Raw genomic sequence first — 114,752 nt, 5'->3', positions numbered from 1 at the left:
CGAGCAACTCGTCTACCAGACCGAGAAGTTCGTGCGGGACAACGAGGAACGGGTGCCGGCGGACGCGAAGGCGGAGGTTGCCTCGGCCGTTGCCGAGGTGAAGGAGTTGCTGGCGGGGGAGAGTGACGTTGCTGCTTTGCGGGCTGGGGTTGAGAGGCTCGTCACGGTCAGTCAGCGGATGGGGCAGGCGATGTATGCGCAAGCTCCTCCTCAGCAGGAGCACGTCGCTCCTGCTGAGGAGGAGGGGGTGGTCGAAGCGGAGATTGTTGATGACGAGCGGGAGTCGGGTGAGGGCGGGAAGGGGCAGGGGGTGTAGGTGCGTTGCGGGGTGCGGGTGCGTTGTGGCTGGTCGCGCCCACGCGGCGGAGCCGCACATGGATACAGCCCCGCGCCCCTAAAAGCGGTAGCGCGCCCCATGTTCAGAGTTTGCGGGCCACTCCCGCGTACACCGGCACGATGCCCTCCGCCTGGGTGGCGACGTCTTCGGGGTCCGGGCGCCAGCCGTATACGGGGATCACGCCGGGGCCCAGTAGTTCCAGGCCGTTGAAGAAGCGGTGGAACTCGGTGAGGGAGCGGGGGAAGAAGGGGGTGCCGCTGCGCCGGAAGTGTTCGGCCGCCTTCGCGACGGCCTCGGGGCTGAGGTCCGGGGTGACCTGGGAGAGGACCAGGTAGCTGCCGGGGGCGAGCGCGTCGACGTACTTCTTCAACAGGCCGTGCACGTCGTCGCCCTCGGGCTCGTCGCCGAGGTAGTGGGTCAGCGCGACCAGGGACAGCGCGACGGGCCGGGTGAAGTCCAGGGACTCGCCGGCCAGGCTCAGGATTGTCTCCGGCTCGCGGGCGTCGGCGTGCACGTAGTCGGTGGTGCCCTCGGCCGTGCCGTGCAGCAGGGCCTGTGCGTGCCGCAGGACGATCGGGTCGTTGTCCGCGTACACCACCTTGGCGTCGGGGGCGACGCTCTGGGCCACCTGGTGCAGGTTCGGCTCGGTGGGGATGCCCGTACCGATGTCCAGGAACTGGCGGATCCCGGCCTCGGCGGCGGTCCGCGTCGCCCGTTGCATGAACCGGCGGTTGGCGCGTGCGCCGCGCAGCACCGTGCCGTCGACGGCGAGGATCCTACGGGCCAGCTCCTCGTCCACCGGGTAGTTGTCCTTGCCGCCGAGCCACCAGTCGTAGACCCGGGCGGGGTGGGGTCTGCTCGTGTCCATGCGAGTGGGCGCGCCCTCGGGTGCGGTCATGCGGTGTGTGCTCCTCAAGTGCCGTGAGTTCGTTCCGTAGGCCCTGCGACCGGCTCGGTGGACGAGTGGAGCAGCGGATCAGTAGCCGTCGCGGTACTCGGCGATGATCTCCTTGGTGCGCTGGGCCGACGCGGCGCCCGCCGTCATGTGGTCGAGGACCTCCAGGTGCGAGGCGACCTCCCGGCGGGAGTCCAGATAGAGCGCACCCGTCAGGTACTCGGTGTAGACCATGTCGGGCAGTTCCGGCTCGGCGAAGCGGAACAGTTCGAAGGGCGCCGACGTGCCCGGGTGCGGGCCGTCCATGAACTCGGCGACCTGGATGGTGACATGGCCGCTCTCCGACGCGTCGAGGAGCCGGTCCAGCTGGTCGCGCATGACCTCGCCGTCGATGCTCACGGGCCGCCGCAGCACCGTCTCGTCGATGATCACCCATAGATGGGGCGGGTGTTCGCGGGTCAGCAGCTTCTGCCGGGCCATGCGCAGCGACACATGCCGCTCTACCGCCTCGGAGCCCGCGTGTCCGATCGTCCCGGCCTCCATGACGGCACGCGCGTACTCCGGGGTCTGCAACAGACCGGGCACGAAGTGCGGTTCGTAGGAGCGGATCAGCCGGGCGGAGCCCTCCAGGCTCACATGCATACTGAACCAGTCCGGCAGGACATCGGAGAACCGCTGCCACCAGCCGGGCTCGTTCGCCTCCTCGGCCAGCTCCACGAACATGGCCACTTCGTCCTCGGGTACGCCGTACGCCGTCAACAGCACATGTACGTAAGGGATTTTGAGGGAGACCTCGGCCATTTCCATCCGCCGTACGGTCGCCGGCGCCACCCTGAGGACCCGCGCGGCCTCTTCCCGCTTCAGCCCGGCGGCCTCGCGCAGCTCCTGGAGCCTTCTCCCGAGCACCACTTGGCCCACGGTGGGCGCAGCCCGCCGCTCACTCACGCCACGCCTCCCCTACGCGCCGAAGTAACCAGAGCAGTGTGTCACGTTCCGCTGTCGGCCTGACAGGTTCGAGCCACGGGGATTACCCGGGAGGTAATCGACCCCGGTGGACCGGCACGGAAGAGTGGTGACAACGGGTTCCGGGGCGGCGCACTCCGGTCCGGAACCCGGGTTCCGTTCTGCTTCCACTTCCGCTTTCGACCTCGATGGAGGGAATCCGCCATGTCCGCAATCCAGTTCGCCGCACTCGCCGCCCGGTCCGCCGAACCGCCCCTGATGCTGCGCCGCTTCCTGGCGCTCGACGCGCTGGTGACCGGGGCGAACTCGGTCGCCTATCTGGTGGCGTCCGGACCGCTCGCCCGCTTCCTCGGCGTCGACTCGGGGCTGCTGTTCGAACTCGGCCTGTTCCTGGCCGTGTACGCCGGTGCCGTCGGATGGCTGGCCTCCCGCCAACGGCCGGCAGTGCTGCCGGTGCGGGTAGTGATCGAGGCCAACCTTGCCTGGGCGGCGGTCAGTTGCGTCGCGCTGGTGCTGTGGCTCACCCCGAGCACTGCGGGGACGGTCTGGGCGGTGTTGCAGGCGGCCGTCGTGGCGGGGTTCGCCGCGCTGCAGTACGTGTCGCTGCGGGCGGGGCGCTGAAAGGACGCTTTGGCTGACTCTCAACTCATCATCGAGTGCAGGTACTTGACCGTCGCCGGGTCGGCCGGAAGGAGTGTCTCGATGGCGAGTTCGGCGACGGTGACGTCCATCGGGGTGTTGAAGGTGGAGATCGACGAGACGAAGGAGAGCACTTGGCCGTCGTGCTCGATCCGCATCGGCAACGCGAACGCGAATTCGGACGCGGAGTCGGAGTCGGAGTCGGAGTCGGCCGTCCGTTCCGCCCGGCTCTCCCGTTGCTCCGGCACCGGATACGCGGCCACCTCCTCGTACAGCGCGCGCAGCGGGTCCGAGCGGTGCAGGGCGATCTGGCGTTGCATCTGGGCGAGCAGGTGCCCGCGCCACTCGGGAAGGTTGCGGATGCGCGGAGCCAGGCCCTCCGGGTGCAGGGTCAGGCGCATCGCGTTCAGCGGGGGCGCCAGCACCGACTCGGGGAGACCGTCGAGGAGCATCATGATGCCCCGGTTGGCGGCCAGGACGTCGTACGTGGCGTCGACCACGAACGCCGGGTAGGGCTCGTAGCCCTGGATCAGCCGCTCGATGCCGTCGCGCAGGGATTCCAACGCCGGGTCGTCGAGCGGGGTCTCGCGGTAGCGCGGGGCGTAACCGGCGGCCAGGAGAAGGGCGTTGCGGTCACGGACCGGGACATCCAGATGCTCTGCGAGCCGCAGGAGCAGTTCCTCCCCGGGGCGGGAGCGACCCGTCTCGACGAAGCTGATGTGGCGGGCGGACGAGTCGGCCCGCAGCGCCAGGTCGAGCTGGCTGACGCGCCGCCGCTCCCGCCAGACCCGCAGCAGCGGACCGGCTCCCTTGCCTGTCCTGTGCGTCTTGTGCCCGTTGTGCGCATTGTCCGTGGGAGCGATGGGGCGGGCCGCGCCGCCGGCCGGGACCGTGGTCATACGACGACCGTAGCCGAGGAGCGGCGGAGGCGGGGCGAACGGACGAGCGGCCGGTCCCCGACGTGCGAAACGGTCGGCGGGCACCCTCCTGACCTGGGCCGGAACGCCCGGCCTGTGGCACGCTGGGATCGCACCCCACATCAGGGAAGGAGCGTGGCCATGCCCGTCGAACCGCTGCCGCAGAAGGAGATCGAGGACCGGCTGGCACAGCTGCCGGGCTGGTCGCTCGACGGTGACCGCATCGCCCGTTCCTACCGCCTCGGCTCGCACTTCGCCGCGACCGCGCTGGTCATCCACATCGCCCAGGTCCAGGAGGAACTGGACCACCACTCCGACCTCACCCTCGGCTACAACACCGTGTCGCTCACGGTGAACACGCACAGCGCGGGCGGCGCCGTCACGGACCTCGACTTCCGGCTCGCCCACAGAGTCGAGGCCCTCGCACCGGGCCACGGGGCGAGCTGACCGGGCCGCGGGATCGCGATCGTGCTCGACTACAACCAGGAGGCGGAGCGGTACGACGCCTCGCGCGGCGGAGAGCCCAGGGCGGCGGCTGCGGCGGAGGCCGTGCTGAGCCTCGTTCCCGAAGAGACACGCACCCTGCTCGACGTGGGGTGCGGTACGGGCATCGTGACCCGGCGGCTCGCGGCGGCGCGGGCCGGGATGCGGGTGACGGGCGTCGATCTGACCGACGCGATGGCCAGCCGGGCCGCCGACCGGCTGCCCGGTGCCGTCGTACTCGCCGACAGCCGTCAACTTCCCTTTCCCGACGGCCGGTTGGATGCGGTGACCAGTGTGTGGCTGCTGCATCTCGCCGGGCAGGCCGAGGACGTCCGGGCCATCATCGGGGAGTGCGCGCGGGTGCTGCGGCCGGGCGGGGTGTACGTCACCACCGTCGACAAGGGCGCCTCGCACAATGTGGGCAGTGACATCGACGCCGTCCTGGCCTCGCGCCCGTGGCGCGCGGCACCGGACACGGCAGCTGTCGTCGAGGCGCATGCCGTCGGGCACGGGCTGGTTTCGGCCGGGGAGGCGCGCTTCCGGGGGAGTGGGCAGGGGCGCAGTCCCCGGCGGGCCGTCGCTGACCTGCGGCGCGGCTGGTTCATGACGTTACCGCCGGGCGACCCCCTGGCCGACGGCTTCGCCGCCCGTCTGGAGGCGCTGCCCGACCAGGACCGGCCCCGCCCGGACCCGGTGTTCACGCTGCGGGCGTTCCGGAAGCCGAGGTCATCCTGAGGAACCATGCTTCCCGGGAGGGGTGACTCTGGTGAACGCCATCGTCCAGTTGCTCACCCAGGTCGCCCCGTCGTCGGCCGAGAACGCCTGCTCCCAGTGTGCTGTGGCGCCCGAGATCCCCGACCACACGAACCGCACCCGGACGTCCTCGCCGTCGTAGGTGTCATCACCGTAGAACTCACCCCGAACTTCGGGAGATCGACCGGTGAAGCTGCCCTTCACCGGCGGAAGCAGCCGGCCGCTGCCACTCGTGGACCAGTTGAGCGACCACTCATCGGTCTCGCGGTCGAAGAGCCGCAGTGTGAGTCCCTTCGACCCGAGGTGCGGCATGTCGATCTCCTCGACGTTCGCCGCCCCGTCGAACAGGCTCCGGCAGTGGCTCGTGCCGTCGAACTCCTCCCAACCGCTGCCGGGGGCGAGGAAGTCGGTGCGGCGGCGGTTGCGGACCGTCCACTCGCCATGCAGGAAGTCGAAGTCGCCCGGGCCGCTCATGAGCGGTCTCCCGTGGTTCCCTCGGGCAGGCTGTCGGTCAAGTAGGAGCCCAGGTCAGGGAGTTGGGGCACCAGCAAATGCCGTACCCAGGCGTCGCGTTCGTGCAGGATCGGCGGCAGCTCCCAGACACAGCCGATCCAGGGGGCGTCAGGCGTGATGAAGTGCGTGGGGTCACGGTCCGGGCAGCCCAGCACCGGCTGGCCCGCCGCCGCGCCCCGGAAGTGCAGGACGTTGTCCCACACCCAGCTGTACGCGTTGAGGTAGGCGCCGTCGTCGCCGCCCCGGTGCAGGACGACGAAGGTCGCGGGCGGGGTGCCGTCCGGCTCCGGGAGCAGCTTCGGCAGGATCGCGTACGCGGCCTCCTCGACGTCGGGCGCGATGCCTCCCGGGTCGGCCGTGACGTGGTAGCGCTTGATGTGCCGGCCGGCCACCTCGATGGGTGGGGGAGCGGTCAGCAGTTTCTCGGTGAACGGGGTGAAGGCGGTGACGGGGGTGTTTGCCATGAGGGGACGCTAAGGCCACTTCCCTGCCATCCTGTGTCAGGGAAGTGGGTGATGTTCGTGTGAGGTCCAGTCGGCTGCTGTCCGTCCTTCTGCTGCTCCAGACCCGGGGGCGGATGACCGCCGCCCAGCTGGCCGAGGAGCTGGAGGTCTCGGTGCGCACGGTCTACCGGGACGTCGAGGCGCTGAGCGCGGCGGGCGTGCCGCTGTACGGCGACGCGGGTCACGCCGGCGGCTACCGTCTGCTCGACGGCTACCGCACCCGGCTGACGGGTCTGAACGCCGACGAGGCCGAGGCGCTGTTCCTCGCCGGGGTGCCGGGACCGGCCGCCGAGCTGGGCCTCGGCTCGGTCCTCGCCGCCGCCCAGCTCAAGGTCCGTGCCGCCCTGCCGCCGGAGCTGCGCGCCCACGCCGACCGGATCAGCGGCCGCTTCCACCTCGACGCGCCCGGTTGGTACGCGGATGGCGAGGAGGCGCCGTACCTCCCGGCGGTCGCCGACGCGGTGTGGAACAGCAGGGTGCTGCACGTCGTGTACCGGCGCTGGCGCGAGCCCACCGACGTGGAGCGCCGACTGGAGCCGTACGGACTGGTACTGAAGGCGGGGCGCTGGTACGTCGTCGCGGGACCTGGTCCCCGTACCTTCCGCGTCGACCAGATCCTCGAACTAACGGCGTCCGAAGAGGAGTTCATCCGCCCCGATGCCTTCGACCTGGCCGCGCACTGGACGGCATACCAACGTGACTTCCATGACCGGCTGCACCGCGGCGACGCGGTGGTGAGACTTGCGCCCGGCGTGCGGCTCCCGGGGCCCGCCGCCGACGCCGTCGAGGCCAACGGCCGTACCGATGAGGAGGGTTGGACCCTGGCGACGGTTCCGATCGAGTCCGTCGACCATGCGCACGGGGAGTTCCTGAGGCTGGGAACGGGCGTCGAGGTGCTGGCGCCGGCCGAACTGCGGGAGCGGATCGCGCGGACGGTCACGGAACTGGCGGCGCGATACGGCGACTTCACGCAGCCGAGCGGCAACTCCCCTGTGGGCGGCGGCGACTGAGGAGTGGAACCCGTCCGCCCCACAGGAGGTAGGTACCGTGCAGCACCCGCAACCGCATGCCCAGCCCCATCCCCCCGCCCGCATCGGACGCCGGACTCTGCTGTCCGCCGTGACCGCCGGAGCCCTCGCCGCCGCAGGACTCGTGTCGCTGTCCGCGACGCCGGCCGAGGCCGCCACCGCGCGGCAGGTCGAGGCCCTCGACCGGGGCGTCGTCAGCGTGCACACCGACAGCGGCAACCTGGTCAGCTGGCGCTGGCTCGGCACCGACCCGAACGACGTGTCCTTCAACGTCTACCGGGCCGGCGCGAAGGTCAACTCGACGCCGGTCACCGGCTCCACGAACTACTTCCACTCGGGCGCCCCGGCCCAGGCCGACTACACGGTCCGGGCGATCGTCGGCGGTGTCGAACAGGCCGACTCCGTCCACGCGATCCAGTTCCGCACCGGATTCAAGGACGTCCCGATCACCCCGCCCGCCGGCGGCACGACCCCCGACGGGGTCGGCTACACCTACGAGGCGAACGACGCCTCGGTCGGCGACCTGGACGGTGACGGCGCGCTCGACTTCGTCCTGAAGTGGCAGCCCACCAACGCCAAGGACAACTCCCAGTCGGGGTACACCGGCAACACGATCGTCGACGGGATCAAGCTCGACGGGACGCGGCTGTGGCGGATCGACCTGGGCCGCAACATCCGCTCGGGCGCGCACTACACACAGTTCCAGGTCTACGACTACGACGGCGACCGCAAGGCGGAGGTCGCCATGAAGACGGCGGACGCGACGGTCGACGGGACCGGTGCCGTCATCGGCAACCCCTCGGCGGACCACCGGAATTCGAGCGGGTACGTCCTGTCCGGCCCCGAGTACCTGACCATGTTCAACGGGCAGACCGGCAAGGCGATGGGTACGGTCGACTACGTCCCCGGGCGCGGCACCGTCTCGTCGTGGGGCGACTCCTACGGCAACCGGGTCGACCGGTTCCTCGCCGGCACCGCCTACCTGGACGGCGCCCGGCCCTCCCTGATCATGGCGCGCGGCTACTACACGCGTACCGTGCTCGCGGCCTGGGACTGGCGGAACGGGGCGTTCACGCGACGCTGGACCTTCGACTCCAGCTCCTCCACCAACAGTGGCAGGGGATTCGACGGCCAGGGATCGCACAGCCTGTCCGTCGGGGACGTCGACGGCGACGGCAAGGACGAGATCGTCTACGGGGCGATGGCCGTCGACGACAACGGCAACGGGCTGTGGACGACGAGGACGGGACACGGCGACGCCCAGCACCTCGGCGACCTCGACCCGGGGCACGCGGGCCTGGAGTACTTCAAGGTGTCCGAGTCCACCTCCCAGCCTGCCGAGCTGTACATCGACCCTGCCAACGGCACGGTCAACTGGAAGCTCGCCGCCTGCTGCGACAACGGCCGGGGAGTCGCCGGGGACATCTGGGCGGGCAACGAGGGTGCGGAGGTGTGGTCGGCGTCGGACACCTCGATCCGCGACGAGGCCGGCGCCACCAAGGGCCGCGAACCGTCCTCCGCCAACTTCCTCTCCTGGTGGGACGGCGACCCGGTCCGTGAACTCCTCGACGGCACGCGCATCGACAAGTACGGCACATCCTCCGACACCCGCCTGCTGACCGGCGCGTCGGTCCACTCCAACAACAGCACCAAAGCCACTCCGGCGCTCTCGGGTGACCTCTTCGGCGACTGGCGCGAGGAGGTCGTCTGGGCGACGAGCGGCAACACTGCCCTGCGCGTCTACTCGACGCCGATCGAGACGACGACGAAGATCACGACCCTGCTGCACGACCCCATGTACCGCACGGGCATCGCCTGGCAGAACACGGCGTACAACCAGCCCCCGCACCCCAGCTTCTTCATCGGCAACGGCATGCCGACGGCACCGAGGCCGACGGTCTACGCCCCCTGAACGACAGTGGGTGCGTGCCACTCCCGGGAGGCGCGCACCCACCCTCAAGGGTGCCCGCCCGCCCCCGGCTGGCGAACCGGCCGGGCGCGGAGCAGTCTGGACATGGGGCCGTATGCGTCGGTCGGGAGGTAGTCGTGACAGCTGCTGGATACAACCCCACAACGGATTCCGCGTTCTTCGCCGATGTCACGGACGTGTTCAGGAAGCATCCTGAAGCGGCCCAGAGGTACGCCCTGGCAAGCCTCGTGCTTGAACAGGAGATGGAGATCGACTTCACCCGGAAACACGGGGTCTCTCGGATCGAGGACGGCCGGATCATCACCGAGTTCCACGACCGGGAGTCCGATCCGGCTGTGATCCGTTCCCGCCTGTGCATCAAATGGGAGCTGCGGGGACAGGACTTGGTGTGCGTGGACTGGAGAGAAGCAGAGGTCTGACCGCTGGATGGCCGGTGGGCGTGTGCTCCGCCGAGCACACGCCCACCGGCGTGCGTCAGGCGACCGTGCAGCTCTGGTCGCCCAGCTTGAACGCGGTCGGTCTGCCGTTCGTCCCCGACCAGTTGCCCGTGAACCCGAGGCTCACCGACGAGCCCGCCGCCACGTTCGCGTTCCAGTTCACGTTCTTCGCCGTGACCGTCGCGCCCGACTGGGTGTGCTCGGCGTTCCAGAGCCGGGAGACGGTCTGGCCGTTCGGGAAGGACCAGCCAAGTGCCCAGCCGGTCCAGGCGGTTGTACCGGTGTTGCTGAGCTGCACGTCCGCCTGGAAGCCGCCCGGCCACTCGCTGGTGACCTTGTACGTCACCGTGCAGGCGCCCGTGGGCGTCGGTGTCGGGTCCGTGCCGCCCCCGCCGCCACCGCTCGTGTCCGACGACTCGCCGTAGACGACACCGCGCCCGTTCGTCGACACGTACACGCGCCCGTACACCCTGGGGTCACCGGTGATCGCCGCGCCCGTCCAACCCCACTGGTGGGCATCGTCGTTGATGCGTGTCCAGGTCGCGCCCTTGTCCGTGGAGCGGAAGATGCCGCGTACGCCGCCGATTTTCGCGCTCGTGTAGAGCGTCTGGTAGGTGGCTCCCGTCGCCGCCTTGCCGAAGCCGATCGTGTCGGCCTGGTCGACGTTGGACAGCTTGGTGAACGTCGCGCCGCCGTCCGTCGAGTGCCACAGGCCGTACGCGCCGTCCGGCGCGCCGCCCGCCAGCCAGATGTCGCCCTTCGTGCCGGGCAGCGCCTTGAAGCGCACGCTGTCGCCGGCCGGGAGACCGGTCGCCGCCGATGCCGTGAAGGTCGCTCCGCCGTCCGAACTCACATAGAACCTGCCCGACTTGAAGCCGTAGAACGTCTTGGGGTCCACCCGGTCCGACTCGACGGTCGCACCCGCCGGGATACCCGACGACGCCGACCACGAGGTACCGAAGCCGGTCGCGTACTGCACTCCCGTGCCAGTCGGGCTCCACACGAACCGGCTGCCGTCCGCCGCCGCCGCGATCGTGCCGCCGCCCGAGACGCCCGAAGGGTCGCTCCCCGCGAACCAGTTGGCGCCGTTGTCCGTCGAGAACGCGACATGCGGTCCCGAGTCCAGGTCACCGACGCGGGCCACGATCCCCGGGTTCGCCTCGGCGTAGTCCAGGCTCGTGGTGGTGGTGAAGTTCGGTGAAGTGAACATCATCGAGGGGACCTTGGTGAGATCCGTGTGCCGGAAGCCGCCGATGTCGCCCAGGGCGCTGAGCAGCACCGCACCGCCCGACGGGGGAGCGGCCAGGTCGAGGACCGCCGTCTCCTCCAGGCCCTGCACCATCGGCTTGATGCTGAACTGGCTGCCGCTGTCCCAGTTGGTGAGGTTCTCTGTGCCGTAGACCGTTGCTCCCGTGCCGTACATCATGCGGTTCGAGTCGAACGGGTCGATCTCCAGCGCCTCCGTCATCCACCCCAGTTTCGGCGACTGTTCGGGCGGCGACGGGTTCGCGCCGAAGGTCAGCCACGGCGAGGACGAGACGTCCATCGTGTAGCGGTTCGCGCGGGTGGGATACGAGGTGTAGTCCCAGGCCTTCGTCCAGGTGCCGCCGCTGTCCGTGGAGCGGAAGAGCTGGGTGTCCGGCCACCACGAGCTGTACGCCGTCGCCATCACCGTGCCCGGCTTCTGCCGGTCGATCGTCAGACCGCTGAACCCGTAGTAGGTGTCCGCCTCCGCGACCGGGCTGATGTTCGTCCAGGTGCCGGTGGCCGTCGCATACCGCCACAACTGGCCCTTGCCGCCGTCGTAGGGGCCGCCCTTGTCGCTGTACGGCAGATACAGATAACCGTTTTTCGCGTCGAGTACGCCCTTGTGGGCCAGATATCCGGTGGGCTGGCCGGTCAGCCGGGACCAGGTCGCACCCGCGTCCGTCGAGCGGTACACCGCGTTGTCCTTGTCGGCGACCCCGACGTAGATCGTGCGGGTCGCGTTGCCCGACGTGCCCGTCGACTCGTCGAAGGTGACCCAGACGATGCCCTGGTTGTCGCTGGCGTACCCGCTGGTGTCGGTCGGATCCTGCGCGTAGTTGCCGACGTTGGGGAAGTTCGCCACCTGCGACCAGCTCGCACCCGAGTCCGTCGACCGCCACAGCCCCTTGCCGCTGGGCGCGCCCAGATACAGCACGCTGTTCCTGTTCGGGTCGACGGCGAGGCGCTCACCCATGCCCCGGCCGGGCATGTTGCCGCCCAACTTGAAGGGCAGGTCGGCCCGTTGCCAGCTCGCTCCCCGGTCACCCGACCTCAGCACGGCACCGTTTCCGGGGTCCCAGCTGTTTGTGTACGTGCCGACAGCCGCGTACACCTTGTTCGGGTCCACGGAGTCGGAGGCGAGGCTGACCACACCGGTGTGGCCCCAGCGGTCCCAGCCGACCGAGTCCGTCAGCGGCGTCCACGTCTTCGTCGACTCCTGCCAGCGGTAGGCGCCGCCGATGTCCGTTCGGGCGTACGCCAGGTTCTTCTCGGTGCGGTTGAAGACGATGCCGGGGACGAAGCCGCCGCCGTCGATCCGGGCGTTCTTCCAGGTGTACGTGTCGGCCGCGAGCTTCACCTCCGCGGCGGACGGGGCGGCGAGCGCGAGTGGGCTGCCCGCCAACAGGCCTGCGGTCAGGGCCAGTACGGCCGTGAGGATACGGGTTCTTCGCATGGGTGGGGGTCCTCTCAGCAAGAGGTCTCTTGGGGTGCGGGGGCGTGGGGGGGCAGAGCAGTGCACGACGACCGGGCGGCCCCCAGTGCGGGAGGGGGCCGCCCGGCGCGGTACGCGGAGCTCAGGTCCTGTTGGACCCGGCGGGGGCTATTCGAGTAGCTCCGCATACGAACCCATGGCGAGGGCTATGTCCGCCTGGGCCCAGAACCGGTGATAGGTGAACGAGGGCGCGGCGCCACCGGCCAGGTACGCCTCGATCTTCGACCAGTTGGGGTCGTTCCTGTAGAAGGAACGGATCGAGGCGAACGTCGACGACGAGTTGATCGTGTCGCCGTTCGGCATCTTCCCCGTCCAGCCCGACGGCACGTAGAGACCGTCGTCGAAACGGCTGTAGTCCGCGCGGGTCTCCGGGACGGCGATGCCCAGGGTGTCCTGGTAGTTGGTCCACATGCCGTCCAGCAGCGCCTTCGCCGTCGTCGCCGCCTCGGTGTCACCGGAGCGGTCGGCGTAGTACGTCAGCGTCTTGGCGTACGCCGCCGCCACGCCCACGTCGTTGGTGTAGTCGACCACGGTGACGTGAAGCCCCGCGTTGGCGCCCGGAGTTGTGGCGTTCCAGGTGTCGGGGGCGCCCGACCACTGGAGCGTCGACGGGATGCGGTACGTGCCATCGGGGTTGACGGTCGTCTTGGACAGGGCCCAGTCGACCCACTTGTCCAGGACGGTCTTCGCCGCGGCGTTGCCCGTCTGCTGGTAGTACTCGGCGACCCGCTCCATGGACCACGCCTGGAAGCCGAACCACTGGTTGGACGGCGGGTCGTGGTACACCGGCTTCTCGTCGTAGTACATGCCGTAGAAGGTCGGCGTACCGGTCGGCGGGGTCGCGTAGCGGCCACCCCAGCTGTTGGTCGCGCCGCCCGCGATGGCACCCTCGTCGGACTGGAGCCAGCGGTAGAACTCGATCTGCCGCTGCAACGACTTCGACCAGTCCGCCTGCCCTGTCGCCGACTTGGGCTTCAGATCGGCGTACGAGCTGAGCGCGTAGGCGGCCAGCGGGTTCTGGTAGCCGCCGTGCGTGTGGCTGGAGCCGATGCGCCAGGCCCAGCCCGCCGCGGTGTCGGTGGCGCCGCCCCACGCGTAGTACCAGGACATCAGATAGTGCGAGGCGTCCTTGCCGGTACCGGCCGGGCAGGCCGTCGGACCGACGCAGTTTCCGACCTTCTTGAAGTACTTGTCGTACATCGCGTAGCGCAGATAGTCGCCCATCTTCGCCGCCTTGCCGACGGTCGCCGAGACGTCACTGCCCTTGCCCTGCTGCTTCGCCCAGATGTCCGCCCAGTACGCGGCCTGCACGGCGCGCGCGTCGGCGTCCGGGGCGTTGGTGAACTTCCACTGCTTCGCGTACGACGCGTCGCCGGTGAACAGGTCCAGGTACCCGTTCGTGCCGCCGTACTTGAAGGCGTCGCAGGTCGGCTGCGGCACCGTCTCCCACACGGATTCCTGCGGTCCACGCTGGAAGGTGTTGATGTAGGAGGGGCCGGTGTCCGTCGGGCCCGCCTCGCACTTGCCGGGCGAGTTGCCGAAGCCGTACACGTTGTCGACGTCCTGGAGCCAGTGCATGCCGTACACGTCGTCCGTGCCGTACGCGCTCTTCAGCTCGGCCGCGATCGGGTCGGGGCCGACCGGGACGGCGGTGTCCAGCTTGGCCGGGTACTGGCTCGGCAGGTCGTACTCAGGAGCGTACGTCGCCGGCTTCGAGGCGTTGTAGAAGGAGTTGGTCGGCTGGTCGGCGTGGGTGGGGATCATGTACTGCTCCATGATCGACCAGGCGCCGTTGAACTTGGTCCAGTCGCCCGTCACCTTGCCGTACATGGCCTGGAGCCACAGGAGGTAGCTGTACGCCTCCGACGTGGTCTCGTGCCCGTGGTCCGGGGCCTCGACGATCAGCGTCTCGACCGAGTGGTAGGGGATGCCCTCGGGGGAGAAGTAACCGTTCGCCGGGTTGGTGATCTTGCCGTAGAGCTCCAGGAAGCGGGCGTCGTACACCTTCGAGGCCGCCAGCTCGGTGACGGTGACCGTCGCCTTGGCGTGGCCGGTGGCCGTGGAGTCGAAGGCCGCCGATCCGGTGCCCGTCGCGTTGGCGGTGATCGTCACCTTCTGGGCGGTGTTCCAGTTCGACGGTGTGAAGGTGAGCGAGGCGCCGCCCGTCACCGACAGGCCCGTGTTGCCGCTCGCGCGAGCGGTCGCGACGGTCACGTTCGCGCTCGGCTGTGTCGACAGCTTCACGTCGTACGTCGCCGACTTGCCCTGCTGAACGCCGAGTTGGGTCGGTAGGGCGACCACGGCGGGACCCGAGGCAACCGTGATGCCGACGGGCGTGGACGGCGCCGAGGCACCCAGGCTGTCGTATGCCTTCGCCAGCAGCGAATGACTTCCCACAGCCAGCCCGGTGGCCGAGTGCGTGTACGGCGCGGTCGTGTCCGTGCCGAGGAGCGTGGTGTCGTCGTAGAACTCGATCTTGGTGATCGTCGCGTTGTCCGCCGCCGCTGCCGTGGCCGCCATCGGCACCGCGGTGCCCTGCGAGTAGACAGCGCCCGGGGCGGGACTGGTGAGCACCGTGACCGGCGGCTGATGGGCCCCGGCACAGGTCGTCCCGTTGACGGCGAACGAGGTCGGCGCCGTGTTGGCGCCGCTGTACGTGAACTGCCCGCCGGTGCTGACGGCGGCGCCGGCGGCGATCGTCGCGTTGTACGTCGCGTTCTGCACGGTGACCGTCTGGCCGGACTGGGACCAGGTGCCGTTCCAGCCGTTGCTGAGCTTCTGGTTGCCCGCGTAGGCGTACGTCAGGGTCCAGCCGTTGATGACGTCCGTACCGCGGTTGGTGATCGTCAGATCCGTGGTGAAACCGGACCCCCAGTCGTTCGCTTTGTAGTCGACGCTGCATTGAACTGACGCTGCCTGAGCGGGAGTTGTGCCTGTCGCGAGCATGGTCAAGGGAAGGGCGAGGACCGCCACGGCAGCGGTCCAGAACCGCCGCGCGGCGCGGCGTCTGGGTCGGGGGTGCATGGTGCTGGTTCCTCCTAGCGGCTCGGAGGTGCTCGTGGAGATGTGGGGAGGAGCAACAAGCCTTGAACCAGTGGGAGCGCTCCCATATTGAAGACAGGCGTGTCAAGGGTCAAGGTGTTTGAAGACTCGAATTGATTCGACGACGACATCTGATGGAAACACGTCAACCCCTCTGTCCTTTGCCGTCACTTGGCGCTAGCTTCGTTGACACCAGTGGGAGCGATTCCGTCAGTCGACACGTCCGCAACGACGTGCCCGATCTGCAAGGAGTCGCTCATGCGACACCCTTCGCGTTCAGGTCTTTTAGTCGTGCTCGGCGCTGCCGTGGTCCCTTGTGGGCACCGCGGTCGCGCCGGTCGTCACGGCGTCGGAAGCAGCCCCGGCGTGCACAGTGGGGTGCTCGGTCACCAGTACGTGGGACGTCCGTTTGCAGGGCTCCGCCAGGATCACCGACAACCCGGCGGCACTCGGCAGTTGGAGTCCGACCTTCGGCTTCGGCACAGGTCGGAAGCTCACCCGGGGCTGGAACGCCGAGTGGTCCCGGTCCCACACCATCGTCACCGCGGCCAGCGAGAGCTGCAACGGCTCGTTGGGCACGGGGGCGAGTGTCGGCGCGGGGTTCATCGCCGCGCTTTCCTGGAGCGGTTCCGTACCGGCGTCGCTCAGGCTCAACGGGACGACGTGCACCGTGGATTCGGAGCCGAGGCCGGGGCGCCCGCCCTGCGTGCGTCAGGCAACAAGCTCGTCGACTCCGGCGGCGCCACCCGGCGACTGCTCGGCGTCGACCGCTCCGGCGGCGAGTTCGACTGCTTCCAGGGCACCGGCATCCGGGACGTACCGGTCGACGACGCCCCGGTGAAGGCGATCGCCGACCGGAAGATCAACACCGTACGCATCCCGCTGGACGAGGGGTGCCGGCTCGGCCGGTCCGACATCGAACCCGAGTACGTGGGCGCCGACCACCTCGCCGCCGTCAAGGACCGGTGGCGATGGTGAAGGCGCACGGCATGACATCGACGGTCGAACCGCACTGGTCCTGGGGCCGGTACGGGGGCAGCTCGGCCGACTGCTCCGACGTGCACGCAGGCTGCCGGAAGCCGATGCCCGACACGCAGTACTCGCCTACGAGGTCGCCGGTATGCAGGATCTGATCGACGCGGTACGGGCCACCGGTGCCGAGAACGTGATCCTGGCCGACGGGCTCGCGTACGCGCACGACCTCAGTCGGTGGCCGACGTACAGACCGACCGACCCGGCGGGCAACCCCGCCGCCTGCCCATCCACAACATCAACTCGACGCTCGCTCCGGTCGCCGCCCAGGTCCCGCCGGCGGCCGGCCAGTTCGGCGAGAACCCCTGCGCGCACTCCTTCGTCGACCGGGTCATGAAGTGGTGCGACGACCGCTCCCCGTCCTGCCTCGGCCGGACCTGGCACACCTGGAACCGCGCCACCGGCCCGACCCTGATCTCCGGTTACGACGGCACACCCACGGCCTTCGGAACCGGACTGCGCGACCATCTGCGCGCCATCGGTCAGCGCACCAACTCCCCATCACAGCAAGGCGCTCCGCACCCCACAGGAACACGAGAGGACACCCGCACTCATGAGCCGTACCAGAACAGCGATCCTCGCCTCCATGGCGCTGGTCGCCGGTGCCACCGGCGCCGCGGCAGCCGCGTCGCAGGCCGACATCGGCATCGCGGCCATCCCCTGCACCGTCACCTACACGGTGCAGAACCAGTGGTCCACCGGCTTCACCGCCGCCGTCAACGTCACCAACAACAGCGCGGCCAAGTCGAGTTGGGCCGTGAAGTGGTCCTACGCCGGTAACCAGCAGGTCACCAGCGGCTGGAACGCGAAGTTCAGCCAGAGCGGCACCGCCGTGACCGTCGCCAACGAGACCTACAACGGGACGCTCGCCACCGGCGGTTCGGTGAGCTTCGGCTTCAACGGCAGCTACAGCGGCACGAACGCGCTCCCGACCACCTTCACGCTCGACGGCGTCACCTGCAACGTCGACGGCGGGGGCGGCCCCACGGACCCCGGCCCGGGCACCGGCACGAAGGTCGACAACCCGTACACCGGCGCCAAGGTGTACGTGAACCCCGAGTGGTCGGCGAAGGCCGCCGCGGAGACGGGCGGCAGCAGGATCTCCAACCAGCCCACCGGCGTCTGGCTCGACCGGATCGCCGCCATCAACGGAGTCAACGGCGGGATGGGCCTGCGCGCCCACCTCGACGCGGCCCTCCAGCAGAAGGGCACCGGCGAACTCGTCGTCCAGCTGGTCATCTACAACCTGCCCGGACGCGACTGCGCAGCCCTCGCCTCCAACGGCGAACTCGGCCCGACGGAGATCGACAAGTACAAGACCCAGTACATCGACCCGATCGCGGCGATCCTCGCGGACACCAAGTACGCGGGCCTGCGCATCGTCACGACGGTCGAGATCGACTCGCTGCCCAACCTCGTCACCAACACCGGCAGCCGGCCCACGGCCACGCCCGAGTGCGACGTCATGAAGGCGAACGGCAACTACGTCAAGGGCGTCGGCTACGCGCTCAACAAGCTCGGTGACGTGCCGAACGTCTACAACTACGTCGACGCCGGCCACCACGGCTGGATCGGCTGGGACGACAACTTCGGCCCCTCCGCGGACCTGTTCAAGCAGGCGGCCACCGCCGAGGGCGCGACGGTCAACGACGTGCACGGGTTCATCACCAACACGGCGAACTACAGCGCCCTGAAGGAGAACAACTTCACCATCAACGACACCGTGGCCGGCAAGTCCGTCCGCGAGTCGAAGTGGGTCGACTGGAACCGGTACACCGACGAACTCTCCTTCGCCCAGGCCTTCCGCAACCAGCTGGTCACGGTCGGCTTCCCGTCCACCATCGGCATGCTGATCGACACGTCCAGGAACGGCTGGGGCGGCACCGCACGGCCCACCGGCCCGGGCGCCACGACCACTGTCGACACGTACGTCGACGGCGGACGCTACGACCGGCGCTTCCAGCTCGGCAACTGGTGCAACCAGTCCGGCGCGGGCCTGGGCGAGCGCCCGAAGGCCGCTCCGGCGACCGGGATCGACGCGTACGTCTGGATGAAGCCTCCGGGGGAGTCCGACGGCTCCAGCTCGGCGATCCCGAACAACGAGGGCAAGGGCTTCGACCGGATGTGCGACCCGACGTACACCGGTAACGCGCGGAACAACTTCAACATGTCGGGTGCGCTGCCGAACTCGCCGGTCTCCGGGCACTGGTTCTCCGCGCAGTTCCAGGAGCTCATGAGGAACGCCTACCCGGCGCTCTAGGCTCCGCTGGATCGGCGGTTTGTTTGGCGCGGGTCCGGTGGGGGGGCTTGGCGCGCAGTTCCCCGCGCCCCTGAACGGGGCGCGGTGCGCACCCGACCCCATCGGACCCGCTCAGGCGGTTCTTCCCAGTCCCCGGCGGATCGCGAGTTCCACCGGGGAGTAGTTCTCGTCGGCGCGATCCAACTCGTACGGCACCGCTGGATGCAGTGGTGGCTGGGCCATGAAGCGCGGTCGTGTGCCGTGGTGAGGCTGCGCCGCATGGACCAGGAAGGGGTGGCAGAGGTATACGTCGCCGGGGCGGCCGGTGGCGTGTGCGAGCGGACGGTGGGCCGAGGCCGTCACCAGCTCCGGGGCTATCTCCAGCCCCGAGACGCCCTCCTCGCCGTACGGTTCCAGCAGTGGGGGTACGTCCAGGTGTGAACCCACCCGGATGCGTGTCGGGGCGTCCGCCTCGCCGACCTCGCTGAACAGGAACAGCATCAGCAGGGACCGGTCCCGGGAGCGGAGGTTCGTGTACGGCCAGGTCGCGCCCTCGGGGGAGTAGCTGCCCTCGATGTGCCAGCCCGCGTCGTCCGGTTCCTCCCCGTGCGGGAACCGCAACGGAAAGCTGCCCAGCGAGTAGCGCGACGCCCAGCGGCCCTCGCCCACCAGCGCGTCGAACGCCTCATGCAGCACAGGGGTGTTGACCGCGGCGGCGAACGGGCCCTGCGCCATGTCCGACACCCAGTGCACCGGCTTCGTCCAGCTGCCCGGGTCGTCAGGGTCGCACCCCGTCTCCCGCCACAGCAGCCGTGCGCAGTGCTCGGCGACACGCGGCGGGAAGGCGCCCTCGATCTTCACGAACCCGTCTTCGAGGAAGCGCTCCACCAGCTCATCGTCCATACGGACATCCTGGGGGAGCGGGGTGGGGCCGCGCATCCGATTTTTGCCGTGAGTGGTCGTACGGGATATTTCTGTTTGCCGTAACGGCAACAGAACTGGCCTGATCGGCGGGGTCGGAGCAGGCTGGTGTCAACGACAAGGGGAGGCCCGTACACCATGGCCCGTCAGGACCGGCACCACCACGATCACGACCAGGCGCCCGCTCACGCCCACAACCACGCCGACATCGACTTCGCCGAGATGATCCCCCATCTGGAGGGGCAGGCCGAACTGTTCGCGCCGCTCTACGCCGACGCCCTGGCCTGGCTGCACCGGCAGCAGCCCGAACCGGGGCTGATCGTGGACGCGGGCAGTGGCCCCGGCATCATCTCGGGCTTCTTCGCAGAGGCCTTCCCCGAGGCGCGCATCGTCGCGGCGGACAGTTCCGCGGCACTCCTGGCGCGGGCCCGCGAGAACGCCGAACGACTCGGCACCATCGATCGCTTCAGCACGGTCGAAGCCGAACTCCCGGACGGACTGGGCGAGTTGGAGTATCCCGCCGACCTGGTGTGGTCGAGCCGGGCCGTCCATCACGTCGGCGACCAGCGGGCCGCGCTCACCGCACTGGCCGCCGTACTCGCCCCGGGCGGCACGCTCGCCGTGATGGAGGGCGGCCTCCCGGAGCGGAACCTGCCGCGCGACCTCGGTTTCGGGCGGCCCGGCCTGGAGACACGGCTCGACGCGATCGAGCAGGGCTGGTTCAACGAGATGCGCACCACCCTGCCCGGTCACGTACGCGAGACCGAGGACTGGCCCGCCCTGCTCACGGCCGCCGGCCTGCGCCCCTCAGGCACCCGCTCCTTCACACTCGACCTCCCCGCCCCGCTCACGGACGCGGCCCGCGCCTACGTGATCGATGTCTTCGACCGGCGCCGTACGATGTTCGCGGACGAGCTCGACGCCGAGGACCGAGCCACCCTCGACCGGCTCGTCGACCCCGACGACAAGGCGGGCCTGCATCACCGCCCCGACGTCTTCGTCCTGGCCACCTACACCGTGTACACCGGCAGCAAGCCGAAGGAATAGCCCCAGGGGTATTGGCCCCAGGGACTAGGGGCTGAGGCAGGTGGTGAGTCGGCGACGACCCGGTCGTGCGGACACCGTGACCCGCGCCCCCTTCACCTGCCGCGTCCCGCATTCCAAAGCGCGCAGGTTCGTAGATTCTCGGGCGGGTCACGACAGGAACCCGCACGCTGGACAGCCCTGGGGGGAGCTCAGCGTGCGGGTTCATGGTGCGTTGGGAGAGCGGGGCGCCGGCTGAGACCGGCGCGCTGACTACTGGGGGTGCAGTAAAGATGACTGTTTTAGGCTAGCAATACCGGCTCCGGGGGCCGATCGAACCATTGCCGGCGTTGAGATTGATCATGACTAGCCGGCGGACCCGAGGGCGTTCCGACTGCCCAGGGGCTGCCAAGTGCTCGGAGCCAGGTCGGCACGGTGGCAGCGGTCGCCCGCTCCCGTGGATACCGGGCGGTTCCCTCTCTTGCGGAAGGCGAAGGAGGAGCAGGGCTCGCAGGTGACCCTCGTCTTCCGCAGTGAGCCAGCAGCCGCACTGCTGGCAGGACCTCGGCGTCATCGTCCGGGGCGGCCAGAGACGGCGCGTAGTCCGCGACGTCCGTGGCCGCTGGGGGCGGTCGGGTTCGCGGGGCTCCGGCAAGAGCCCGAGCATCCCCGCCCGCAGAAGGACCGCCCGGACGGACCGGCCGTAGTTGGGGATGTCATCGAGGACCAGCTCGTCGACGAGTTCGTCGCCGTCTGCGTCGCGCACGGCGAGCGCGAGGCGCAGCATCTCGTGCAACTTGCGCTGACCGGGGCTGATCCCGTCGCCTACGTCATGCCGCCTACGTTCCGTCCGCGCCGAATGTCTGCGTCACGACGGGCGAAGGCCCGCCTGCGGGCATGCGAAACGCCCCGGAGCCGCGACCGGATTCGCGGCGGACCGGGGCGTTGTCGTGGCTGTCGTCAGCCCGCCTCGAACGTGGCCGGGTCCGGGCCCAGTCGGCGGCCCTCGTTCAGCGCGCTGATCGCCGCGAGGTCCTCCGGGTCCAGGCTGAAGTCGAAGACCTCGATGTTCTCCTTGATCCGCGACGGCGTCACGGACTTGGGGATCACCACGTTGCCCAGCTGGAGGTGCCAGCGCAGGACGACCTGGGCTGGCGTGCGGCCGTGCTTCCGGGCGATCGCCACGACCGCCGGGACCTCCAGCAGACCCTTGCCGGAACCGAGCGGGGACCAGGCCTCCGTGGCGATACCGTGCTCCGCGTGGTAGTCGCGGGACTCGTGCTGCTGGAGATGCGGGTGCAGCTCGATCTGGTTGACCGCCGGGACGACCGAGGTCTCGGCGAGGAGCCGGTCGAGGTGCTCCGGAAGGAAGTTGGAGACGCCGACAGCCCGGGCGCGGCCGTCCGCGTAGAGCTTCTCGAACGCCTTGTAGGTGTCGACGAACGCGCCCTTGGCCGGCTGCGGCCAGTGGATCAGGTACAGGTCGACGTACTCCAGGCCGAGCTTCTCCAGGGAGGCGTCGAAAGCGCGGAGGGTGGACTCGTACCCCTGGTCGCTGTTCCAGAGCTTGGTGGTGACGAAGAGTTCCTCGCGGGCGACGCCGGATGCGGCGATGGCCTTTCCGGTGCCCACTTCGTTGCCGTAGATCGCCGCTGTGTCGATGCTGCGGTACCCGCTCTCCAGCGCGGTGGCGACCGCCTGCTCCGCCTCGTCGTCCGGCACCTGCCAGACGCCGAAGCCCAACTGGGGCATCTCGACGCCGTTGTTCAGGGTGATCGGGGGGACCATGCTGCTCACGAGCTCTCGATCCTTCAGTCGTCGGGTGGGTACTCCCATCGTCAACGATCACGAGCGGTGCCGCATTCCTGATCGCAAACCTCGTGAGCATTCCCACAGATTGGCCGGAAACACCTTCGGCTGCGCACAGGTATTGGTACGGACTATTGACGGTGATCTGTCAGGCGGCGACCCTGTATCACGCCGCAGGTCGTGATGGTGAACGACGTACATATATGTAACTCGTGATGACAATCAGCCCCCATGCCGAGGTGGTACCACCATGAACACATCCAGGCGAACTCTGCTCGCCGCCGCACTCGGCGGAGGGGTCGGAGCCGCCGCCGGAGTCCCCGCCCTCGACACTCCTGCCCACGCGGCCTCCTGGCAGCAGAAGTGGGCGCCGTCCGCGAGCGGCGCGGGTCTCGGTGCCTTCGAGACCATCGAGGACGACCGCGCCGACTCCCACACCGCCGCCCACCCGCACATCTACGCCACCGGCGACAACTGGCGCTTCACCATGCACACCGTCGACCGCGACACCTCGACCGACCGCCAGCGCCACGAAGTCACCGGCCTGCGCAACGGCAGCGGCGCCAACTACCTCAAGTGGACCGAGGGGCAGACCTGGCGCGTCACCTACTCGATGTACATCCCCAGCTCTCTCAAGGCGACGACCACCTTCACCCACATCATGCAGATGAAGCAGCCCGGCGCCGGCACCTCACCGATGGTCGTGCAGTCGCTGCGTCGGGTGAACGGCGTGCAGACCATCGAACTCAAGCTGCCCATAGACGACATCCTCGTCGGCCGTACGAACCTCGAACCGCTCCACGACAGGTGGACGGACGTCGACTTCCGGATCAAGGTCGGCAACGGCTCGGCGGGATCTGTCCGTTGGATCCTCAAGAGCGGCTCGACAACGGTCGTCGATGTCTCACGCGCCGGTGTCGACACCTTCCTCGCCGACCGGGTGCGCCCCAAGTGGGGCATCTACCGCTCCCTCGGCGACACTTCGGGCTCACTGCAGGACTGCTACCTGCTGCTCACCAACCTGCGGGGCTATCAACTCGTCTGACGATGGCGGGCATCAGGCGCTGTACAGCGCCTCGACCTCTTTCGTGTACGCGTCCTCGATCGCCTTGCGTTTCAGTTTCAGGGACGGGGTCAGCAGACCGTGTTCCTCGGTGAACGGCTGGGCCAGGATGCGGAAGGTACGGATCGACTCGGCCTTGGAGACCAGGGTGTTCGCGGTGACCACCGCACGCCGCACCTCCTTCTCCAGGTCCGCGTCGCGGACCAGCTCCGTCGGCGTCAGCTGCGGTTTGCCGCGCATCGTGAGCCAGTGTTCGACCGCCTCCTGGTCCAGGGTGATCAACGCGGCGATGTACGGGCGGTCGTTGCCGACCACGATGCACTGAGCGACCAGGGGATGGTCCCGGACGCGTTCCTCCAGGCCTCCCGGGGCGACGCTCTTGCCGCCCGAGGTCACCAAAATCTCCTTCTTGCGGCCGGTGATCGTGAGGAAGCCGTCCTCGTCGAGGGAGCCCAGGTCGCCGGTGGCCAGCCAGCCGTCGTGCAGCGTCGCGTCCGTCGCCTTCTGGTTGTTCAGATAGCCCTGGAAGACGTTGTCGCCGCGCAGCCAGATCTCGCCGTCGTCCGCGATGTGCACGGTCGTGCCCGGGATGGCCTGGCCGACCGTGCCGTACCGGGTGCGCTCGGGCGGGTTCGCGGTCGCCGCCGCCGTCGTCTCCGTCAGGCCGTAACCCTCGTAGATGTGGACGCCCGCACCCGCGAAGAACAGGCCGAGCCGCCGGTCCATCCCCGAGCCGCCCGTCATGGCGTGCCGTACGCGCCCGCCCATCGCGGCCCGGATCTTGGAGTACACGAGCTTCTCGAAGAGCTGGTGCTGCATCCGCAGGCCCGCCGACGGTCCGGGGCCCAGGTCCCAGGCCTTCTCCTCCATGGCCTCCGCGTAGCGCACCGCGACCTCGACCGCCTTTTCGAAGGGGCCGTCCCTTCCCTCCCGCTCGGCCTTGCGGCGGGCCGCGTTGAAGACCTTCTCGAAGATGTACGGCACGCCGAGGAAGAACGTCGGCCGGAACGCGGCGAGGTCGGGCAGCAGTGCTGCCGCGTTCAGCTGCGGCTGGTGGCCGAAACGGACGCCGCCGCGGATCGCCGCCACCTGCACCATCCGGCCGAAGACATGCGCGAGGGGGAGGAAGAGGAGGGTCGCCGCCTCGTCACCCTTCTTGGAGTGGAACACCGGTTCCCAGCGCTCGATGACGGTGTCCGCCTCGAACATGAAGTTCGCGTGGGTGATGACACAGCCCTTGGGGCGGCCCGTGGTGCCGGACGTGTAGATGACCGTCGCGGTCGACTCGGGCGTGACCGCGAGCCGGTGCCGGTGCACCACGTCGTCGTCGAGGTGCGCACCGGCCTCGTACAGCTCCTGTACGACGCCGACGTCGAGCTGCCACAGCCGGCGCAGCTCGGGCAGGCGGTCGATGACCGTAGCGATGGTCATCGCGTGGTCCTCGTGCTCCACCATCGCCGCCGTCACCTCGGCGTCGTACAGCATCCAGAAGACCTGCTCGGCCGAGGACGTCGGATAGACCGGCACCACCTGCGCGCCGATCGTCCACAGCGCGTAGTCGAAGAGCGTCCACTCGTAGCGCGTACGGGACATGATCGCGACCCGGTCCCCGAACCGGATGCCCTGCGCGAGCAGTCCTTTGGCGAGGGCGAGGACCTCGTCGCGGAACTCGCCCGCGGTGACGTCCCGCCACCGGCCGGCCGCGTCCTTGCGGCCGAGCGAGACATGGAGGGGGGCTTCCTGGGCACGTTCGAACACCACGTCGGCCAGTCCGCCCACAGGCGGCGCCAACGCCAACGGAGGGTTGGTGAATTCGCGCAAACCCGCTCCTAGTGACGCTTTGCACAGCGCCGTGAAAGCTACCCCACGCCTTCACATGGCGGGAGGGGTGCCAAGCCGAGTGGTGTTCAGCTTCGATGCCGTCCCGGGGCGGAAAATATGTCTGTATGGGTTGGGGGCGGACAGAACCTCCTCCGTCGGAGAAGATCCCCGGTCGGTAATCTCCACCGAATCCGACCGACCCGCTCACCGCCTCTGCCAGGCCTCTTGGGACTGCCTTTAAGGTCGCGCAGGCGGCTGTCAACGCCGGTGCAGCCGGTCCCCGCTCGTCAGGATCGCCGCCGCGAGCGCGTCCGCCGCGCTCTGGGCCGACGTACGGCGGTGACCGTGGACCAGGACGAAGTCGACCTGGCCCAGCTCCGGCAGCCCGGCGCGGTCGGGCACCCGGACCAGACCGGGCGGGACCATCCCGAGTGAGTGGGCCATCACACCGAGGCCCGCCCGGGCCGCCGCGATCAGGCCGTTGAGGCTGCCGCTGGTGCAGGCGACGCGCCAGGCCCGGCCCTGCCGCTCCAGGGCCTCCATGGCGAGAGCGCGGGTGATGCCCGGCGGCGGGTACACGATCAGCGGCACCGGGCGGTCGGGGTCGAGCCGGAGCCGTTCCGCACCGATCCACACCAGCTCGTCGTGCCAGACCGGCTCGCCGCGCGGGTCCTCGGGGCGCCGCTTGGCCAGGACGAGATCCAGCTTCCCGGCGGCCAGCTGCTCGTGCAGGGTGCCCGACAGCTCGACCGTCAGCTCCAGATCGACCTCGGGATGGTCGTAGCGGAAGGCCTCCAGGATCTCCGGCAGCCGGGTCAGCACGAAGTCCTCCGACGCGCCGAACCGCAGCCGGCCGCGCAGCCGTGTGCCCGTGAAGAACGCCGTCGCCTGCTCGTGCACCTCCAGGATCCGGCGGGCGAAACCGAGCATCACCTCGCCGTCCTCGGTCAGCTCCACCGAGTGGGTGTCCCGGGAGAAGAGCTGCCGGCCGGCCGCGTCCTCCAGACGCCGCACATGCTGGCTGACCGTCGACTGGCGCAGCCCGAGCCGCCGGGCGGCCTGCGTGAAGCTGAGCGTCTGGGCCACGGTCAGGAAGGTCCGCAGATGAGAGGGGTCGTACACGCGTCCACGCTACCCCGTTATCGCGAAACGTGATGACAGTCAGAGCGGTATGCGGGATTCCCGATCACGAAGCGGAGGAGGACGATGGAAAGGGCACGACCGTCCCGGGACCCGACGTCCCAGTCCTGAGTAGTGGAGCACCGTGAAACGCCTGAAGTGGCCGAGTTGGATGCCGATCGACCCCTACATCCTGCTGTTGCTCGGGACGGTGGGCCTCGCGGCGCTCCTCCCGGCGCGCGGGACGGGCGCGGACGTCGCCTCGGGTGCCTCCACGGCCGCCATCGCCTTCCTCTTCTTCCTCTACGGCGCCCGCCTCTCCACCCGCGAGGCGCTGGCAGGACTGAAGCACTGGCGGCTGCACGCCACTGTCCTCGCCTGCACGTTCGTCGTCTTCCCGCTGCTCGGCCTGGCCGCCCGCGGACTCGAACCGGTGTTCCTGACGCACTCTCTCTACATCGGTCTGCTCTTCCTCACCCTCGTCCCGTCCACGATCCAGTCGTCGATAGCCTTCACCTCGATGGCCCGGGGCAACGTGCCCGCCGCGATCTGCGCGGGCTCCTTCTCCTCCCTCGTCGGCATCGTCGTCACCCCGTTGCTCGCCGCCACGCTGCTCGGCAGCACCGGCGGCGGCTTCTCGCTCGACTCGCTCCTCGAGATCGTGCTCCAGCTGCTGGTGCCGTTCCTCGCCGGGCAGGTACTCCGGCGCTGGATCGGCGCGTTCGTCACCCGGCACAAGAAGGTGCTGGGGCTGGTCGACCGTGGCTCGATCCTCCTCGTCGTCTACACCGCCTTCAGTGAGGGCATGGTCGAGGGCGTCTGGCGCCAGGTCAGCCCCGCCCGGCTCGGCGGACTCCTGGTCGTCGAGGCCGTTCTGCTCGCGCTGATGCTGGCGCTGACCTGGTACGGGGGCAAGGCGCTCGGCTTCGACCGCGAGGACCGGATCACGATCCAGTTCGCCGGCTCGAAGAAGTCCCTGGCGGCCGGACTGCCCATGGCGAGCGTCCTGTTCGGCGCCCAGGCCTCGCTGGCCGTGCTGCCGCTGATGCTCTTCCACCAGATGCAGCTGATGGTGTGCGCGGTGATCGCCAAGCGCCGCTCGCAGGACCCGGTCGCCGAGTCCGAGGTCGGTTCGGGGGTCACCGCCGAGGACCCGTCCCGCATCACGGCCGGTACGGCAACACATTCCGGCTGAGCCGCGGACCGGGGAGGCCGGGTTCGCCCCGCGCCCCGAAAGGGGCGCGGGACTGTCTCTCTGCTGCTCAGCCGCGTGGGCGTGACCAGCCCCTACCGGGCCCGGGGCAAACGAACCGCCTATTTCCCGGAGCGACGCGCGTTCACCTTGTCCAGGGGCAGCCACAGGACCGTACTGCTCGTGGCCGTCTCCTCGGCCACGGTCGCCGTCATGGAAGTCGCGGACAGTTCGGCCGTGCCCAACGCCCGGTCCCAGACCCGGACATCGTCGATCGCGCCGCTGAAGTGCTGCAGACTGTCCACCCGTTGCCCGACGTGCACCCCGAACACCGAGTTACGGCTGGCGGATCCGGTCACGTCCGCCACGCTGACCGCCGTACCGTCGACGAAGAGCGTGAACTGGCCGCCGCCACGGCGCAGGGCGGCGAAGTGCCACTGGCCGTCGTTGTAGGTGCCCACGGAGGTCGCGGACGCCGTCCTGACGGCCGACGCACCGTCCCGGACGGTCATCAGCCCCCGGACACGGTTGGTCGCGGGCTCGGCGCGGAGCCAGATCTGGGGCTGGGTGGAGCCGACCCCGCCCATCCACAGCAGCGGCCGGTCACCCGTCGTCGCCGTGGTGCGGAACCAGAGGGCCACGGTGAAGTCCTTGGTGCCGAGCGGCAGGCGGTCGCTGTACGGGAGGCGTACGGCGTCGTCCACACCGTCGAACTCCAGTGCGCCGCCACCGAACACCCCGGTGGTCTGCGTGGCGCCGCCCAGGACGGCGGCGGGGCGGGCGTGCGGGGCCAGGTCACGGGTGGTCGGGTCCGGGCCGCGCGGCGGTGTCAGCCAGTCCTCGGAGAAGCGGGCGAAGCGGATCTCGTCGCGTGCGTCGACGGTGCCGCCCTCGTACATCAGGCCCACCGTCTCGCTGTCGATCTTCACCAGGTCGGAGTAGCCCGACCAGTCCCGGGTGACGACCGTGCCCCGGTCCACGCTGTCCCAGGTGCGCCCGCCGTCGTACGAGGAGCGGATCATCATCGTCCGGCGCCGGTCGGGATCGCCCGGGCAGGCCAGCAGGATGCGGGCGCCGAAGCCCACCGTGGAGCACTGGACCTGGGGTGCGTAGAGGTCCGGGAGAGCGCGGAACGGGGTGACGAAGCTGCTGCCGCCGTCCGCGCTGAAGGCCTGGGTGCGGTGTCCGCGATCCGTACCGTCCTGTTCGCGACCGCTGACCAGGATCACGCCGTCCGAGTGCTCCGTGAGTGTCACCTCGGACGGTTTCTGCCGGAAGGTGCCGTCGGCCGCGATCGGCCAGGTGTCCGTGGCGCCGATCTTCCAGTGGTCGCCGCCGTCGTCACTGATGATCAGCGCGGCGTGGTTGGCGCTGATCCGACTGCCGTCCCACGTCTCGGTGTTGACGCCGAAGACGAGCCGGCCCGCGTGTTCGCCCCGGGTGAGCTGGATGCCGTGCACCGGGCCGGTCGCGTACCAGGAGTTCCACGCGGGCGGCATGATCTCTGCGCTCAGGTCGCGTGGCTCGGACCAGGTCAGCCCGTCGTCGTCGCTGTACTGCAGATGGGGGGTGCGGTCGCAGGGCACCGGACAGTTGCCGCCGCCCCGTCCCGTGTTCCAGCTCTCCGCGAGGAGGATGCGGCCGGTCTCCCGGTCCACGATCGGCGCCGGGTTGCCGTGCGTGTCGACCCCGCCGTCGTCGACCACCTGGACCGGGCCCCAGGTGCGCCCGTCGTCGGTCGACCGCTTGACGACGATATCGATGTCACCGGCGTCCCCGCAGTTGTCCTTCCGTCCCTCGGCGAAGGCCAGCAGCGTGCCCTTCAGGGTCCGGACGATCGCGGGGATCCGGTAGCAGGCGTAACCGGGGTCCTGGGAGGCCCGGAAGAGCACCTGCTGCTCGAACGTGGCCGTGGGGGTGGCCTGTTCCGCGCCTGCGGGGCTCGGCAGCGCGAGCAGCAGAGCGGCCGTGGTGAACACGGCCGTGAGGGTGGATCTGAGACGTGCGTGAAGACTTGGCGGCATGTACGGCCCTGCCCTTCAACGTCTGGACTTCATGCGTCTGGACTTCAGAGTTCGTGACTTCAGAGGTCTGGACATCTGAACAATCGGGCATCCGAAAATCTGGACATCCTACGTCCAACGTGTGCGCATCAGACGGTAGTTGGATGCTCAGCCGCCCCACAAGAACCGTGTGTCAAGGGATCAGGACAACCTTGCCGAGGTTGCTCCGGGACTCGATGACCCGGTGTGCGCCGACCGCGTCCGCCAGGGCGAACTCCCCGTGCGCCACCGGTCGTACGGTTCCTTCGGTGAACAGCCGCCGCATCCGGCGGCGTCACCTCTCGTACAACTCCGGTTGCTCGTCGGCTATTCGGGGCATCCGGCACGGGGCGACGGTCGTGGCGCCCACCAGCGGGTCGTACGCCCGGATCGTTCCGCCGCCCGAGGCGTACGCGACGAGCCGTCCGCCGGGGGCGAGGAAGGGCGGCGCCGATGTGAGCGACGAGCCGTCGACCGTGTCGACCGGTGAGACGCCGTCGGGCGCGGGGGAGGCACCGCCGGGCAGTGGGGAGGTCGCGGCTTCCCGGAGCACCGTGAAGCCGGCGTGACCGTGGCCGAAACAGAGCCCGGTCGCCCGGTCGCCCGGTCGGAAGCCGGCCCGCGGCCCCGGCTCGGGCACGGAGACCTCGTCCCGGGACAGGGGAGCACCTGTGTGCCCGTACCGAACACGGCGCATCCGCACCTCCTGCCTCGCACCTCTGGAAACCGTTGGGAGCCCCAACGATAAACATATAACCATTGGGAGGTCCAATGATTATTGGTTAGTCTTTTCGCATGTCTGTCGAACTTCGTTCCATACGCGTCCTCCCCAGCTGGATCCTGGGGAGGGCCGCCGACCGCGGGCGGGCGCTGGTCACCGCCGCGCTGGCCGACGAGGGGCTGAAGATGTGGCATCACGTGGTGCTCTCCGCCGTCGCGGAGCTGGGCCCGGTCGCACAGGCCGAACTGGTGCGCGGGGTGGGGCTCGACGCCAAGGACATGGTCGGCGTTCTCAACGACCTTCAGGACAAGTCACTGATCGTGCGCGCCCCGGACCCGCACGACCGGCGCAAGAACGCCGTGACGGCCACGGCGGAGGGGCGGCGGCTGCTGGCCCGCTGCGAGCGGGCCGCGCGAAAGGCCAACGACGAGCTGCTGGCACCGCTCACCGTCGTGGAACGTGAGCTGTTCATCGGCCTGCTCACCCGGGTTTCGGGTACGGCATAGCGGCAGGCAGGCAGGCAGGCAGAGGCGGGGCCCCGCCGGCGCAGGGGGCGCTCCCCGCCGTTCGGGGCCCCGCCGCCGTGCCGCGGGGAAACCGGTCAGCCCTGGGAGGCCGCGGCTTGCAGGGCGATACGGTCCTCGCCCGCGTACACGTTCATGTTGGCGCCCCGGAGGAACCCCACCAGGGTCAGCCCCGACTCGGCCGCCAGGCCGACGGCGAGCGACGACGGCGCCGAGACGGCTGCCAGCACCGGAATCCCGGCCATGACCGCCTTCTGCGCCAGCTCGAACGAGGCCCGGCCGGAGACCAGCAGGATCGTGCGGGACAGGGGCAGGTCGCCGTTCTGCAGCGCCCGGCCGACCAGTTTGTCGACCGCGTTGTGCCGGCCCACGTCCTCACGGACGTCGAGCAGTTCGCCCTCCTCCGTGAACAGGGCCGCCGCGTGCAGACCCCCGGTCCGGTCGAACACCCGTTGGGACGCGCGGAGCCGGTCGGGCAGGCCGGCGAGCAGTTCGGGTGTCAGCCGGACCGGGGGAGCGCCGACGCCGTCGTCGATGGCCCAGCGGGCCGTCGTACGGACCGCGTCCAGACTCGCCTTGCCGCACAGGCCGCACGAGGACGTCGTGTACACGTTCCGCTCCAGCGTGATGTCGGGCAGCACCACGTCCGGAGCCGTCCGCACATCCACCACGTTGTACGTGTTCGAGCCGTCCTCCGTTGCGCCCGCGCAGTACACGATGTTCTGGAGTTCGCGGCGCTCGGCCAGCACGCCCTCGCTCACCAGAAAGCCGACGGCGAGCGCGAAGTCGTCGCCCGGGGTGCGCATGGTGACCGCGATCGGCTTGCCGTTCAGCCGGATCTCCATGGGTTCCTCGGCGACGAGCGTGTCCGGCCGGGTGGAGATCTCTTCGCCCCGGATCCGGATCACCCTGCGTCGTTCCGTGACTCGTCCCATGTCCTGATCAGCCCCGGTTCTGTACGTGCTGGTAGGTGACCTTCTCGTTCTCATTGTCCTGCACGCGCGAGGTGGCGCTGTGGTTCACGCGGCCCTGCCGCCGCCAGGGAAGAGGCTGACGACATATTGTCTACAGTATGGTGGATGAGCCGGCAAGGGGGTGCGCACGGGAGGGAACAGGGCGCCCGTGGCCCGGAAGCGCCGCTCCATGTGGCCGGGATGCCGTTCGTCCGGTTCGGACGACCGTTCGGCGCAGGCCGGATACCGTTCACCGCATACGGTCGGCGAGTTCGACCGGCCGCCTTCCCAACCCTGCGGCCGGTTCCTATCGTCCGGGATCATGAGTCCCCCCATAGCACCCCCCGGCTGGAGCCGCTGGCTCGTCCCGCCGGCCGCCCTCTCGGTCCACCTCTCCATCGGCCAGGCCTACGCCTGGAGCGTCTTCAAGCCGCCCCTGGAATCAGCGCTCGGCCTCAGCGGCACACAGAGCGCGCTGCCCTTCCAGCTCGGCATCGTCATGCTCGGTCTGTCGGCCGCGTTCGGCGGCACCCTCGTCGAGCGCAACGGGCCGCGCTGGGCCATGACCGTCGCCCTGGTCTGCTTCTCCTCCGGCTTCCTGCTCGCCTCGCTCGGCGCCGCCACCGAGCAGTACTGGCTGATCGTCTTCGGCTATGGCTTCGTCGGCGGCATCGGCCTCGGCATCGGCTACATCTCGCCCGTCTCCACCCTGATCAAGTGGTTCCCGGACCGGCCCGGCATGGCCACCGGCATCGCGATCATGGGCTTCGGCGGCGGCGCGCTCATCGCCTCGCCCTGGTCGGCGCGGATGCTGGAGTCGTTCGGCTCCGACAGCTCCGGGATCGCCCTCGCCTTCCTTGTGCACGGACTGACGTACGCCGTGTTCATGTCGCTCGGGGTGCTTCTGGTACGGGTGCCGCGCAGCGGGAAGCCCGCCGCAGACGGGGTGAGCGGGCCGAGCGCTCTCACGGGTGTCCAGGTCTCCGCGCGCAGCGCCGTGCGGACCCCGCAGTTCTGGTGCCTGTGGGTGATCCTCTGCATGAACGTGACCGCGGGTATCGGCATCCTGGAGAAGGCCGCGCCGATGATCAAGGACTTCTTCGCGGACAGCTCCACACCGGTCTCGGTGTCGGCGGCGGCCGGTTTCGTCGCGCTGCTGTCGGCGGCCAACATGGCGGGCCGGATCGGCTGGTCGTCCACCTCCGACCTGATCGGCCGCAAGAACATCTACCGCGTCTACCTCGGCGTGGGGGCGCTGATGTACGCGTCGATCGCCTGGTTCGGGGACTCCTCCAAGCCGCTGTTCATCCTGTGCGCCCTGGTGATCCTCTCCTTCTACGGCGGCGGCTTCGCCACTGTCCCCGCCTATCTGAAGGACCTCTTCGGGACCTACCAGGTCGGCGCCATCCACGGGCGGCTGCTCACCGCCTGGTCCACGGCAGGTGTCCTCGGCCCGCTGATCGTCAACTGGATCGCCGACCGGCAGGAGGAGGCCGGCAAGCACGGCTCGGCGCTCTACGGGCTGTCGTTCTCCATCATGATCGGCCTGCTCGCCGTCGGCTTCGTCGCCAACGAACTCGTCCGCCCCGTAGATCCCCGCCACCACGTCCCCGCACCGAAGGAGGCCGCCGATGTCCAGCGAGAGCAGTCCGTCTGAGAGCGCGGGCACGCCGCCCGACCGCCGGCCTCTGATCGCGTTCGCCTGGTTGTGGGTGGGGGCGCCGCTCTGCTACGGCGTCTACGAGCTCGTGCAGAAGGCGACACAGCTGTTCACAGGGTAGGTGTTCGGGCATTTCGAGGTCTGATAGAAGCCGACAACCCTTCCACGTTAATCCTGTGGCATCGCGTGCCGACGTACTGGCGAGTCACTGATCAGACTGGTGGATCCCGCTACCGAAAAGCAGCAAGGGGGACCACCCATGAACGGCTCGCGCATCGCCGCTGTCGGTCACTACCAGCCCGCCAAGGTGCTCACGAACGAGGATCTGGCGGGCCTGGTCGACACCAGCGACGAGTGGATCAGAAGCCGGGTGGGCATCCGTACGCGCCACATCGCCGGCCCCGACGAGCCCGTCGACGAGCTGGCCGCGCATGCCGCCGCCAAGGCGCTCGCGGCGGCAGGGCTGGCCGCGAGCGACATCGACCTCGTCCTCGTCGCCACCTCGACCGCCGTCGACCGCTCCCCGAACATGGCCGCCCGCGTAGCGAACCGGATCGGCGTCCCCTCGGCGGCCACGATGGACCTCAACGTCGTGTGCGCGGGCTTCACCCACGCCCTGGCCACCGCCGACCACGCGGTACGGGCCGGGGGATCGGTACGGGCCCTCGTCATCGGCGCCGACAAGATGTCCGCGGTGGCGGACTGGACCGACCGCACGACCTGCGTACTCGTCGGGGACGGGGCGGGCGCGGCGGTCGTCGAAGCCTGTCCGGCGGATGCCGTCGGACCCGCCGGTATCGGGCCGGTGCTGTGGGGCTCGGTACCCGAGATGGGAAACGCGGTACGGATCGAGGGCACGCCCTCGCGGTTCGCGCAGGAGGGGCAGAGTGTCTACCGCTGGGCCACCACCCAGCTGCCGCGCATGGCCCGCCAGGCCTGCGAGCGGGCGGGCCTGGCCCCCGAGGAGCTCGCCGCCGTCGTCCTGCACCAGGCCAACCTGCGCATCATCGAACCGCTGGCGGCGAAGATCGGCGCGGTGAACGCCGTCGTGGCACGCGATGTCATCGAGTCAGGCAACACCTCGGCCGCCAGCATCCCGCTCGCCTTCTCGAAGCTGGTCGAACGCGGCGAGATCGCCACCGGCGACCCCGTCCTGCTGTTCGGCTTCGGCGGCAACCTCTCCTACGCCGGGCAGGTCGTCCGCTGCCCGTGAGCGGCGCGGGCCCGTGATCTCACCATGGACGGGTGGGCCGTCTGCGGTCCACCCAGGGCGCCCTCGTGGCGCCTTCTTCTTTGTCCTCTCAGTGGAAGAAGTCAGTGGCAATCCTTGCTCAACTTCTTCCCAGCCCCGGCGGTCGCTGCTACGTTCCACTCGAAAGCCCGGCGAAGTGGCCGGAAAGCGTGGCCGGTTGGTGCCTGACTAGGCGGGGAGGGGCTTGTGAGACGCATGACCGCTCGTCCCGCGAACGCCCACCAGGCGCGGCTGCTGCGCCTGCTGCGTGACGGTGGGCCCAACTCCCGGGCCCAGCTCGGGGATCAGGTCGACCTGTCGCGGTCCAAGCTGGCCGTGGAGGTAGACCGTCTCCTGGAGACGGGCCTGGTCGTGGCCGACGGACTCGCCGCCTCGCGAGGCGGTCGCCGCTCCCACAACATCCGGCTCGCCCCCGCCCTGCGCTTCCTCGGCGTCGACATCGGCGCGACCTCGATCGACATCGCGGTCACCAACGCCGAACTGGAAGTGCTGGGACACCTCAACCAGCCCATGGACGTACGCGAGGGCCCGGTCGCGGTCTTCGAGCAAGTCCTGTCCATGGCAGCTAAGTTGAGAGCCTCCGGGCTCGCGGAGGGGTTCGACGGCGCCGGCATCGGCGTCCCGGGCCCGGTCCGCTTCCCCGAGGGCGTACCGGTCGCCCCGCCGATCATGCCCGGCTGGGACGGTTTCCCCGTACGGGAGGCCCTCAGTCAGGAACTGGGCTGCCCGGTGATGGTCGACAACGACGTGAACCTGATGGCCATGGGGGAGCAGCACGCGGGCGTCGCCCGCTCCGTGGGCGACTTCCTCTGCGTCAAGATCGGCACCGGGATCGGCTGCGGCATCGTCGTCGGCGGTGAGGTCCACCGTGGGGTGACGGGCAGCGCCGGCGACATCGGACACATCCAGGCGGTGCCCGACGGGCGCCCGTGCGCCTGCGGCAACCGGGGCTGCCTGGAAGCCCACTTCAGTGGCGCCGCTCTCGCCCGCGACGCCAAAGAGGCGGCTCAGCAAGGGCGTTCGGAGGAACTCGCGGCCCGGTGGGAGGCGAGCGGTGCTCTGAGCGCCGTCGACGTCGCTGCCGCCGCTGCCGCCGGGGACGCCGCCTCGCTCGACCTGATCCGCGAGGGGGGCAACCGCACCGGCCAGGTCATCGCCGGTCTGGTCAGCTTCTTCAACCCGGGCCTGGTGGTGATCGGCGGAGGGGTGACCGGCCTCGGCCACACCCTGCTCGCCGCCATCCGTACCCAGGTCTACCGTCAGTCGCTGCCCCTGGCGACCGGCAATCTGCCCATCGTTCTGGGGGAGTTGGGCCCCACCGCCGGAGTCATCGGCGCGGCCCGCCTCATCAGCGACCACCTGTTCTCACCCGCGTAAGCCGACTTCGTACCCGCGTCACCCGACGCACACCACCAGCACAGCGCCCTGCTCTGCCCTGCGCAAACGCCTGCCCAGCAAGCGATCCACCCTGCAACCGGCCCGCACGCCCGCCAAGGGGAACCGTCATGGCACCAGAACCACCGCTGCTCAGCATGTCCGGCATCACCAAGTCGTTCCCCGGAGTCCGAGCCCTCGACGGCGTCGACCTCGACGTCCAGGCCGGTGAGGTGCACTGTCTGCTCGGCCAGAACGGCGCCGGAAAGTCCACCCTCATCAAGGTCCTGGCGGGCGCCCACCAGCCCGACGACGGCACCATCAGCTGGCGTGGCGAGCCGGTCACCCTGCGCTCGCCCATCGTCGCCATGCGCCTCGGCATTGCCACCATCTACCAGGAACTCGACCTGGTGGAGCACCTGTCGGTGGCCGAGAACGTCCACCTCGGCCATGAACCCACGGCCGCCGGATTCGTCGTACGGGGGAAGGCCGCCAAAGCCTCGACTGCCGCGCTGCTCAAGCGACTCGGTCATCCGGAGGTCGAACCGGGGCGCCTGGTAGGGGAGTTGTCGGCGGCGCAGCAGCAGATCGTGTCGATGGCGCGGGCGCTCTCCCACGACGTACGGCTGATCGTCATGGACGAGCCCTCCGCCGCACTCGACCCGGAGGAGGTCGACAACCTCTTCCGGATCGTCGGCGACCTGACCGCCGACGGGGTCGCCGTCGTCTACATCTCACACCGGCTGGAGGAGATCCGCCGCATCGGCGACCGCGTGACCGTGCTGAAAGACGGCCGGGCGGTGGCCGGCGGGCTCCCCGCCAAGTCCACGCCGACCCGGGAGGTCGTCGCCCTGATGACCGGCCGCAACGTCGAGTACGTCTTCCCGGAGCGCCCCGCGACACCGCGGGACGCGGACGTCGCACCGGTCCTCGAGGTCCAGGGGCTGGCCAGGGAGGGCGAGTTCGCGCCCGTCGACCTCACCGTGCGACCCGGCGAGATCGTCGGCCTGGCCGGCCTCGTCGGGTCGGGGCGCTCGGAGATCCTGGAGACGATCTACGGCGCCCGAAAGCCGACGGCCGGTCAAGTCATCGTCGGCGGCAGCGTGTTGAGGCCGGGCAGCGTACGGGCCGCAGTGCGCGCCGGGCTCGGGCTCGCCCCCGAGGAACGCAAGGCGCAGGCCCTGCTGATGCTGGAGTCCGTCACCCGCAATGTGTCGGTCTCCTCCATGTCCCGCTTCGCACGCGGGGGTTGGATCGACCGGGGCGCCGAACTGGGCGCGGCCCGCGCCGCCACGCGCGAGCTGTCGCTACGGCCGGACAACCCCTCCGTACCCGTCCGCACCCTCTCCGGCGGCAACCAGCAGAAGGCGGTCCTCGCCCGCTGGCTGCTGCGCGGCTGCCGTGTCCTGCTGCTCGACGAACCCACCAGAGGTGTCGATGTCGGCGCCCGCGCCGAGCTGTACGCGGTGATCCGCCGCCTCGCCGACGAGGGCCTCGCCGTCCTGCTGGTCTCCAGTGAAGTGCCCGAGGTGCTCGGCCTCGCCGACCGTGTCCTGGTCCTGCGCGAGGGCCAGGTCGTCCACACGGCACCCGCCCGCGAACTCGACGAACACCGCGTGCTCGACCTCGTCATGGAAGGAGCCCCTGTGGCCAGCGCATCCTCTGCGGTCGACAGCCCGGCGGCCGGTGGAAGGGGCCCCGCATCATGACACAGCCCGTGTCCCCGCCGCGCGACAGCACCGACAAGGTCCCCTCGACCGGTCAACTCCCGGCCTGGCGAACCACGGTGGCCCGCGCCGACGTCCGCACCCTCTCCCTCCTCGGTGTCCTCGCCGCACTGATCGTCGTCGGCGGCATCACCAAGCCAGACGAGTTCCTCGACACCCGCAACCTCCAACTCGTGCTCACCCAGGGCTCGGTGATCGGTGTCGTCACCGTCGGCATGACCTTCGTCATCATGTCGGGCGGTATCGACCTGTCGGTCGGCGCGATCGTGGCACTCGCCTCGGTGTGGGCGACCACCGTCGCCACCCAGGAGTACGGCTTCGCGGGCATCCTCTTCACCGCGGTGCTCGTCGGAGTGGGCTGTGGACTGGTCAACGGACTGCTCATCGCCTACGGCGGAATGGTCCCCTTCATCGCCACCCTCGCCATGCTGGCCTCGGCGCGCGGACTCGCCCTTCAGATCACGGACGGCGCGACGCAGATCGTCACGATCGACAGCGTCCTCGACCTCGGCGAGCGCGACGCGTACATCCTCGGCATCCCGCCACTGGTGCTGGTCTTCGCGGTAGTGACGATCATCGGCTGGCTGATCCTGAACCGCACCACCTTCGGCCGCCGCACGGTGGCCGTGGGCGGCAACGCGGAGGCGGCCCGGCTCGCCGGAATCGACGTACGCCGCCAGCGCCTCTACCTCTACCTCCTGTCCGGACTGTGCTGCGGGATCGCCGCCTTCCTGCTGATCATCCTGTCCGGCTCGGGCCAGAACACCAACGGCAACCTGTACGAGCTGGACGCCATCGCCGCCGCGATCATCGGCGGCACCCTGCTCAGCGGGGGTCGCGGCACCATCGTCGGCTCCGTGCTGGGTGTCCTGATCTTCACCACGATCACCAACATCTTCGCCCTGAACAACCTGCAGAGCGATGTGCAGCAGATCGCCAAGGGCGCGATCATCGTCGCCGCCGTGCTCGTCCAGCGCCGTACCGCAAGCACGACCTGAGGGAAGGGTTCACCGTCATGCCAGAGTCGACGCCGTTCACAAGCCGCAGAGGACTGCTCTTCGGAACCGCCGCCGTCGGGGCAGGGGCCCTGCTCGCCGGTTGCACCAGCAACGAGCCGGACGACGAACCCGCCGGGAACGACGACCAGCCGGCTGCCGCCGACACCCCCGGCAAGGCCGTCACCATCGGCTTCGCCGGACCGCAGGCCGACCACGGCTGGCTCAACGCGATCAACGACAACGCCAAGAACCGGGCGAAGAAGTACTCCGACGTGACGCTGGAGATCACCGAGGGCTCGAACGACACCGCCGCGCAGATCGGCCAGATCGAGACGCTGATCAACAAGAAGGTCGACGTACTGGTGATCCTGCCCGCCGACGGCAAGGCGCTCACCCAGGTCGGACTGAAGGCGATGCGGGCCGGCATCCCGGTCGTCAATCTGGACCGGATCTTCAACACCCCGCAGGCGTACCGCTGTTGGATAGGCGGCGACAACTACGGCATGGGTCTCAACGCTGGTCACTACATCGGTGAGCAGCTCAAGGACGTGGACGACGCCAAGGTCATCGAACTCGCCGGCCTCGACAACCTGGAACTGACCAAGCAGCGCACCCAGGGCTTCGACGACGCCCTGAAGAACTACCCGAACATCAAGAAGGTGGCCCGCCAGGCCGCCGAGTTCACGGTCGAGTCCGGCCAGGCCAAGATGGCCCAACTCCTCCAGGCGCAGCCCAAGTTCAACGCTCTGTGGAACCACGACGACGACCAGGGCGTGGGCGCGCTGCGGGCGATCGAACAGGCTGGCCGCGACGACTTCGTGATGGTCGGCGGCGCGGGCGCCCTCGCCGCCTTCCAGGCCATCAAACAGGACAACGGTGTCCTGAAGGCGACGGTGCTCTATCCGCCCACCATGGCCGCGTCGGCGATCGACCTGGCCCGCGCGCTGGGCCAGGCCAAGGGGGTGAGCGGCCTCTCCGAGTTCGAGATCCCGTCCTCCCTGACGCTCTACTCGGCGGTCGTCGACAAGGACAACGTCGACCAGTACATGCCGACCGGCTTCAAGTAGAGGGACCGGGGTCAGGGGCTGGGAGTTGGGCTTGTGCCCGGGGCCGGTCTGTGGAGCCGGCTCCGGGAGGAGCGGGCGAGGGCCGGTGGCGGGGGCTGATCGGCCACGCCCCGAAGGGGCGCGGGGAACTTCGCGACCAGCCACGATGCACCCGCAGCCGACACACCACGCCTGGCCCCGGAGCAGACACCCCCGACAGTGCAATCGACGAGGAGGACATCCGCATGGCACAGCCGCAGGCAGACGCCGCCGAGGCCGACAAGCCGGCACTGGGCGTCGGCATGGTCGGATACGCGTTCATGGGGGCGGCCCACTCCCAGGGCTGGCGCACTGTGGGCCGTGTCTTCGACCTGCCCCGGCGCCCGGTGCTCGCCGCGATCTGCGGCCGAGACCCCGGTGCCGTCCGAGCGGCAGCGGACAGGCACGGCTGGGCGGCGGCCGAAACCGACTGGCGTGCCCTGCTCGAACGGGACGACGTCGACCTCGTCGACATCTGCACCCCCGGCGACAGCCACGCCGAGATCGCCCTCGCCGCCCTCGCCGCGGGCAAGCACGTACTGTGCGAGAAGCCTCTCGCGAACACCGTCGAGGAAGCCGAGGCGATGACAGCGGCGGCCGAAGAGGCCGCGAGGCGCGGTCAGTTGGCCATGGTCGGCTTCAACTACCGTCGCCTGCCCGCCACCGCGCTCGCCCGTTCCATGGTCGCCGAGGGCAGGCTCGGCACCCTGCGGCACGTTCGGGTGACCTACCTTCAGGACTGGCTGGTGGACCCGGAGTTCCCGCTCACCTGGCGGCTGCGCAAGGAGGCGGCCGGATCGGGAGCACTCGGCGATCTGGGTGCCCACATCGTCGACCTCGCCCAGTACCTCGCGGGCGAACCCCTCGCCGGAGTCTCCGCCCTCACCGAAACCTTCGTACGCGAACGCCCGTTGCCCGGCGGCCCGACCAGCGGGCTGACCGCCACCGCGACCGCCGGCGCAGGCCAGGTCACCGTGGACGACGCCGCCGTCTTCACCGGCCGTTTCACCTCGGGCGCCCTCGCCTCCTTCGAGGCCACCCGGTACGCGACCGGCCGCAAGAACGCGCTGCGCATCGAACTCAACGGCGAACGAGGCTCGTTGGCCTTCGACCTGGAACGCCTCAACGAACTCGCCTACCACGACGGCACCGAGCCCGGTACGCACGCCGGCTTCCGCCGCATCCTCGTCACCGAACCCGACCACCCCTACCTGGACGCCTGGTGGCCGCCGGGCCACGGCCTCGGCTACGAGCACTCCTTCGTCCACCAGGCCCGCGACCTCGTCCTCGCGATCGCGCAGGGCAGCCGGCCCCGGCCGTCCTTCGCGGACGGCCTCCAGGTGCAACGCGTCCTGGCGGCGGTCGAGGAGAGCGCGGAGAAGAACTCCGCCTACACACCCATAGCGGTCTCATCCATATCGGTCTGAGGAGGCTCGACGAGAATGCCGCGCGACTTCACACTCTTCACCGGCCAGTGGGCCGACCTGCCTCTCGAAGAGGTCTGCCGCCTCGCCCGTGACTTCGGCTACGACGGGCTCGAACTCGCCTGCTGGGGCGACCACTTCGAGGTCGACAAGGCCCTCGCGGACCCGTCCTATCTGGCGGGCCGTCACCAACTCCTCGACAAGTACGGCCTCAAGTGCTGGGCGGTCTCCAACCACCTGGTCGGCCAGGCCGTCTGCGACGCCATCATCGACGAGCGGCACCAGGCGATCCTGCCCGCCCGTATCTGGGGCGACGGCGACGCGGAGGGCGTACGACAGCGGGCGGCGGCCGAGATCGCCGACACCGCGCGGGCCGCCGCCGCCTTCGGCGTCGACACCGTCATCGGCTTCACCGGCTCGGCGATCTGGCATCTGGTCGCGATGTTCCCGCCCGCCCCCGAGTCGATGATCGACCGCGGCTACCAGGACTTCGCGGACCGCTGGAACCCGATCCTGGACGTGTTCGACGCCCAGGGCGTGCGGTTCGCGCACGAGGTCCACCCGAGCGAGATCGCCTACGACTACTGGACAACCCAGCGAGCCCTGACCGCAGTTGACCACCGGCCCGCCTTCGGTCTGAACTTCGACCCCTCGCACTTCGTGTGGCAGGACCTGGACCCGGTCGGTTTCCTGTGGGACTTCCGCGACCGGATCTACCACGTCGACTGCAAGGAGGCCCGCAAGCGGCTCGACGGCCGCAACGGCCGCCTCGGCTCACATCTGCCCTGGGGCGACCCGCGCCGTGGCTGGGACTTCGTGTCGGCCGGCCACGGCGACGTCCCCTGGGAGGACGTCTTCCGCATGTTGCGCTCCATCGAGTACCGGGGCCCCATCTCCGTGGAGTGGGAGGACGCCGGCATGGACCGGCTCCAGGGCGCACCCGAGGCGCTGACCCGCCTCAAGGCGTACGACTTCGACCCGCCGTCGGCCTCGTTCGACGCGGCGTTCGGCAGCAACGACTGAGCTGCTCCTGAGTGTTCCGGGGTGACGGCGCACCCCGGCGTATCGCACCCGCATGTACCACGAGCTCCATTCTGGAGGCATTCGTGCACGCGAAACACGGCACCACCCGCACCGGCAGAATCGGAAGTCGCAGACGACACCTCGGAGTCCGCAGAGCGCTCGCCCTGTTCACGGGCGTGTTGCTCGCGGGAGCGTCACTGACGCTGGTCGCACCTCAGGCCGGCGCAGCCGTCGCCGAGCCCACCGCCGCCGAGGACTTCCAGCAGGTCACCCTGGCCAAGGGCGAACCGGAGGTCGGCGAGCCCATGTCGCTCGCCGTCCTCCCGGACCGGTCGGTCCTGCACACCTCGCGCGACGGCGAACTCCGCATCACCGACGCCGCCGGAAACACCCGGCTGGCCGGCAAACTCGACGTCTACTCCCACGACGAAGAGGGCCTCCAAGGCATCGGCGTGGACCCGCAGTTCAGCTCCAACCGCTTCATCTACCTGTACTACGCACCCCCGTTGAACACCCCGGCGGGCGACGCCCCGGAGACGGGCACCGCCGCCGACTTCGCACCCTTCGACGGTGTCAACCGGCTCTCCCGCTTCGTCCTCAACGCCGACGGCACCCTCGACAACGCCAGCGAGAAGAAGATCCTCGACGTCCCGGCCTCGCGCGGCCTGTGCTGCCATGTCGGCGGCGACATCGACTTCGACGCGGCGGGCAACCTGTATCTGTCGACGGGCGACGACACCAACCCCTTCCAGTCCGACGGATTCACGCCCATCGACGAGCGCGCGAACCGCAACCCGGCCTTCGACGCCCAGCGTTCGTCCGGCAACACCAACGACCTGCGCGGCAAGATCCTGCGCGTCAAGGTCAACGCGGACGGCTCGTACACCGTCCCCGACGGCAACCTGTTCGCGCCCGGCACGGAGAAGACGCGCCCCGAGATCTACGCGATGGGCTTCCGCAACCCGTTCCGCTTCAGCGTCGACAAAGCGACCGGCATCCTCTACATCGGCGAGTACGGTCCCGACGCGGGCGCGGCCGACCCGGCCCGAGGCCCCGGGGGACAGGTCGAGTTCGCCCGCGTCACGGGCCCCGGCAACTACGGCTGGCCGTACTGCACCGGTGCCAACGACCCCTACGTGGACTACGACTTCGCCACCGGCACCTCCGGCGCCGCCTTCGACTGCGCCGCCCCGAAGAACACCTCGCCCAACAACACCGGCCTGACCGACCTTCCCCCGGCGCAGGCCGCCTGGATCCCCTACGACGGTGCGTCCGTACCGGAGTTCGGCGACGGCTCCGAGTCACCGATGGGCGGCCCGGTCTACCACTACGAACCTGCGCTCGACTCTCCGGTCAAGTTCCCGGAGGCGTACGACGGCGACTTCTTCGCCGGTGAGTTCGGCCGCCGCTGGATCAAGCGGATCAGCAGCGATGCCGACGGGACCGTCCAGTCCATCAACGACATCCCGTGGACCGGCACCCAGGTGATGGACATGGCCTTCGGTCCGGACGGCGCGCTGTACGTCCTCGACTACGGCGTCTCGTGGTTCGGCGGCGACGAGCACTCCGCCCTGTACCGCATCGAGAACGCCACCGACGGCCACTCCCCGGTGGCACAGGCCGCCGCGGACGTCACCTCCGGACAGGCCCCGCTGAAGGTGAGGTTCTCCTCCGCCGGCACCACCGACCAGGACGGCGACGCCCTCACGTACAGCTGGGACTTCGGCGACGGCGGTACGTCGACCTCGGCGAACCCCTCCCACACGTACAGGAAGAACGGGACGTACACGGCGACGGTGACCGCGAAGGACACCACCGGCCGCACGGGCAGTGCGAGCGTCCAGGTCGTCGTCGGCAACACCGCGCCCAAGGTGGTCCTCCAACTCCCGCAGGACGGACAGCTGTTCGCCTTCGGTGACGCCATCCCGTTCAAGGTGAAGGTCACCGACCGGGAGGACGGCCGGAGCATCGACTGCTCGAAGGTCGAGGTCACCTTCATCCTCGGTCACGACAGCCACGGCCACCCGCAGACCTCGGCGAAGGGCTGCTCCGGCACCATCCAGACCAGCGCCGACGGCGGCCACGACCCGAACGCCAACATCTTCGGGGTCTTCGACGCCCAGTACACCGACCTCGGAGGCGGCGGCCAGGCACCCCTGACCACCCATGACCAGAACGTCGTCCAGCCCACCCACCGCCAGGCCGAGCACTTCAACAACTCCTCGGGCACAGCGGTGAGTTCACGCGAGTCCGCCAACGGCGCCAAGACCGTCGGCGACATCGACAACCGTGACTGGATCGCGTTCACGCCGTACGTCCTGAGCAACGCCAAGTCGCTCACTGCACGCGTCGCCTCGGCCGGCGCGGGCGGCAAGCTGGAGATCCGCGCGGGCTCCCCGACCGGCAAGGTGCTGGGCCGTACGACCGTACCGACGACCGGCGGCTGGGACACCTACCAGAACGTCACCGCCACCCTGTCCCACGCACCGCAGGGCACGACCACGCTCTACCTCGTCTTCAAGGGAGCGGCGAGCGGCGACCTGTACGAGGTGGACGACTTCACCTTCACCACGGGCTGAGGGGAGTGAACATGCGATCAACAGGCCGGACGGTCACCGCTGTTGCAGGCACGGCACTGCTCCTCGGAAGCATGTCGACACCAGCGGTCTCCAAGCCCGGACCACAGCACGCCGACCGGGTGCTGGTCTTCTCCAAGACGGCGGCCTTCCGGCACGACTCGATCCCCGCCGGTGTCACGGCGCTCAAGGAGCTCGGCGCGAGCGCCGGCTTCAGGGTCGACGCGACGGAGGACGCGGCGGCGTTCAACCCGGCGAACCTCCGCCGCTACGCGGCCGTCGTCTTCCTCTCGACGACCGGCGACGTACTGACGGACCGTCAACAGGCCTCGTTCGAGAACTACATCCACCACGGCGGCGGCTATGTCGGTATCCACGCGGCGGCCGACACGGAGTACGACTGGACGTTCTACGGCGGCCTCGTCGGCGCCTACTTCCAGGGGCACCCGGCGATCCAGCCGGCCCGCACGGTGGTGGAGGACCGCGCCCACCCGGCTACCTCGGCCCTGGGCGCGGAGTGGAACCGTACCGACGAGTGGTACAACTACCGTTCCAATCCACGGAGTTCGGTGCGCGTCCTGGCCTCCCTCGACGAGTCGTCGTACACCGGCGGCACGATGAACGGCGACCACCCGATCGCCTGGTGCCAGAACTACGCGGGCGGACGCTCCTTCTACACCGGCGTCGGCCACCTGTCGTCCGCGTACTCCGAACCGGCACTCCGGCAGCACCTGCTGGGCGGACTGCGCTGGGCCACCGGCAGGGTCCAGGCGGACTGCCGCCCGGAGAACGGCTACCAGCCGCTCTTCGACGGCACCTCACAGGATGGGTGGAAACAGGCGGGCCCCGGCACCTTCACCGTCTCCGACGACGGCACACTGACGTCGTCGGGCGGCATGGGAATGCTCTGGTACGCCGACCGCGGCTTCGGCGCCTACTCGCTGAAGCTGGACTGGAAGACCCGCGGCGACGACAACTCCGGGGTGCTCGTGGGCTTCCCGCCCTCGGACGACCCGTGGTCGGCGGTCGACAAGGGCTACGAGATCCAGATCGACGCGACCGACGCCCCCGACCGCACCACCGGGGCCGTGTACGGCTTCCGCTCCGCCGACCTGAGGAAGCGCGACCGCGCGCTGAATCCGCCGGGGGAGTGGAACACGTACGAGATCCGCGTGGAGGGCGAACGGCTCCGCGTCTGGCTCAACGGTGTGCAGATCAACGATTTCACCAACACCGATCCGGCCCGCAGCCTGCGGGACGGTCACATCGGCGTCCAGAACCACGGAGCCGACGACCAGGTGTCCTTCCGCGACATCCGGATCAAGGAACTGCCCGTGACCGCGCCGGCGAGCCCGGCTGCCGCGGGCGACTGAGCGGCGGCGGGCGGGGGACGCCGGACCTCCGCCCGCCGCCTTCCTTTCCCTCCCGGGCCCGCTGCCGGAGGGTGCGAACTCCGTGAACGACAAGGAGGCTGCCCATGTCCACGTCGTCGTCCCGTCCTCGAACCCGTGTGGGGGTATGGCTGATCGGCGCCAGAGGCTCCGTCGCCACCACAGTCGTCGCGGGGTGCGCCGCCGTGACAGCGGGACTGCACCGTCCCACCGGCATGGTCACCGAGACACCCCCGTTCACGGACTGCGGCCTCCCACCCCTCTCCGCCCTCGTCTTCGGCGGCCACGACACCGTCGACTGCCCGCTGCCCAAACGCGCCGAGGCACTGACGGCGGCAGGCGTCCTGCCGTACGGACTGTCGTCGGCGATCGCCTCCGAACTGGCCGCCGCGGACCGGGAGATCAGGCCAGGCGGCCCTGTTCCCGGCGACACCACCCGAACCCCGGACCAGTTGACGGCGGCCTTCGCCGCGGACATCCAGGACTTCGTACGACGCCACGACCTGACCCGGGCGGTGGTGGTGAACGTTGCCTCCACGGAGCCGGCCCCGACCGGCACCGCACTCCCGCCGAGCTCGCTGTACGCGGTGGCGGCCCTGCGCGCCGGCTGCTCGTACGTCAACTTCACACCGTCGGCGGGGCTGCACCACCCGGAGCTGGCCCACGCGGCGGCGACCAGCGGGCTGCCCTACGCGGGCCGTGACGGCAAGACCGGTCAGACCCTGCTCAGGTCGGTCCTCGGCCCGATGTTCGCGCAACGGGCACTGGAGGTCCGCGCCTGGTCGGGCACCAACCTGCTCGGCGGGGGAGACGGAGCCTCCCTCGCCGACCCCTCCGCGGCGGCGGCGAAGAACGCAGGCAAGGAACGCGTCCTCGCCGACACCCTCGGGACGACACCGGAGGGCGTGGTCCACATCGACGACGTCCCGTCCCTCGGCGACTGGAAGACCGCCTGGGACCACATCGCCTTCGACGGCTTCCTCGGCACCCGCATGATCCTCCAGACCACCTGGCAGGGCTGCGACTCGGCCCTGGCGGCCCCCCTGGTCCTCGACCTCGCCCGCCTCACCGCCCGCGCTCACGAAACCGGCCTCTCCGGCCCTCTCAGCGAACTCGGCTTCTACTTCAAGGACCCGGTCGGCGACGGCCCGCCGGGACTGGCGGAGCAATACGCCTACCTGGTGGCGTTCGCGGGGCGCCTGCGGGGCGGGGGAGAGTCAGCGGTACTGGCGGGACCAGCGGTGTTTGCAGGACCGGCGGGGGCGGCGGGGGCGGCGGGGCCGGCGGGATCGGCGGGGCCGGCGGGTAAGAGGTCGGCGGGACCGACGGGGCTGTCGGACAAGGGGTCGGGCCGGGACGCGGACACCGGGACGGAGGGCCGCCGCCCGAGCGGGCCCCGGGGCGGGCCACCTGCCGACGGCAAGGGGGAACGCCGGTGAGCTCGCGACCCGGGGCGACGGCCGGAGGCGGCGCACGGGACCGGGGCAGCCAGGAACGCGACCGGCCCAGGGCACCGCACGACTCCTCCACCACCGACCTCCGCCTCGGCTACGGAACCAACGGCCTCGCCGACCTCCGCCTCGACGACGCCCTCGGCCTGCTCGCCGACCTCGGCTACGACGGCGTCGGCCTGACCCTCGACCACATGCACCTCGACCCACTCGCCCGCGGCCTCCCCGCCCGCACCCGGCGGGTCGCCCGCCGCCTGACCACCCTCGGTCTCGGTGTCACCGTGGAAACCGGCGCCCGCTACGTACTCGACCCACGCCGCAAACACGGCCCCTCTCTCCTCGACCCCGACGCGGACGACCGCTCACGACGCGTCGACCTCCTGCTCAGGGCGGTACGAGTCGCCGCCGACCTGGACGCCCACGCCGTGCACTGCTTCAGCGGCATCACCCCCGCCGACACGGACCCGGACACCGCCTGGCACCGCCTGACCGAAGCCCTCGCCCCCGTCCTGGACGCTGCCCACGCAGCAGGCGTCCCGCTCGCCGTCGAACCCGAACCCGGCCATCTGCTCGCCACCATCGCCGACTTCCACCGCCTGCGCCGCGCACTCGACGACCCGGAGCCCCTCGGCCTCACCCTCGACATCGGCCACTGCCAGTGCCTCGAACCACTCCCGCCCGCCGACTGCGTCCGCGCCGCCGCACCCTGGCTGCGCCACGTCCAGATCGAGGACATGCGCCGTGGAATCCACGAACACCTCCCCTTCGGCGACGGAGAGATCGACTTCCCGCCCGTACTCGCCGCCCTGGCCGCCACCGGCTACCGGGGCCTGACCGTCGTGGAACTCCCCCGCCACTCCCATGCGGGCCCCCACCACGCCGAACACTCCCTCCGCTTCCTCCGCAGTGCGGTCCGTGCCACCCCGGCCCCTCCCGTCGGCTCCTCCGAGGCCGCAGCGCCGACCGCCACGGCACCCCGGCCCACCGGCGCCCCGCAGACCTCCCCTCCGTATGCCGCCGCCTCGATCGCCGCGAATCAGACGGCCGCTTCCACCACCTCCTTCACCACTCCGGCCCGGCACTCCATCACCCCGGCCGAAGGGAGCACCCCATGACCCATCCCCACGCCGGTCCGGGCACCACCGAAGCAGACAGCCCCCTCACCCCGCTGGACGGCCTCCGCACCCAGATCACCGCCCACCTCGGCGAAGCCGCCCGCGCCTGGCTCGCCGTCGCCCTGGACGAGGCAGCCGCCCGCTCCGGCGGACACGGACCCATCTCCGCCTGGGAGTTGCGCCTCGCCGAAGCCGGCCGCCGCTGCGGCACCGACCACGCGGACGCCGTACGCGTCCTGATCCTGCACGCCGCCCACGCCGGCCCGGACGCCCTCACCCGCGTCTACCGGCAGGGCACCGCCGCCGAACGCCGAGCCGTCCTGCACGCCCTGCCCCACCTGGTCGCCGGCCCCGACGCCCTTTCCCTGGTCGAGGACGCCCTGCGCACCAACGACACCCGTCTCGTCGCCGCGGCGGTCGGCCCTTACGCCGCCCGTCACCTGGACGCCCACAACTGGCGCCACGCCGTGCTGAAGTGCCTGTTCACCGGAGTGCCCGTCGACGCGGTGGCCGACCTCCAGCACAGGGCCCAGGCCGACACGGAACTCGCCCGCATGCTCGACGACTACGCAGCCGAACGCACCGCAGCCGGCCGGCCCGTCCCCGAGGACCTGCACCGCGTCCTGGCCCTGACGGCGCCCGAAGCCAAGGAGTCCTGATGCGCATCTTCGACCCCCACATCCACATGACGTCACGGACCACCGACGACTACCAGGCCATGTACACCGCAGGTGTCCGCGCCGTAGTCGAACCCTCCTTCTGGCTCGGCCAGCCGCGCACCTCGCCCGCCTCCTTCCTCGACTACTTCGACTCCCTGCTGGGCTGGGAACCCTTCCGGGCCGCCCAGTACGGCATCGCCCACCACTGCACGATCGCCCTCAACCCCAAGGAGGCGAACGACCCCCGCCTCACCCCCGTCCTCGACGAACTGCCCCGGTATCTCGCCAAGGACCGCGTCGTCGCCGTCGGTGAGATCGGCTACGACTCGATGACCCCGGCCGAGGACACCGCCTTCGCCGCCCAGCTCCAGCTCGCCGCAGACCACGAGCTGCCCGCGCTCGTCCACACCCCGCACCGCGACAAACTCGCGGGCCTGCGCCGCACCCTCGACGTCGTACGGGAGTCCGCCCTGTCCCCGGACCACGTCCTGGTCGACCACCTCAACGAGACCACCGTCAAGGAGGCCAAGGACAGCGGCTGCTGGCTCGGCTTCTCGGTCTATCCGGAGACCAAGATGGACGAGGAACGGATGGTCGCGATCCTCCGCGGTTACGGCCCTGAACAGGTGCTGGTCAACTCCGCTGCCGACTGGGGCAGCAGCGACCCCCTCAAGACCCGCAGGGTCGGCGACCTGATGCTGGCGGAGGGCTTCACCGAGGACGACGTCGACCTCGTCCTGTGGCGCAACCCGGTCGCCTTCTACGGACTCAGCGGCCGACAGGATCTCGACGTCGACGCGACCGACGCCACCCACGAGGGCAACTCCGTCCTGCGCGGCGGGGAGTGACCGATGCGCTTCCGCCACCCCGACGGCTCCATCGTCCACCTCGCCTACTGCACCAACGTCCACCCCGCCGAAACCCTCGACGGCGTCCGCGCCCAACTCCGCGACCACTGCGAACCCGTACGCCGACGCCTCGGCCGCGACCGGCTGGGCATCGGACTGTGGCTGGCCAAGGACGCCGCCCACGCCCTGGTCACCGACCCCTCCGCCCTGCGCGGCCTGCGCACCGAACTCGACCGGCGCGGCCTCGAAGTCGTCACCCTCAACGGCTTCCCGTACGAGGGCTTCGGCGCCGACGAGGTCAAGTACCGCGTCTACAAGCCGGACTGGGCCGACCCCGAGCGACTCGCCCACACCACCGACCTGGCCCGGGTCCTCGCCGGTCTCCTCCCCGACGACGTCACCGAAGGCAGCATCTCCACCCTGCCGCTCGCCTGGCGCACCGCCCACCACGGCGAACGCGCGGCCACGGCCCTGACCGCTCTGGGCACCCTCGCGGAGCGCCTCGACGCACTCGCCGAACTCACCGGCCGCTCCATCCGCGTCGGACTGGAACCCGAACCCGGCTGCACCGTCGAGACCACCGCCGACGCCATCGCCCCGCTCACCGCCATCGGCCACGCACGCATCGGCATCTGCGTCGACACCTGCCACCTCGCCACCTCCTTCGAAGATCCGCACACCGCCCTGGACGCGCTCACCCAGGCCCGCGTCCCCGTCGTCAAGTCCCAGCTCTCCGCCGCCCTGCACGCCGAACACCCCCATCTCCCCGATGTCCGCGAGGCCCTCGCCGCCTTCGACGAACCCCGCTTCCTGCACCAGACCCGCACGGACACCGCCGCCGGACTGCGCGGTACGGACGACCTGGGCGAGGCCCTCCACGGCGAGGCCCTGCCCGACGCCTCACCGTGGCGCGCCCACTTCCACGTCCCGCTCCACGCCGCCCCCGCCGCACCCCTCACCTCCACGCTCCCCGTACTCATGTCCACGCTGACCCGGCTCGTCGGCGGCCCGCACCCCCTCACCCGGCATCTGGAGGTCGAGACCTACACCTGGCAGGCCCTCCCACCCGAGCTGCGGCCCCGCTCCCGCGCCCAGCTCGCCGACGGAATCGCCGCCGAACTGACCCTCGCGCGCGATCTGTTGAGCGACCTGGGCCTGAAAGAGCTGCCATGAGCCCCCGCCGCGCACACCCCGGCTACACGGTCGCCGGCATCTGCTGGTGGTACGCCATGGGCGCCGACACCGACATCACCGACCTGCCCGGCATCGAGCAACTCCTCGACGACGAGGGCAAGAAGACCCACCGTCTCGACCATCCGCGCGCCGGCGAACTCGCTGCCGTGGCGGAGCCGGACGCCTGGTTCACGTACTCCTACTGGCGCGACGACGCACACGTGCCCGACTTCGCACAACTCGTCGAGATCCACCGCGAACCCGGATACGACCCGGTCGAACTCTTCATGGATCCGCGTGACCCGTTCGTCAAGGTCAAGGCGGCCACCGCACCAGGGCCTCCCCGGCAAGAAGCTCGGCCCGCGTTACCGCGTGGCGGTCGTGCCCCTGGATCCCTCGCCTATTCGCGGCAGCCACGGCCGCCTCCCGACGAGCGACGAAGACGGTCCGCTCCTCATCTGCTCCACCCCCCCCGTGCCGTCGACGGCCGCATCGCGGCCACCGACGTGACGTCACTCCTGCTCCGACCGGCCGGTCTCTCCTGACTGGTCACCAGTGAAGCACCCACCACTGACAACGCCTTCCCCATCGAGGAGTTCCCCATGAGCCGCACACCCCGCACGACCGGCAGCAGCAAGGCGCACGACCCCGAACTCGCCCACCGCCTCAGCCGAAGAGGCATGCTCGGCGTGGCCGCCGGCGCCACCGCCGCCGCTCTCCTCGGGGCGGCCTCCCCGGCCACGGCGGCCCCCTCCGCACAGACCGCCGCCGGGAGCCGTGGACGTCCCGTCCTGCCGCCCGGGCGGCTCGGCATCCAGCTCTACAGCCTGCGCGACAAGGTCTCCACCCTGGGCTTCGCCCCCGTTTTCGCCGAGTTGAAGAAGTACGGCTACGACGAGGTCGAGTTCGCCGGCTACACCCAGGGCTCCGCGGGCCCCATCACCCTCGCCCAGCTCAGGCGACTGGCGCGCAACCACGGTCTCAACCCGATCGGCAGCCACGTCGGCTACTACGCCAGTGACCCGAACGCGTACACCTTCGCGCAGAACCTCGACAAGGTCCTCGACGACGCCCAGGCCCTCGGCCTCAAGCACATCGGCACCGCCTCCGGCCCCTTCCGCTACGGCTCCACCGTCGACGCCTGGAAGCGGGCGGCGGAGGAGTTCAACACGTACGGAGCGGCGGCCAGGGCGCGCGGTATGAAGTTCTACCAGCACAACCACTCCGAGGAGTTCTCCTTCGCCACCGACAACCCGAAGGTCCGGCTGTACGACGTACTGCTCGCCGAGACCGACCCCAAGCTCGTCTACCTGGAGATGGACATCTTCTGGGCGTACTCGGGCCAGTTCCGCTTCTCGAAGCGGCCGGACGGCACACCGGCGCCCTTCGAGCCCCTCGACTACGTCCTCAGGCAGCCCGACCGCTACCCGCTCTTCCATGTGAAGGACGGTGTGAGCGACCCGGGCAACCAGTACGGCTACCGCATGACCGACGTCGGCGACGGAGACATCGACTACCAGCGGTTCATCTCCGGCGTCACCCGGCTGCGCGGCCACCGCCTGGCCCACCACTGGCAGGCCGAGCACGACAACCCGACAGAGTCCTTCACCTTCGCGCGCCGCTCCAGCGAGCACCTCCACTCGCTGCGCGAGAAGTGCGGCGAGTAGCCGCCGGCCGCGGCGTGACCGGCTCCGGGGTGCCCAAGGCCCCGGGGCCGACCGCTTTCTGCCTGGCGGAGACGGGCCGGCTCCGGCCGTCGCGCCCGGACCTTCCGTCCGAAACCTTCCGTCCGGAACCTTCTGTCCGGCCGACGTCGGTCATCGCGCGTTCCGGACAGCTCCCTTACAACGCGACACCGCCCACGAGAAACGCTCGGCCGGGAAAACCCAGCCGAGCGTCTGCCGATCTGCCTGCGAATTCAGTCCCCGTCCCGGCTGGTCGGCATCGGGTTGGCCGTCAGAGTCTTTTGTTTCGGCCGGCCCGGTGGGGTCAGGAAGAGTGCGATGCATGCGGCGAAAAGCGAGATCGAACCGGCCAGAGTGAATGCCCCGCTGTGGCCCCAGTTGTCGACCACCACCTTTCCCATGCCGGCTCCGAGCAGGCCGGAAACCAACTTGGAGCTGTAGACGAGACCGTAGTTGGACGCGTTGTTGTTCTCGCCGAAGTAGTCCGCCGTCATCGCCGCGAACATCGGGAAGATGGCGCCTCCGCCGAACCCGGAGATGCTGGAGAAGAGCAGGAAGAGCGGGAGGTTCTTCATGTCGGCGGACCACAGGATGGCGTACTGCGAAAGGCCGAGAACGATACAGACGAAGATCAGGCAGCGCTTGCGCCCATAGCGGTCCGACAGCCAGCCGATCACACCCCGACCGGTGCCGTTGACGATGGCTTTCATCGACATGGCCGTCGCGACGACGCCGCCTGCGAAGCCGGCCTCCTCGCCGATCTCGACCTGGAAGGCGATGCCGAAGATGTTCACGCCCGAGGTGCACAGCAGGCAGAACCACATCAGCGCGACCCGCCCCGTCCGCCAGGCCTCACCCGGGCTGTACTGCTTCACGGCGGGCGGGTTCATCGCCAGCGCACGACGGGCGCGTGGGTCCTCCGGCGGTCGCAGCGGGTCGACCTCGGCGGGCCACCAGTTTTTCGGCGGGTCTCGGAAGAAGTAGCCCGCCACAGCCACCGTCGCGGCCAGAAAGACACCGACCGAGACAAGTACCCAGCGGAAGTTCGTCAGATCCATATAGCTGGTGAAGAGGAAGACGAACGGCACGGAACCATAGGCGAAACCGCCGTTGACGAAGCCGGTCTTGCCTCCCTTGCGTTCCGGGTACCATTTGCCGACCATGTTCACGCAGGTCGCGTAGACCATTCCGGCACCCATACCGCTGAACATGCCGAACCCGACATACGCGACGATCACATGCGGCGCGAATGCGAGAGACAGATATCCGAGCAGTGTGCCTACTGCGCCGAACATCATCGCCCAACGCGCGGGCAGTTTTCCGCTCTCCCTGAGTTTTCCGGCCGGGAAGGCCACAGCCGCCTGGAAGAACACCCAGACACCGAGCATCCAGAAGATGTGCCCGTCGTTCCAGCTGTGTGCGATGTGCAGGGTGTCCTCGGCCGAAGCGAACGCGTACTCGGCCGAGCTGATGCCCATCATGCCGATCCACGGCAGGATGACCATCCACTTGCGCTTACGGCCCATGATGTCGACATCGGATTCCCCGATGCGGTACATGCGGCCGTTGTGGTCTGTCACCTCCCGGTACGGGACAGACGTCGAGTAGTCGATGGTTGTCATCTTGGTGAAGACTCCTTGCGTCGAAAGATCTGGCCAGCGCCCCCTGTCCAAATGCCTTTCGTGCGCGCATGGGTCCCGGGGCCGGCCGACGCGCACCGTCGGACGCCCCCTGTGCCGGGTTACGTCATGAAACGCCCCCAACTGCCGGGAGGCTCCGCACCGTTGTGGTGCGCTGCGAGGTCCTCACGTCAGACCACCCCGCTCGCCCTGAGCAGGCGCAGTTCCTCGTCGCCCAGGCCGAGTTCGCCGATGAGGATGTCGGCGGTGTGTTCGCCGAGAAGGGGAGGGGTGGTGATGTGGGTGGGGGAGTCGGAGAGTTTGAGGGGATTGCCTACCGTGGTGAAGTGGCCGCGTTCCGGATGCCCGACGCTGACGATCATGTCGTTGGCGGTGAGTGAGGGGTCCTCGATGATCTCCTTGGTGGACAGGATCGGCCCGCACGGGATGTTGTGCGCGTTCAGCCGTTCCAGGACCTGCCACTTGGGCAGGGCCGACGTCCATTCCTCGATCAGCTGGAACATCTTCGCGAGGTGCGGCAGACGTGCTTCGGGGGTGGCCCACTGGGGGTCGTCGGCGAGTTCGGGCCGGCCGATCAGCGCGGCCAGGGGTTTCCAGCCGGGTGGCTGGACGATGACGTACACGTAGTCGTTGGGACCACCCGGCGCACACCTGACGGCCCAGCCGGGCTGACCGCCTCCCGAGGCGTTCCCCGAACGCGGCACCTCGTCCCCGAAGTCCTCGGTCGGATACTCCGCCAACGGACCGCGCGCCAGACGCTGCTGGTCCCGCAGCTTCACCCGGCACAGGTTCAGCACCGCGTGCTGCATCGCCACATTCACCCGCTGCCCCCGCCCCGTCCTCTCCCGCTGGAACAGGGCGGCCACGATCCCCGCCACGCAATGGACACCGGTCCCGGAATCCCCGATCTGTGCCCCGGTCGCCATCGGCGGTCCGCCCTCGAAGCCGGTGGTCGCCATCGCCCCGCCCATCGCCTGCGCGACCACCTCGTACGCCTTGAAGTTCGTGTACGGGCCCTCCCCGAACCCCTTGATCGACGCGTACACGATCCGTGGGTTGATCTCCCTGATGCGCTCCCACGTGAAACCCATCCGGTCCACCGCACCCGGCCCGAAGTTCTCGACCAGCACATCCGCGCCGCGGATCAGCTCGGTCAGGATCTCCTTGCCCCGCTCCGTCTTCGTGTTGAGAGTGACACTGCGCTTGTTGCAGTTGAGCATCGTGAAATACAGGGAGTCCACCTCCGGCACATCCCGCAACTGCCGCCGTGTGACATCTCCGCCCGGCGCCTCCACCTTCACCACATCCGCGCCCAGCCACGCCAGCAACTGTGTCGCCGACGGACCCGACTGCACATGCGTCATATCCAGGACCCGAATCCCCTCAAGAGCCCTCGTCGTCACAGGTCACCTCGCTTGTCCGTTGCCGTGAACGTCCTGGTGGCGCCGTCCCTGAGTATCGCTTGGCACATTGCATACAGTCGACGAATACTGTATGAAGATTGTTATCCCGCATCCGATGGGTGATGTCCAGGGGGCGTGCAGCACTTTCAGGACGGGAGCCGAATCACGGACCTGTACGAGCATCAAGCCCGCGGACTCTTCGAACCGACCGAGACGGCGCGCCTCGTGCTGGACCTGCTGGACGCCGACCGTGACGCCACCCATGACTGACAGGCCCTAACCGCCGGGCCGTTGGGCGCCACCGCGTTCATCCCCCGCCCCCGACTGTGCACCGAGAGCGGAGACATCGAATGACCACCACCCTCAACTCCACCCACCTCGTGGTGAAGTCCGGTACGTCGTGGACCGACGCCTGGCAGCGGTGCCTCGCCGTCGCCCCCGAGGCCTTCCGTGACGACCGCGTCCTCAACCTGTGGAACTCCGCCTGGCAGGCGGACGGCCGGGTCCTGCCCGCCACCAGCCCCGTCGACGGCAGCCCGATCGCCGGCCCGCCGCGCCTGGACCGGGACACCGCGCACCGGGCCGTACGCGCCTCCCTCGACCAGCACCGTGCCTGGCGGCACATTCCGCTCGACGAGCGCCGAGCCCGCGTAGCGGCCACCCTCGACGCCCTCGCCCAGCACCGTGAACTCCTCGCCCTCCTGCTGGTCTGGGAGATCGGCAAGCCGTGGCGGCTCGCGCAGGCGGACGCCGACCGGGCCATCGACGGTGTGCGCTGGTACGTCGACGGCATCGAGCCGATGGTCGCCGACCGGGTGCCGCTGGACGGCCCGGTGTCCAACATCGCGAGCTGGAACTACCCGCTGAGCGTGCTCGTTCACGCGATGCTCGTCCAGGCACTGGCAGGCAACGCGGTCATCGCCAAGACCCCGACCGACGGCGGTGTCGCCTGTCTGACCCTGGCCTGCGCGCTCGCCGCCCGCGAGGGGATTCCCGTCACCCTCGTCAGCGGCAGCGGGGGAGAGCTGTCCGAGGCGCTGGTGCGGGCGCCCGAGATCGGCTGCGTCTCCTTCGTCGGCGGTCGCGACACCGGAGCCGCTGTGGCCACGGCCGTCGCCGACCTCGGCAAACGGCACGTACTGGAACAGGAGGGCCTCAACACCTGGGGGATCTGGAACTACTCGGACTGGGACGCCCTCAAAGCCGTCGTCCCCAAGCTCTTCGACTACGGCAAGCAGCGCTGCACGGCGTACCCGCGCTTCGTCGTCCAACGGGAACTGTTCGACGAGTTCCTGACGGCGTACCTCCCGGCGGTGCGCACCCTGCGCGTCGGACACCCGCTCGCCGTGGAGAAGGCCGAAGACCCCTACCCGGCACTGGACTTCGGGCCCGTGATCAATGCGGCCAAAGCGAAGGAACTCCACGACCAGATAGCCGAGGCCATCGCACGCGGCGCCGTCCCCCTGCACCGCGCCAGTGAGGCCGACGCCCGCTTCCTGCCCGGCCAGGACACCTCGGCGTACGTCCAGCCGGTCACGCTCCTCGGACCGCCGCCGTCCTCGCCGCTGCATCACGCGGAGCCGTTCGGGCCGGTCGACACCATCGTCCTGGTCGACACGGAGGCGGAGCTGCTGGCCGCGATGAACGCCTCCAACGGCGCGCTGGTGGCCACGCTGTCCACCGACGACCGGGCGACCTTCGACCGGCTCGCCCCGCAGATCCGCGCCTTCAAGGTCGGCCACGGCAAGCCGCGTTCGCGGGGCGACCGCGACGAGCTGTTCGGCGGCTTCGGCGCGTCCTGGCGCGGCGCGTTCGTCGGCGGCGACCTGCTGGTGCGCGCCGTGACCCAGGGACCGGCGGGCGAGCGGCTGCCCGGCAACTTCCCGGAGTACCACCTCATGCCGTGACTCGGCGGCCGGGCGGCGCCCGTGAGTGGGCGCCGCTCTCCGGATCGGCGGACTCGGCCTGGAAGAAGGCGAGTTGCCGTTTCTCAAGGCGCAAGGCGTGATCTGACCGACGGCGGCCGGCACCGCTCCACTCCGTCCCTGCCGGCACCGCTCCACTCCGTCCCGGGCGGACCGCCGCGCCCGGGACGGCGCCCGTTCGCATCCGACCGCGGTGAGGTAGCCCAGCATGTCGACCCACGCACCCCGTCTCGTCCGGCAGACGGTCACAGACCGGCTCGTCGAGTCCAACCGCGCCTACGCAGCCGGCTTTGCCGATTTGGGAAGGGATGCCCGTCCCGTACTTCAGGTGGCGGTCGGGGCCTGCATGGACGCCCGTATCGACCTGCACGCCGCCCTCGGCCTGGAGCTGGGCGACTGCCACACCGTCCGCAACGCCGGCGGCGTCGTCACCGACGACACCATCCGCTCCCTGACGATCAGTCAGCGCGTACTCGGTACCCGCAGTGTCGTCCTCATCCACCACACCGGCTGCGGTCTCCAGACCCTGACCGAGGACTTCCGGCACGAACTGGAACTGGAGGTCGGCCAGCGCCCGGCCTGGGCGGTGGAGGCCTTCCGGGACGTCGACCAGGACGTGCGGCAGTCGATGCAGCGCGTGCGCACCTCACCGTTCCTGCCGCACACGGACGACGTGCGGGGCTTCGTCTTCGACGTGACGACCGGACTGCTGCGGGAGATCGACCGGGCCTGAGCGCCTCTCGACGAGGTGGTGGCCGGGGAATCGGGCCATGCTCTGCCGCGGTGGATGCATCGGGGATGCCTCTCTCCCTCGTTCGACCGCTGACGACGAGGGGCAAGCGGCGCACATCAACTAAAGAATACTGTATGCAATCACTCCGAGGGGTACCTCCATGTCGTACCGCACAGCTCTCGCGGAAGTCCTGGCCCGTGCCGTCGCACCCTGTGCCCAAGTCACCCGTACGGAAGGCAGGTTCCCCCGTGGTGCCGTGACGGCCTTCGGGGCCACCGGACTGCTCGGGCTCACCGTCTCCACCGAGTTCGGCGGCGCCGGGCTCGGCCTGCCGGAAGCCGCCGAGGTGGTCGCTCGGACCGCGCGGGTCTGCCCGGCGACGGCGGCCGTGCTCCGGTCCCACTACACAGCGGTCGCCGTCATCGAGTCGTACGGCAGCCCCTGGGTGCGTGCCGAGATCGCCGCCGGACGCCATCTCGCCAGCCTTGCCCTCATGGAGCACGAAGACGGCGGGCAGGCATCGGAGGCCCAACTGGTCACGTCGCGCTGCACAGCCTTTCGCTCCGGCGGCGTGGTCGCCCTGCGCGCCCGTAAACGCCGAGTGGTCGCAGCGGGGGAGGCCGACAGCTATGTCTGGTCCTCCAGGCCGCTCGGTACGCCGGACGGCCTGAGCCTCTGGGGCGTTCCGGCGCACGCCCCGGACCTCTTCGTGCCGGCCCGGCCCGACACCACCGGGCCGCCCGGCAGCGCCATGTCGACGGTGCTCGCCGACCCGGTGCTGGTGCCCGCCGACGCGCGGCTCGGTCCGGACGGCGGCGGGCGTGACATTGTGCTGCACGCGGTCCTGCCGTGGCTGCTCGGGCTGCGGTCCACCGCGGGTGTGCAGGTGCACCACATCACGACTGCCGGGGTCCAGCCCGCCGATTCCCTTGCCGGGTCCTGAACTCCGGATCCGGAACTCCAGCCCGCGGACTGCCTGTTCGGGCCTCCGGGGGTGTCAGTCCTTGCCTGTCCCGGCGGCGATCTGTTTGCGGTAGAAGTCGGTCGTGCGTTCGGTGTGCTTGCGCATGACCTCGCCCGCGCGGTCCGCGTCGCCCTTGGCGATGGCCTTGATGAGCTGGGTGTGCTCGTTCCACGCCTCCTTGCCGCGGGGCTTGGCGATGGGCGTGTAGTACCAACGCACCTTCTGGCCCACCTGCGAGAGCATCTCGGCCAGTACCTCGTTGGCGGCCAGGGTGGTGACGAAGGCGTGCAGGGTCGTGTTGGCCGCGACCAGGCGCTCGACGTCGCCGGCGGCGAGCGCGTCGAGGCCCTGTGACTGGAGCTCGCAGAGGTGCTCGACATCCTCGGGCTTCGCGTTGAGGGCGGCGAGCTGGGCCGAGTAGGTCTCCAACACCGAGCGGACGCCGAGGAGTTGAGTGGCCTCCTCTGCGGTGGGGGAGTGGACGAAAGCGCCCTGTGCGGGCCGCAGATCGACCCAGCCGGCGGTCTGGAGCCGCTGGAGAGCCTCACGGACCGGCTGCCGGCTGACTCCGAGGTGCTCGGCGAGCTCGGCCTCGACCAGGTGCTGGCCGGGCTTGAGGGAGCCACTGACGATTAGTTCGGTCAGGGCGTCGTACACGGCCTGGCGCAGTGGTGCCGGGCGGGTGACGCGCCGGGACGCTGCGGCCGTGAGTGCCTCGCGCATGATGGTCCCGTTCTGCTCTGCCGCCGGGCCGACGGCATTTGCCAAGAGGTGGTCGCCGAGAGGGTTGACGGCGGCGGTTTCAGTATACAGGTTTTGGTATGCAACATGGCGTGGGTGGTTGATCGTGAGGGTCAATCGCGAGGCGTGTTATTGACTGTCGTCTGTATACAGAAGCCTGTATGGGGTATTGTCTCAGTCTCCTGCTCCCCTCACCCGGAACGCCGGGGAGCCGCGTGGCGGAAGGCGGAGCGATCATGACGACCAGCGGAAGCGACATGTCGGTCGAGAGCCTGGTCCGGAGGGTGGTGGCCGACCACCGGGATCAGCGGGGCGCGCTGCTGCCCGTACTGCACGCGGTCCAGGCCGAGTTGGGCCATGTGCCGCAGGAGGCGATACCGGTGCTCGCCGATGAACTCAACCTCTCCAGGGCGGACATCCACGGAGTGGTGACCTTCTACCACGACTTCCGCCGCGAGCCCGCGGGCCGTACCACGGTGCGCATCTGCCGCGCCGAGGCATGTCAGGCACTGGGCGCCGACCGCCTGGTGAGCTACGTCCGTGAGAGCGGACTGACCCTGGGGGAGACCTCTCCTGACGGCTCGGTCACCGTCGAGCAGGTCTTCTGCCTGGGCAACTGCGCGCTGGGGCCGGCAGTCGAGGCGGACGGGCGGCTGTACGGACGAGTGGACCCGATCCGAATGGTCTCCATCCTCAGCGGGACGCCGAACGGGGCAGCGAACGAGGCACAGAACGAGGCGTTCAACGGGAGGGTCTCCTCATGAAGAACCCAGCGCACGTCGCCGCGACGGTCTACGTCCCCCGCGACTCGGCCGCCAGGTCCGTAGGCGCGGACGAGGTCGTCGAGGCCCTGCAACGAGCGGCCACGCGTGGGGACTTCGCCCTGGACGTCGTGCGCAACGGATCACGCGGCATGCTCTGGCTTGAGCCGATGGTCGAGGTCGTGACCCCGCGGGGGCGTGTCGGCTACGGCCCGGTGACCGCCGAGGACGTGGACGCACTCCTGGCCGCCGGCATGCTGGACGGCGCGGACCACCCGCTGCGGCTCGGCCTCGTCGACGAGCTCCCTTGGCTGGCCCGCCAGACACGCGTCACCTTCGCCAGAGTCGGCGTCATCGACCCCCTGTCGACGCAGGACTACGTCGAGCACGGCGGCCTGGCCGGGCTGCGCGCCGCTCTGGACATGACGCCTGCCGACGTGGTCGCCGAGGTCACCGAATCCGGACTGCGCGGTCGCGGAGGCGCCGGATTCCCGGCCGGTATCAAGTGGAAGACGGTGCTGGACTGCGCCGACGAGCTGAAGTTCGTGTGCTGCAACGCCGACGAGGGCGACAGCGGGACCTTCGCCGACCGCATGGTGATGGAGGGCGACCCGTTCCTGCTGATCGAGGGGATGACCATCGCCGCGCACGCGGTCGGCGCGAGTGAGGGCTACCTCTACATCCGCTCCGAATACCCGGACGCCATCGCCACGATGCGCGGGGCCATCGAAGTCGCCCGCGAGCACGGCTGGTTGGGCCGCAGCATCCTGGGCTCCGCACTCGACTTCGACCTGCATGTCCGCGTCGGCGCCGGCGCGTACATCTGCGGCGAGGAGACCTCCATGCTGGAGAGCCTGGAGGGCAAGCGGGGCACGGTCCGGGCGAAGCCCCCGATCCCGGCGATCGAGGGCCTGTTCGGCAGACCGACCGTGGTGAACAACGTCCTTACCCTGACTACCGTCCCGGTCGTGCTCGCGAACGGCGCGAAGGCCTACCAGGACCTCGGGGTCGGCCGCTCGCGCGGCACCCAGGTCTTCCAGCTCGGCGGCAACATCGCGCGCGGCGGCATAGTCGAGACAGCTTTCGGCATCACTCTGCGCGAACTGATCGAGGACTACGGCGGCGGCACCCGTAGCGGACGCCCGCTGCGCACGGCGCAGGTCGGAGGACCGCTCGGCGCCTATCTGCCCACGTCGATGTTCGACCTGCCGATGGACTACGAGGCGTTCGCCGAGGCCGGCGCGATGCTCGGGCACGGCGGAATCGTCGTCTTCGACGACAGCGTCGACATGGCCGCACAGGCCCGCTTCGCGATGGAGTTCTGCGCCGAGGAGTCCTGCGGCAAGTGCACACCGTGCAGAGTCGGTTCGGTGCGTGGTGTCGAGGTGATCGACAAGATCGTGGCCGGCACGCACCGGGACGAGAACCTGGCCCTGCTGGAAGACCTCTGCGACCTGATGACCGACGGCTCGCTGTGCGCGATGGGCGGGCTCACCCCGATGCCCGTGCGCAGCGCCCTCACGCACTTCCCCGACGACTTCCTCGGCGGCCGTCGACTCCTGGACATCCAGGCAGTCCAGCCGATCCAACCGGTCCAGGCGATCCAACCGGTCCAGGCGATCCAACCCGTACGAGCCAGCGGTGCGAGGACGGAGGGAACGGCATGACACTCCTCAAGGAACCCGACTTCGGAACCCCGGAACGGCCCGGCCCGGCAACGGTGTCCGTGGAGGTGGACGGTCTGCCGGTGACCGTCCCCGAGGGGACTTCGGTGCTCCGCGCCGCCGCTCAGGCAGGCGTCGACATCCCCAAACTGTGTGCCACCGACAGTCTGGAGGCGTTCGGCTCCTGCCGGTTGTGCGTGGTCGAGATCGACGGCCGACGCGGCACCCCGGCGTCCTGCACCACACCGTGCGCCGACGGCATGAAGGTGAGCACGCAGACGCCGAAGGTGGAGAAGCTTCGCCAGGGCGTCATGGAGCTCTACATCTCCGACCACCCCCTCGACTGCCTCACCTGCCCGGCCAACGGGGACTGCGAACTCCAGGACATGGCAGGCGTGGTGGGACTCCGGCAGGTCAGGTACGGCTATGAGGGCGCCAACCATCTCGAAGCAGAGAAGGACACCTCCAACCCCTACTTCGACTTCGACCCGGCCAAGTGCATCGCCTGCTCCCGCTGCGTCCGGGCCTGCGGCGAGGTCCAGGGCACGTTCGCGCTGACCATCGAGGGGCGCGGATTCGACTCCAAGGTCTCGGCGGGCGCCGGCGAGACGTTCATGGACTCCGAGTGCGTGTCCTGCGGCGCCTGCGTCCAGGCCTGCCCCACGTCGACACTCCAGGAGCGTTCGGTCGTCGAACTCGGCATGCCCACAAGGTCGGTTGTGACCACCTGCGCGTACTGCGGTGTCGGCTGCTCCTTCAAGGCCGAGCTGCGCGGCGACGAGCTGGTGCGCATGGTGCCGTACAAGGACGGCGGGGCGAACGAGGGGCACTCGTGCGTGAAGGGCCGGTTCGCCTTCGGCTACGCCACCCATCCCGACCGCCAACTCAGGCCCATGGTCCGGGAAAAGATCACCGACCCCTGGCGCGAGGTCGAGTGGGACGAGGCGATCGGCACCGTGGCCCGCCGCATGCGCGAACTCCAGGACCGGTACGGAACGAGCTCGGTCGGCGCCATCACCTCCTCGCGTTGCACCAACGAGGAGGTCTACGTCGTACAGAAGATGGTCCGCGCGGCCTTCGGCAACAACAACGTCGACACCTGCGCCCGCGTCTGCCACTCCCCGACGGGATACGGGCTCAAGCAGACCTTCGGTGAGTCGGCGGGCACCCAGGACTTCCGTTCCGTCGCCGAGGCCGACGTGATCGTGGTGATCGGCGCCAACCCCACCGACGGACACCCGGTGTTCGCCTCCCGGATGAAGCGCCGCCTGCGCGAGGGCGCCAAGCTGATCGTCATCGACCCGCGCCGCATCGACCTCGTACGCTCGCCGCACATCGAGGCCGAACACCATCTCCAGCTCAGGCCGAGCACCAACGTCGCCGTCGTCAACGCCATGGCCCATGTGGTGGTCAGCGAGGGCCTGTTCGACCGGGACTTCGTGAACGCGAGGTGCGAGGACTTCGACGAGTGGGCGGAGTTCGTGGCCCGCCCCGAGAACAGCCCGGAGGCGGTCGAGCCGATCACCGGCGTCCCGGCCGCCGAACTGCGCGCCGCCGCACGGCTGTACGCGACCGCCCCCAACGGAGCCATCTACTACGGTCTCGGCGTCACCGAGCACAGCCAGGGCTCGACGATGGTCATGGGAATGGCCAATCTCGCCATGGCGTGCGGCAACATCGGCCGGGACGGTGTCGGCGTGAACCCGCTGCGCGGCCAGAACAACGTGCAGGGCTCCTGCGACATGGGATCGTTCCCGCACGAACTCCCCGGCTACCGGCACGTCTCCGACGACGCGGTACGCACCGTCTTCGAGAACCTCTGGGGTGGAACTCTCCTCGCCGAACCGGGACTTCGTATCCCCAACATGTTCGACGCGGCGATCGACGGCACCTTCCGCGGCCTGTTCGTGCACGGCGAGGACATCGCCCAGTCCGACCCCAACCTCAAACACGTCACCGCCGCCCTCGAAGCCATGGAACTGGTCGTCGTACAGGACCTGTTCCTCAACGAGACGGCCAAGTTCGCGCATGTCTTCCTGCCCGGGGCGTCGTTCCTGGAGAAGGACGGCACGTTCACCAACGCCGAACGCCGGATCAACCGGGTGCGCGCGGTGACGAAGCCGAAGACGGGCAAGCACGAGTGGCAGATCGTCAGCGAGATCGCCACCGCCATGGGCTACCCGATGGCATACGACCACCCGAGCCGGATCATGGAGGAAATCGCCTCCGTCACACCGACGTTCACCGGTGTCTCCTTCGAGCTGCTGGACAAGCTCGGCAGCGTCCAGTGGCCGTGCAACGAGGAGGCGCCGGAGGGCACGCCCATCATGCACGTGGACGAATTCGTGCGCGGCAGGGGAAGGTTCGTGGTCACCTCCTACGTACCGACCAACGAACGCAGCACCCGGCGCTTCCCGTTGGTCCTGACCACCGGGCGCATCCTCAGCCAGTACAACGTCGGCGCGCAGACCCGGCGCACCGGCAATGTCGCCTGGCACCCCGAGGACATCCTCGAACTGCACCCGCACGACGCCGAGGACCGCGGCATCAAGAACGGCGACATGGTCACCCTGGCCAGCCGCGTCGGGCAGACGACGCTGCGCGCGGAGATCTCCGACCGGATGCCGACCGGCGTCGTCTACACCACCTTCCACCACCCCGTGACCGGCGCCAACGTGGTGACCACGGAGAACTCCGACTGGGCGACCAACTGCCCGGAGTACAAGGTGACCGCCGTACAGGTCGGCCTCGCCCGCCCGACGCGGGCGGCCGATTCAAAACCGGCGGCGGACGACCTGGTCATGGTGGTGGACTGAGATGACAGCGACCGTGCCGTCGGAGCGCAGGATGGCGAACGACATCGCAGCGAACCTCGGACACCTGCCGGGTGAGCGGGCCGCCGAGGAGATCGCGGGGCACATCGGCAGGTTCTGGGACCCACGCATGCGTACCAGGCTGTACGAGTTCGTCGACGCCGGAGCTGACGGTCTTGACCCGTTGGTGGTCGCCGCCGTGAAGCTTCTGCGCTGACCCGTAGGCTGAGGCGGCCCCGGACGGAGAGGAGTCGTTCATGCTGTTCCGGCAGCTGGAGTACTTCGTGGCGGTGGCGAGGGAACGGCACTTCGCCCGGGCGGCGGAGTCCTGCTACGTGTCGCAGCCGGCGCTGTCGGCGGCGATCGCCAAGCTGGAACGGGAGTTGAACGTCACCCTCATCAACCGTGGCCACAACTACCAGGGCCTCACCCCGGAAGGCGAACGGCTCGTCGTGTGGGCCAAGCGCATCCTCGCCGAACAGGACGCGTTCAAGGCCGAGGTGGCCGCCGTGCAGTCCGGCATCACGGGAACACTGCGGCTGGGCACGGACCCCACGGCGTCCACGACCCTGGCGCTTCCCGTGGCCGCGTTCTGCGCGGCGCACCCGCTGGCCAAGGTGCAGGTCCGGTCCCGCCTCTCGACGAAGGAACTCCACCGCCAGCTAAGGGACTTCGAGCTGGACGTGGCGATCGCCCACTTCGACCCTGGGGACCAGGAGGGCCTTCAGGTCGTCCCCCTCTACCAGGAGCGGTACATGCTGCTGGTGTCGGACGACCAACTCGTCGCTCAGTCAGCCACCGTGACCTGGGCGGACGCGGCCCAACTGCCGCTAGCGCTGCTGACACCCGACATGCGGATCCGGCAGATCGTCGACACGGTGTTCGCGGACAAGGGGTTCGTGGTGACCCCGCAGGTCGAGACGGACTCCATCGCCTCCCTCTACGCCCATGTGGGCGGCGGCGGTTGGGCCAGCATCGTGCCGCACACCTGGCTGCGCGCCATGCCGGTCGTCGGCCGGACGAGAGCACTGCCCCTCGTCGACCCGGAGGCCGGCGCCCAGGTTTCGGTGGCGATCCACGCGGCCACACCCGGGTCGGTCGCCGCCCGCGCGTTCGTCAACGCCGCGACGGGCCTGTCCCTGGACGACTTCTTCGCCCGCCCGCTGCCGCTGCCGACGCCGACGCCGACCGAGCATCGCGTGCGCTGAGCCCCGCCATCAGCGTGCGAACCTGTCCCGCACCGCCTTCCGGTCCAGTCCCCCCTTCGCGGTGTACGGCAGGGCGGCCACCACTTCGAGCCGGTCGGGCACCTCGAAGGCGGCCAGCCTGTCCCGGCAGTACCGCAGGATCTCCGCCGGCCCCACACTGTCACCCGCCCGCACCACCACGGCGGCGGCGACCCGCTGCCCGTACACCGCGTCGGGTACGGCGAACACGGCCGCCTCGGCGACCCCCGGGCAGCCGGCGAGGATGTCCTCGACACGCTCGGGCGAGATCTTCTCCCCGCCACGGGTGATGAGGTTCTTGATCCGCCCGGTCAGCGACAGATACCCGTCCTCGTCCAGCGCGCCCAGATCACCGGTGCGCAGCCACCCGTCGACGAAGGTGTACGCCGTCCCGTCCCGGTCGCCGGGATAGCCGCGGGCGACGGCCGGACCGTGCGCCCACACCTCACCCTCGACACCCACCGGACACGCCCGCCCACTCCGGTCGACGATCCGCACCTCGCCCCCGGTCGGACGTCCGACCGACCCCTGCTTCAGCGCGCCCCGCTCGGGCAGCGGCTCGCTGGTCACCTGGTGCGAGGACTCCGTCATCCCGTACGCGGACAGCAGCGGGGCGCCGAACGTGCGCTCCAGCGCGCGCTGCGTGGCCGTGTTGAGCGGAGCGCCACAACTCCGTACGAACCTCAGGGGCTGCGCCTGCGGGCCCGGATACTCGCGCTCCGACCGGTCGAGCAGCAGCTCGTGGATGGCCGGCACCGCGGTGAACCAGGTGGCGGTGACGGCGCGCATGTCGTCCCAGAACGTGCCCGCCGAGAACCGCCCCCGCTCGGGCAGCAGGACGCACCCTCCGCTGGCCAGGGACGCCAGCAGCGCCGCGAACAGCCCGTGACTGTGGAAGAACGGCAGCACCGCGACCGTCGCATCGCCGGGACCCAACTCGTAGGTTGCACAAATGTGTTGGATGGACGCTGCCACGTTCGCGTGGGTCAGCGGGACCATCTTCGCCCGGTCGGTGGTTCCCGCGGTGAACAGGACGAGGGCGTCATGGTCCGACAACTCGCCCGCCACGCCCGGTACTTCGGGAGCGCCACCGTTCTCGAGCGTGACCGCCACCGTGCCCGCCCGGGAGACGCCCACCCGCAGCGGCCACCGGGGCACCGGCAACACGGCGTCGGACACCGACGGCCCGACGAGGACCGCCCGCGCTCCCAATGCCGCGAGCCGCGCCGAGAGTTGGGGCGACGGAAGCGCCGGATCCAGCGGAGCGACCACCAGACCCGCCCGCGCCGCACCCAGCAACGCCACAACGAACTCGGCGGTGTTGGCGCAGAGCAGACCGACCGCGTCACCCCGTCCCAGCCCCGTGCGGCCGAGACGATCCGCGACGTCATCGGCCAGCGCGGCGAGGCCCCGGTAGGAAAGGTGCACCCGTTCACCCGTGACGACGAGAGCCCGGGCGTACGGGCGTTCCCGCACCTGCCGGTCGAGAAGATCCAGGAGGCCCGTGACCGCCGGAGGCCGGTACCGGTTCGCGTCGCGCACGGATGCCGCGGCCGGAACGGCCATGACCCCACCCCCCTCGCGCCAGATCCGACGAAGCACTCCTCTGCGAGCCTGCGGTGACCTGCGGTGCGCGTCCAATACGCACTGGTGAACGGCCGATAACAGCCGTCTATCAAGGGAGTTGGCGAGCCCTCCACCAGCGGTCGATAGACGCTGTTTATCGGCTGGTCGCCAATGGGTCTTGGACGCGGGCGGACGCCCTGCGGATGGTGAGAGAAGTAGCCGCTCCGGCAGGACCTGCCCAAGGAGGACCTCGGACCATGACCGCCCCCTCGCCCCTGGAGACCGCGGCAGCAGCCGACGTTCCGACCGAGCTCACCGACGGGTACCACCTGGTCGTCGACGCGCTCAAGATGAACGACGTCGACACCATCTACGGAGTGGTCGGCATCCCGATCACCGACCTGGCCCGCCTCGCCCAGGCACAGGGCATCCGCTACATAGGCTTCCGGCACGAGAGCAACGCCGGACACGCGGCGGCGGCGGCCGGCTACCTCAACAAGAAGCCCGGCGTGGCCCTGACCGTGTCCGCACCCGGTTTCCTCAACGGCCTGGTCGCGCTGGCGAACGCGACCACCAACTGCTTCCCGATGGTCCAGATATCCGGCTCCAGCGAGCGCCACCTCGTCGACCTCAAGCAGGGCGACTACGAGGAGATGGACCAACTCGCCGCCGCGCAGCCGTTCGTCAAGGCGGCCTACCGGGTCAGTCGCGTGGAGGACATCGGCCGGGGCATCGCCCGCGCACTGCGCACCGCGATCTCCGGGCGTCCCGGCGGCGTCTACCTCGACATTCCCGCCGCGGTGCTCGGCGCCATCATGCCCGCCGAGGAGGGTGCGAAGAGCCTGAGCCGCCTCGTCGACCCCGCCCCGCGCCAGCTTCCCGCGCCGGAGGCCGTGGACCGGGCGATCGAGCTACTGGCAGGCGCCGAGCGGCCGTTGGTCGTGCTGGGCAAGGGCGCCGCGTACGCGCAGGCCGATGACCGGGTCCGCGAGTTCATCGAGTCCACCGGCATCCCGTACGTACCGATGTCGATGGCCAAGGGACTGCTGCCCGACGACCACCCGCAGTCGGCGGCCACCGCGCGTTCCCTGGCGCTGAGGAAGGCCGACGTCGTGATGCTGATCGGCGCCCGCCTCAACTGGCTTCTGGGGCACGGCCAGACGGGCTGGAACCCCGACGCCAGGTTCGTCCAGATCGACATCGACCCCAAGGAGATCGACAGCAACCAGCCCATCGCCGCTCCGCTCGTCGGGGACATCGAGTCGGTGCTCGAAGCACTCGCCGAGCGGACCAAACCCGGCCAGATCACCGCCCCTTGGGCCTGGCGGGAGGAACTGGGCGCCCGTTCGGCGCAGAACGTCGCCAAGATGGCCGAGCGTCTGGCGGCCGACCCGCACCCCATGCAGTTCATGGGCGCCCTGAAGGCCGTACGCGATGTCGTGCGCGCTCACCCGGAGACGTACATCGTCAACGAGGGCGCCAACGCCCTGGACATCGCGCGCAACGTCATCGACATGCACGTACCGCGTCACCGCCTCGACAGCGGCACCTGGGGTGTCATGGGCATCGGTATGGGATATGCCATCGCCGCCGCCGTCGAGAGCGGCGCACCGGTCGTCGCCGTCGAGGGCGACAGTGCCTTCGGGTTCAGCGGGATCGAGATCGAGACGATCTGCCGCTACAACCTGCCCGTCGTCACCGTGATCATGAACAACGGCGGTGTCTACCGCGGCGACGACGTCAATCCCTACGACGACGCTCCCTCACCGACGACCCTCATGGGCGCGGCCCGACACGACCTGCTGATCGAGGCGTTCGGCGGCAAGGGCTACCGCGCCACCACGCCCGCCGAGGTCACCGCCGCCCTCACCGAGGCACTGGCCTCGGGCGGACCGGCCCTCATCGACTGCGTGATCGACCCCTCGGCCGGCACCGAGAGCGGCCACATCTCGCACCTCAACCCCAAGGGCATCACCGTCGGCAACATCGCGCCCGCCAAGAAGTGAACCTGCCCCACCTGCACCTCGAACTCCCGCTCCGTACGCGTACGTTCACGAGAAGGAAGCAGACACATGAGTGAAAAGCCGCTCGCCGGAATCAAGGTGATCGACTTCACCGGGGTCCAGGCCGGTCCCGCCTGCACGCAGTTGCTCGCCTGGTTCGGCGCCGACGTCCTGAAGGTGGAGCGCCCCAACGGCGGCGACGTCACCCGGAAGCAGCTGCGGGACATCGAGGACCTCGACGCGCTGTACTTCACGATGCTCAACAGCAACAAGCGTTCCCTCGCCATCAACACCAAGACCGCCGAGGGCCTTGAGGTGCTGGAGAAGCTCATCACCGACGCCGACGTACTGGTGGAGAACTTCGCCCCGGGCGCCCTGGACCGTATGGGCCTGACCTGGGAGCGCATCCAGGAACTCAACCCGCGCCTGATCTTCGGCTCGGTCAAGGGCTTCAACGACGACTCGTCCTGGAACGACCTCAAGGTCTACGAGAACGTCGCCCAGTGCGCGGGCGGCGCCGCCTCCACCACCGGCTTCTGGGACGGCCCCCCGACCATCTCGGGCGGTGCCCTCGGCGACACCAACACCGGTATGCACCTGGCGATCGGCATCCTCACCGCGATCATCGACCGGAGCAGGACCGGCAGGGGGCAGAAGGTCTCCGTCTCCATGCAGGACGCCGTGCTCAACCTCTGCCGGGTCAAGCTGCGCGACCAGCAGCGGCTGGAGAGGGTCGGCTACCTGGAGGAGTACCCGCAGTACCCGAACGGCGAGTTCACCGACGTCGTACCGCGCGGCGGCAACGCGGGCGGCGGCGGGCAGCCCGGCTGGGTGCTCAAGTGCAAGGGCTGGGAGACCGACCCGAACGCGTACATCTACTTCACCGTCCAGGAGCAGAACTGGAAGCGCACCGCCGAGGTGATCGGCCGCTCCGAGTGGGCCGAGGACCCGGAGTACGCCACGGCGCGCGCACGCCAGTCGCACATCTTCGAGATCTTCGAGGAGATCGAGAAGTGGCTCGCGGACAAGACCAAGTACGAGGCGGTGAACATCCTGCGTGAGTGGGAGGTGCCCTGCGCCCCGGTCATGAGCATGAAAGAGCTGGCCTACGACGAGGACCTGCGCAAGAGCGGCACGGTCGTCGAGGTCGAGCAGAAGGGCCGGGGCACGTATTTGACTGTCGGCAGCCCGGTGAAGTTCTCCTCCTTCAAGCCGGAGATCGCGGGTGCTCCGCTGCTGGGCGAGCACAGCTCGGAGGTCCTGGTCGAGCTGGGCTACGACGAGGAGACCATCGGCCGGCTGAAGGAGAGCGGGGTCATCGTCTGACCCGACCCGACCCGACCCGACCCGACCCGACCCGCGGAGACGGAAGCGGCCGTGGCCAGTGGGCCACGGCCGCTTCCGTGTGGTCCGGCGTGGCTCAGACCGTCGCCTTGGCCTCAACCTCAACCTCAACCTCTGCCTCAACCTCAACCTCAACCTCTGCCTCAACCTCAACCTCAACCTCAACCTCAACCTCAACCTCTGCCTCTGCCTCTGCCTCTGCCTCTGCCTCTGCCTCGGCCTTGACTTCGGCGCGCCGCCGCATCAGCTCCCGCTCCCGCTCGCGCCGCGCGGTGACGTCCCGGATGACCGCTCCGACGTACGTGCTGCCGTCGGGAGCGGGCAGGAGCACCACGCTGAACTCGATGGACAGCTTGCGGCCGTCCGCCGCCAGTGCGGGAACGTTCAGCAGATCAGCGTCCCCGTACTTGGTCGTCCCCCGGTCCATTGCCTCCTGGAAGCCGTCCCAGTGACGCTTCCGATGCCGCTCGGGGATGATGACGTCCAGACTGCGACCGTCCACGTCGCCCGCCGAGAACCCGAAGATGCGCTCCGCGCCCCGGTTCCAGAAGCGGATCAGCCCTTCGCCGTCGATGATCACTATGCCGTCGGGGGCCTGGGTGGCCATCCCCAGCACCACCTCGGGATTCAGATCTTCCATGTCGCCTCCGTACTGGGGCAGTTGGATACTGAACGCACACGGCAAGACAGTATACAGATAGATGGTATACAAAAGCCCTGCCTGGCAAAGGCGGGACCTCCACCGCCGGAGGTCCCGCCGTCGTGTGCCGGGCCACGTCGTGTGCCGTTGCCGCGTCGTGCCGTGCCGTGCCGTGTCGTGCGGCGCCGGGGCTCGACTACCTCGGCATCATGCGGCGGTCCCCAGGGAGAGGAGGTCGCTGATGGCGTGGACGGTCCGCAGGGTGGGGACCTCGACGCCGGTGATGTCGGCGAGTTCGATGACGGCGGTCAGGAGGACGTCGAGTTCGAGGGGTTTGCCGCGTTCGAGGTCCTGGAGGGTGGAGGTGCGGTGGTCGCCCACGCGTTCGGCGCCGGCCAGGCGGCGTTCGATGGAGATGCCGATGTGGCAGTTGAGGGCCTCGGCGACGGCGAGGGTCTCTTCCATCATGGTGTGGATGACCTGACGGGTGCCGCCGTGATGACACATCTGGCGCATCGTGGCGCGGGCGAGGGCGCTGATGGGGTTGAAGGAGATGTTGCCGAGAAGCTTGAGCCAGATGTCGTTGCGCAGGTCGGGCTCGACGGGGCATTTCAGCTCGCCGGCCTGCATGGCCTCGCTGAAGGCGTGACAGCGCGGGGAAAGGGAGCGGTCCGGTTCGCCGATGGAGAACCGGGTGCCCTCCAGGTGCCTGACGACGCCCGGCCCTTCCAGTTCGGTGGCCGCGTACACCACGCAGCCGATGGCCCGCTCCGGCGCGAGTACCGCGCTGACCGCGCCGCCGGGGTCCACACTCTCGATGCGGTGGCCGTCGTGGGGTCCGCCGTGGTGGTGGAAGTACCACCACGGGATGCCGTTCTGGGCGGCGATGACCGCGGTGGACTCGTGGAGCAGAGGCTCGATGAGCGGCCCGCACGCCGCGTACGAGTTTGCCTTGAGGCCGAGGAAGACGTAGTCGACGGGGCCGATGTCGGCCGGGTTGTCGGTGGCGTGGGCGTGGGCGGTGAAGTCACCGCGGGGGCTGAGGACGCGTACGCCGTGTTGCCTCATGGCCGCGAGGTGCGGTCCACGGGCGACGAGGTGGACGTCGGCGCCTGCTTGGTGCAGGGCGGCACCGACATAGGCGCCGATGGCTCCGGCGCCGAGGATGGCGACTTTCACTGGGTGGCGCTCCGTTCGGTCGAGGGTGTACCGCGGAACTGTCGAAAACTGTCTACGAAATATTGTCTACAGGATGGAGATGGTGGCAGCAAGGGTTTGGGGCGGCGCCCGGACGGCCACCCGTGCCGCGTGAGCTCCGGTTTCCGGGTGTTTGTGCGCCGTAGACTGTAGGCGAAAGCCAATTCATACTGGGCTCTCACAGGTAGCGGCGGTGCTGCAGAGGAGGGGCCGGAATGTTGTCGACGACAGGACTGCCGCAGGGTGCGGTGCCCAAGCTCGAACGCCCCGGCCCGCTGCGCGACCGTGTCTACGAGGCACTGCTCGAACTGATCACCACGCGTGCCCTGCAGCCCGGGCAGCATCTCGTCGAGAGTGAACTCGCCGGTCACCTCGGGGTCTCCCGGCAGCCGGTCCGCGAGGCGTTGCAGCGGCTGAACACGGACGGGTGGGTAGATCTTCGGCCCGCGCAGGGCGCCTTCGTGCACGAGCCGACGGAGGCGGAGGCGGATCAGCTCCTCACCGTCCGCACACTGCTGGAGGCCGAGGCCGCCCGGCTCGCCGCCGCGAACGCGAGTGCCCCGGCCATCGCCGTGCTCGAGGAGCTGTGCGACGAGGGTGAGCGCGCGGTCGCCGCCGACGACGTGGACGCCACGGTCGCCCTGAACGCCCGGCTCCACGCGAAGATCATGGAGTTGGCCGGCAACACGGTCCTCGCCGAACTGGCGGCACAGGTCGACCGCCGGGTCCGCTGGTACTACACGCCGGTCGCCCGGCAGCGCGGACGGCAGTCCTGGATCGAGCACCGCGAACTGATCGCGGCGATCGCGGACCGCGACGAGCGGCGCGCGACCGAGATCATGCGGGCCCACACGGAACACACGCGGAAGATGTACCACGAGCGGGAGAAGTAGCCGCGCGACGCGGTCCCCTCCCTGTAGCCGTCCGGTCGCTCCGGGGTGAGAGATATGCAGGTGAAAGCCAGTCCGAAAGCTTGGTATTGTTGGTCATGCCGCCGCCGGGGAACACCCCGAGCTGCGGCAGACACCTGGTCCGGGTGGCGGAATGGCAGACGCGCTAGCTTGAGGTGCTAGTGCCCTTTATCGGGCGTGGGGGTTCAAGTCCCCCCTCGGACACACAGTCACACAGTGAGGCACCCGCCTCCGGCTCACGGCCGGGAGCGGGTGTTTTGTCGTTGTGCCGCCAGGGGCCCACTTCCGCCCAGATCGTCTTCCCGCCCGACGGATACGGCTCCGTGCCCCAGCGATCGGCGAGGGCGGCGACCATGAGCAGGCCCCTGCCCGACTCACTGTCCACCGATGTCTCGAAGTCCCTGCACAACAGGGGGAGTTGCTCGCCGCGTGCGTCGGTGGCCGCGATGCGTACGGTTCCGGTGGCCGCGTCGAGCGTCAGGGCGACCTGGAAGTCGCGGCCCTGGACACGGCCGTGCAAGGCCGCGTTGGCGGCGAATTCGGCGACGATCTGTTCGGCGCGTTCGGTTACGGCGGGTGACATCTGCCACGCCTGGAGCCGCTCCACGGCGAGGAGCCGGGCGAGGCGGCCGCCGCGGCGCGTGGAGGAGAGGCGCTGGGTGAACGTGTGTACGGTAACGGGGGTTTGGGGCGTGGGGGCGTTCATGGGGCAACCGTGTCGGGCGCGCGGGGGTGTGTTCCAGGGGTTCGGTCCGTACGGTGCGTCAGCGTACGGGGACATTCTGTAGACGGTACGCCGATCTTTCCGTCACTTTGGGTGAGTCGATCGCGGGGATCAACGCACGTACGCACCTGGAGGTGGCCGCGCATGACGGACGGTACGGAGAGCATGGACGGCGATGAGCTGAATGCCGGTGATGTGGAGCGGGAACCCGACCCCTCCGACAGTCTGCGGACGTTCGGGGCCGTCGTCCAGGCCCTGCGCGAACACGCAGGGTACAGCAGGGTCGAGTTCGGGGAGCTGGTCCGGTTCTCCAAACACACGGTGGAGTCGGTGGAGTTGGGACGCCGCATGGCGGACGAGTCGTTCGTGGAACTGGCGGAGGACGCCACGGGGAACACCGGGGCGTTGCGGAAGTCGGCGAAGTTCCTTACGCGGGGGGAGGCGGGGCTGGCGGCTTGGTTCCGGCGATGGGCCCGGCTGGAGCGGGTCGCGGTCAGCCTGTGCACATATGAGTGCCGGTTGGTGCCGGGACTCCTGCAGTCGGAGGGGTATGCGCGGGCCGTGTTCGGCAACAGCATTCCGCCGTTGTCGGACGAGCAGTTGGAGGACCAGGTCGTTGCTCGACTGGAACGCCAGAAGCTGCTGCGCGAGAGGCCCAACGTCCCGTTCAGCTTCATCGTGGAGGAACACCTCTTCCGACGTCGGCTGGGTGGCACAGACGTGACGAGGGGCCTGCTCGACCATGTGCTGGAGTTGAGTGCTCCGCGCAACGTGACGCTTCAAGTCATGCCGCTGGATGCCGAGTTCCATGCGTGTCTGGATGGTCCTGTGCGGCTGTTGGAGACGCCCGAGCGTCGGCGGCTCGCGTACTCGGAAGGACAGCAGAACGGACGCCTGATCAGCGGCACGAAAGAGGTGAGCCTCCTCTACCAGGGCTATGACACACTGCGTTCGCAGGCCCTGAACCCCCAAGACTCGCGGGGACTGTTGGAGAGAATGCGAGGAGAGCTATGAGCACGACGGAACTCGCCTGGTTCAAGTCCAGCTACAGCGGCACCCAGGGCGACGACTGCGTAGAGGTTGCCCTCACCGAACAGGCCATCTGCGTACGGGACTCCAAGGACGTGACGCGCCCTCACTTCGCGGTCGGCCGTGATGGCTGGACCTCCTTCGTACGGTACGCCGCGCACGGCTGAGCCCACGGGCGGGCCCAGCCGTGCGGCGTGACTCAGTCCCGCAACCGGTCGATCTGGCGCAACTTGTTCGTCGCGTCCAGAGCCGCGACCTTGTAGGACTCGGCGAGCGTCGGGTAGTTGAAGACCGCGTTGACGAGGTAGTCGACCGTGCCGTCACAGCCCATCACGGACTGGCCGATGTGGATCAGCTCGGTCGCTCCCGTGCCGAAGCAGTGGACGCCGAGGAGTTTGCGGGTCTCCGGGCAGACCAGCAGTTTGAGCATGCCGTGGGAGTCGCCGATGATCTGGCCCCGGGCCAGTTCGCGGTAGCGGGAGATGCCCACCTCGAACGGGATGCTCTCCTCGGTGAGTTGGTCCTCGGTGCGGCCGATGAAGCTGATCTCGGGGATGGTGTAGATGCCGATGGGCTGGAGGTTGTGCATCCCGTCGACCGGTTCGCCGCACGCGTGGTACGCCGCTGCGCGGCCCTGTTCCATGGAGGTCGCGGCGAGGGCCGGGAAGCCGATGACGTCGCCGACGGCGTAGATGTGCGGCACCTCGGTGCGGTAGTGCTCGTCCACCGTGATCCGGCCACGCCGGTCGGCGGACAACCCGGCCTTGTCGAGGTCGAGTTCGTCGGTGAGGCCCTGTCGGCCCGCCGAGTACATCACCGCGTCCGCGGGGATCTTCTTGCCGCTCTCCAGGACGGTGAGCGTGCCTCGGGCGTGGCGTTCCACCGCCGCGACCGTCTCCCCGAAGCGGAAGGTGACGGCCAGGTCCCGCAGGTGGTACTTCAGCGACTCGATCACTTCGAGGTCGCAGAAGTCGAGCATCCCGGGCCGCTTCTCGACGACCGTGATCTTGCTGCCGAGCGCCGCGAACATCGAGGCGTACTCCATGCCGATCACCCCGGCCCCGACGATGACCATGGAACGCGGCACGCCTTCGAGGTTGAGCACGTTGTCGGAGTCCATGATCGTGCGCTCGTCGAACTCGACGGTGTCCGGTCGGGCCGGCCGGGTCCCGGTGGCGATGACGATGTGCTCGGCGGTCAACAGCCGTTCGTTGCCGTTCACTTCGCGCACGGCCACGGTGTGGTCGTCGACGAACCGGCCGGTGCCGGCGAACAGGGAGACGTGGTTGCGGGAAAGTTGGCTGCGGATGACGTCGACCTCGCGACTGACCACGTGCTCGGTGCGCGCGGTCAGGTCGGCGACGGTGATGTCCTCCTTGAGGCGGTAGCTCTGGCCGTACAGATCGCGCTGGGTGAGGCCGGTGAGGTAGAGCACCGCCTCGCGCAACGTCTTGGAGGGGATGGTGCCGGTGTGGATGGAGACCCCGCCGACCATGTCGGGGAGGTCGATGACGGCGACCCGGCGGCCGAGCTTGGCCGCCGCGATGGCAGCCTTCTGGCCGCCAGGGCCGGATCCTATGACAAGCATGTCGAAGTCGGGCACCCTGGTGAGTGTGTCAGCCGGAGGCCGCCGCCCGAAAGGGTGAACGGGCAACCGTTGACCTCAAGACCGCCGCTCGACCTCAACATCGCCGCTCCGTCCCCCCAACCGTTCCCCCCCGACTGTCCCGGGTTTCGGCTCAGGAAGGGTGCGGAGTGAGGCGTTCGAGGCCCTTGCGGTCGTAGTAGCGGGCCATCGCGAAGCCGAAGAGCAGCGCGAGCGCGGCGCCGACCGCGATCATGATCCAGGCGCGGGTCAGTCCCGCGTCCCCGCGGGCGTCGAAGTAGAGGATCGCGCGCGCCCCGTCACCGAGTTGACGCATGGGCTCGAACACGGACAGGAAGCGGTAGAAGTCCGGCACCGCCTGGAGCGGGACCGTGGCCCCGGACGACGGCAGTCCCAGGACGATGAACACGAACATCGACACGAGCTGCCCGATCCCGCCGAAGGCCGCGTTGATGGCCTGCACGCCGAGGCCGACCGCCAGGGTGGCGCAGTACGAGTACAGCCACAGCAGGGGCAGGTGATCGGCGTCCATGTCGAGGATGCCGACGGTGGCGACCATGATCAGGGAGACGCTCAGGAGCGTGATCCCGGCGGTCATGCCCATCTTGAGCAGCAGGGTCTGGGTACGGCTGATGGGCACGGTCGGCCGGCGCGTGTGCCAGGGACCGATCTCGTTGTCGGCGTAACCGAGGGAGGTGTCCACTCCGTTGCTGATGACGTTGGCGCCCAGGAACCCGGCCAGCACGAGCAGCAGCGTGTAGTAGAAGGTGCTCAGGCCCAGACCGCTGTGGGTGCCGATCGGGTGGCCGACCTGGGTGGTGACCGTGACGGGGTCGGCCAGCAGCAGCTTCGTCGTGGCGTTCGCCCCCTTCGCGCTCGCCGTCAGCTGCTCGCCGATGGTCTGCGAGGCCTGGTGCGCGGCCTGCGTGGTGATCTGACCGGCGAGGGAGGAACCGAGGCTGCCCTTGCCGGGGTTGGTCAGCACGGTCAGTGCCGGACGGGCGGTGGCGCTCGTGCCGGTCAGCGCGGCGACCGAGGCGGTGAAACCGTCGGGTACGACCAGCACGCCGTAGAGCCTGCCCGAGTCCAACTCGTCCTGGGCCCGGGCGAGGCTGAGTTCACGCCATTCGGCCTTGTCGCCGCCGGAGGTGTCGGTGGTGATCGCCTTGGTGATCTGTACACCCAGGTTCTCCTGCTGCCCGGGCAGGGGCGCGCCCCGGTCCGCGTTGACGATGCCGATGGGCAGGTTGTGCAGGTCCCGGTTGGGGCTCACGATGCCGCCCATGTAGAGCAGCGACAGCAGGAGCGCGAGCAGCCCGGTCAGGACGGTGGGCAGCAGCCACAGTCCGGGCCGGCCCAGCAGAGCGGTGGCCCGCGCCCGAGCGCCGGGGGTGGGGGCCGGGGATTCGGGCGCGCTGTCGTCGGTTGCCATGGTTCTCCGGTGGTTCTGGAGCGGTTCAAGACCGTGCGGGTGACGGTCGTCGTATCGGCGTGGAGCGGAAGTCGCCGCCCGTCGGCCCAGGATCCTGGGTACGGCGGCACGGCCACGTCAGCGACTCGCCGGGCCGGAGACTACGGCCCCCGGGTAAACGTCACGTGAGACAGGGCCCAAGCCCGGAGGGCCGACGTCGGTTGGCCCTCCCGTCGGCCGTGAGCAGCCGGAGGTGCTGCTGGGCCGGCGCGTTCTGCTCGGGGGTCGGGCCCATGGCCTTGCGTGATCGCTGAGGGACCGCCATCGGGTCGCGGGATCCGCCGAGGGACCGCCAGAGGCACCGCGCGCGCCTGTTCGCGCTTCGCGGGGCAGACTTGCCTTGCCCGTCGCCGCCGTCCGATACCGGCCGGCGGGCGCGCACGATGTCGTGAGGCGCAGCGCCCTGCGCGGGCCCCATGCCGCCGAAGCCGAAGCCGAAGCCGAAGCCGAAGCCGCCATCGGCCGGGCGATGAGCATCCTCCGTACAGCACTCGCCACCGCCTGACCGCCTCTGACCGGGGGCAGGATCGGGTCACATGGCGTCGAGATAGTCCCGGAGCACCTGGGCGCGGGACGGGTGGCGCAGTTTGGACATCGTCTTGGACTCGATCTGGCGGATGCGTTCGCGCGTCACGCCGTACACCTGGCCGATCTCCTCCAGGGTTCTGGTCCGGCCGCCGGACAGGCCGTAGCGCAGGGAGATGATGCCGGCCTCCCGGGGGGTCATCTCCGCGAGGATGGACTGGATGGTCTCCTGGAGCAGCAGGAAGGTGACCATGTCCATGGGGGTGACGCTGTCCCGGTCCTCGATCAGGTCGCCGAGTTCGCCGTCACCGTCCTCGCCCAGGGCGGTGTGCAGCGAGACGGGTTCCCTGGTGTAGGCGGTGAGTTCCGGCAGTCGCTCCACGGGGACGCCCGCCTTCTCCGCCAGTTCCTCCGGCGTGGGTTCCGTCCCGGAGTCCTGGATCAGCTCGCGGCGGGTGCGGGCCACCCGGTTGATGACCTCCACCAGATGCACGGGGATGCGGATGGTCCGGCCCTGGTCCGCCAGCGCGCGAGAGATCGCCTGCCGGATCCACCAGGTCGCGTACGTCGAGAACTTGAAGCCCTTTGTGTAGTCGAACTTCTCGACGGCCCGGATCAGGCCGGTGTTGCCCTCCTGGACCAGGTCCAGGAACAGCAGTCCGCGGCCCGTGTAACGCTTGGCGACGGACACGACCAGGCGGAGGTTCGCCTCGATGAGGTGGGACTTGGCGCGCTCGCCGTCCGCCGTGAGGATCTCCAACTCCCGCTGGGAAACGGGGTCCTCGGGAGGGTCTTCCAGCAGTTTGTGCTCGGCGTACAGCCCGGCCTCGATCCGTTTCGCGAGGTCGACCTCCTGCGCGGCGCTGAGGAGCCGGACCCGGGCGATGAGCCGGAGGTAGTCCCGCACCTGGTCGACCGACCCTCCCGCGGTGGCCAGCCGGGGGAGGGGAGCGTCGCTCTCGTCCTCGGTGGCCGGGTCGAACACATCGGTCACCTCGGTATCGGTCGCCATCGTGCTCACTTCCTCTCCAGGAGTGCACGCAGGAACGTCCCTGTAGGAGAACGAGGCACCGCCGTCACGTGTTCCGGGGTCTCCTGGGCAGACACCAGGCCACCGTCGGACCCGCCCCCCCCCGGGCTGATATCGATCACCCGTTCGACCCTAGGGTACAGGGGGCCGTGGGGTCTCCGAATCGTTATCGAATTCGGCAGGGCCGGAATTCGGGCCACGGATATGCGCCCTTGTCAATTCCCCGGAGATTCCCCATTTCCCCTTCCCTGCCCCCGGGGAATTGCCATCAGGTGCGGCGGGCCGCCGGCGTGTCAGCAGTCGCGGAACTCCGGCGACTGGTTGAGGACCTGCGAGCGCAGCGAGGTGAAGCGGGCGTAGGTCGCGCCGCTCCGCGCCCCGGGGTGGAAGGCCGCGACCCGGTGGCAGTTCTGGAAGGCGAGCGCGATGCCGAAGTGCCGCTCCAGGCTCCCCCGGATCGCGTCGCTGGCCAGCGCCCGCAGCAGTTGGCCGCGCTCCTTCTCGGAGGGCGGCGGGGTCTGGTTGTCGGCGAACTCGGCGGTGCCGCCCTGGAGTTCGGACGCGAGGTCGGCGATGAGCCGGTAGGCGTACGGGAGAGAGGTGCGGACGGTTTCGACGAAGTCGTCCTCACGGATGTCACCCTGCTCGGCTTCGGCGAGGAGTTGGGGGGAGACGTCGAGCGACATGAATGGGGTGTCCTGTTCTTCTTCTTTGAATTTCTTGCGTTCTCACGGGTGGTACGAACGCGGTGGGATCAGGTGAGTGCGGCGGGCCCGTGCATGAACTCGGGGTCCACCTGCTCGGCCAGGTCCAGGCCCGTCGCCCTGTCCGCCCAGGCGCGGGCGTTGCGCAGATGGAACTCGACGGCGTGCCGCTGGAAGGCGGCCCAGTCCTTGGGGCGGGCGTCGACCGCGTCCCGGAGCTGGTTCAGCGCGTGCAGGTTCTGCGGCTCCAGTTCGCCCTGGTCGCGGCCCTGTTCGGCGGCACGCACCCAACTGGACTGGACGAGGTGGGTGAGCAGGTCGTCGCCGGTCTCCTCCTTGAGGAAGAGCAGGTCGTCCTCGCCGGTCACCTTGTTGCCGATCACCGCGAGCGGAATCCCGAACTCGCGGGCGTGATCGCGGTACTGGCGGTATACGGAGACGCCCTTGCGCGTCGGTTCGGCCACCAGGAACGTCATGTCGAACCGGGTGAACAGCCCGGAGGCGAAGGCGTCCGCGCCGGCGGTCATGTCGACGACGACGTACTCACCGGGGCCGTCGACGAGATGGTTGAGGTACAACTCCACCGCGCCCAGCTTGGAGTGGTAGCAGGCCACTCCCAGGTCGCTCTCCTCGAAGGCGCCGGTCGCCATCAGCGGTACGCCGCCCACCCGTTCGACGTGCCGGGTATGGATCTCGTCGTCGCCGAGCGGGCGCAGCAGCCGTGAGCCCCGGCCGGCCGGGGTCGTCTTGACCATGGCCTCGCGCGACTCGATGCGTGGGTTGGTGCCGCGCAGGTAGTCCTTGATGTCGCCGAGGTGGGCGCTGAGCGGCGGCGCGGCGAACGCCTCGCCGCCGACCGGGTCGAGCGCCTCGGCCAGGTGCTGGTTGATGTCGCCGTCGATGGCGACCACGGGCGCGCCGGAGCGTGCGAGATGGCGGGAGAACAGTGCGGACAGCGTGGTCTTGCCGCTGCCGCCCTTGCCGACGAACGCGACGCGCATTACCGGGCCGCTCCTCGTTCTGCGGTGGCCGGCACCGCGCCCGTCATTTTGAAAATGAATGTCATGTGGCAAGTTTTTATGCGGCGCCCGGGGATCTGTCAAATCGCCTCACCCTCAACTAGGCAGCGACTGCCTGGAGTTGGCGATCGTTTGTTGGATCAACTTAAATGCATATGATGTGCAGGTGCATGATTACTGCATCAGGACGGCGACCCCCGACGATCTCGACGGCGCGCGAGCCGTCATGCTCGACACCGTCTACCGCGACTTCGGAACGGGTTATGTGCCGCGCTGGCACGGCGACATCGTCGACCCGGCGTCCGCCTATCTCGCGCCCGCCCGCCACACCCTCCTGGTCGCCGTCGACGAACGCGACGCGAGCGTCGCGGCCACCGCCGCCCTCGACTCGCGCGGTCCCCTTCATCCGCCGAACCCGCGCCGGCTCGCCGAGAGTTATCCCTCGGGTGTCACCGCGCAGTTGCGTCGGGTCTACGTCCGTCCGGAACACCGCAGGCGCGGTCTGGCCCGGCGGCTGGTGGCCGAACTGCTGGCCTTCGCGGCGGCCGACGGCGGTTATCGCGCCGTGTATCTACACACGGACCCGACGGTGCCCGGCGCCGAGGGCTTCTGGCGGTCGCTGGGCAAGGTCGTGCACGACGAGCGCGAGGACGCGGGCGGCGGGCAGGCTGTCGTGCACTTCGAGGTTCCGTTGGCGCGGTGATCGTCGGTGGCGGGGTCGGGCTAGCTATTGGAAATGATTATCAGCTAGGCTGCCGTTTCTGTGCGGCCGACCCGTCCCCGGACGGCTCCTTCGTGCTGCCCGTCCCTGTGTGAAACCCCCTGTGTAGACCTTTACGGAACCGAGGACCATGCGCACCCCCCGCCGTCGCCGACTGCTCGTCGGACTGCTGCTCTCCCCGCTGCTCACCGGCTGCTTCGCCTCCGGCGGCGACGACAGCGACTCCTCGTCGGACGCCGGATCCGGCTCCCGGCTGCGGGTCGCGCTCGCCTTCCCGCCGACCGAGAACCTCTCGCCGTACGGTGCCGACGCCACCATCCTCAGCCGCCTCGGCGTCACCGAGGGCCTGACCGCCCTGGACGCCAACGGCTCCGCCGCTCCCGCGCTCGCCGAGTCCTGGACCCGCAAGGACGACCGCACCTGGCTGTTCACCCTGCGCGAGGCCGCCTTCCAGGACGGCACCGACGTCACCGCGGCCACCGTCGCCGCCGCCCTCACCCGGGCCACCCAGGCAGAGCCCGAGCCCGCCGCGCTCACCGGCGTGACCCTCACCGCGAAGGCCGCCGGTGACGGACGTATATCCGTCACCACCGCCGAGCCCGACCCCGTGCTCCCGCTGCGTCTGTCCAGCCCCGGCCTCGCCGTGCTCGCGCCCAAGGCGTTCGCGAAGAAAGGTGCCGTCGACCCGGTCGGCACCGCCACCGGGCCCTTCGAGCTGACGAAGACCACCGGGTCCACCGCGGCGACCCTCGACCGGTTCGACGACTACTGGGGCGGACGCGCCCAGGCGGCCGGGATCGACGCGCGGTTCATCGCCGACGGCACCGCCCGCGCCAACGCCCTGCGTACCGGACAGGTCGACATCGCGGAGTCGATTCCCGTCGCCCAGGCCGCCTCCCTCGACAAGGCGACCCGCCGCGAGACCGCCACGGCCCGCACCGCCTTCCTGCACCTCAACACCAAAACCGGCGTGTTCAAGGACGCGAAGCTCCGGGCCGCCGCCCGCGCCGCCGTGGACACCTCCGCGATCGCCGACGGTGTCTACGAAGGCCACGCCGACGCCGGCCAGGGCATCTACGGCCCGGCGCTCAGCTGGGCCGAGGGCAAGCGTGTCCAGCCCACCGGGCGGGCGAAGGCTGCTGCGCCCAAGGGCGCTTCCATCACCCTCGCCACGTACGACAACCGGCCCGAACTCCCGGAAGCCGCCCAGGTGTTGAAGCAACAGCTGGAGAAGGCCGGGTTCAAGGTGAAACTGGAGGTGCGGGAGTACTCGCGCATCGAAAGCGACGCGCTGGCCGGTAAGTTCGACGCCCTTGTCGCCGCCCGCAACACCATGCTCGACTCCGGTGACCCCGTCTCGGTCCTCGCCAGCGACTACACCTGCGACGGTGGCTACAACCTCTCCCTGCTCTGCGACAAGAAGGTCGACCAGGCCGTCGCCAAGGCCGAGGGCATCGCGGACACCGCCGAGCGCCAGGACGCGGCCATGACGGCCGAAGCCCTGATCCTCGGCGACGACGCCGTCGTCCCGCTGGCCCACCAGCGGATCATCACCGGCGTCGACGCCGACGTACGGGGCGTGCTCCTCGATCCGTACGAGCGCACGCTGGTCGGTACCGGAACGCGGCGCTGACCTGTGCGGGGACGTGTGGGCACGCTCCTGTGGCGTGCTCTGCTCGCCGCGGTCCTCGTCTGCGGGATCGGTCTGCTGCCCTGGCTGACCCGCACCGACCCGGCGTTCACCGTGCTCAAGGCACGTTCGGCGGAGCGCGAGGCCACCCCGGCCGTGCTGGCCGACATCCGGGCGCGACTCGGCCTCGACGCCGGGCCGTTGCGGCTGCTCGGGGACTGGCTCAGCGGGCTGCCGCGCGGCGACGCCGGGCGGTCCTGGATCTCCGGGTCCGAGGTCATGCCCGATGTCCTGCGGGCGCTCGGCGCCTCGCTGCTGCTCATGGCCGTGGCGCTGACCATCGCCCTGTTCGTCGCCGCCCTGGTGTGCGCCCGCACGTTGTGCGACGGCGGGCGGCGGCGCGGGGGCGGCAGCGGGTCCGCGATGGTCGCCGCGCTGCCCGAGTTCCTCACCGCGTCCGTGCTGGCCACCGTCGTCGGCGTCCAGCTCGGGTGGCTGCCCGCCCTCGGCTGGTACGGACTCCAGTGGACGATCCTGCCCGGCCTCGCCCTCGGCCTGCCCGCCGGTGCGCTGCTCGGGCGGCTCCTCGACGATCTGCTGCCCGGCGCCTTCGCCGAGCCCTGGGCGCTGGCCGCCGCCGCACGAGGCATCCCGGCCCGGCGCATCGCGAGCCAGGCCGTGCGGCGCTGTCTGCCCCCACTGCTGCCGAACGCCGGGCTGTTCGTCGTCGGACTCACCGGCGGCTCGGTCGCCGTCGAGCAGATCTTCGACATCCCGGGCCTCGGCCGCACCGCCCTCCAGGCCGCCATCGCCCAGGACCTGCCCGTCCTCCAGGCGAGCACCCTCGCACTCGTCCTGCTCGCGGCCCTCGCGGCGGTCGCGACCCGGGTCACGGCCCGGCTGCTCATCGGCCCCGCCCTGCGCGACGGAGGCCTCTCCTCCCTGCACCGGCCCGCGCCGCCCGCCCGCCGCACCCCGCCCCTGTTGTACGCCGGTGTGCTGCTCGGTGTCGTCGCCCTCGGGCTGCCGCGCGATCCGCTCGCGCTGGACACCCGGGCCCGGCTCCAACCTCCCTCCTGGGCGCACCCGTTCGGCACGGACGCGCTCGGCCGCGACGTTCTCGCCCGCGTCGGGCACGGCGCTCTCGACACGCTGCTGCTCGCCACCGCGATCAGCGCCGCCGCCCTGCTGATCGGCCTGGTGCTCGGGCTGGTGCCCCGGCTGTCCGGACCGCTCGTCGACACCGTCAACGCGATACCGCCCGTACTCGCCGCGCTGCTGGTCACGGCGGTCGTGGGGAGCGGCGGCGCCACCCCCGCGCTCGCCGTGACCGCCGTCGCCTGGGCGCCCCTGGCCGCGCACACCGCCGCCCTGCTGAGCCAGGAACGGGCCACCCTGCATGTCACGGCCACCCGAGGCCTCGGCGCCGACCGCTGGTACGTCCTGCGCCATGAGCTCCTGCCCGCCGCGCTGCCCCCGGTCACCCGGCACGCCCTGCTGCGGCTGCCCAATGTCGCCCTCGCCCTGGCGGCCCTCGGCTTCCTCGGTCTCGGCGCCCAACCGCCCTCCCCGGAATGGGGGTTGCTCCTCGCCGAGAACCAGCCGTACGCCGAACGGGCCCCCTGGGCGGTCCTCGCCCCCGCCGCCGTGCTCGCCCTGCTCGGCGCCCTGGCCGTGACCGCGGCGGGCCTCACGGTCCGACGCCCCCGGAAGGCGGTGCGGGCGCCCCAACCGCTTCCGGAAACGCGAGAGCTGGCCTTCCAATGACCACCCCTGCCGCCGTCGCCAAGGACAAGGCGCCCGCCTTGATGCGCCTGTCGCCGCTGCCCAAGACGCAGCAGCGGCGGGAGACGGTGCGAGTGACCCAACCGCATCCGGAAACGCGAGAGTTGGCCTTCCTGTGACCGCGCCCGCAATCGCCGTCGAGGGCAAGGCCCCCACCCGGACGCGCCTCTCGCCGCTGCTGCGACTGCTCATCCTGACCCAACTCGCCTTCAACGTCGGCTTCTTCGCTGTCCTGCCCTTCCTCTCCGAGCATCTGGGACAGGCGATCGGCATGGCCGGGTGGCTCGTCGGGTTCGTCCTCGGGCTGCGCACGTTCAGCCAGCAGGGGCTGTTCGTCGTCGGCGGCGCGCTCGCCGACCGGTACGGCATCCGGCCGGTGGTGCTCGCGGGCTGCGCCCTGCGCATCGCGGGCTTCGCCTGGCTCGGCTACGCCGGCTCCACCGCGACGGTCATCGGTTCCGTCCTCCTCATCGGTTTCGCCGCCGCGCTGTTCTCGCCCGCCGTCGAGTCCGAGGTGGCCCGGCAGGCAGTGGTCTGGGAGGAGGAGGGCAAGGGCTCGCGCACCCGGGTCCTCGCGCTGTTCACCGTCGCCGGACAGGCGGGCGCCTTCGTCGGGCCGCTCCTCGGCGGTCTGCTGCTGTCCGTCGACTTCCGGCTGGTGTGCCTCGCGGGCGCCGGAATCTTCGTCCTCGTCCTCGCCGGGCACGCCTGGCTCCTCCCGCAGCACATACCCGGCCGGGAGCGCATAGCCGCGAAAGGGGGCGTGCGCACATTGCTGCGCAACCGTCGATTTCTGGCACTCTGTTCCGCGTACGGCGCCTATCTGCTCGCGTACAACCAGCTGTATCTGGCGCTGCCCGCCGAGGTGGAGCGCGCGACCGGCTCGCAGACCGCGCTGGCCTGGCTGTTCGCCCTGTCCTCGCTGCTCGTGGTGACCGCCCAACTGCCGGTCACCCGCTGGGTCGGCGACCGGCTCGCCCTGCGCCGCTCGATGGTCGTCGGCATGCTGCTGATCTCCGCCGGGTTCGCGGTGGTGGCGCTGGCCAGGCCCGCAGGGTGGACCGGCACGGCCGGGCTGCTGCCCGCGGCCGGCTTCGTCGTACTGCTCACCTTCGGCCAGATGCTGGTCGCCCCGGTGGCCCGCGCCTGGGTGCCCGACCTCGCCGAGGAGGGCCGGCTCGGCCTCTACACCGGCGCCCTTTCGTCGGTATCCGGCCTGATCGTGCTGGTCGGCAGCTCGCTGACCGGCACTCTTCTCGACACCGGCCTGCCCGCGGTGGTGCCCTGGCTGATACTGGCCGCTGTGCCTCTCGGAGCGATCGCCGTGCTGCCGCGCCGGTCCTGACGTGTGGCCGGGGGAGCACCCCGGAGGGCCGGGCGGCACGGCGGTGGGGCATGCCGAATTGGTAGCGTCACACCACCCGCGCCGACAGGCACGGGTGAGCACCCACCAGCACCACTGAGCAGCACCACCGAGCACGACCGTGCACAACGACCGCTGAAACGCGTACGCGCATTCGTACAGGGGGGCCTATGGCCACGATTCGCAGGGCAGTCATTCCCGCAGCCGGACTGGGGTCCCGGCTGCTGCCGCTCACCAAGGCGACACCGAAGGAGATGCTGCCCGTCGGTGACAAGCCCGTCATCGAGCACACCGTCCGGGAGCTCGTGGCCTCCGGCATCACCGACATCACCATCGTGGTGTCCGGCGGGAAGGGCCTGATCCAGGACCACTTCCGGCCCAACCCCGCACTGGTCGACCAGCTGCGCGCCGACGGCAAGGCCGCCTACGCCGACGCCGTCGAGGAGGTAGGTGAACTGTCCCGGCTGGGCCACATCACCTACCTCGACCAGCACGGCCCGTACGGCAACGGCACGCCGGTCCTCAACGCCGCCCGCAACTTCGGCGACGAGCCGATTCTCGTGCTGTGGCCCGACGACGTGTTCGTCGCCGAGGTCCCGCGCGCCCAGCAGCTGATCAAGGCGTACGAGGCGACCAACTCCCCGGTCCTCGCGCTGATGCCGATGGACCCGGGCGACTCGCAGCGCTACGGCGTCCCCGTCGTCAAGGAGGACCTCGACGACGGTCTGCTCCGCATCACCGGCCTGGTCGAGAAGCCCCGCCCGCAGGACGCGCCCTCCGCGTACGCGGCCATCGGCGGCTACGTCATCACGCCCGGCATCATCGACGAACTGCGCGACCAGACCAAGCGCTGGTACGACCACCGCACCGGCGAGGTGTACCTCACCGACGCCATCAACGCCTACGCCGGCAGCCGGGCCGTCTACGGCCAGGTGATCCACGGCCGCTGGTACGACACGGGCAACCCGCTCGCCTACCTCACCGCCCAGTTCGCGGCGGCGCTCAACGACCCGGAGTACGGGCCGCACCTGCGCCGCATGGCGAAGGAGCTGGAGGACGAGGAGACCGGCGGGGCCCAGTGACCCCCCGGTCCCTTCCTGGGGGCTCCGCCCCCAGATCCCCGGTCGCGCTGAACGCGCTGTTCCTCGAGCGCCGGACGGGCTGGATGACGGCGGGCGGCGCTGAAGTCGACGGCGGCAGCGACGGACAAGGGTCCGGCGGGCCAGGGTCCGGGTGAGGGGGCTGTCGCGAGTTCCTCGGCGGTGGCCTCCGCGAAGAGCGGCGCCGGTCGGGCCTCGGACTCGGCCAGTGACTCGACGGCTCGCGGGCTGGGATCGCCGGGCTGATCATGGGGTGCTGGGGCTGGCAGCGGCGGCGTCCGCGCTGGTCAGGACCCGGACTTCACGTTCGTAGAACAGTAGTTGCAGTGGTCGCGGGAATCGCGGCAGTTGCCGTACGTGCGGTCCGCGCCCTGTCGCGCGGACCGTGCCTCAGCGGGACACGGACTCGGGCACCAGCGCGCGCAGCTGCTGTTCCACCGAGGCGAGCGACGCGACGGGCGCCGTGCGCGGACGGGACGTCCGGTACAGCCACAGGATGTCCCGCCCGAACGACCAGACCAGCGTGCCCAGGGCCAGCGCGGCCACCGCCTGTGTCGCCGCGAGGGGCAGGTACCCGGAGGCGGCGAGCAGGAGCAGGATGCCCTGGAGGGCGGCCACGGTCTTGCGGGCGGTGCTCGGGGGGAGCGGGGCGTTCAGCCAGGGCAGGGCGCGGGCGGCGGCGACGAAGGCGTAGCGCATACCGCCGATCAGCAGGACCCACGGGCCCAGCGACATCGACACGTACACGCTGAGCACCAGGATGAGGAACGCGTCGACCTCCATGTCGAAACGAGCGCCCAGCTTCGAGCAGGTGCCGGTGCGCCGGGCGACCTTGCCGTCCACGCCGTCGAGGATCAGGGCCACGGCCGCCAGTCCGACGAACAGCGTGATGGGCGGCGAGCTCACGAAGGAGTCCGCGACCAGCGCCGTCACCCCGCCGACCAGGGTCGCCCGGCCGAGGGTGACACGGTTGGCCGGGCCGAACGACTTCGACCCGGACCGGTGCAGCGCGCGCGACAGCACGGCCCAGGTGGCGATCGCGAACGCCAGCCCGGTCAGCCAGCCCGCCGGGCCCAGACCGATCGCGGAGCCGAGCAGGGCCAGCAGCAGGACCTGCAGGCCCGCACCCAGGGCGGTTTCCTGCTGAACCAGCCTCGCTTCGTACGTGTTGTTCAGGGCCACCGCGAGTCCTCCGCCGTATGTACAGAGTGGATCATGCCGCGTACTGTGCGCGGACTGTGCACCCCGCAGTACGTGAACAACTTCCCAAGCGTTCAGGAGGACTCCGATGAAGCGCGCCGCACGTGCGTTCTGGCTCGGTTCGCCGGACCACGGAGAGATCCGTGACGTCGGACTGACGGCGCCCGGTGAGGGCGAGGTACTGGTCCGCACCCTGTTTTCGGGGGTGAGCCGCGGCACGGAGACACTCGTCTTCCGCGGCGGCGTCCCGGTCAGCCAGTACGCCGCCATGCGGGCGCCGTTCCAGGAGGGCGACTTCCCCGGTCCGGTCAAGTACGGCTACCTCAACGTCGGTGTGGTGGAGGAGGGCCCGGACGCGCTGGTGGGCCGTACGGTCTTCTGCCTCTACCCGCACCAGACGCGTTACGTGGTTCCGGTGGACGCGGTGACACCGGTGCCGGACGGGGTGCCTGCCGAGCGCGCGGTGCTCGCCGGGACCGTGGAGACCGCCGTGAACGCCCTCTGGGACGCGTCGCCGCTGGCCGGCGACCGGATCGCGGTGGTCGGCGGTGGGATGATCGGCTCGTCGGTGGCCGCCCTGATCGCCCGGTTCCCGGGGGTGCGCGTCCAGTTGGTGGACGCCGATCCCGGGCGGGCGAAGACCGCGGAGGCGCTCGGCGTCGACTTCGCGCTGCCGGGGGACGCCCTGGGGGAGTGCGACCTGGTCGTCCACGCCAGCGCCACGGAGGCGGGACTCGCCCGCTCGCTCGAACTCCTCACCGCCGAGGGCACGGTCATCGAGCTGAGCTGGTACGGCGACCGGCGCGTCAGCCTGCCGTTGGGTGAGGCGTTCCACTCCCGGCGGCTCACCGTCCGCAGCAGCCAGGTGGGGACCGTGTCCCCGGCCGCGCGGCCCGGCCGCACCTACGCCGACCGGCTCGCGCTGGCCCTCGAACTGCTGGCCGATCCGGCGCTCGACGCCCTGATCACCGGTGAGTGCGCCTTCGAGGAACTCCCGGACGTGCTGCCGAGGCTCGCCTCCGGGGAGCTGCCGGCGCTCTGCCATCGCGTCCGCTATCCGGACATCGGCTGACGGGGTCGCCCACCCTCCGAAAAGTGGTTCGGGCACATGAACAAGTCGTTGAACAAGCTGCCGTGGGTAGCCGTACTACTCGGCATGCCCCGGCAGCGATCAGCTCGGGGCAAGACGCGCCGCACCTGGAGGGTCGTCCGTTGTTCAGCATCACCGTCCGCGATCACATCATGATCGCCCACAGCTTCAGCGGAGAGGTCTTCGGACCCGCCCAGCGCCTGCACGGAGCGACGTTCCTCGTCGACGCCACGTTCCGCCGTGAACAGCTGGACGACGACAACATCGTCGTCGACATCGGTCTGGCCACCCAGGAGCTCGGGGCCGTGGTGAGCGAGTTGAACTACCGCAACCTCGACAACGAGCCCGACTTCGCCGGGATCAACACCTCCACGGAGTTCCTGGCCAAGGAAATCGCCGACCGGCTCGCCGCGCGGATCGAGAAGGGCGCCCTGGGTGAGGGCGCGCGAGGCCTGGCGGGCCTCACCGTCACGCTGCACGAGTCGCACGTCGCCTGGGCCAGCTACGAGCGTGCCCTGTGACCGACACGACCCTCGACCGAGCGGTTCCCCTCTCCCCGGCGGCCACTTCGGCAGCCCCGGCCCAGGTACAGGTACAGGCTCACGTGCAGACGACCCTCACCTACGTGCCCGTGCAGAACGCGGCCCTCAAGAACGCGGCGATCATCCCCATGTCCCTGCGCTCCGTGCACTTCGTGATGCCGGGCGGTGTCGACGACCCGGCCAAGCCGAGCGGCGGCAACGCCTACGACCGGCGGATCAGCCTCGACCTGCCCGGCTTCGGCTGGCAGGTCCACAAGCACGCCGTCGCCGGTGACTGGCCCCGGCCCGGCGCGGACGCCCGCGCGGAACTGGCGCGGACGCTGAGCGAGCTGCCGGACGGCACGGTCGTCCTGCTCGACGGCCTGGTGGCCTGCGGGGTCCCCGAGATCATCGTCCCGGAGGCCGAACGGCTGCGCCTCGCCGTGCTGGTGCATCTCCCGCTGGGCGACGAGACGGGCCTCGACCCGGCCGTCGCGGCCGAGCTGGACGCCCTGGAGCGGACCACCCTGCGGGCGGTGCCGTCGGTGATCGCGACCAGTGACTGGGCCGTGCGACGCCTCGTCTCCCACCACGGACTCGCCCCGGACCGCGTGCACATGGCGGCCCCCGGCGCCGACATCGCGCCCCTCGCCTCCGGCACCGACGGCGTCTCCCGCCTCCTGTGCGTGGCTGCCGTCACCCCGCGCAAGGGCCAGCACCGCCTGGTGGAGGCGCTGGCCGCGGTGACCGACCTGCCGTGGAGCTGCGTCTGCGTCGGCGGGCTCGAACAGGACCCCGAGTACGTCGCCGACCTGCGCGCCCTGATCGCCAGGCACGGTCTGGAGGACCGGCTGCACCTGGCCGGCCCCCAGGCGGGCGCCCAGCTCGACGCCAGCTATGCCGCCGCCGACCTGATGGTCCTCACCTCCTACGCGGAGACGTACGGCATGGCGGTCACCGAGGCACTCGCGCGCGGCATCCCGGTGCTCGCCACGGACGTCGGCGGCCTGCCCGAGGCGGTCGGGCGCGCGCCCGACGGCGGCGTCCCCGGCATCCTCGTACCGCCCGAGAACCCGGCGGCGCTCGCGGCGGAACTGCGCGGCTGGTTCGGCGAGGCGGATGTCCGCCGACGCCTGAAGGCGGCGGCGCGAGGCCGCCGGGCAGCCCTGGACGGCTGGGCGGCGACGGCGCGGAACCTGGCCGGTGTACTGGGCCGGATTCCCTGGGAACCCCGGAGGGCGGCATGAGGACGGCGACGACGATGACGGGCGCCGACATCGGGCCGGTCTCCGCCCGGGGGCTCCGGGCGGCTGCGCTGCGCAGTGCCGTCGGCGTGCGGGGGCCGATTGCCCCGGGAACCTCGGAAGGCGGCACGACCAAGGTGACGACGATGACGGCCTCGGCCGGGCTCACGGCGCCCATGGACGCCGACAACGAGCTGGTCGCCGCCCGGGGACGCCGGGTGGCCGCGCTGCGGAGCCTCGTAGGTGCGCTGGGGCGGACTCCCCGTGGAGCAAGGAGCGCGGCATGAAGAAGACGACGGTCACGACTCCGGCGGCGTCGGACATACAACGACGGGGACCGGTGACTCCGGTGGACACGAATACCGATCCCGCCGCCGGGATTCCGGCCCAGCCGACGCACCGGGACGTGAAGCCCGGCGCCGGGCCGGTCGGCCCGGGAGAGCGCGGCACGGTCAGGCTGCGGGAGGCCGGGCCCGACGACCCGCCCCGGTACGCGCCCGACTGGCTGGAGCTGCGCGAGGGCCCCGACGCCGCCGCGCGCGCCGTCGAACTCCTCGTCCCGTTGCGCGGGCGGCTGGCCGAACTGCCCGGAACGCCGGGCGGGCACGTCATCCACGACCTGGGCTGCGGCACCGGCTCCATGGGCCGCTGGCTCGCGCCCCGGCTCGACGGCGCCCAGCACTGGGTCCTGCACGACCGCGACCCCTACCTGCTGCACTTCGCCGCCGTGGCCTCGCCGCGCGCAGCCGCCGACGGCAGCCACGTGACGGTCGAGACACGGCGCGGCGATGTCGCCCGGCTGACCTCCGACGCGCTGGCCGGCGCCTCGCTGGTCACCGCCTCCGCCCTGCTGGACGTCCTCACCCGTGAGGAGGTCGACGCCCTCGCCACGGCCTGCGCGGGCGCCGGCTGCCCGGCCCTGCTGACCCTCTCCGTGGCCGGACGCGTCGAGTTCGGCACCCCCGACCCGCTGGACGGGGACATCGCCGAGGCGTTCAACACCCACCAGCGGCGGGCGGGCCTGCTCGGCCCCGACGCGGTCACGGCGGCCTGCGAGGCCTTCGACCAGCGGGGCGCGACGGTCCGTGTCCACCCGAGCGCCTGGCACCTCGGCCCCGTGGAGGCCCCGCTCACCGCGGAGTGGCTGCGTGGCTGGGTCGCGGCGGCGGTGGAGGAACGCCCCGCACTGAGGTCCCGCGCCGACGCGTACCTCGCCGAGCGACTGGAGGCCTGCGCGGCCGGAGAACTGCGGGTCGAGGTCCACCACAGCGACCTCCTTTCCCTCCCCAGGCACACGGGCGGGACGACGTCATGAGCGTGCAGACGGTGGAGGCGGCGGAGGCCGTTGCGGGCGGGTGCCCGCCGGCGCCCCGCCAGGGGCGCGGGGCCGTGCCGATCGGCGGCTCCGCCGCGGGGCGCGACCGGCTCCCACTCGCCCGCGGCCGGCGAACCGCCTGTCCCACGGCGGGCTCCTCGGCAGGCCGCGCCGGAGTGATCGGCTTCGTCGGGCCCCGGGACGCCGCTCCTCAGGCACCCGCCCCGAGCCGTCTGCGCCGAGCCGCCAAAGCTGTCCGCCCCCACCTCGGGACCCTCGCCGGAGTAACGATTCTCGGCGTGCTGCTCTGGCGCCTCGGCACCGGTGTCTTCCTGGACGGGCTGCGCCGGATCGACGTACCGGTACTGCTCGTCGGCCTCGGGATCGGACTGCTCACCACCGTGTTCAGCGCCTGGCGCTGGGCGCTGGTCGCCCGAGGCCTGGGGATCAGACTGCCCCTCGTGCCCGCGATCGGCGACTACTACCGCTCGCTGTTCCTGAACGCGGCCCTCCCCGGCGGCGTCCTCGGGGACGTGCACCGTGCTGTGCGGCACGGGCAGAGCGCCGGGGACATGGGGCGCGGAGTCCGTGCTGTGGTTCTCGAACGGGCCGCCGGACAGGTCGCGCTGATCGTCGTCGGCGGAGTGGTGCTGCTCACCCAGCCTTCGCCGGTACTGGCCGAGGCCCGCCGGGTCGCCCCGATGGTGGCCTTCGCCGCCGTGGGCGCCGTCGCGGTCGTCGTCGCCGTCCGGATGAACCGCGCCCCGAGCAGCGCGGCCCGCCGGGCCCGGGCCCTGCGCGCCGTGCTCACCGAGGCCCGCTCCGCCCTGCTCTCCCGGGAGAACCTGCCGGGAGTGGCACTCTCGTCCGTGGTCGTTCTCTCCGGCCACCTCGGGATGTTCGTGGTCGCCGCCCGGGTCGCCGGATCCGATGCCTCCGTCGCCGAGTTGCTGCCGCTGGCCGTACTGGCGCTGCTGGCGATGGGCGTGCCGCTGAACGTCGGCGGCTGGGGCCCCCGCGAGGGTGTCACCGCCTGGGCGTTCGGCGCGGCGGGGCTGGGCGCCAGCATGGGGCTGAGCGTCGCCGTCGTGTACGGCGTGCTGAGCTTCGTGGCGGCCCTGCCCGGCGCGGTCGTCCTGGTCGTCCGCTACTTCTGGTCGCCGGCCCCGGTAGCGGCTCCGGCATCGGCATCGGTGAGCATCGAGAAATACGCCCCGAAGGACTCGGCGAAGCTCGCCAGCAACGCCTTCCCCTTTTCGGCGGAGCCCAGCGAAGGGCGGCCGATGACACCGGAATCGGTGTAACCGGCCATGCCGAGGGTGAGGAGATGACGGCGGTCGTCGGCAACGAAATCAGCGGTCTCATAACCGGGACGGAGCAATTCGGGATGAGCGTGCAGCAGGACGGAGGTCTCGATTTCCCCCGCGTGCATGTCGGTGAGCAGCGAGGTCACCACTCCGGCCCGCTCGCGCGCCGTCTCCCAGTCCTCCCCGGCCGGGAACAGCGCGATGCGCTCACCGCGTGCGGAGGATTCCTGAACGACGTTGCCCAGTACGTAGTTTCCGCCGTGTCCGTTGACGACCACCAGGGCGTCCACGCCCGAGCGGCGCAGCGAATCGGCGATGTCCCGTACTACCGCGTGAAGGGTCACGGAGGAGATGCTGACGGTTCCAGGCCAGGCCGCGTGCTCATGGGAGCACGCGATGGTCACCGGCGGAAGGAGGTGCACCGGGTATGCGGATGCGATCTCCCGGGCAATCGCACAGGCGACCAGGGTGTCGGTCGTCAACGGAAGGAAGGGGCCATGTTGTTCGAAGCTCCCGACCGGAAGAACGGCGACCTGCGTTGAGACGCCGGCGGCTCGTGTCCGTACGTCTTCCGTAGTGTCCACCGGCAACAGGCCGCCAGTGGGCATCGCTACGGACGCTGTCGACCGTATTTCCGAATCATCCATGTTCTCCCGGCCTTTCGTCTCTGCTTAGGAACCAGATCATGACAGAAAAACTTGGCGTACTCGGCAAAGCCTCCCAGGCCTCGGGAGTGGAACGCGTGGTGAATGCGCCGTTGCCCACCGTGTACGGCGATTTCCAGGCGGTCGGATACATGGACCACGATCGCGGTGACGAGCAAGTGGCGCTGGTGTACGGCGAGATCGCCGAGGACGACGTTCTCACCAGGCTGCATTCCGAATGCCTCACCGGCGACGCCTTCGGCTCCCAGCACTGTGAATGCGGCGACCAGCTCGACTCCGCGCTGCGCGCGATAGTCGCTGAGGGAAGCGGCATTCTCGTCTACCTCAGAGGGCATGAGGGCCGGGGTATCGGCCTGCTCGCCAAGCTGCGTGCGATGCAGCTCCAGGCGGAGGGCCTGGACACCGTCGAGGCCAACCTCGCGCAGGGTCTGCCGGTGGACTCCCGTGACTACGGTGTCGCCGCGGAGATTCTCCACGACCTCGGTGTCCGCTCGGTGCGGCTGATGTCCAACAACCCGCGCAAGCGCGAGGCGTTGCTCCGCCACGGCATCAAGATCGCCGAGGACGTGCCGTTGCTGATCCCGCCGTGCGAGAACAACATCACCTATCTGCGGACGAAGCGCGAGCGTCTCGACCACGTCCTGCCGCACCTCGACGCGGTGGCGCACTGGTCCTGACCTGACCGGGAGAGCAGGCCGGGAGTCCCGCTCAGGGGGAGCGCGTCACTCGGACGCGCGCGGGGGGTGCCAGAGGCCCCGATTCCGGAAAGGAAGAGGGAATGACCGACGACGTCCTCTTCCTCTCCCGGGACCAGGTGACGGCCCTCCTCGACCCCGACACGGCGATCGCCTCGCAGCGCGCGGCGTTCGGCGCGTTGGGCGCGGGGGGTGCCCGTACGCCTGATCTGCCCGGGAAGATCATGCATCCCAGCCGCTTCGACGACAGTGTGGTCTTCGCGTACGTCTCCCGGCTGTCCCGGGACACGGGCGCGGTGGCGAAGTTCGGCAGCGTCAACCCGGGCAACGCGGCGGCCGGCCTGCCGACCGTGCACGCCGTCATCACCGTTCTCGACCCGGTGACGGGCGAACCAGTCGCCGTCATGGACGGCACGGCGGTCACGACCCTGCGCACGGCCGCCGCCAGTGCCGTGGCCCTCGACGCGCTGTCCACCGCCGACAGCGCCGAACTGGCCCTCATCGGCTCGGGCACCCAGGCACTCGCCCATGCCCGGGCGGTCGCACGGGTGCGGGACCTGAAGTCCGTACGGGTGTGGAGTCCGACGCCCCAACGGCGAGCGCGGGCGGCGGAGCTGCTCGCGTCCGAGCTGGGCATCGCCGTCGAGGCGACCGGCACCCCCCGGGAGGCGGTGACCGGGGCTTCCCTGGTCGCGGCCTGCACCCTCAGCACCACCCCCGTCGTACGCGGCGCATGGCTCGCGCCCGGGTGCACGGTGGTCAGCGTGGGGTCGTTCGAACCGACCCGCAGCGAGGTGGACGCCGAGGTCGTACGGCGGGCGGCGGCCGTGGTCGTCGACGACCCGGAGACCGCGGCGGAGCACGCCGGACCGGTGGTCGACGCCCTGCGGGACCGCCTGCTGGCCCGCGCGGACCTGATCGGGCTCGGCGAGGTCCTCACGGGCGCCCGGACCGCCCGTACCGGCCCAGACGACATCGTCTTCTACAACAGCGTCGGGCTCGGTGTGCAGGATGCGGCGGCGGCCTGGGCTGTCGTTCACGCGGCGCGCGGGGAGGCGCGATGAGTGTGTGGCGGTCGGCGGACGTGGTCGTGATCGGTGGTGGGGTGATGGGCACGAGCGCGCGAAGTGCTCGTACCGGCCCCGACGGCATCGTGTTCTGCAACGGTGTCGGGCTCGGTGTGCAGGATGCGGCGATGGCCTGGGCTGTCGTTCACGGGGCGCGGGGGGAGGGCCGATGACCCCGACCAGGGCGGACGTGGTCGTGATCGGTGGTGGGGTGATGGGCACGAGCATCGCCTACCAGCTGGCCCGGGCGGGTGTCCGGGACGTGGTTCTCGTCGAGCGCGGCGAACTGGCCTCCGGGTCCACCTCGCGGGCGGCCGGCGGGGTCCGGGCACAGTTCTCCGACGAGCTCAACATCCAGCTCGGGGCGCGGAGTCTGGAGGCCTTCGGGCGGTTCGGGGAGGAGATCGGGCACGACATCGGACTGCACCGGGTCGGCTACCTCTTCCTCCTCTCCACACCCGAGGACGTCGCGTCCTTCGAGGCCGGGGTGGCGCTGCAGAACGGCCTGGGCGTGCCCAGCCGGATGCTCACCCCGGCCGAGGCACGCAGCCTCTCCCCGCTGATCAGCACGGACGGTCTGCTGGCCGCGGCCTACTCGCCCGAGGACGGCCACTGCACCCCGGAGGCGGTGGTCCACGGCTACGCGGCTGCCGCCCGCCGCCATGGCGCGACCGTCCTGCGCCACACCGAGGTCACCGGCATCGAACGCGACGGCGACACCCTCACCGCCGTGGCCACTGACAAGGGGCGGATCGCCACCGACACCGTGGTCTGTGCGGCCGGGGCCTGGTCGCGCGCGGTCGGCGCGATGGCGGGCGTGGACCTCCCCGTGGATCCCCTGCGCCGCCAGATCGCGGTCACCGAACCGGTCCCCGGACTGCCACCGACGCTCCCCATGACCATCGACTTCAGCAGCAGCCTCTACTTCCACACCGAGGGACCCGGCCTGCTCCTCGGCATGTCCGACCCCGACGAGACGACCGGCTTCGCCACCGACACCCACGACCGCTGGATCCCGCGCCTGTACGAGGCGATGGAACACCGGGCGCCCGCCCTGCTCGACCTGCGCCGCACCGGCGGCTGGGCAGGCCTGTACGAGATCACGCCGGACCACAACGCCCTGATAGGGGAGGCGAGTTCACCCTCCCGCTTCCTCTACGCGACCGGCTTCTCCGGCCACGGTTTCCTCCAGGGACCGGCGGTCGGTGAGGTGGTCCGCGACCTCTGCCTCGGCCGCGTACCCTTCGTCGACATCAGCCCCTTGAGCGCCGGCCGTTTCGCGGCCGATGCCCTGCGCCCGGAGGTCAACCTCGTATGACCGAGCTCCACTTGTGGCTGCGCCACGAGACCCGTACGACCGAACGCCGCACCCCCGTGGTCCCGTCCGACGCCCGGCGGCTCGTCGAGCAGGGGGTACGCCTGACCGTCGAGGAGTCCCCGCAGCGGATCCTCCCGACCGACGAGTACGAGGCGGTCGGCTGCCGCGTCGCCGACGCCGGGTCCTGGGTCTCCGCGCCCTCGGACGCGGTGATCGTCGGCCTCAAGGAACTCCCCGACCAGCCGGGCGAGTTGCGCCACCGGCACATCTACTTCGGGCACGCCTACAAAGGCCAGCCGGGCGCGGCGGAGCTGCTGAACCGCTTCGTCACCGGGGGCGGGGCGCTGCTGGACCTGGAGTACCTGGCCGACGAACAGGGGCGGAGACTGGCCGCGTTCGGCTACTGGGCCGGATATCTGGGGGCGGCTCTTGCCGTGCTCCAGCACCGGGGGAGACTGGCGACTCCGTTGCTTCCGACCACCAAGGATGCGCTGGAGGCCGAACTCCGGTCGCCCGGAACGCGGATGAGCGCACTGGTGATCGGAGCCATGGGCCGCAGCGGCCGGGGTGCGCGGGTCGCACTCGACGAGGCCGGGGTCGATCCCACCTGCTGGGACCTGGCCGAGACCCGGAATCTGGACCGACCGGCCCTGCTGGCCCACGAGTTGCTGGTCAACACCGTCCTCACCACACGCCCGGTACCGCCCTTCCTGACGGACCAGGACGTCGACACCCCGGGGCGCCGCCTGCGCACCCTCTCGGACGTCACCGTCGACGTCGGCTCGCCCATGAACCTCCTCCCGGTGTACGACACCGCCACCACCTGGGACGACCCGGTGCGCAGGCTGCGGAACGAGCCGCCGCTCGACCTGATCGCCATCGACAACCTGCCGTCCCTGCTGCCCCGCGAGGCGAGCGCGGACTTCTCGGCAGCCCTGATGCCCCAGCTGCTCGACTTCGAGGTGGGCGGCCCCTGGGGGCGCTGTCTGGAGCGGTTCGACGAGGCGTGCCGTGAACTCGGTCTGGTCAAGGGCGAGTCGGGAAGTTCGGGAAGCCAAGGGGGAGTGGACGCATGACCGACACGGTTCCCGCGAGCGGTACCGTCCACTGGATCGGCGTGGGTCTGTCCACGGGCGGCGGACTGTCCGGCCTGTGCGACAGCGACGCCGTGCGCCACGTACGGGTGTGGCACCGCACGGAGGACCGCGCGGCCGAGGAGCTGGCCCACCTGGGCCTCACCGGCCGCGCCGAGCCCCGCGCCTACACCCTTCCCGCGCTCACGGCCGAGCTGGCCCCCGGGGACGTGGTCGTCTCCATGCTCCCCGCGCCCGAGCACGCCCCGCTGCTGGCGGCCTGCGTACAGGGCGGAGCTCACTTCGCGTGCTCAAGTTATGTGTCGGAGGCGGTACTTGAGCACGTCCCGGCAGCCGAGGCGGCGGGTCTGGTCGTCCTCACCGAGTGCGGGCTGGACCCGGGCATCGACCACCTCTTCGCGCACAGCCTGGTCACCCGCGCCGAGCACGCGATCGGTGCGGGCACGCCGGCCTCGTACCGCCTGACCTCGTACTGCGGAGGCATCCCCGCGGTGCCGAACGACTTCAGGTACCGGTTCAGCTGGGCACCCGCCGGAGTTCTGGGCGCCCTTCGCTCACCCGCCCGTTACATCGAGGAGGGGGCCGAGACCGTCGCCGAGAGGCCCTGGGAGGTCACGCGCCCGCAGGACATCGGCGGGGAGGCCTTCGAGGTGTACCCGAACCGGGACAGCGTGCCGTTCGTCGAGCAGTACGGGCTGCCGGCGGCCTGGAAGGCGCGGACCTTCGTCCGGGGCACCCTGCGCCTGGACGGCTGGCTCAGCGCCTGGGACTCCGTCTTCGAGGAGCTGAAGGGCGGCGAAGACGAGCGGATCGGCTCCCTGGCAAGGGAGTTGGCGGCGCGCTACCCGACGACCGACGCCGACCGCGACCGCGTGGTCCTCGCCGTCTCCCTGGAGGTGGACGCGGAGGGGGACAGTGACTCCGGGCACCGCCGGAGCTGGTCCGGCCGCTACCTTCTCGATCTGGAGGGCGACGCGGCAGAGAGCGCGATGGCCCGCTGTGTCTCCCGCACGCTCGCCCTGGGGGTCCGGCACATCATCGACGGTTCACTGCCGCCGGGGCTGAGCCGCGCCGCCGAGACGGCACGGCGTTCGGAGGAGTGGCTGAACGAACTCGGCGGGGAGGGAATGGAGTTCAGGCTCACCGTAGGCTGACGGCGGCGTGTTCCCCGCCAACCATCCGTTACCCGTTACCCGTTACTCGGTGACGAGCGCCTCGTGGACCAGTCGCTTGAGGTCCTGCCAGTACGACTGACTCGTCCTGTGTCGCACCTGGGTCATGAACTGCACGGTCAGATCACGGCCCGGGTCGACCCAGAACGTCGTCGTCGCCACCCCGCTCCACCCGTACGTGCCGAGTCCGGCCGGAGCCAGGGTGCGGTCCGGGTCGATCACCACCGAGACCCCGAGGCCGAACCCGACGCCCGCGTTGCCGGGTTCGTCGTGGGGACGGGCACCGAAGGTGCGCAGGTCGGCGCCGCCCGGGAGGTGGTTGGAGGTCATCAGGGCCACCGTCTCGGACGACAGGACGCGAACGCCGTCGAGTTCGCCGCCCCGACGCAGCATCTCCATGAACCGGTGGTAGTCGTGGGCGGTGGCGACGACACCGCCGCTGCCGGACAGGAACCGGGGCCGGTTCTTCAGGGGCAGGCCGAGGATCGGCTCGATGCCGCCGTCCTCGGTCTCCCCGTACAACTCGGACAGCCGGGCCGCCTGTTCGCCGTTCACACAGAAACCGGCGTCCGTCATGCCGAGCGGACGGAAGACACGGTCGGCGACGAACTCGTCCAGCGGCTGCCCGGACGCCACCTCGATGACCCGGCCCAGGACGTTCGTGGCGACCGAGTAGTTCCACTGGGTGCCCGGCTCGAACTGGAGCGGGAGACCCGCGTACACCGAACACGTCTCGGCCAGGGTCGAGCCCGGTACCACCGACGACTCCAGGTTGGCGGCGCGGTACAGGGCGTCGACGGGGTGCGAGTGGTAGAAGGCGAAGGTGAGGCCCGCCGTGTGGGTCATCAGGTGCCGGATCAGGAGGGGTTGGGCGGGCCGGGTACTGAGGTCGCTCCCGGAACCGCTCACGTACACCTGCGGGTCGGCGAACTCCGGCAGGAAGCGGGAGACGGGGTCCGTGAGCGCGAGCCGGCCCTCCTCCAGCAGGATCAGCGCGGCGACCGAGGTGACCGGCTTGCTCATGGAGTAGATCCGCCACAGGGTGTCGGCCTCGACCGGAAGGTCCGCCGCCAGGTCGCGCCTGCCGTGCGTGGTGAGGTGCGCGACGCGGCCGGCGCGGGCCACGGACACGAGGAAGCCGGGCAGGCGTCCTTCGTCGACACTGTGGGCGAAGTGCTGGTCGAGGCGGTCCAGCGCCTTCGCGTCCAGTCCGACCTCGCCCGGGTCGACCTCTTGTCGCAGCTGTGCCATCGTTCCCCTCCGGTCGCTTGAAGTGCCGTCCTGTCATACCCCGACAGGATCACCTCAGGCCTCAGACCCCCCATGGTGACGCAGGGATCCCGCAGGCGTCGCCCGCGGGTCACCCGGGTCCGGCAGTTTCAGGGCGGCCAGTACACCCACGACTGCTATACCCGCCAGCACGGGCAACGACGTCCGAAGCCCGTCGGAGACGGCGGCGAGCGTGGCCGCAGTGGCCACTCCGAGGACCGGTCCGACGTTCATCGCGGTCTGCTGCAAGCCGCCCGCCACCCCCGCGGACTCGGCTGCCGCATGCCGTACGACGACGGCTGTCGCGGTCACCATCACGGTACCGAAACCCGCTCCGAGCAGCAGGAATCCACCGCCGACCGCCGCTGTCCCGGACGCCCGGAACAGCACGAGCACCCCGAGCGCGAGCAGCAGCAGCGCGGCGACGGTCGTCCGCCGGGCCCCGTACCGACGCAGCAGGACGGCGGCCGTCGGCGCCCCCAGCACCATCGCCACACCACCCGGCAGCGCGGCCAGACTCGTGCGCAACGGGTCCATGCCCAGCTCGCCCTGGAGCACATGACTGGCGACGAAGAGTGTGCCGAACATCGCAGCCGACGCGGCCACGAGAATGCCCAGCGCGGCTCCCCCGACCGCCGATCCGAGCACGTCGGGCGGAAGCAGAGGATCTCCGGTTCGCCGCTCATGGCGTACGAGGACCAGGCCCGCGCCGGCCGCCGTGAGCAGCCCGAGGACGACCTACGGACTCCAGCCGTGCTCGGAGACCCCGACGAGCGTGTGCACGAGACAGGCGAGGGACACCGCGAGCAGGGCCGCGCCGGGCAGGTCGAGCCGCCCGGATCCGGGCGCGGGGGACCGGCGCGGGCCGGGAGCGCGGACGAGCAACGCCAGTACGCCCAGTACCAGCGCCGGTACGACGTTGAGGAAGAACACCGCGCGCCAGCCCAGGTGGGTCACCAGGACGCCACCCACCAGCGGACCGGCCGCCGCGGTCACCCCGATCGCACTCGTCCGCAACGCGATCGGCATCCCCAGCCGGTCGGGCGGGAACGCGGTCCGCAGTATCCCGAGCGTGGCGGGTTGCAGCAGCGCGCCGAAGACCCCCTGGGCGACGCGCAGTCCGATGACCCAGCCCACCCCGGAAGCGAACCCGATGCCCGCCGACACCGCCCCGAAGCCCAACATCCCGATGGCGAACAGCCGTTGGTGGCCGTACCGGTCCCCGAGCCGCCCGGCGAACACGAGCAGACTCGCCACCGCGATGAGATACCCGGTGCTCGTCCACTGGACCTCGGCGAAGGAGGCGTGCAGATCCCGTCGCAGGGTGGGCTGCGCGATGGTCAGCACGGTGCCGTCGAGAGCGACGACCACCGCCCCGGTCACACTGCCTGCGAGGGTACGGCGCCGTCCCGGGTGACGCCCCCCGGACCCCCGGAGCCGATGCGCGCTCACCGCCTCGCCGGTCCGAGGTGCGCGTCGAGAGCCGTACGCAGCAGTGGCGTGAAGTCGTCGGCGCCCGTGGTGAGTTGGAGGCTGCCCCAGGCCCACAGCTGGGCGATGCCGTAGAGGTTCGCCAGCAGCGCCCCGGTGACGAGCCGGGCGTCGGCGTCCGGCCGGACCTGCCCGACGAGATCCACCAGCAGCGCGAAGACCGGCAGGCTGGCCTCACGCAGCCCCAACGTGTTGCTATCCAGCAGGTCGTGACGGAACATCAGCTCGTGCAAGCCCCGGTTGGCGAGCGCGAAGTCGAGGTACGCGTGACCAAGTGCGGCGATCCGCTCCCGGGGTCCGGCCGTGCCGGGCCCGAGCTCCTCGATCGCCCGCGATCCGCTGGCCGCCAGCTCGGTGAAGCCGCGGCGCGCGATGGCCGACAGCAGCTCCAGATGGGTCGGGAAGTAGCGACGAGGGGCACCGTGCGAGACACCGGCCCGGCGGGCGATCTCCCGGAGGGTGAGCGCGTGGACGCCTTCCGCGGTCACCAGGTCGACACCGGCATCGATGAGCCGGGTACGCAGCGAATCACTCATGGACACTGCCTACCAAGATGCGGTAGACGGTGTCTACCGCGCCCTGGGCGGGGGAAGGGGACAAGAAGGGCCGGAATGGTGGGACGCGGGCGCACGTTGAGCGAGACATGACTCAGGACGATGCGCAGGACGCGCTCCTCAAGCTGCTTTCCGAGTGCGACGGCGGAGTGCTGACGACCATCAAGGCCGACGGCCGCCCCCAGCTCTCGAACGTCAACCACGCCTACGACCCCGACGAACGCACCGTCCGCGTCTCCCTCACGGACTCGCGCGCCAAGACCCGCAACCTGCGCCGGGACCCGCGGGTCTCCTATCACGTGACCAGCGACGACCGCTGGGCGTACACCGTGGTCGAGGGCGTGGCCGACCTGACGCCCGTGGCCGAGGACCCGCACGACGAGACCGTCGAGGAACTGGTCCGGCTCTACCGGGCCGTGCGGGGCGAGCACCCCGACTGGGACGACTACCGCGCGGTCATGGTCCGGGACCGACGGCTCGTACTGCGGATCAGGGTGGACAGGGCGTACGGCCTGCCGCAGGGCTAGGGGCCTGTCGTCTGGATCACGCTTGGGCCGCGGGGTGTGGCACGCACTCTCCGGAGGGGGACCCACAGCCGCGTTGTCGTCGGTTGCCGACTCCCCCACTCCCGACTCCGCTCGACCGGGGGCCCTATCGCGTTGACGCCCCCCTCCGCCTCGCAGCCGCACGACCACACCCTGCTCACCGCAGACAACGGCACCGCAACCCGAAGCCGGCGCGATCCAAACGACAGACCCTGGGCGAACCAAGGCGGGTGACTTTCCGTCAATGTCTCCGCGCATGCCCAGGTCCCCGAACAGCTCGTTGCTGCCGGGGACCTGGGAAGGGCAGGGCTCAGGCCGACACGGCCTCGCGCTTCGCCACGTTCTCGGCTCCACGCTCACCGAGCCGCTCCGTCGGCACCCTGTGTGTCTCGCGTGCCGTGATCGCGGCCAGCACCGGCGGGATGCACAGGGCCGCCGTGAACAGGGCGACGGCGAACCAGTCGTCCCCGTCCGGACCGGCGATCTCCGCGGCGAAGGTCACCGCGAAACCGGCGACGGCGAAACCGATCTGCGTGCCGATCGCCATGCCCGACAGCCGTACCCGGGTCGTGAACATCTCGCCGTAGAAGGAGGGCCAGGTGCCGTTCGCGGCGCTGTAGACCACGCCGAAGGTGACGATGCCGAGGACCAGGATCAGCGGGTACGAGCCCGTGGAGATCGCCCACAGGTAGACGAACATCATGATCCCGCTGCCGGCGGCGCCGGCCAGGAACACCGGCCGGCGGCCGATGCGGTCGGACAGCGTGGCCCAGAGCGGAATCGCGGCCAGCGCGACCAGGTTGGCGAGCGCGGCCACCCACAGCATGGACGAGCGGTCCATGCCGACCGAGTCGCTGGTCGCGTACGCCAGCGCCCAGACCGTGAAGATCGTGGAGACGGAGGCGACCAGCGCGCCCGCGACCACCCGCAGTACGTCCGCCCAGTGCTCGCGCAGCAGGATCAGCAGTGGCAGCTTCACAACACCCTCGGAGGCGGCCTGCTCGGCGAAGGCCGGGGTCTCCTCCAGCTTGCGGCGGATGACGTAGCCGACGACGGCGACCGCGATGCTCAGCCAGAACGGGATGCGCCAGCCCCAGGACAGGAGTTGGTCCTCGGGCATCGCGGCGATCGGGATGAAGACCAGCGTGGCGAGGAGCTGGCCGCCCTGGGTGCCGCTCAGGGTGAAGCTGGTGAAGAAGCCGCGCCGGTGGGGTGGGGCGTGTTCGAGCGTCATGGAGTTGGCGCTGGCCTGCTCACCGGCGGCCGAGATGCCCTGGAGGACGCGGCAGAGCACGAGCAGGACCGGGGCGAGGGTGCCGACCTGGTCGCGGGTGGGCAGACAGCCGATGAGGAACGTCGAGACGCCCATCAGGATCAGCGTGAAGACCATGATCTTCTTGCGGCCGAGCCGGTCGCCGAAGTGGCCCAGGAAGAGCGCGCCGACCGGGCGGGCGGCGTACGCGACACCGAACGTGCCCAGTGACAGCAGGGTTGCCGTGGCCGGGTCCGACTCGTCGAAGAAGACCTTCGGGAAGATCAGGGCGGCGGCGCTGCCGTAGATGAAGAAGTCGTAGTACTCCAGGGCGCTGCCGATCCAGGCTGCCGTGGCGGCCTTCTTCGGCTGGCCTCCGGGTGGCGCGCCCAGGGGTGCTGCGGGGTCGTGGGGTGCGACGGAATCCGCCACGGCGTGCTCCTTCGAGGGAACTCCAGCGTAAGTGGAGTGAGCGGAGGGGAGGGAGAGGTGCCGGATCCCTGGGGTGACGGGACGGCCGTGCCGGGAGCTGCCCGGCTAATTAACCCACTGGATAGTTAGTAGCGGTTGGCTACGGATGTTGCGCCCACGTTTCCCGGGTGTCAAGAGGTCGCGGCGGAGGATCTTTCCCGTCGCGGGCCCGCGCAGCCCCCTCGTCAGGCCGTACGGTCCGCCGTCAGGTAGGCGATGACCATGTCGCCGAGCATCGCCCGGTAGTGCTCCCGCTGGTCCGGGGCCGTCAGGTCGCGGCCGAACAGCGCGCCGAAGGTGTGCCGGTTGGCCACCCGGAAGAAGCAGAAGGAGCTGATCATGGCGTGCAGGTCCACGGCGTCCACGTCGGCCGTGAACAGGCCGGACTTCCGGCCCGACTCCAGGATCCGGTGGATCACCTCCAGCGCGGGCGAGCCGATCTTCCCGAGCTGCTCCGAGGCGGCGATGTGCTCGGCCTCGTGGATGTTCTCGATGCTCACCAGCCGGATGAAGTCGGGGTGCGCCTCATGGTGGTCGAAGGTGAGTTCCGCGAGGCGCCTGATGGCCGCCACCGGGTCCAGATGCTCGACGTCGAGGTCCTGTTCGGCCTGCCGGATCACGGAGTACGCCCGCTCCAGCACGGCCGTGAACAGCTGTTCCTTGCCGCCGAAGTAGTAGTAGATCATCCGCTTGGTGGTGCGGGTGAGCGCCGCGATCTCGTCCACCCGGGCCCCCGCCAGGCCGGCCCGGGCGAACTCCTTGGTGGCCACGTCGAGGATCTCGGCCCTGGTCCGGGCGGCGTCGCGGATGCGCCCGCCTGTGCGTGCCGGTTCTTCGACGCTGGTCATCGGGTTCCTTCGGGCGAGGGGCCAGTCCCGTGATTCTAGAAGCAGCCCCGCGGACACCCCTGTGAGCGCTCCCGGGGGCTTCCCCGGTGCCGGGTGATGCTGATATAGCTAACGTACTAGTTCGTACATTAGTGAGCCGCAGTCGCACAGGAGGTCCGTCGTGGCCAAGGACTCGTTTCTCGTCGGACTCATCGGCTCCGGCATCGGCCCGTCGCTGAGCCCCGCACTGCACGAGCGGGAGGCCGACCGGCAGGGGCTGCGCTATCTGTACCGGCTGATCGACATCGACACGCTGGGCGTCGGGGCGGAAGCGGCGGGCGATCTCGTACGGGCCGCCCGCGACCTCGGGTACGACGGGCTGAACATCACCCATCCGTGCAAGCAGCTCGTCATCGAACACCTCGACGGCCTCGACCCGCAGGCCGAGGCGCTCGGCGCCGTCAACACCGTGGTCTTCGAGGACGGTCGCGCGATCGGCCACAACACCGACGTGACCGGCTTCGCCGCCTCCTTCGCCCGCGGCCTGCCCGACGCCCCGCTGGAACGGGTCGTGCAGCTCGGGGCCGGTGGCGCGGGCGCTGCCGTCGCCCACGCCACGCTCACCCTCGGCGCCGGTCGGGTGACCGTCGTCGACGCGCTGCCCGACCGGGCCGCGGACCTCGCCGCGTCCCTCAACCGGCACTTCGGCGCCGGCCGGGCGACCGCCGCGACGCCCGACCGGCTGGCGGCGCTGATCGGCCGGACCGGCGGCATCGACGGCCTGGTGCACGCGACACCCACCGGTATGGCCGCCCACCCAGGGCTGCCCTTCCCCGCCGAGCTGCTGCACCCCGGCCTCTGGGTCGCCGAGGTGGTCTACCGCCCGCTGGAGACCGAACTGCTGCGCACGGCCCGTGCGATGGGCTGCGCCACGCTCGACGGCGGCGGCATGGCCGTCTTCCAGGCCGCGGACGCGTTCCGGCTCTTCACCGGCCGTGAGCCCGACACCACGCGCATGCTGGACGACATCGCCGAGCTCGCGGGTGCGCTCCCGGCACCGAAGTAGAAGCAGAGAGAAGGCAGAGGTACCGACGTGCGTACGTCCATCGCCACCGTGTCGCTCAGCGGCTCCCTGACCGAGAAGCTCACGGCCGCCTCCCGCGCCGGTTTCGACGGGGTCGAGATCTTCGAGAACGATCTGCTCGCCAGTCCCCTCACCCCCGAGGAGATCCGCGCCCGCTGCGCCGACCTCGGTCTCACCATCGACCTCTACCAGCCGATGCGCGACATCGAGGCCGTGCCCGAGGACGAGTTCGCCCGCAACCTGCGCCGCGCCCGGCACAAGTTCGAGCTGATGCGGCGCCTCGGCACCGACGCCGTCCTCGTCTGCTCCACCGTCTCCCCGCTCGCCCTCGACGACGACGCGCTCGCCGCCGCCCAACTGGGCCGACTGGCGGACCTGGCACAGGACTTCGGCGTCCGCGTCGCCTACGAGGCACTCGCGTGGGGGCGGCACGTCAGCACGTACGACCACGCCTGGAGCATCGTCGAGGCGGCCGGCCATCCCGCGCTCGGCACCTGTCTCGACAGCTTCCACATCCTCTCCCGGGGGTCGGACCCGAAGGGCATCGAGGACATCCCCGGCGAGAAGATCTTCTTCCTCCAGCTGGCCGACGCCCCGCTGCTCGCCATGGACGTGCTCCAGTGGAGCCGCCACTACCGCTGTTTCCCCGGGCAGGGCGGCTTCGACATCGCAGGGCTTCTCCAGCACGTGGTCCGGGCCGGATACGACGGTCCGCTCTCCCTGGAGGTCTTCAACGACGTCTTCCGGCAGGCCGAGGCCGGAACGACCGCCGTCGACGCCCGGCGCTCCCTTCTCGTCCTTCAGGAGAGCATCGGTCTCGCGTCGCTGCCCGGGCCCGTCGTCCCCACCGGCATCGCCTTCGCCGAACTCGTCACCCCCGACGCCGAACCGGTCGCGGCGATCCTCGGCGCGCTCGGCCTCGCCCGTACGGCACGTCACCGCAGCAAGCCCGTGGACCTCTGGGAGCGCGGCGAGGCCCGCATCCTCGTCAACACCGGACCGGCCGCGCGTCGTGACGGCACCGGACTCGCCGCCGTGGGCCTGGAGTCACCGGATCCGGAAGGTGCCGCCCGCCGGGCCGAGGCCCTCCTGGCGCCGGTCCTGCCCCGCCGCCGCGCCCCCGAGGACGCCCCGCTCGACGCGGTGGCCGCCCCCGACGGCACGGAACTCTTCTTCTGTGCCACGGACCGCCCCGAACTCCCCAACTGGCGCGCCGACTTCGAGACCATCGAGTACGTCGAGACCGCCGGGGACGTAGCGGGCGCCGTCGATCGCATCGACCACCTGGCCCTCACCCAGCCCTGGCACCACTTCGACGAGGCCGCCCTCTTCCACCGCAGTGTGCTCGGGCTGCACGGCCAGGAGAGTGTCGACGTCGCCGACCCGTACGGACTCTTCCGCAGCCGGGCCGTCACCAACTCCGGTGGCAGCGTGCGCATCGCGCTGGCCGTCGGCCCCGCGCCCACCGAGGACGAGACCCGTGCCCAGCACATCGCACTGGCCACCGACGACGTGGTCGCCGCCGCCCGGCGCTTCCGAGCAGCCGGCGGCGGCCTGCTGCCGATGCCCGCGAACTACTACGACGACCTCGCGGCCCGGTACGAGTTCACCGAGGGCGAGCTGGCGACGTACCGCGAACTCGGCATCCTCTACGACCGTGACGCACAGGGCGAGTTCAGGCACTGCTACACGCGGACCGTGGGCCGCGTCTTCTTCGAACTCGTCCAGCGTGACGGCGGCTACCAGGGCTACGGCGCCCAGAACGCACCGGTCCGGCTCGCTGCCCAGCACGGGCAACGCCCGCTCCGCTGATATGGGTTGCCGCCGGCCCGGCTCACTGCCGGGTGACGCTCCGGCTCACCCCGGCGATGACGGTCGTGGCCAGGATCCAGCCGGTCAGGATGAGGGCGTACGACAGGAACTGGTAGCCGCCCGTAGGCGCGAAGGCACCCTCCTGGCCGAAGGAGATCACCGGGAGGAGCAGGTCGAGGGTGTAGAAGACCGGGTTGAACTCCGGGGCCTCGGCCGCCTTGAGCGGGCGGGGGTGGTGCAGGGCGTACACGATCGAACCGGCCGCCAGCAGCGACAGCAGCCAGACGGCGGCGCGCAGCGGGCGGAAGCCGTAGCCGACGGTGGTGTCCTGGAGGTGGCCCCACACCCGGCCGAGCCAGGGCAGGGTGGCCCGGTGCCGGCGCTGCTTGGCGAGCTGGACCCGGCGGGCCGCGCCCTCGTCGCCGACATGCCGGTAGGCGGCGGCCAACTGCTCGTAGGCATAGGGGACATAGCCGTCGCCGTCACGTTCCAGCAGGGGCAGGCGACGGTCGGCGGGCTCGTGCGGGGTGAGGGCCGTGTAGGTGAGGTTGTTGAAGAGCACCTCGCCCGGCGCGACCTCCGGCTCGAAGCTCAGTACGTCGATCCGGGAGCGCCGAAGATGGAGGGTGCCCTCAAGCGGCTCGCTGCGGAACAGCCACAACTCGCCGATGACGCAACTGCTGGCCCGCAGAGCCATACCGCCGGGGTTCGACAACCGCGACCGCATGAGGTCGAGCCGCCCCGCGATACGGGCGCCGCGAAGGTCGACGCCGCCCTCGGCGCGCAGGCGCCGTGCCCGTATGTCGGCCCGCACCTCGAGTGACTGCGCGCGCAGGGCGTTGCCACCGGGATTGCTCAGCTCGGCGCCCTCCAGATTGACCGATCCGCCCACGGTGGCGCCGTCGAGCCGTATCTCGCCCCGCACCCGCAGGCCCGGTGCCGCGAAGCCGTCGCTGAGCACGGACTGGTGGAGCTGGATCACCGGCACGGACGGGTCGGACGTGGTGATGTCGGCTCCGTCCATGAAGAGTGCGCCCGCGATCTGCGAGCCGGCCAGCTTCACCGGCCCTCGCACCCGGCAGTCCGTCATCCGGAGCGGGCCGTCGATCCGCGTACTGGCGAGGCTGACGGACGGGAGCACCGAACTGCGCAGATTCAGCTGACGCAGCCGGGAACCGTAGAAGTCCGGGGACTCCTCGAAGTGGCAGTACCGCAGATGGAGCGGATGGTCCACCACCGCGTACATGAGGTTCAGTTGCCCCGTGACGCGGGCACCCGACAGCCTGAGCCTGGGGATCTCACCGTCCACCTGTGGAGTGCTGAGCAGCAGGGCCCTCAGTACGGAGGCGCGTACGGTCCGCTCCGGTCCCCAGTCGGAGCCGGTGGCCGGGTTCTCGGCCTCACCCTCGCCGAAGGCCACGGGCTCACCCTTGTGGAAGGCCCGCCACACCCGCGATTCAGCCGCTGTCAGGTCGTTGATCTCCATCGGGGCGACTCTGACGCGCCCCGGAGGCACATGTCAATCGGGCCCGGGGACAATGCCCCGGACCCGATCGCCACTTCAGCCTGCCGAACCGAACGGTCAGCTCAACTGCCGGAACCCTGACGTGAGTTCCACTCCGCGATCACCGGACGGTCATGCTCCGTGGAGAGCCTGCTGATCGTGCCCGTGGCGAGCTGGAACAGCCGTCCGTCGGCGGGCGGCAGCCCGAGGTAACGGGCCGTCAGCACGCGCAGGAAGTGCCCGTGGGCCACCAGGACCACGTCACCCTCCGCGAGCGCGTCCCCGATGTGGGCCAGGGCGCGGTCCGCGCGGCGGCCCACCTCCTCGGGCGACTCACCCGGATGCCCGTCCGGACCGGGCACCACCCCGTCCGTGAACAGGAACCAGTCGGGCCGTGTGCGCTGGATCTCGGCGGTCGTCACACCCTCGTACCCGCCGTACTCCCACTCGTGCAGGTCCGGATCGGTCGACGCACCGGACAGGCCCGCGAGTTCGGCGGTGCGGACCGCGCGGGTGAGGGGGCTGGTCACCACACGTGCGAAGGTCCGTCCGGCGAGGAGCGGAGCGAGGGACTTGGCCTGCTCCTCACCGCGCGGGGTGAGGGGCAGGTCGGTCCAACTGGTGTGCTGTCCCGACGCGCTCCACTCCGTCTCGCCGTGGCGGACCAGAAGAAGGTCACCCACGGTCTGCTACTCCTTGGACTCGACGGCGTGGCCGCCGAACTGGTTGCGCAGCGCCGCGATCATCTTCATCTGCGGGGAGTCGTCCTGCCGGGACGCGAACCGCGCGAAGAGGGACGCCGTGATCGCGGGCAGCGGCACGGAGTTGTCGATGGCCGCCTCGACCGTCCAGCGGCCCTCGCCGGAGTCCTGCGCGAACCCGCGCAGCCGCTCCAGGTGCTCGTCCTCGTCGAGGGCGTTGACGGCCAGGTCGAGGAGCCAGGAGCGGATGACGGTGCCCTCCTGCCAGGACCGGAAGACCTCGCGCACGTCCGTGACGGAGTCGACCTTCTCCAGCAGCTCCCAGCCCTCGGCGTAGGCCTGCATCATCGCGTACTCGATGCCGTTGTGGACCATCTTCGAGAAGTGCCCGGCGCCCACCTTGCCCGCGTGGACATAGCCGTACGGGCCCTCGGGCTTGAGCGCCTCGAAGATCGGGAGAAGCCGCTCGACGTGCTCCTTGTCACCGCCGACCATCAGGGCGTAGCCGTTCTGGAGCCCCCACACACCGCCGGAGACACCGGCGTCGACGAAGCCGATGCCCTTGGCCGCCAGCTCCTCGGCGTGCTTCTCGTCGTCCGTCCAACGGGAGTTGCCGCCGTCGACGACCGTGTCACCCGACTCCAGCAGGCCGCCGAGTTCGTCGACGACGGACTGGGTGGCGGCGCCGGCCGGGACCATCACCCAGACCACGCGCGGCGCTTCGAGCTTCTCGACCAGTTCGGCGAGGCTGCTCACGTCGGAGACCTCGGGGTTGCGGTCGTAGCCAGTGACGGTGTGGCCGGCGAGGCGGATGCGCTCGCGCATGTTGCCGCCCATCTTGCCGAGACCGATCAGACCAATCTGCATGTCAGTTCACTTCCTGAGCGTCACGAAGAGCGCGGTACGTGGCAACGAGGGCGGCGGTGGAGGAGTCGAGGCCGGGGACGTGGGCCCCCTCGGTGAGCGCGGGCTCGACCCGCTTCGCCAGCACCTTGCCCAGCTCGACGCCCCACTGGTCGAAGGAGTCGATGTTCCACACAGCCCCCTGGACGAACACCTTGTGCTCGTAGAGCGCGATCAACTGGCCGAGTACGGACGGGGTCAGCTCGCGCGCCAGCACGGTGGTCGTCGGGTGGTTGCCCTTGAACGTCTTGTGGGCGACCAGTTCCTCCGGCACCCCTTCCGCCCGCACCTCGTCCGGGGTCCTGCCGAAGGCCAGCGCCTGCGTCTGGGCGA

99 protein-coding genes, 1 tRNA gene and 6 pseudogenes (1 of these 106 running past the window's edge) are annotated in these 114,752 nt (G+C 70.1%); 68 read left to right on the top strand and 38 right to left on the bottom strand.

Annotated elements, in window-relative coordinates:
- Positions 1-316 carry the 3' portion of a molecular chaperone DnaK gene (dnaK, locus tag IEY89_RS19595; protein ID WP_189148741.1) on the top strand. The gene continues 1,544 nt to the left of window position 1, outside the view, so only the last 316 of its 1,860 coding nucleotides appear in the window; its start codon lies beyond the left edge, outside the window; the stop codon is at positions 314-316.
- Between the two features lie 103 nt (positions 317-419).
- Here the strand turns inward: dnaK and IEY89_RS19590 are convergent, their stop codons facing one another.
- Both IEY89_RS19590 and IEY89_RS19585 read right to left on the bottom strand, forming a co-directional pair.
- Positions 420-1,235: an SAM-dependent methyltransferase gene (locus IEY89_RS19590; protein ID WP_189148740.1), complete on the bottom strand. Its 816-nt coding sequence runs from the start codon at positions 1,233-1,235 to the stop codon at positions 420-422.
- 78 nt (positions 1,236-1,313) lie between these two features.
- The gene (locus IEY89_RS19585; RefSeq protein WP_189148739.1) at positions 1,314-2,177 is read right to left on the bottom strand and encodes a Sco1979 family transcriptional regulator; all 864 of its coding nucleotides are present in this window, start codon (positions 2,175-2,177) and stop codon (positions 1,314-1,316) included.
- Between the two features lie 222 nt (positions 2,178-2,399).
- Here IEY89_RS19585 and IEY89_RS19580 point away from each other — a divergent pair, with 222 nt between their 5' ends.
- Complete coding sequence (locus IEY89_RS19580; protein WP_189148738.1) at positions 2,400-2,816, top strand: hypothetical protein; 417 nt, start codon at positions 2,400-2,402, stop codon at positions 2,814-2,816.
- A gap of 20 nt (positions 2,817-2,836) precedes the next feature.
- Here the strand turns inward: IEY89_RS19580 and IEY89_RS19575 are convergent, their stop codons facing one another.
- Complete coding sequence (locus IEY89_RS19575; protein WP_189148737.1) at positions 2,837-3,733, bottom strand: helix-turn-helix domain-containing protein; 897 nt, start codon at positions 3,731-3,733, stop codon at positions 2,837-2,839.
- Positions 3,734-3,892: 159 nt separating this feature from the next.
- Here IEY89_RS19575 and IEY89_RS19570 point away from each other — a divergent pair, with 159 nt between their 5' ends.
- Both IEY89_RS19570 and IEY89_RS19565 read left to right on the top strand, forming a co-directional pair.
- Entirely contained in the window at positions 3,893-4,198 is a 306-nt protein-coding gene (locus IEY89_RS19570) for a 4a-hydroxytetrahydrobiopterin dehydratase (RefSeq protein ID WP_189148736.1), read from the top strand.
- A gap of 21 nt (positions 4,199-4,219) precedes the next feature.
- Positions 4,220-4,969, top strand: coding sequence for a class I SAM-dependent methyltransferase (locus tag IEY89_RS19565; protein WP_189148735.1), 750 nt, complete (start codon positions 4,220-4,222; stop codon positions 4,967-4,969).
- On the opposite strand, the gene IEY89_RS19560 is transcribed toward IEY89_RS19565, so the two are convergent.
- Positions 4,961-5,461 carry a hypothetical protein gene (locus IEY89_RS19560; RefSeq protein ID WP_189148734.1) on the bottom strand — a complete coding sequence of 167 codons (501 nt, stop codon included), beginning with the start codon at positions 5,459-5,461 and terminating at the stop codon, positions 4,961-4,963. The two genes, IEY89_RS19565 and IEY89_RS19560, sit on opposite strands and share 9 nt — an antisense overlap.
- Entirely contained in the window at positions 5,458-5,964 is a 507-nt protein-coding gene (locus IEY89_RS19555) for a hypothetical protein (protein WP_189148733.1), read from the bottom strand. Before IEY89_RS19555 ends, IEY89_RS19560 begins: the two co-directional genes overlap by 4 nt.
- Positions 5,965-6,023: 59 nt before the next feature.
- Between IEY89_RS19555 and IEY89_RS19550 the strand changes: the two genes are divergently transcribed.
- The 3 genes from IEY89_RS19550 to IEY89_RS19540 all read left to right on the top strand — a co-directional run bounded on the left by IEY89_RS19550 (position 6,024) and on the right by IEY89_RS19540 (position 9,380).
- On the top strand, positions 6,024-7,013 hold the full coding sequence (locus IEY89_RS19550; protein ID WP_189148732.1) for a helix-turn-helix transcriptional regulator: 990 nt from the start codon (positions 6,024-6,026) through the stop codon (positions 7,011-7,013).
- A gap of 37 nt (positions 7,014-7,050) precedes the next feature.
- On the top strand, positions 7,051-8,943 hold the full coding sequence (locus tag IEY89_RS19545; RefSeq protein WP_373287261.1) for a rhamnogalacturonan lyase: 1,893 nt from the start codon (positions 7,051-7,053) through the stop codon (positions 8,941-8,943).
- 134 nt (positions 8,944-9,077) lie between these two features.
- Positions 9,078-9,380 carry a hypothetical protein gene (locus tag IEY89_RS19540; protein WP_189148731.1) on the top strand — a complete coding sequence of 101 codons (303 nt, stop codon included), beginning with the start codon at positions 9,078-9,080 and terminating at the stop codon, positions 9,378-9,380.
- Positions 9,381-9,435: 55 nt separating this feature from the next.
- Here IEY89_RS19540 and IEY89_RS19535 read toward each other — a convergent pair whose 3' ends face one another.
- Together IEY89_RS19535 and IEY89_RS19530 are read right to left on the bottom strand one after the other, a co-directional pair.
- Positions 9,436-12,099 carry a cellulose binding domain-containing protein gene (locus IEY89_RS19535; protein WP_189148730.1) on the bottom strand — a complete coding sequence of 888 codons (2,664 nt, stop codon included), beginning with the start codon at positions 12,097-12,099 and terminating at the stop codon, positions 9,436-9,438.
- Positions 12,100-12,246: 147 nt separating this feature from the next.
- Positions 12,247-15,162, bottom strand: coding sequence for a glycoside hydrolase family 48 protein (locus IEY89_RS19530; RefSeq protein WP_189148729.1), 2,916 nt, complete (start codon positions 15,160-15,162; stop codon positions 12,247-12,249).
- A 334-nt stretch (positions 15,163-15,496) separates the two neighbouring features.
- On the opposite strand from IEY89_RS19530, the pseudogene IEY89_RS42215 reads away from it, so the two are divergent.
- Together IEY89_RS42215 and IEY89_RS42210 are read left to right on the top strand one after the other, a co-directional pair.
- Positions 15,497-15,787 (top strand): annotated as a pseudogene (locus IEY89_RS42215) (cellulose binding domain-containing protein); the annotation flags it as partial.
- A 56-nt stretch (positions 15,788-15,843) separates the two neighbouring features.
- Positions 15,844-16,158: a hypothetical protein gene (locus tag IEY89_RS42210; RefSeq protein ID WP_425579459.1), complete on the top strand. Its 315-nt coding sequence runs from the start codon at positions 15,844-15,846 to the stop codon at positions 16,156-16,158.
- Here the strand turns inward: IEY89_RS42210 and IEY89_RS42205 are convergent.
- Positions 16,136-16,378, bottom strand: coding sequence for a hypothetical protein (locus tag IEY89_RS42205; protein WP_425579458.1), 243 nt, complete (start codon positions 16,376-16,378; stop codon positions 16,136-16,138). The genes IEY89_RS42210 and IEY89_RS42205 overlap by 23 nt on opposite strands.
- Before the next feature lie 387 nt (positions 16,379-16,765).
- Between IEY89_RS42205 and IEY89_RS19520 the strand changes: the two genes are divergently transcribed.
- Positions 16,766-18,472: a glycoside hydrolase family 6 protein gene (locus IEY89_RS19520; protein WP_189148728.1), complete on the top strand. Its 1,707-nt coding sequence runs from the start codon at positions 16,766-16,768 to the stop codon at positions 18,470-18,472.
- A gap of 111 nt (positions 18,473-18,583) precedes the next feature.
- On the opposite strand, the gene IEY89_RS19515 is transcribed toward IEY89_RS19520, so the two are convergent.
- Positions 18,584-19,354, bottom strand: coding sequence for a phytanoyl-CoA dioxygenase family protein (locus tag IEY89_RS19515; protein WP_189148727.1), 771 nt, complete (start codon positions 19,352-19,354; stop codon positions 18,584-18,586).
- A gap of 156 nt (positions 19,355-19,510) precedes the next feature.
- Between IEY89_RS19515 and IEY89_RS19510 the strand changes: the two genes are divergently transcribed.
- Positions 19,511-20,419 carry a class I SAM-dependent methyltransferase gene (locus IEY89_RS19510; RefSeq protein ID WP_189148726.1) on the top strand — a complete coding sequence of 303 codons (909 nt, stop codon included), beginning with the start codon at positions 19,511-19,513 and terminating at the stop codon, positions 20,417-20,419.
- Between the two features lie 936 nt (positions 20,420-21,355).
- Here IEY89_RS19510 and IEY89_RS19505 read toward each other — a convergent pair.
- Positions 21,356-22,192, bottom strand: coding sequence for an aldo/keto reductase (locus IEY89_RS19505; protein WP_189148725.1), 837 nt, complete (start codon positions 22,190-22,192; stop codon positions 21,356-21,358).
- Between the two features lie 262 nt (positions 22,193-22,454).
- On the opposite strand from IEY89_RS19505, the gene IEY89_RS19500 reads away from it, so the two are divergent.
- The gene (locus IEY89_RS19500; protein ID WP_189148724.1) at positions 22,455-23,249 is read left to right on the top strand and encodes a heparin lyase I family protein; all 795 of its coding nucleotides are present in this window, start codon (positions 22,455-22,457) and stop codon (positions 23,247-23,249) included.
- Positions 23,250-23,261: 12 nt separating this feature from the next.
- Here the strand turns inward: IEY89_RS19500 and IEY89_RS19495 are convergent, their stop codons facing one another.
- Positions 23,262-25,088, bottom strand: a complete 1,827-nt coding sequence (locus IEY89_RS19495) for an AMP-dependent synthetase/ligase (RefSeq protein WP_189148723.1) — start codon at positions 25,086-25,088, stop codon at positions 23,262-23,264.
- 258 nt (positions 25,089-25,346) lie between these two features.
- Complete coding sequence (locus IEY89_RS19490) at positions 25,347-26,210, bottom strand: LysR substrate-binding domain-containing protein (protein WP_189148722.1); 864 nt, start codon at positions 26,208-26,210, stop codon at positions 25,347-25,349.
- A gap of 142 nt (positions 26,211-26,352) precedes the next feature.
- Between IEY89_RS19490 and IEY89_RS19485 the strand changes: the two genes are divergently transcribed.
- Positions 26,353-27,402 (top strand): bile acid:sodium symporter family protein, encoded by a 1,050-nt coding sequence (locus IEY89_RS19485; RefSeq protein ID WP_189148721.1) that lies wholly within the window; start codon positions 26,353-26,355, stop codon positions 27,400-27,402.
- A 119-nt stretch (positions 27,403-27,521) separates the two neighbouring features.
- On the opposite strand, the gene IEY89_RS19480 is transcribed toward IEY89_RS19485, so the two are convergent.
- Positions 27,522-29,423: a sialidase family protein gene (locus IEY89_RS19480; RefSeq protein ID WP_189148720.1), complete on the bottom strand. Its 1,902-nt coding sequence runs from the start codon at positions 29,421-29,423 to the stop codon at positions 27,522-27,524.
- A 172-nt stretch (positions 29,424-29,595) separates the two neighbouring features.
- Positions 29,596-30,138 (bottom strand): annotated as a pseudogene (locus tag IEY89_RS19475) (zinc-binding dehydrogenase).
- Positions 30,139-30,236: 98 nt separating this feature from the next.
- On the opposite strand from IEY89_RS19475, the gene IEY89_RS19470 reads away from it, so the two are divergent.
- Complete coding sequence (locus IEY89_RS19470) at positions 30,237-30,668, top strand: MarR family winged helix-turn-helix transcriptional regulator (RefSeq protein ID WP_189148719.1); 432 nt, start codon at positions 30,237-30,239, stop codon at positions 30,666-30,668.
- A 95-nt stretch (positions 30,669-30,763) separates the two neighbouring features.
- Here the strand turns inward: IEY89_RS19470 and fdhD are convergent, their stop codons facing one another.
- The gene (fdhD, locus tag IEY89_RS19465) at positions 30,764-31,621 is read right to left on the bottom strand and encodes a formate dehydrogenase accessory sulfurtransferase FdhD (protein ID WP_189148718.1); all 858 of its coding nucleotides are present in this window, start codon (positions 31,619-31,621) and stop codon (positions 30,764-30,766) included.
- 340 nt (positions 31,622-31,961) lie between these two features.
- Between fdhD and IEY89_RS19460 the strand changes: the two genes are divergently transcribed.
- The 18 genes and pseudogenes from IEY89_RS19460 (at position 31,962) to IEY89_RS19375 (ending at position 53,062) form a co-directional block, all read left to right on the top strand.
- Positions 31,962-33,296: an OFA family MFS transporter gene (locus IEY89_RS19460; RefSeq protein WP_189148717.1), complete on the top strand. Its 1,335-nt coding sequence runs from the start codon at positions 31,962-31,964 to the stop codon at positions 33,294-33,296.
- Positions 33,271-33,420, top strand: a complete 150-nt coding sequence (locus IEY89_RS19455; RefSeq protein ID WP_189148716.1) for an MFS transporter small subunit — start codon at positions 33,271-33,273, stop codon at positions 33,418-33,420. Before IEY89_RS19460 ends, IEY89_RS19455 begins: the two co-directional genes overlap by 26 nt.
- Positions 33,421-33,558: 138 nt before the next feature.
- Positions 33,559-34,512 carry a beta-ketoacyl-ACP synthase III gene (locus tag IEY89_RS19450; RefSeq protein ID WP_189148715.1) on the top strand — a complete coding sequence of 318 codons (954 nt, stop codon included), beginning with the start codon at positions 33,559-33,561 and terminating at the stop codon, positions 34,510-34,512.
- Between the two features lie 234 nt (positions 34,513-34,746).
- Positions 34,747-35,928, top strand: coding sequence for an ROK family transcriptional regulator (locus IEY89_RS19445; RefSeq protein ID WP_189148714.1), 1,182 nt, complete (start codon positions 34,747-34,749; stop codon positions 35,926-35,928).
- A gap of 128 nt (positions 35,929-36,056) precedes the next feature.
- Positions 36,057-37,634: a sugar ABC transporter ATP-binding protein gene (locus IEY89_RS19440; protein ID WP_189148713.1), complete on the top strand. Its 1,578-nt coding sequence runs from the start codon at positions 36,057-36,059 to the stop codon at positions 37,632-37,634.
- The gene (locus tag IEY89_RS19435) at positions 37,631-38,650 is read left to right on the top strand and encodes an ABC transporter permease (RefSeq protein ID WP_189148712.1); all 1,020 of its coding nucleotides are present in this window, start codon (positions 37,631-37,633) and stop codon (positions 38,648-38,650) included. Before IEY89_RS19440 ends, IEY89_RS19435 begins: the two co-directional genes overlap by 4 nt.
- A 17-nt stretch (positions 38,651-38,667) precedes the next feature.
- Positions 38,668-39,717: a substrate-binding domain-containing protein gene (locus IEY89_RS19430; protein ID WP_189148711.1), complete on the top strand. Its 1,050-nt coding sequence runs from the start codon at positions 38,668-38,670 to the stop codon at positions 39,715-39,717.
- Positions 39,718-39,941: 224 nt separating this feature from the next.
- Positions 39,942-41,162: a Gfo/Idh/MocA family protein gene (locus IEY89_RS19425; RefSeq protein WP_189148710.1), complete on the top strand. Its 1,221-nt coding sequence runs from the start codon at positions 39,942-39,944 to the stop codon at positions 41,160-41,162.
- 15 nt (positions 41,163-41,177) lie between these two features.
- The gene (locus IEY89_RS19420; RefSeq protein WP_189148709.1) at positions 41,178-42,182 is read left to right on the top strand and encodes a sugar phosphate isomerase/epimerase family protein; all 1,005 of its coding nucleotides are present in this window, start codon (positions 41,178-41,180) and stop codon (positions 42,180-42,182) included.
- Between the two features lie 83 nt (positions 42,183-42,265).
- Positions 42,266-44,761 carry a PQQ-dependent sugar dehydrogenase gene (locus IEY89_RS19415; RefSeq protein WP_189148708.1) on the top strand — a complete coding sequence of 832 codons (2,496 nt, stop codon included), beginning with the start codon at positions 42,266-42,268 and terminating at the stop codon, positions 44,759-44,761.
- Positions 44,762-44,772: 11 nt separating this feature from the next.
- Complete coding sequence (locus tag IEY89_RS19410) at positions 44,773-46,131, top strand: ThuA domain-containing protein (RefSeq protein WP_189148707.1); 1,359 nt, start codon at positions 44,773-44,775, stop codon at positions 46,129-46,131.
- Between the two features lie 104 nt (positions 46,132-46,235).
- Positions 46,236-47,588: an inositol-3-phosphate synthase gene (locus IEY89_RS19405; protein WP_229695316.1), complete on the top strand. Its 1,353-nt coding sequence runs from the start codon at positions 46,236-46,238 to the stop codon at positions 47,586-47,588.
- A complete protein-coding gene (locus tag IEY89_RS19400; protein ID WP_189148706.1) occupies positions 47,585-48,715 on the top strand; it encodes a sugar phosphate isomerase/epimerase family protein in 1,131 nt (376 codons plus the stop codon). The genes IEY89_RS19405 and IEY89_RS19400 overlap by 4 nt, the downstream gene beginning before the upstream one ends.
- Positions 48,712-49,374 (top strand): EboA domain-containing protein, encoded by a 663-nt coding sequence (locus IEY89_RS19395; RefSeq protein WP_189148705.1) that lies wholly within the window; start codon positions 48,712-48,714, stop codon positions 49,372-49,374. The genes IEY89_RS19400 and IEY89_RS19395 overlap by 4 nt, the downstream gene beginning before the upstream one ends.
- Entirely contained in the window at positions 49,374-50,222 is an 849-nt protein-coding gene (locus IEY89_RS19390; RefSeq protein ID WP_189148704.1) for a TatD family hydrolase, read from the top strand. Before IEY89_RS19395 ends, IEY89_RS19390 begins: the two co-directional genes overlap by 1 nt.
- 3 nt (positions 50,223-50,225) lie before the next feature.
- Positions 50,226-51,395 (top strand): metabolite traffic protein EboE, encoded by a 1,170-nt coding sequence (gene eboE, locus IEY89_RS19385; RefSeq protein ID WP_189148703.1) that lies wholly within the window; start codon positions 50,226-50,228, stop codon positions 51,393-51,395.
- An 83-nt stretch (positions 51,396-51,478) separates the two neighbouring features.
- Positions 51,479-51,940: pseudogene (locus IEY89_RS19380) on the top strand (alkaline phosphatase family protein); the annotation flags it as partial.
- Between the two features lie 57 nt (positions 51,941-51,997).
- Complete coding sequence (locus IEY89_RS19375) at positions 51,998-53,062, top strand: sugar phosphate isomerase/epimerase family protein (RefSeq protein ID WP_189148702.1); 1,065 nt, start codon at positions 51,998-52,000, stop codon at positions 53,060-53,062.
- 251 nt (positions 53,063-53,313) lie between these two features.
- Here the strand turns inward: IEY89_RS19375 and IEY89_RS19370 are convergent, their stop codons facing one another.
- Together IEY89_RS19370 and frc (IEY89_RS19365) are read right to left on the bottom strand one after the other, a co-directional pair.
- Entirely contained in the window at positions 53,314-54,702 is a 1,389-nt protein-coding gene (locus tag IEY89_RS19370) for an OFA family MFS transporter (protein ID WP_189148701.1), read from the bottom strand.
- A gap of 188 nt (positions 54,703-54,890) precedes the next feature.
- Positions 54,891-56,084 carry a formyl-CoA transferase gene (gene frc / locus IEY89_RS19365; RefSeq protein WP_229695315.1) on the bottom strand — a complete coding sequence of 398 codons (1,194 nt, stop codon included), beginning with the start codon at positions 56,082-56,084 and terminating at the stop codon, positions 54,891-54,893.
- Positions 56,085-56,258: 174 nt separating this feature from the next.
- On the opposite strand from frc (IEY89_RS19365), the gene IEY89_RS41510 reads away from it, so the two are divergent.
- The 4 genes from IEY89_RS41510 (at position 56,259) to IEY89_RS19350 (ending at position 59,724) form a co-directional block, all read left to right on the top strand.
- Positions 56,259-56,393: a hypothetical protein gene (locus IEY89_RS41510; RefSeq protein ID WP_268240743.1), complete on the top strand. Its 135-nt coding sequence runs from the start codon at positions 56,259-56,261 to the stop codon at positions 56,391-56,393.
- 80 nt (positions 56,394-56,473) lie between these two features.
- The gene (locus tag IEY89_RS19360; protein ID WP_189148699.1) at positions 56,474-58,030 is read left to right on the top strand and encodes an aldehyde dehydrogenase family protein; all 1,557 of its coding nucleotides are present in this window, start codon (positions 56,474-56,476) and stop codon (positions 58,028-58,030) included.
- 226 nt (positions 58,031-58,256) lie between these two features.
- The gene (locus tag IEY89_RS19355; protein ID WP_189148698.1) at positions 58,257-58,781 is read left to right on the top strand and encodes a beta-class carbonic anhydrase; all 525 of its coding nucleotides are present in this window, start codon (positions 58,257-58,259) and stop codon (positions 58,779-58,781) included.
- 160 nt (positions 58,782-58,941) lie between these two features.
- On the top strand, positions 58,942-59,724 hold the full coding sequence (locus IEY89_RS19350) for an acyl-CoA dehydrogenase family protein (protein WP_189148697.1): 783 nt from the start codon (positions 58,942-58,944) through the stop codon (positions 59,722-59,724).
- A 54-nt stretch (positions 59,725-59,778) separates the two neighbouring features.
- On the opposite strand, the gene IEY89_RS19345 is transcribed toward IEY89_RS19350, so the two are convergent.
- Complete coding sequence (locus IEY89_RS19345; protein ID WP_189148696.1) at positions 59,779-60,468, bottom strand: GntR family transcriptional regulator; 690 nt, start codon at positions 60,466-60,468, stop codon at positions 59,779-59,781.
- Positions 60,469-60,722: 254 nt separating this feature from the next.
- On the opposite strand from IEY89_RS19345, the gene IEY89_RS19340 reads away from it, so the two are divergent.
- Genes IEY89_RS19340 through IEY89_RS19320 form a run of 5 tightly spaced genes read left to right on the top strand, consistent with a single transcriptional unit; the run spans position 60,723 to position 66,932 of the window.
- Positions 60,723-61,250 (top strand): NAD(P)H-dependent oxidoreductase subunit E, encoded by a 528-nt coding sequence (locus IEY89_RS19340; RefSeq protein ID WP_189148695.1) that lies wholly within the window; start codon positions 60,723-60,725, stop codon positions 61,248-61,250.
- Positions 61,247-62,914 (top strand): formate dehydrogenase beta subunit, encoded by a 1,668-nt coding sequence (locus IEY89_RS19335; RefSeq protein ID WP_189148694.1) that lies wholly within the window; start codon positions 61,247-61,249, stop codon positions 62,912-62,914. Before IEY89_RS19340 ends, IEY89_RS19335 begins: the two co-directional genes overlap by 4 nt.
- Positions 62,911-65,727 carry a formate dehydrogenase subunit alpha gene (gene fdhF, locus IEY89_RS19330; RefSeq protein WP_189148693.1) on the top strand — a complete coding sequence of 939 codons (2,817 nt, stop codon included), beginning with the start codon at positions 62,911-62,913 and terminating at the stop codon, positions 65,725-65,727. Before IEY89_RS19335 ends, fdhF begins: the two co-directional genes overlap by 4 nt.
- A gap of 1 nt (position 65,728) precedes the next feature.
- Positions 65,729-65,941, top strand: coding sequence for a formate dehydrogenase subunit delta (locus IEY89_RS19325; RefSeq protein ID WP_030615085.1), 213 nt, complete (start codon positions 65,729-65,731; stop codon positions 65,939-65,941).
- Between the two features lie 40 nt (positions 65,942-65,981).
- Positions 65,982-66,932, top strand: a complete 951-nt coding sequence (locus tag IEY89_RS19320; RefSeq protein WP_189148692.1) for a LysR family transcriptional regulator — start codon at positions 65,982-65,984, stop codon at positions 66,930-66,932.
- A 9-nt stretch (positions 66,933-66,941) separates the two neighbouring features.
- Here the strand turns inward: IEY89_RS19320 and IEY89_RS19315 are convergent, their stop codons facing one another.
- Positions 66,942-68,516 (bottom strand): FadD7 family fatty acid--CoA ligase, encoded by a 1,575-nt coding sequence (locus IEY89_RS19315; protein WP_189148691.1) that lies wholly within the window; start codon positions 68,514-68,516, stop codon positions 66,942-66,944.
- Positions 68,517-68,773: 257 nt separating this feature from the next.
- Between IEY89_RS19315 and oxc the strand changes: the two genes are divergently transcribed.
- Both oxc and frc (IEY89_RS19305) read left to right on the top strand, forming a co-directional pair.
- Positions 68,774-70,522: an oxalyl-CoA decarboxylase gene (oxc, locus tag IEY89_RS19310; protein WP_189148690.1), complete on the top strand. Its 1,749-nt coding sequence runs from the start codon at positions 68,774-68,776 to the stop codon at positions 70,520-70,522.
- 66 nt (positions 70,523-70,588) lie between these two features.
- Positions 70,589-71,845, top strand: coding sequence for a formyl-CoA transferase (frc, locus tag IEY89_RS19305; protein WP_189148689.1), 1,257 nt, complete (start codon positions 70,589-70,591; stop codon positions 71,843-71,845).
- Positions 71,846-71,939: 94 nt separating this feature from the next.
- Here frc (IEY89_RS19305) and IEY89_RS19300 read toward each other — a convergent pair whose 3' ends face one another.
- On the bottom strand, positions 71,940-72,503 hold the full coding sequence (locus IEY89_RS19300) for a PAS domain S-box protein (protein WP_189148688.1): 564 nt from the start codon (positions 72,501-72,503) through the stop codon (positions 71,940-71,942).
- A 207-nt stretch (positions 72,504-72,710) separates the two neighbouring features.
- Positions 72,711-73,682: a 2-dehydropantoate 2-reductase gene (locus IEY89_RS19295; protein WP_189148687.1), complete on the bottom strand. Its 972-nt coding sequence runs from the start codon at positions 73,680-73,682 to the stop codon at positions 72,711-72,713.
- A 236-nt stretch (positions 73,683-73,918) separates the two neighbouring features.
- Between IEY89_RS19295 and IEY89_RS19290 the strand changes: the two genes are divergently transcribed.
- Positions 73,919-74,593: a GntR family transcriptional regulator gene (locus IEY89_RS19290; protein ID WP_373287264.1), complete on the top strand. Its 675-nt coding sequence runs from the start codon at positions 73,919-73,921 to the stop codon at positions 74,591-74,593.
- A 137-nt stretch (positions 74,594-74,730) separates the two neighbouring features.
- A tRNA-Leu gene (locus IEY89_RS19285) sits at positions 74,731-74,815 on the top strand.
- A gap of 184 nt (positions 74,816-74,999) precedes the next feature.
- Here IEY89_RS19285 and IEY89_RS41680 read toward each other — a convergent pair.
- Positions 75,000-75,194: pseudogene (locus IEY89_RS41680) on the bottom strand (ATP-binding protein); the annotation flags it as partial.
- Positions 75,195-75,479: 285 nt separating this feature from the next.
- On the opposite strand from IEY89_RS41680, the gene IEY89_RS19275 reads away from it, so the two are divergent.
- Both IEY89_RS19275 and IEY89_RS19270 read left to right on the top strand, forming a co-directional pair.
- Positions 75,480-76,349: a helix-turn-helix domain-containing protein gene (locus tag IEY89_RS19275; RefSeq protein WP_189148685.1), complete on the top strand. Its 870-nt coding sequence runs from the start codon at positions 75,480-75,482 to the stop codon at positions 76,347-76,349.
- Positions 76,346-76,531, top strand: coding sequence for a DUF397 domain-containing protein (locus tag IEY89_RS19270; protein ID WP_189148684.1), 186 nt, complete (start codon positions 76,346-76,348; stop codon positions 76,529-76,531). The genes IEY89_RS19275 and IEY89_RS19270 overlap by 4 nt, the downstream gene beginning before the upstream one ends.
- A gap of 32 nt (positions 76,532-76,563) precedes the next feature.
- On the opposite strand, the gene sthA is transcribed toward IEY89_RS19270, so the two are convergent.
- The 5 genes from sthA to IEY89_RS19245 all read right to left on the bottom strand — a co-directional run bounded on the left by sthA (position 76,564) and on the right by IEY89_RS19245 (position 82,701).
- Positions 76,564-77,967, bottom strand: a complete 1,404-nt coding sequence (gene sthA, locus IEY89_RS19265) for a Si-specific NAD(P)(+) transhydrogenase (protein WP_229695314.1) — start codon at positions 77,965-77,967, stop codon at positions 76,564-76,566.
- A 136-nt stretch (positions 77,968-78,103) separates the two neighbouring features.
- Positions 78,104-79,402 (bottom strand): DUF3533 domain-containing protein, encoded by a 1,299-nt coding sequence (locus IEY89_RS19260; RefSeq protein WP_189148683.1) that lies wholly within the window; start codon positions 79,400-79,402, stop codon positions 78,104-78,106.
- Positions 79,403-79,973: 571 nt separating this feature from the next.
- Positions 79,974-80,978, bottom strand: coding sequence for an RNA polymerase sigma factor (locus IEY89_RS19255; RefSeq protein WP_189148682.1), 1,005 nt, complete (start codon positions 80,976-80,978; stop codon positions 79,974-79,976).
- 311 nt (positions 80,979-81,289) lie between these two features.
- Entirely contained in the window at positions 81,290-81,682 is a 393-nt protein-coding gene (locus tag IEY89_RS19250; RefSeq protein ID WP_189148681.1) for an SCO5389 family protein, read from the bottom strand.
- Between the two features lie 68 nt (positions 81,683-81,750).
- Positions 81,751-82,701 carry an ATP-binding protein gene (locus tag IEY89_RS19245; protein ID WP_189148680.1) on the bottom strand — a complete coding sequence of 317 codons (951 nt, stop codon included), beginning with the start codon at positions 82,699-82,701 and terminating at the stop codon, positions 81,751-81,753.
- A 184-nt stretch (positions 82,702-82,885) separates the two neighbouring features.
- Here IEY89_RS19245 and IEY89_RS19240 point away from each other — a divergent pair, with 184 nt between their 5' ends.
- From IEY89_RS19240 to IEY89_RS19215, 6 genes are all read left to right on the top strand, one after another.
- Positions 82,886-83,422 carry a GNAT family N-acetyltransferase gene (locus IEY89_RS19240; RefSeq protein WP_189148679.1) on the top strand — a complete coding sequence of 179 codons (537 nt, stop codon included), beginning with the start codon at positions 82,886-82,888 and terminating at the stop codon, positions 83,420-83,422.
- A 148-nt stretch (positions 83,423-83,570) separates the two neighbouring features.
- Positions 83,571-85,073: an ABC transporter substrate-binding protein gene (locus tag IEY89_RS19235; RefSeq protein ID WP_189148678.1), complete on the top strand. Its 1,503-nt coding sequence runs from the start codon at positions 83,571-83,573 to the stop codon at positions 85,071-85,073.
- A 3-nt stretch (positions 85,074-85,076) separates the two neighbouring features.
- Positions 85,077-86,837: an ABC transporter permease subunit gene (locus IEY89_RS19230; RefSeq protein ID WP_189148677.1), complete on the top strand. Its 1,761-nt coding sequence runs from the start codon at positions 85,077-85,079 to the stop codon at positions 86,835-86,837.
- Entirely contained in the window at positions 86,834-86,974 is a 141-nt protein-coding gene (locus IEY89_RS19225) for a hypothetical protein (protein ID WP_189148676.1), read from the top strand. Before IEY89_RS19230 ends, IEY89_RS19225 begins: the two co-directional genes overlap by 4 nt.
- Positions 86,971-88,200, top strand: a complete 1,230-nt coding sequence (locus tag IEY89_RS19220; RefSeq protein ID WP_308437450.1) for an MDR family MFS transporter — start codon at positions 86,971-86,973, stop codon at positions 88,198-88,200. Before IEY89_RS19225 ends, IEY89_RS19220 begins: the two co-directional genes overlap by 4 nt.
- 188 nt (positions 88,201-88,388) lie before the next feature.
- On the top strand, positions 88,389-89,300 hold the full coding sequence (locus tag IEY89_RS19215; RefSeq protein WP_189148675.1) for a UTP--glucose-1-phosphate uridylyltransferase: 912 nt from the start codon (positions 88,389-88,391) through the stop codon (positions 89,298-89,300).
- A 408-nt stretch (positions 89,301-89,708) separates the two neighbouring features.
- Here the strand turns inward: IEY89_RS19215 and IEY89_RS19210 are convergent, their stop codons facing one another.
- Positions 89,709-90,500 (bottom strand): CDP-alcohol phosphatidyltransferase family protein, encoded by a 792-nt coding sequence (locus IEY89_RS19210; protein WP_189148674.1) that lies wholly within the window; start codon positions 90,498-90,500, stop codon positions 89,709-89,711.
- 106 nt (positions 90,501-90,606) lie between these two features.
- On the opposite strand from IEY89_RS19210, the gene IEY89_RS19205 reads away from it, so the two are divergent.
- From IEY89_RS19205 to IEY89_RS40720, 6 genes are all read left to right on the top strand, one after another.
- The gene (locus IEY89_RS19205; RefSeq protein WP_189148673.1) at positions 90,607-91,590 is read left to right on the top strand and encodes a zinc-dependent alcohol dehydrogenase; all 984 of its coding nucleotides are present in this window, start codon (positions 90,607-90,609) and stop codon (positions 91,588-91,590) included.
- Positions 91,591-91,730: 140 nt separating this feature from the next.
- Positions 91,731-92,129, top strand: coding sequence for a 6-pyruvoyl trahydropterin synthase family protein (locus IEY89_RS19200; protein WP_189148672.1), 399 nt, complete (start codon positions 91,731-91,733; stop codon positions 92,127-92,129).
- An 83-nt stretch (positions 92,130-92,212) separates the two neighbouring features.
- The gene (locus IEY89_RS19195; RefSeq protein ID WP_189148829.1) at positions 92,213-93,376 is read left to right on the top strand and encodes a glycosyltransferase family 4 protein; all 1,164 of its coding nucleotides are present in this window, start codon (positions 92,213-92,215) and stop codon (positions 93,374-93,376) included.
- Positions 93,373-93,660 (top strand): hypothetical protein, encoded by a 288-nt coding sequence (locus tag IEY89_RS19190; RefSeq protein WP_189148671.1) that lies wholly within the window; start codon positions 93,373-93,375, stop codon positions 93,658-93,660. The genes IEY89_RS19195 and IEY89_RS19190 overlap by 4 nt, the downstream gene beginning before the upstream one ends.
- On the top strand, positions 93,657-94,688 hold the full coding sequence (locus tag IEY89_RS19185) for a class I SAM-dependent methyltransferase (RefSeq protein WP_229695313.1): 1,032 nt from the start codon (positions 93,657-93,659) through the stop codon (positions 94,686-94,688). The genes IEY89_RS19190 and IEY89_RS19185 overlap by 4 nt, the downstream gene beginning before the upstream one ends.
- The gene (locus IEY89_RS40720; protein ID WP_229695312.1) at positions 94,685-95,992 is read left to right on the top strand and encodes a lysylphosphatidylglycerol synthase transmembrane domain-containing protein; all 1,308 of its coding nucleotides are present in this window, start codon (positions 94,685-94,687) and stop codon (positions 95,990-95,992) included. The genes IEY89_RS19185 and IEY89_RS40720 overlap by 4 nt, the downstream gene beginning before the upstream one ends.
- Here IEY89_RS40720 and IEY89_RS19180 read toward each other — a convergent pair.
- A pseudogene (locus tag IEY89_RS19180) lies at positions 95,881-96,642 on the bottom strand (creatininase family protein); the annotation flags it as partial. The gene IEY89_RS40720 and the pseudogene IEY89_RS19180 sit on opposite strands and share 112 nt — an antisense overlap.
- A gap of 38 nt (positions 96,643-96,680) precedes the next feature.
- On the opposite strand from IEY89_RS19180, the gene ribA reads away from it, so the two are divergent.
- The 6 genes from ribA (at position 96,681) to IEY89_RS19150 (ending at position 101,988) form a co-directional block, all read left to right on the top strand.
- Positions 96,681-97,337, top strand: a complete 657-nt coding sequence (gene ribA / locus IEY89_RS19175) for a GTP cyclohydrolase II (RefSeq protein ID WP_189148669.1) — start codon at positions 96,681-96,683, stop codon at positions 97,335-97,337.
- A gap of 101 nt (positions 97,338-97,438) precedes the next feature.
- Complete coding sequence (locus tag IEY89_RS19170) at positions 97,439-98,419, top strand: ornithine cyclodeaminase family protein (protein WP_189148668.1); 981 nt, start codon at positions 97,439-97,441, stop codon at positions 98,417-98,419.
- Complete coding sequence (locus IEY89_RS19165; RefSeq protein WP_189148667.1) at positions 98,416-98,595, top strand: hypothetical protein; 180 nt, start codon at positions 98,416-98,418, stop codon at positions 98,593-98,595. The genes IEY89_RS19170 and IEY89_RS19165 overlap by 4 nt, the downstream gene beginning before the upstream one ends.
- Positions 98,592-99,740 (top strand): NAD(P)/FAD-dependent oxidoreductase, encoded by a 1,149-nt coding sequence (locus IEY89_RS19160; protein ID WP_189148666.1) that lies wholly within the window; start codon positions 98,592-98,594, stop codon positions 99,738-99,740. Before IEY89_RS19165 ends, IEY89_RS19160 begins: the two co-directional genes overlap by 4 nt.
- The gene (locus IEY89_RS19155; protein WP_189148665.1) at positions 99,737-100,816 is read left to right on the top strand and encodes a saccharopine dehydrogenase; all 1,080 of its coding nucleotides are present in this window, start codon (positions 99,737-99,739) and stop codon (positions 100,814-100,816) included. Before IEY89_RS19160 ends, IEY89_RS19155 begins: the two co-directional genes overlap by 4 nt.
- Positions 100,813-101,988, top strand: coding sequence for a saccharopine dehydrogenase family protein (locus IEY89_RS19150; RefSeq protein ID WP_189148664.1), 1,176 nt, complete (start codon positions 100,813-100,815; stop codon positions 101,986-101,988). Before IEY89_RS19155 ends, IEY89_RS19150 begins: the two co-directional genes overlap by 4 nt.
- 42 nt (positions 101,989-102,030) lie before the next feature.
- On the opposite strand, the gene IEY89_RS19145 is transcribed toward IEY89_RS19150, so the two are convergent.
- The 3 genes and pseudogenes from IEY89_RS19145 to IEY89_RS19135 all read right to left on the bottom strand — a co-directional run bounded on the left by IEY89_RS19145 (position 102,031) and on the right by IEY89_RS19135 (position 105,302).
- Complete coding sequence (locus IEY89_RS19145; RefSeq protein ID WP_189148663.1) at positions 102,031-103,257, bottom strand: serine hydrolase domain-containing protein; 1,227 nt, start codon at positions 103,255-103,257, stop codon at positions 102,031-102,033.
- Between the two features lie 54 nt (positions 103,258-103,311).
- Positions 103,312-104,727: pseudogene (locus IEY89_RS19140) on the bottom strand (MFS transporter).
- Complete coding sequence (locus tag IEY89_RS19135; protein WP_189148662.1) at positions 104,724-105,302, bottom strand: TetR/AcrR family transcriptional regulator; 579 nt, start codon at positions 105,300-105,302, stop codon at positions 104,724-104,726. The pseudogene IEY89_RS19140 and the gene IEY89_RS19135 overlap by 4 nt, the downstream one beginning before the upstream one ends.
- A gap of 107 nt (positions 105,303-105,409) precedes the next feature.
- On the opposite strand from IEY89_RS19135, the gene IEY89_RS19130 reads away from it, so the two are divergent.
- Positions 105,410-105,847 (top strand): PPOX class F420-dependent oxidoreductase, encoded by a 438-nt coding sequence (locus IEY89_RS19130; RefSeq protein WP_189148661.1) that lies wholly within the window; start codon positions 105,410-105,412, stop codon positions 105,845-105,847.
- A 328-nt stretch (positions 105,848-106,175) separates the two neighbouring features.
- Here the strand turns inward: IEY89_RS19130 and IEY89_RS19125 are convergent, their stop codons facing one another.
- Together IEY89_RS19125 and IEY89_RS19120 are read right to left on the bottom strand one after the other, a co-directional pair.
- Positions 106,176-107,549, bottom strand: coding sequence for an MFS transporter (locus IEY89_RS19125; protein ID WP_189148660.1), 1,374 nt, complete (start codon positions 107,547-107,549; stop codon positions 106,176-106,178).
- A gap of 224 nt (positions 107,550-107,773) precedes the next feature.
- The gene (locus IEY89_RS19120) at positions 107,774-108,436 is read right to left on the bottom strand and encodes a TetR/AcrR family transcriptional regulator (protein WP_189148659.1); all 663 of its coding nucleotides are present in this window, start codon (positions 108,434-108,436) and stop codon (positions 107,774-107,776) included.
- Positions 108,437-108,596: 160 nt separating this feature from the next.
- On the opposite strand from IEY89_RS19120, the gene IEY89_RS19115 reads away from it, so the two are divergent.
- Together IEY89_RS19115 and IEY89_RS19110 are read left to right on the top strand one after the other, a co-directional pair.
- A complete protein-coding gene (locus IEY89_RS19115) occupies positions 108,597-109,481 on the top strand; it encodes a shikimate dehydrogenase (protein WP_189148658.1) in 885 nt (294 codons plus the stop codon).
- A 27-nt stretch (positions 109,482-109,508) separates the two neighbouring features.
- Positions 109,509-111,311 carry a bifunctional sugar phosphate isomerase/epimerase/4-hydroxyphenylpyruvate dioxygenase family protein gene (locus IEY89_RS19110; protein WP_189148657.1) on the top strand — a complete coding sequence of 601 codons (1,803 nt, stop codon included), beginning with the start codon at positions 109,509-109,511 and terminating at the stop codon, positions 111,309-111,311.
- 22 nt (positions 111,312-111,333) lie between these two features.
- On the opposite strand, the gene IEY89_RS19105 is transcribed toward IEY89_RS19110, so the two are convergent.
- The 4 genes from IEY89_RS19105 to IEY89_RS19090 all read right to left on the bottom strand — a co-directional run.
- A complete protein-coding gene (locus IEY89_RS19105) occupies positions 111,334-112,797 on the bottom strand; it encodes a membrane-associated oxidoreductase (protein WP_189148656.1) in 1,464 nt (487 codons plus the stop codon).
- A gap of 101 nt (positions 112,798-112,898) precedes the next feature.
- Positions 112,899-113,498 carry a histidine phosphatase family protein gene (locus IEY89_RS19100; RefSeq protein ID WP_189148655.1) on the bottom strand — a complete coding sequence of 200 codons (600 nt, stop codon included), beginning with the start codon at positions 113,496-113,498 and terminating at the stop codon, positions 112,899-112,901.
- A gap of 6 nt (positions 113,499-113,504) precedes the next feature.
- Positions 113,505-114,383: a phosphogluconate dehydrogenase (NAD(+)-dependent, decarboxylating) gene (gene gnd / locus IEY89_RS19095; RefSeq protein WP_189148654.1), complete on the bottom strand. Its 879-nt coding sequence runs from the start codon at positions 114,381-114,383 to the stop codon at positions 113,505-113,507.
- Position 114,384: 1 nt separating this feature from the next.
- The coding region (locus IEY89_RS19090; protein ID WP_506004848.1) for a phosphoglucose isomerase-related protein at positions 114,385-114,752 on the bottom strand (368 nt) is incomplete at its 5' end.

Origin of the sequence: Streptomyces lacrimifluminis, assembly GCF_014646095.1 — a bacterium.
GTDB lineage: Bacteria > Actinomycetota > Actinomycetes > Streptomycetales > Streptomycetaceae > Streptomyces > Streptomyces lacrimifluminis.
Note: the sequence above shows the minus strand (reverse complement) of the source record. Positions and strands in the feature narration are given on the sequence as shown.

Coding starts and splice junctions, on each gene's coding strand:
- IEY89_RS19590 (WP_189148740.1), bottom strand. CDS start 1,235: ATGACCGCACCCGAGGGCGCGCCCACTCGCATGGACACGAGCAGACCC.
- IEY89_RS19580 (WP_189148738.1), top strand. CDS start 2,400: ATGTCCGCAATCCAGTTCGCCGCACTCGCCGCCCGGTCCGCCGAACCG.
- IEY89_RS19575 (WP_189148737.1), bottom strand. CDS start 3,733: ATGACCACGGTCCCGGCCGGCGGCGCGGCCCGCCCCATCGCTCCCACG.
- IEY89_RS19570 (WP_189148736.1), top strand. CDS start 3,893: ATGCCCGTCGAACCGCTGCCGCAGAAGGAGATCGAGGACCGGCTGGCA.
- IEY89_RS19560 (WP_189148734.1), bottom strand. CDS start 5,461: ATGAGCGGCCCGGGCGACTTCGACTTCCTGCATGGCGAGTGGACGGTC.
- IEY89_RS19555 (WP_189148733.1), bottom strand. CDS start 5,964: ATGGCAAACACCCCCGTCACCGCCTTCACCCCGTTCACCGAGAAACTG.
- IEY89_RS19535 (WP_189148730.1), bottom strand. CDS start 12,099: ATGCGAAGAACCCGTATCCTCACGGCCGTACTGGCCCTGACCGCAGGC.
- IEY89_RS19530 (WP_189148729.1), bottom strand. CDS start 15,162: ATGCACCCCCGACCCAGACGCCGCGCCGCGCGGCGGTTCTGGACCGCT.
- IEY89_RS19520 (WP_189148728.1), top strand. CDS start 16,766: ATGAGCCGTACCAGAACAGCGATCCTCGCCTCCATGGCGCTGGTCGCC.
- IEY89_RS19515 (WP_189148727.1), bottom strand. CDS start 19,354: ATGGACGATGAGCTGGTGGAGCGCTTCCTCGAAGACGGGTTCGTGAAG.
- IEY89_RS19510 (WP_189148726.1), top strand. CDS start 19,511: ATGGCCCGTCAGGACCGGCACCACCACGATCACGACCAGGCGCCCGCT.
- IEY89_RS19500 (WP_189148724.1), top strand. CDS start 22,455: ATGAACACATCCAGGCGAACTCTGCTCGCCGCCGCACTCGGCGGAGGG.
- IEY89_RS19480 (WP_189148720.1), bottom strand. CDS start 29,423: ATGCCGCCAAGTCTTCACGCACGTCTCAGATCCACCCTCACGGCCGTG.
- IEY89_RS19470 (WP_189148719.1), top strand. CDS start 30,237: ATGTCTGTCGAACTTCGTTCCATACGCGTCCTCCCCAGCTGGATCCTG.
- fdhD (WP_189148718.1), bottom strand. CDS start 31,621: ATGGGACGAGTCACGGAACGACGCAGGGTGATCCGGATCCGGGGCGAA.
- IEY89_RS19460 (WP_189148717.1), top strand. CDS start 31,962: ATGAGTCCCCCCATAGCACCCCCCGGCTGGAGCCGCTGGCTCGTCCCG.
- IEY89_RS19455 (WP_189148716.1), top strand. CDS start 33,271: ATGTCCAGCGAGAGCAGTCCGTCTGAGAGCGCGGGCACGCCGCCCGAC.
- IEY89_RS19450 (WP_189148715.1), top strand. CDS start 33,559: ATGAACGGCTCGCGCATCGCCGCTGTCGGTCACTACCAGCCCGCCAAG.
- IEY89_RS19445 (WP_189148714.1), top strand. CDS start 34,747: ATGACCGCTCGTCCCGCGAACGCCCACCAGGCGCGGCTGCTGCGCCTG.
- IEY89_RS19440 (WP_189148713.1), top strand. CDS start 36,057: ATGGCACCAGAACCACCGCTGCTCAGCATGTCCGGCATCACCAAGTCG.
- IEY89_RS19435 (WP_189148712.1), top strand. CDS start 37,631: ATGACACAGCCCGTGTCCCCGCCGCGCGACAGCACCGACAAGGTCCCC.
- IEY89_RS19430 (WP_189148711.1), top strand. CDS start 38,668: ATGCCAGAGTCGACGCCGTTCACAAGCCGCAGAGGACTGCTCTTCGGA.
- IEY89_RS19425 (WP_189148710.1), top strand. CDS start 39,942: ATGGCACAGCCGCAGGCAGACGCCGCCGAGGCCGACAAGCCGGCACTG.
- IEY89_RS19420 (WP_189148709.1), top strand. CDS start 41,178: ATGCCGCGCGACTTCACACTCTTCACCGGCCAGTGGGCCGACCTGCCT.
- IEY89_RS19410 (WP_189148707.1), top strand. CDS start 44,773: ATGCGATCAACAGGCCGGACGGTCACCGCTGTTGCAGGCACGGCACTG.
- IEY89_RS19405 (WP_229695316.1), top strand. CDS start 46,236: ATGTCCACGTCGTCGTCCCGTCCTCGAACCCGTGTGGGGGTATGGCTG.
- IEY89_RS19395 (WP_189148705.1), top strand. CDS start 48,712: ATGACCCATCCCCACGCCGGTCCGGGCACCACCGAAGCAGACAGCCCC.
- IEY89_RS19390 (WP_189148704.1), top strand. CDS start 49,374: ATGCGCATCTTCGACCCCCACATCCACATGACGTCACGGACCACCGAC.
- eboE (WP_189148703.1), top strand. CDS start 50,226: ATGCGCTTCCGCCACCCCGACGGCTCCATCGTCCACCTCGCCTACTGC.
- IEY89_RS19375 (WP_189148702.1), top strand. CDS start 51,998: ATGAGCCGCACACCCCGCACGACCGGCAGCAGCAAGGCGCACGACCCC.
- IEY89_RS19370 (WP_189148701.1), bottom strand. CDS start 54,702: ATGACAACCATCGACTACTCGACGTCTGTCCCGTACCGGGAGGTGACA.
- frc (WP_229695315.1), bottom strand. CDS start 56,084: ATGACGCATGTGCAGTCGGGTCCGTCGGCGACACAGTTGCTGGCGTGG.
- IEY89_RS19360 (WP_189148699.1), top strand. CDS start 56,474: ATGACCACCACCCTCAACTCCACCCACCTCGTGGTGAAGTCCGGTACG.
- IEY89_RS19355 (WP_189148698.1), top strand. CDS start 58,257: ATGTCGACCCACGCACCCCGTCTCGTCCGGCAGACGGTCACAGACCGG.
- IEY89_RS19350 (WP_189148697.1), top strand. CDS start 58,942: ATGTCGTACCGCACAGCTCTCGCGGAAGTCCTGGCCCGTGCCGTCGCA.
- IEY89_RS19345 (WP_189148696.1), bottom strand. CDS start 60,468: ATGCGCGAGGCACTCACGGCCGCAGCGTCCCGGCGCGTCACCCGCCCG.
- IEY89_RS19340 (WP_189148695.1), top strand. CDS start 60,723: ATGACGACCAGCGGAAGCGACATGTCGGTCGAGAGCCTGGTCCGGAGG.
- IEY89_RS19335 (WP_189148694.1), top strand. CDS start 61,247: ATGAAGAACCCAGCGCACGTCGCCGCGACGGTCTACGTCCCCCGCGAC.
- fdhF (WP_189148693.1), top strand. CDS start 62,911: ATGACACTCCTCAAGGAACCCGACTTCGGAACCCCGGAACGGCCCGGC.
- IEY89_RS19325 (WP_030615085.1), top strand. CDS start 65,729: ATGACAGCGACCGTGCCGTCGGAGCGCAGGATGGCGAACGACATCGCA.
- IEY89_RS19320 (WP_189148692.1), top strand. CDS start 65,982: ATGCTGTTCCGGCAGCTGGAGTACTTCGTGGCGGTGGCGAGGGAACGG.
- IEY89_RS19315 (WP_189148691.1), bottom strand. CDS start 68,516: ATGGCCGTTCCGGCCGCGGCATCCGTGCGCGACGCGAACCGGTACCGG.
- oxc (WP_189148690.1), top strand. CDS start 68,774: ATGACCGCCCCCTCGCCCCTGGAGACCGCGGCAGCAGCCGACGTTCCG.
- frc (WP_189148689.1), top strand. CDS start 70,589: ATGAGTGAAAAGCCGCTCGCCGGAATCAAGGTGATCGACTTCACCGGG.
- IEY89_RS19300 (WP_189148688.1), bottom strand. CDS start 72,503: ATGGAAGATCTGAATCCCGAGGTGGTGCTGGGGATGGCCACCCAGGCC.
- IEY89_RS19275 (WP_189148685.1), top strand. CDS start 75,480: ATGACGGACGGTACGGAGAGCATGGACGGCGATGAGCTGAATGCCGGT.
- IEY89_RS19270 (WP_189148684.1), top strand. CDS start 76,346: ATGAGCACGACGGAACTCGCCTGGTTCAAGTCCAGCTACAGCGGCACC.
- IEY89_RS19260 (WP_189148683.1), bottom strand. CDS start 79,402: ATGGCAACCGACGACAGCGCGCCCGAATCCCCGGCCCCCACCCCCGGC.
- IEY89_RS19255 (WP_189148682.1), bottom strand. CDS start 80,978: ATGGCGACCGATACCGAGGTGACCGATGTGTTCGACCCGGCCACCGAG.
- IEY89_RS19250 (WP_189148681.1), bottom strand. CDS start 81,682: ATGTCGCTCGACGTCTCCCCCCAACTCCTCGCCGAAGCCGAGCAGGGT.
- IEY89_RS19245 (WP_189148680.1), bottom strand. CDS start 82,701: ATGCGCGTCGCGTTCGTCGGCAAGGGCGGCAGCGGCAAGACCACGCTG.
- IEY89_RS19235 (WP_189148678.1), top strand. CDS start 83,571: ATGCGCACCCCCCGCCGTCGCCGACTGCTCGTCGGACTGCTGCTCTCC.
- IEY89_RS19225 (WP_189148676.1), top strand. CDS start 86,834: ATGACCACCCCTGCCGCCGTCGCCAAGGACAAGGCGCCCGCCTTGATG.
- IEY89_RS19215 (WP_189148675.1), top strand. CDS start 88,389: ATGGCCACGATTCGCAGGGCAGTCATTCCCGCAGCCGGACTGGGGTCC.
- IEY89_RS19205 (WP_189148673.1), top strand. CDS start 90,607: ATGAAGCGCGCCGCACGTGCGTTCTGGCTCGGTTCGCCGGACCACGGA.
- IEY89_RS19190 (WP_189148671.1), top strand. CDS start 93,373: ATGAGGACGGCGACGACGATGACGGGCGCCGACATCGGGCCGGTCTCC.
- IEY89_RS19185 (WP_229695313.1), top strand. CDS start 93,657: ATGAAGAAGACGACGGTCACGACTCCGGCGGCGTCGGACATACAACGA.
- IEY89_RS40720 (WP_229695312.1), top strand. CDS start 94,685: ATGAGCGTGCAGACGGTGGAGGCGGCGGAGGCCGTTGCGGGCGGGTGC.
- ribA (WP_189148669.1), top strand. CDS start 96,681: ATGACAGAAAAACTTGGCGTACTCGGCAAAGCCTCCCAGGCCTCGGGA.
- IEY89_RS19170 (WP_189148668.1), top strand. CDS start 97,439: ATGACCGACGACGTCCTCTTCCTCTCCCGGGACCAGGTGACGGCCCTC.
- IEY89_RS19165 (WP_189148667.1), top strand. CDS start 98,416: ATGAGTGTGTGGCGGTCGGCGGACGTGGTCGTGATCGGTGGTGGGGTG.
- IEY89_RS19160 (WP_189148666.1), top strand. CDS start 98,592: ATGACCCCGACCAGGGCGGACGTGGTCGTGATCGGTGGTGGGGTGATG.
- IEY89_RS19155 (WP_189148665.1), top strand. CDS start 99,737: ATGACCGAGCTCCACTTGTGGCTGCGCCACGAGACCCGTACGACCGAA.
- IEY89_RS19150 (WP_189148664.1), top strand. CDS start 100,813: ATGACCGACACGGTTCCCGCGAGCGGTACCGTCCACTGGATCGGCGTG.
- IEY89_RS19145 (WP_189148663.1), bottom strand. CDS start 103,257: ATGGCACAGCTGCGACAAGAGGTCGACCCGGGCGAGGTCGGACTGGAC.
- IEY89_RS19135 (WP_189148662.1), bottom strand. CDS start 105,302: ATGAGTGATTCGCTGCGTACCCGGCTCATCGATGCCGGTGTCGACCTG.
- IEY89_RS19130 (WP_189148661.1), top strand. CDS start 105,410: ATGACTCAGGACGATGCGCAGGACGCGCTCCTCAAGCTGCTTTCCGAG.
- IEY89_RS19120 (WP_189148659.1), bottom strand. CDS start 108,436: ATGACCAGCGTCGAAGAACCGGCACGCACAGGCGGGCGCATCCGCGAC.
- IEY89_RS19105 (WP_189148656.1), bottom strand. CDS start 112,797: ATGGAGATCAACGACCTGACAGCGGCTGAATCGCGGGTGTGGCGGGCC.
- gnd (WP_189148654.1), bottom strand. CDS start 114,383: ATGCAGATTGGTCTGATCGGTCTCGGCAAGATGGGCGGCAACATGCGC.